Below are 115009 nucleotides of genomic sequence, written 5' to 3'. Positions count from 1 at the left end.
TGCTTCCGTTGCCGGAAATGAGCACCACGATGTTTTTCATTCAATGACCACACGCTGTTCGGAATCGGAAGCTTTAATCGTACCGATTTTCCACGCGTTTTCACCTTTTTCAGTCAGCAGCTTAACGGCTTTATCCGCTTCGCTTGCTGGCAGGGCGATAACCATACCCACGCCGCAGTTAAAGGTGCGGTACATTTCGTGAGAGCTCACGTTGCCTGCGGTCTGCAGCCAGTTGAAGACGGCTGGCCACTGCCATGAGGATTCGTCGATCACCGCCTGGGTGTTGTCCGGCAGAACGCGCGGGATGTTTTCCCAGAAGCCGCCGCCGGTCAGGTGAGCAATGGCGTGAACGTCGACGCTCTCGATCAGTTCCAGCACGTTTTTCACATAGATGCGGGTCGGTGCCAGCAGATGGTCAGCCAGCGGTTTACCGTCCAGCTCGGTGGTCAGCGGGTCGCAGCCGCTCACTTCGAGGATTTTACGTACCAGGGAATAACCGTTTGAGTGCGGACCGCTGGAGGCCAGCGCGATCAGCACATCGCCGTCGGCCACTTTGCTGCCGTCGATAATTTCTGATTTTTCTACTACGCCGACGCAGAAGCCTGCGACGTCATAATCTTCACCGTGGTACATGCCCGGCATTTCCGCGGTTTCGCCGCCGACCAGCGCACAGCCGGACTGCAGGCAGCCTTCGGCGATACCGCTAATCACGCTGGCTGCGGTGTCCACATCCAGTTTGCCGGTCGCGTAGTAATCGAGGAAGAACAGCGGCTCTGCGCCCTGTACCACCAGATCGTTCACGCACATCGCGACCAGATCGATACCGATCGTGTCGTGACGTTTTAAATCCATCGCCAGGCGCAGTTTGGTGCCTACGCCGTCAGTACCCGAGACCAGAACAGGTTCACGATATTTTTGCGGCAGTGCGCACAGCGCGCCGAAGCCACCCAGGCCACCCATCACTTCCGGGCGGCGGGTTTTCTTCACCACACCTTTGATTCGGTCAACCAGCGCATTACCTGCGTCAATATCAACACCGGCATCTTTGTAGCTGAGAGAAGTTTTGTTGGTCACGGCTTAAATCCCCACGCGATTGCATAGCTAGTAAGAAAAATCGGCGCAATTCTAACAGTCCAGGCAAACGTTTGCGAGCCTATTCTGGACGTGGGGATCTTTTTTTCTGTCTGTCCCGTGGATGCAGCCAAACTTGACTCTGTTCACGAAAATGAAACCGGTTTCTGAGAACTGCTTGCAACGGGTATTCCCTTTGCACATCATCGAACTGAAACCGGTTTCTGTAATTGTTTTTGCAGAAAATAACGCAGAATGAGGGAAAGCAAATGTCAGGATTTAAAGCAGGTTTTCTGTGGGGTGGGGCCGTAGCGGCGCACCAGCTCGAAGGCGGCTGGAAAGAGGGCGGCAAGGGCGTGAGCGTGGCCGATGTGATGACCGCAGGCGCGCACGGCGTGCCGCGTGAAATCACCAACGGCGTGCTGGACGGGAAAAATTACCCTAACCACGAAGCCATCGATTTCTACCATCGCTATAAAGAAGACATCAAACTCTTTGCCGAGATGGGGTTCAAATGTTTCCGCACCTCTATCGCCTGGACGCGGATCTTCCCGAAAGGGGACGAGCTTGAGCCTAACGAGGCAGGCCTGAAATTCTATGACGATCTGTTCGACGAGTGCCTGAAGCACGGCATTGAACCGGTGATTACGCTTTCTCACTTCGAGATGCCTTTCCATCTGGTCACCGAATACGGCGGCTGGCGCAACCGTAAGCTGATCGACTTCTTTGTTCGCTTCGCAAAAGTGGTTTTCCAGCGCTACCAGCATAAGGTGAAGTACTGGATGACCTTTAACGAGATCAACAACCAGGCTAACTTCCACGAAGACTTTGCGCCGTTTACCAACTCCGGGCTGAAGTACGCGCCGGGTGAAGACCGAGAGCCGGTGATGTTCCAGGCCGCGCACTATGAGCTGGTGGCCAGCGCCCTGGCGGTGAAGGCGGGACGCGAGATTAACCCGTCGCTGCAGATCGGCTGCATGATTGCCATGTGTCCTATCTATCCGCTGACCTGCGCGCCGGACGACATGATGATGGCGATGAACGCCATGCACCGCCGCTACTGGTTCACCGACGTGCACGTGCGCGGCAGGTACCCGCAGCATCTGCTCAACTACTTCGAGCGTCGCGGCTTTGCACTGGATATCACCGAAGAAGATAAAGCGGCGCTGACGCAGGGCTGCGTGGACTACATCGGGTTCAGCTACTACATGTCCTTCGCCACCAAGGCGACGGCGGACAACCCGCAGCTGGACTACGACGAGAGCAAAAGCCTGGTCTCTAACCCGTACGTGCAGAAATCCGACTGGGGCTGGCAGATTGACCCGGTGGGGCTGCGCTACTCCCTGAACTGGTTCTGGGATCACTATCAGCTGCCGCTGTTTATCGTTGAAAACGGCTTTGGCGCGATCGACGTGCAGGAGAGCGACGGCACCGTAAACGATCAGTACCGTATTGATTACCTCGCCGCGCATATCAGCGAGATGAAAAAAGCGGTGGTGGAAGACGGCGTGGATCTGATGGGCTACACCCCGTGGGGCTGTATCGACCTGGTGTCTGCCGGAACGGGCGAAATGAAAAAACGCTACGGCTTTATCTTTGTCGATAAAGATAACGAAGGGAACGGCACGCTGAACCGCAGTAAGAAAAAGTCGTTCGACTGGTATAAGCAGGTGATTGCGAGCAACGGCGAGCAGCTATAATTGCCCGGTGGCGCTGCGCTTACCGGGCCTACGGGACGTGTAGGCCGGGTAAGCGTTAGCGCCACCCGGCAGAACCCCGCACCCAAGCCGGAGTTTCGCCTCCGGTTTTTTTGTCTCTAAATCACTTTGCTTGATGTACGTCAAGCAAGATGGGTATGGCGCAATCCGAAAAAAGCGGTATAATCCCGCGATTTTTTTGCGGATGCCACCTCAGAGGAGAAAGAGAATGAAGATTGTGGAAGTGAAACACCCACTCGTTAAACACAAGTTGGGCCTGATGCGTGAGCATGACATCAGCACGAAGCGTTTTCGCGAACTGGCTTCTGAAGTGGGCAGCCTGCTGACCTACGAAGCGACCTCCGATCTGGAAACGGAAAAAGTGACCATCGAAGGCTGGAACGGCCCGGTACAGGTTGAGCAGATCAAAGGTAAGAAAATTACCGTGGTGCCAATCCTGCGTGCCGGTCTCGGCATGATGGAAGGCGTGCTGGAGCACGTGCCAAGCGCGCGTATCAGCGTGGTGGGGATCTATCGTAACGAAGAAACCCTTGAGCCGGTTCCTTACTTCCAGAAGCTGGTGTCTAACATCGACGAGCGTATGGCGCTGGTGGTTGACCCAATGCTGGCAACCGGCGGTTCTATGATTGCCACCATCGACCTGCTGAAAAATGCGGGCTGTAACAGCATTAAGGTGCTGGTGCTGGTCGCGGCGCCGGAAGGGATCGCAGCGCTGGAGAAAGCGCACCCGGACGTTGAGCTGTATACCGCCTCTGTCGACCAGGGGCTGAACGAGCACGGGTACATCATCCCGGGCCTCGGCGATGCCGGCGATAAGATCTTTGGTACGAAATAATCGAATAACGATAAATAAGCCGACTTTGATAGTCGGCTTTTTTTTGAATAAAACACCAACAATACTACACAGAGGAAAACACTATGACGCGCCGTGCTATCGGGGTGAGTGAAAGACCGCCGCTTTTACAGACTATCCCGCTTAGTTTGCAGCACCTGTTTGCCATGTTTGGCGCAACCGTGCTGGTGCCAATCCTGTTCCACATTAACCCGGCTACCGTGTTGCTGTTCAACGGCGTTGGGACGCTGCTGTACCTCTTTATCTGTAAAGGCAAAATCCCGGCGTATCTCGGGTCGAGCTTTGCCTTTATTTCGCCGGTGCTATTGTTGCTGCCGTTGGGTTATGAGGTCGCGCTCGGCGGCTTTATCATGTGTGGCGTGCTCTTCTGCCTGGTCTCCTTCATCGTGAAGAAAGCGGGTACCGGCTGGCTGGACGTGATGTTCCCCCCAGCGGCGATGGGCGCAATCGTTGCCGTTATCGGCCTGGAGCTGGCGGGCGTTGCGGCGAACATGGCCGGTCTGCTGCCTGCGGACGGCCAGTCACCGGATTCCAAAACCATTATCATCTCGCTGGTGACGCTGGGCGTGACGGTGTTTGGCTCCGTGCTGTTCCGCGGTTTCATGGCGATTATCCCGATCCTGATTGGCGTGCTGGCGGGCTATGCGCTCTCCTTCGCAATGGGCGTGGTGGATACTACCCCGATTGCTCAGGCGCACTGGTTCGCACTGCCAACCTTCTACACCCCGCGCTTTGAGTGGTTCGCTATCTTCACCATTCTGCCAGCCGCACTGGTGGTGATTGCGGAGCACGTCGGCCACCTGGTGGTGACGGCGAACATCGTTAAGCGCGATTTAATCCGCGATCCGGGCCTGCACCGCTCCATGTTTGCGAACGGCTTCTCGACCATTATCTCCGGTTTCTTCGGCTCCACGCCAAACACCACCTACGGCGAGAACATTGGCGTGATGGCGATTACCCGCGTCTACAGTACCTGGGTTATCGGCGGGGCGGCGATCATCGCCATCCTGCTCTCCTGCGTGGGCAAGCTGGCGGCAGCGATTCAGATCATTCCGGTGCCGGTGATGGGCGGCGTTTCTCTGCTGCTGTACGGGGTGATCGGTGCTTCCGGTATTCGCGTGCTGATTGAATCCAAAGTGGATTACAGCAAGGCGCAGAACCTGATCCTGACCTCCGTTATCCTGATTATCGGCGTGAGCGGCGCGAAGGTGCACATCGGTGCGGCCGAGCTGAAGGGCATGGCGCTCGCGACCATTGTGGGTGTAGGCCTGAGCCTGATCTTTAAGCTGATTTCCGTTCTGCGTCCTGAAGAAGAAATTCTGGATGCGGACGACAGCGAAAAAGCACCCCATTGATCGAAAAGTCGGGCGAGGGATCGCCCGGTTCTCTCCTCGCGGGTTCCGTGTTAAACTCCGTTCCGATTTTATGTAAGATCTGGTTGAGGTACTTCTGAACGGACCGGCACAGCTCTCTCTGCCACTTTATCTCCCTGACGACGAAACTTTCGCGAGTTTCTGGCCGGGGGATAACCCCTCTTTACTGGCTGCACTGCAAAACGTGCTGCGCCAGGATCACAGCGGATACATCTATATCTGGTCACGCGAAGGCGCGGGGCGCAGCCACCTGCTGCATGCTGCCTGCGCGGAGCTTTCAGCGCGCGGTGATGCGGTAGGTTATGTGCCGCTGGATAAACGTACCTGGTTCGTGCCTGAGGTGCTTGAGGGAATGGAACACCTCTCACTGGTCTGCATCGATAATATCGAATGTGTGGCGGGTGATGAGCCGTGGGAAATGGCGATCTTTAACCTCTACAACCGCATTCTGGAATCGGGTAAAACCCGGCTGCTGATCACCGGCGATCGTCCGCCGCGTCAGCTGAATCTGGGGCTGCCGGACCTGGCCTCTCGTCTGGACTGGGGGCAAATCTATAAGCTCCAGCCGCTGTCGGATGAAGATAAGCTGCAGGCGCTTCAGCTGCGTGCTAAGCAGCGAGGATTTGAGCTGCCGGAAGACGTGGGACGCTTCCTGCTTAAACGGCTTGATCGGGAAATGCGCACGCTGTTTGACACGCTCGATCAGCTCGATCGCGCCTCTATTACCGCCCAGCGCAAGCTGACCATTCCGTTTGTGAAAGATATTCTCAAGCTTTGAGGTTGTTCGCCCGGTGGCGCTGCGCTTACCGGGCCTACGAAATTCTGCCAGACCCTGTAGGCCCGGTAAGGCGTAGCCGCCACCGGGCTAGATATCTCCCATCAGATGCTCCATCAGCAGTGGAATCGGTCTTCCCGACGCCACGCTCCGTCCGTTTTCTCGCCACAGCGCCGTACCGCTGATGTCCAGATGCGCCCACGGGATTGTCGGCGGGCAGAAGTGATGCAGCAGCCACGCCGCCGAGGCGCTGATTGCCGCATTGTTGGTCGGCGTGTTGCACAGGTCGGCGATGGCGCTGTCGGTCTGTTTTTTCAGCCGGGCGTCCAGCGGCAGGGACCACACTTCATCGCCGCTCTGCTTACCCGCCAGCGTCAGCGCCGCGCGCAGCGGTTCATCCTGCGTCATTAATCCGCTCAATTCATAGCCTAGCGCTTTGACGACTGCGCCGGTTAAGGTCGCCATATCAATAATATAGTGCGCCTGCGGATGGCGATGGCTGGCCCAGGCGATGGCGTCCGCCAGCACCAGTCGGCCTTCGGCATCGGTGTTGTTGATTTCCACCGTGGTGCCGTTACAGGCCGTTGCCACCGTGCCGGGCTGCATGGCGTCCGGCCCGACGGCATTTTCCGCAAGCGCCAGCACGCCCATCATGCGAACGGGAAGCCCCAGATCTGCGACGGTGAGCATCAACCCCAGCACGTTGGCCGCACCGCACATGTCGTATTTCATGGTGTACATGCCCGCACCGTCCTTCAGCCACAGGCCGCCGGTATCGAAGGTAATGCCTTTGCCGACATAGCAGCGCACCGGACCGTCGCTGGCACCGTCATAATGAATCGCCAGCAGGCGAGGCGGACAGGTCGCCCCTTTGCCGACGGCGTGCAGCAGCCCCAGACCTTGCTCAACGATTTGCTTTTCATCCAGCGCTTCACACCGCAGGGCAGGGAAGGCGGCACACAGTTTTTGCGCCTCTTCCACCACAAACTGCGGCGTGCAGCGATCCGACGGCGTATCGGCCAGGCGTCGCGCCGCGACCATGCCGTGGGCGATGGCCTGCTGCCGGCGGAAAATAACCGCCAGTCGGTCCTGCTGTTCGGGTAAGCAGAGCGCGGTGATATGTTCAACACGGACCTTGTCACTGGTTTTCTTCAACTGCAAATCACTCAGCCTGTGCGCCTGGTTAAACAGAAAGCGCAGCACCTGCGCAAGCACCACCTCGTCGATATTAGTCACGTCCAGTATCAGCTCGGGGCTGACGGGCGAGGCCAGCAGCGGGCGCAACGCCGTCAGTAATCCTTCGGTCAGGCTGTCCTGCCAGAGCGCATCCGGTAGCAGGGTGATTCGGGCAAACGGGGCACAGCCAAAGCGGGTATCTGCGATGCCGTCTGACTCGCGCATTTCTGCGACAAGTGCATTTTGCGGCAGAAGGTGACTGCCCGCGCGGGCAATCAAGTGGCTCTGCGGCTTTGCGTCAGAAAGCGCGGTGATAAACTGATACGTAATCATCATGACTCCTCAATCGGCGCGCGGATCCGCGCGGCGTAGGCCTGCATCCACTCCTCATCCACGGCGTGAAAATGCGTCTTTTCCTGCAGGCGCTCGGTACGATAAACGGTGAGAGGCTGGCGGGCCGTTGCGACCACGAACGAGAAGGTTTTGATGTTGGTTGCCGCGCCGAACTCGCCCCTGTTATTCATGCATACCACGGAGAGATCGCCCACGCGGCCGAAGCGCGACATCAGCTTGTCCTCCAGTTCGAACACCACGGAATCTGCCGCCTGCTGTGGCGTCATACCCTGCGCCATCCTGCGGACGATTTCGTAGCTGGTGCAGCCTTTCATCAGATCTTCACCGACGCCCGTGGCGGTGGCGGCGCCGGTTTCGCTGTCGCAGTAAAAGCCGGAGCCAATAATGGGCGAATCACCAATGCGGCCGCGCTTTTTCATAAACAGGCCGCTGGTGGAGGTGGCGACGCTCATCGAGCCCTGCTTATCAAGGCCGATAATGCCCACGGTGTCATGTCCGTCGTAAGGGCTTAAGCCTTTATCCAGCGTTTCGCGGCAGCGTTTGCGGTAGTGCTGCATGGCGCGGTCAGTGAGCATGGTTTTATCGGCAAAGCCCTGGCTCAGCGCCCATTCCCGCGCGCCCTGGCCGACCAGCAGGCTGTTGTAGCGCTGGCGGCTGAGCGCGTGCGCCACGCGCACCGGGTTGGCGATATCCACCAGATTGCCCACGGCGCCAAAGGCCAGCGTGTCGCCGTCCATATAGGCGGCGTCCAGCTCCACCTCGCCGTTTTCGGTGGGTAGTCCGCCGTAGCCGACGGATTTATAAAACGGAAAGTCCTCGACGGCGGCGACGGCATCCACCACCGCCGGAGCGACAGGTTTGCCCGCAGCCAGCGCAGATGCAGACTCCGTGACGCCTTCAAGCGCCATTCGCCAGGTTGCGATAATTCCCCACATGCTTTACTCCTGTTTTGCAAGGGTGGTGTCGGTTTGCGTAACGCTGGCCATTTCCGCCGCGCGGTACTGTTTATCCAGGATACGCATGAAAGGCAGGTACAGCATGGCGCCAATCAGCAGGTTGAGAAGCTGCATGACGCTGCCGCTCAGGTGCCCGGTGACGATAAAGCCGCTGATCACCGGCGGCAGCGTCCACGGAATGAACACCCCGGTGGTGACGGCAACCGCGCCAATTTTCATCGCCGCATACTGAACGGTAACCAGCACCAGCGGCACCAGGTTGAACGGGATAAGCATGATCGGGTTCATGATCACCGGCAGGCCAAACAGAATCGGTTCGTTGATGTTGAACACCGACGCGCCCGCGCCGAGGCGCGCCACTTCGCGCATGTTTTTACTGCGGGCGAAAATCAGCATCGCAATCACCAGCGACAGCGTGGCCCCCGCACCGCCCATCCAGATCATGTCAAAAAACTGTTCGGTGATAATGTGCGGCGGCGTTGTGCCTGCCTGAATCGCCGCGATGTTGTCGGTCTGGTTCTCCATCCACAGCGGACGAATAATGCCGTTAATCATTGAGCCGGAGTTAATGCCTACGGACCACAGAATGGTGATGCTGAATACCGTCATCAGCGCGCCAAAGTATGAGGTGCCATAGTGGCGCACCGGCGTGGCAACCACGTCGTAAATAAACTGGTGGATGGTACTGTAGTGGGTGTTTTCAAAGACGATACGGATACCCAGCACCAGAATCATCACCAGCAGAGCCGGGATCAGCGCGGCGAACGACTCCTGCACCGCCGGAGGTACGCCGTCCGGCATGTTGATCACCAGTTTTTTGCGCTTGAGCCAGCAGAACAGCTCCGTCCACAGCAGGGAACCGATCATCGCCACGAACAGCCCTTTGCTGCCAATCCACTCCACCGGAATGACGGTAATACCGCCGTTTTCCGCCACCTTAATAAACGGCGTGAGGATCAGAAAGGCGACCAGCGAAAGAATGCCGCAGGAGATGCGGTCTTCCCCGTAGTGTTCCGCCAGGCGGAACGCCACCAGGAAGCTGATGAACAGCGACATGGTGGAGAACACCGCGTTGAACGGTATTTCAATAATGGCGCTCCAGCTCTCACCAAAGGCCTGAGACATAAACTGCTGATAGGTTTGATTCGGGAAAGAGGAGATCACCAGCAGAATAGAGCCGACGATGATAAACGGCATGAATGACACGTAGGCGCCGCGAATGGCCCCGAGATGACGCTGTTGTGCCGTTTTGGCCGCCAGCGGCATCAGTTTTGCTTCAAGAAATCCCAGAACATTGTTCATTGTGAACTCCGTACAAGATTGAGTGGCGTTGTTTATGTTATGTCTGTGGATTATCAGTGAAGCGCGGCGAGCGAAAGGTGAAATCGGTCACAAAGCGTTCGCTGGTGTTATATAAATCTCATATGATTAGTTAATGGAATTATCGGGATGGAAATTAAACTGCACGCTAATGCCACCACCACGCCGCGCATCCGTCGCTATCTTCAGCAGTCAGACAAAAGCGACAGAGAGCTGGCCGTTGAGCTTGGGATCTCGGTCACGACCGTCAGGCGCTGGCGTAACCGCGAGCAGGTTTCGGATAACCAGACGACACCGAAAGTGATACACAAAGCGATGAGACAAGATCAGGTCGCACTGGTGAATGCCCTGCGTGACGTCTCGGGCGCGCCGTTAGATGAACTGCTGCAGATGGTCAACGGCGTGCTGGGGATCCCCGTGTCCCGGGCGACATTGAATCGCTATCTCAAACCGGCCTCTGCGAAACAAAAAGGGGCGCCGTTGCAGGGGAAAAAGGCGCTGAAGGCAGGCATTATGCCGCACGCGCTGACGCTGCATCATCTGCCTTTGTCGCTTCACATGGACGATGGCGGGGAGCAACACCTGCTCTGGGCGCGTGAGCCGGTGAGCGGCTGGTGCTATGCCCGGCTTTTTGCGGGACGCTCGCCTCAGCTCTTTAACACCTGGACGCAGGCGCTGCTTGATGCCTGCCCGGCTGATATACAATCTATTGAGACTTTTGGCTTTGAGGTGACGCTAACGGTGCAGAACGTGGCTGTGAAAACGCATCCACATAAACACAATGCGCTTCAGGTGGCGGTGCCGTTACGCGATATTATTCCACGCGTGAATGATGAACCCGCAGGAGCGGTGCTGATCGCGCTGTGCGAGTTTTACAACCGGGGGAAAACGCAGAAAAAGCTGGGGGAAAGTACGCCGCAGGCCTTTCTGGAAGCGCTGCGGCATAAGGGCTAGAGGATCTCGAGCACGTCTTCCGGCGGACGTCCAATGCGCGCCTTGCCGTTCGCCACCACAATCGGGCGTTCAATCAGCTTTGGATTCTCAACCATCGCCTGCACCAGCTGGTCCTCTGACAAACGTGAGTCGTCCAGATTGAGCGACTTATACAGGTCTTCTTTCTGGCGCATCAGCTCTCTGGCGCTGCCCATTCCCAGCATGTGCAGCAGCTGACGAAGGGTTTGTGCATCCGGCGGCGTTTCGAGATACAGCACCACCTCTGGTTCAACGCCGTTAGATTTCAACAGGCTGAGGGTATCCCGGCTCTTGGAGCAGCGAGGGTTATGGTAGATTTTTACCGCGTCTGTCATGTTTTTTCTTCCTTATTACATCTTTTCGTACGGCTTGAAGCGCTGCTGCAGAGCGCGCAGCTGATCGATGCGTGCATCGTAGCGGGCCTGCTGCAGGCTGCCGAGTTTGACCTGCGAGCTGGCGCTGCTCAGCATAGAAATGGCTTGATCGAGACGACCGACCAGCGCAAAGCCTTCGGCACGTGCCGCCAGCTCCTGATCGCGGTTACCGAGCTGGGCTTCAACCTGCGCGAGCAGATCCCAACCGTTTTGATCGTCTTTATTGTTAAAGGTGTAGCGGTTCAGAATGGTCGCCGCTTCGGCAGGCTGACCGCCCTGTAAGTAAGCGTTCGCCAGGTTAAGCTGCAACACCGGGTTGGTGCGAACGTCTTTTGCCCCTTTCAGGCGGTTGATGGCGTCGGTGGCTTTTTTCTGTCCCAGATCGATATCGGTTGAGAGGTCGAGATACCACGGGTTGTTTGGCTCGGCGGCCAGCAGCGGCTGCAACGCTTTACGCGCCTCGTCATATTTACTGGCCTCCATCGCCTGCAGCGCCTGACCATATTGAGCCGCGTTTTTCTCCCGCACGTTGCCTTTGGAGAGCGCGTCCAGCAGATCGCTGGTGAGCTGGTTACGCCCGGAATTGTACATCCCCAGGGTTCTCACCTTTGCCATGTAGAAATCTTGTGAGGACTGCACCACAACCGGACGCATCTGGTTAGCTCGGTTACGGGCGTCCGACAGTCGGCTTTCAGGTAACGGGTGCGTCAGCAGGATTTCCGGTGGACGTGAGGAGTAACGCGCCTGATCGAGCAGTTTTTCGAGGAAGCTCGGCATGGCCTGCGGGTCAAAGCCTGAACGCTGCAGCACCTGAATCCCGATGCGGTCCGCTTCCTGTTCGTTTTGCTGGGTAAAGCTGATCATCCCCTGGCGGGTGCCCGCCAGCGTCCCGGTCAGTGCCGCCATCCCGGCCTGCGGGCTGGCCATCGCCAGCAGAATAGAGCCCAGCGCACCAACCCAGGTCAGCGGGGCGTTACGTTTCTGGTCTTCCATCGCACGCGCCAGATGACGCTGGGTAACGTGCGAAATTTCGTGCGCCATGACGGATGCCAGCTGGCTTTCGTTATCGGAATAGCGGAACAACGCCGAATGCAGCACCACGTTGCCGCCAAAAAAGGCGAAGGCGTTGATTTCGTCGTTATTAATTAAATAGAAGTGGAAAGGGGTTTTTACCGAATCGGCGTGCGCGACCAGCCGCATGCCCAGACCATTGATGTACTGCACCAACAGCGGGTCATTGATCAGCGGGGCGCTGCCGCGCAGCTGGCGAACATAGTAGTCGCCCATTTGCATCTCCTGACCGATGGAGAGCGTGCTTCCTGCTGTGGTACCCATGTCCGGCAACGAGTCGGCCGAATCAGCGAAGGCGGGTGCAGCCTGACCGACAGTCAGTGCGGCGATAAGTGTCGCAACCAGTGTTTTTCTCAACTGCCTGAACATAACCACTGTCCTGTATTTTGGATGTGTCAATTTGACCGATGAACCGGCATATCGTTCATCTCCACTGACCTGCGAGTGTAGCCGTGTTGCGACATGAAGAAAATCCCATTCATCAGGCTTTTGCGAATCGTTACAGTGATACAAAAAGCGAAAGTCTTTTTTGTGACAGTTAGATACAATTCAGCCTCTCACTCCCGCCATTCGATTCAGGGAAGGGTTGTATGCTCGAAATGTTAATGCAGTGGTATCGGCGTCGGTTTAGCGACCCGGAAGCCATTGCTTTGCTGGTTATTCTGGTTGCCGGGTTCGGTATTCTGTTCTTCTTTAGCGGCCTGCTTGCGCCGCTGCTGGTGGCGATTGTGCTGGCGTATTTGCTGGAGTGGCCAACGGCGCGTCTGGAAAATATCGGCTGTTCCCGCCGCTGGGCCACCAGCATCGTACTGGTACTGTTTGTCGGCATAGTGTTACTGATGGCATTTGTGGTCATGCCGGTTGCCTGGCAGCAGGGGATCTACCTGATCCGTGATATGCCCGGCATGTTGAATAAGCTCTCTGATTTCGCCGCCACGCTGCCGCGTCGTTATCCCGCCCTGATGGATGCCGGGATTATTGACGCGATGGCCGAAAACATGCGCGCCCGCATCATGACGATGGGCGACTCGGTGGTGAAATACTCTCTGGCCTCGCTGGTCGGCCTGCTGACGCTGGCGGTTTACCTTGTGCTCGTGCCGTTAATGGTCTTCTTCCTGGTAAAAGATAAAGAACAGATGCTTAACGCCGTCAGGCGCATACTGCCGCGTAACCGTGGTCTGGCAGGGCAGGTCTGGCAGGAGATGAACCAGCAGATCACCAACTACATTCGCGGCAAGGTGCTGGAGATGATTGTGGTGGGTGTCGCGACCTGGATTGGCTTCCTGATTTTCGGCCTGAACTACTCGCTGCTGCTGGCGGTGCTGGTGGGGCTGTCGGTGCTGATCCCGTATATCGGTGCCTTCGTGGTGACCATCCCGGTGGTGGGCGTCGCGCTGTTCCAGTTTGGTCTGGGTACGGAGTTCTGGAGCTGCTTCGCGGTGTACCTGATTATTCAGGGACTGGACGGTAACCTGCTGGTGCCGGTGCTGTTCTCGGAAGCGGTAAACCTGCATCCACTGGTGATTATTCTGTCAGTGGTGATTTTCGGCGGGCTGTGGGGATTCTGGGGCGTGTTCTTTGCCATTCCGCTGGCGACGCTGATTAAAGCCGTGGTTCACGCGTGGCCGGATGTGCCAGCGATGGAAGAGAAGTAGGTTTTGTGCGGCCTGTTGTCCTCACCCCGACCCTCTCCCACGGGGAGAGGGGGAAAACACTAAAAACGGCAACCTGGGTTGCCGTTTTGCTGTTTATCAGGCACTTGCTTTCAGCCAGTTCAACACCACGTCGTGGTGGTTGCTGGTTTTGAAGTCGTCAAACACATGCTCAACTTTACCGTCAGCGTCAATCAGGAAGCTGATGCGGTGAATACCGTCGTAGGTTTTACCCATAAACGTTTTCTCACCCCAGACGCCGAACTGCTCGCAAACCTGGTGGTCTTCATCGGAAAGTAGCGTGAAGTTCAGGATCTCTTTTTCCGCAAATCGTGACAGCTTTTCTGGCTTGTCAGTGCTGATGCCCAACACTTCTACACCGACTTTTTTCAACTCATCCATGTTGTCGCGCAAGCCGCAGGCCTGTACGGTACAGCCCGGCGTCATGGCTTTCGGGTAGAAATAGACCAGAACACGCTGTCCCTGGAAGTCGGTCAAATTTACTTGCTCGCCGTCTTGATCCGGCAAGCTAAATTTCGGTGCGATGTCACCGGCTTTCAGTGGATTCATTACTCAACTCCATCCTGTTCGTGCTGCGAATAATTTACGACGCTTATACTGCCCTGCGCGTTTAATTCTGTACAGAGGGCTTTGAACGCTTGCTCGATATTTGACGCATCCTGTGATGCAGGGCTGTGCGCGGTAATTTGAATAAACAGCACCGGAAGAGCATGGTCATCGCTTGGCTGCGTACGGGAAACCAGTTCGGCAATGTTCATCTGATGGCTGTCAAAAAGCGCCGTAAAACGCTCAATCAAATGCGGTGAATCAGGCACTTCAACCTGCACCCAGACGGTGGAAGGCAGTGCCGGACGCGGACGCGCGGTGGTGCGCTTCATCACTATCAGCAAATCCAGCTCGGCACCCTTCAGCGGCAGGGTTGATTCAATCAACGTAATGGCGTTCCAAGTGCCGGAAAGCAGCATAATAAACGTGAACTCATCGCCAAGCATAGCGAGACGGCTGTCTTCGATATTACAGCCGCAGCTGCTTACGTGGCGGGTGATGGTGTTCACGATACCCGGCCTGTCAGCACCCAGCGCAGTGATAACCAGGTAATGTTGTGATGAGGTTGTCAAACCTGTTCTTCCTTTGCTTGGTTAAGTCTTCCTAAGGAAAGCATAAAAAAAACATGCATACAACCGCCTGAGCGCCTCAGGTCGCTTGCTTTTATTACAGTTCCAAACGTAACATTGAGACTCTTGTTCGCACAGAGGATGGCTCATGTTCACGGGAAGTATTGTCGCGCTTGTTACACCGATGGATGAAAAAGGTAATGTCTGCCGGTCAAGCATGAAGAAGCTCATTGATTACCATGTCGCCAATGGAACCTCGGCGATCGTTTCGGTAGGGACTACCGGTGAATCTGCCACGCTGAGCCACGAAGAGCACGGCGATGTGGTTATGCTGACCCTGGAGCTGGCTGATGGACGTATCCCGGTCATCGCAGGAACAGGGGCTAACGCAACCGCAGAAGCTATCAGCCTGACTCAACGTTTTAACGACAGCGGCATTGTTGGCTGTCTGACCGTCACGCCTTACTACAACCGTCCAACTCAGGAAGGTTTGTTCCAGCATTTCAAAGCCATCGCAGAACATACTGACTTGCCACAAATTCTGTATAATGTGCCGTCCCGTACCGGTTGCGATATGCTGCCGGAAACCGTTGGCCGTCTCTCGAAAGTAAAAAATATTATCGGGATTAAAGAGGCGACAGGGAACTTAAGCCGCGTTCATCAGATCAAAGAGCTGGTTTCAGATGACTTTATCCTGTTGAGCGGCGACGATGCGACCGCGCTGGACTTTATGCAGCTCGGTGGTCATGGCGTGATCTCCGTAACGGCTAACGTTGCGGCCCGCGATATGGCGGAAATGTGCAAACTGGCCGCGGCCGGTCATTTTGATGAAGCTCGCGTGATTAATCAGCGTCTGATGCCATTGCACAATAAATTATTTGTCGAACCCAATCCGATCCCAGTGAAATGGGCGTGTAAGGAATTGGGACTTGTAGCATCCGACACGCTGCGTCTGCCAATGACGCCGATTACCGACCACGGTCGTGAAATTGTCGCTGGCGCGCTGAAGCATGCCGGTTTGCTGTAAAGTTTAGGGAGATTTGATGGCTTATTCAGTACAGAAGTCGCGCCTGGCGAAGGTTGCGAGTGTTTCGCTTGTTATGCTGCTCGCTGCCTGTAGTTCGGACTCGCGCTACAAGCGCCAGGTGAGCGGTGATGAATCCTATCTGGATGCGGCGCCGCTTGCTGAACTTCATGCACCGGCTGGCATGATCCTGCCGATTCAAAACGGCGATTATAATATCCCCGTCACTAACGGCAGTGGTCTTGTCGGTAAAGCGCTTGATATTCGTCCACCTGCTCAGCCTCTGGCGCTGGTGAGCGGTGCGCGTACCCAGTTTACCGGTGATACGGCATCCCTGATGGTTGAAAACAGCCGCAACAGCACGCTGTGGCCGCAGGTTGTCAGCGTTATTCAGTCGAAGAACTACACGATTGATAAACGCGATGATGCCAGCCAGACGTTAACAACGGACTGGATCGAGTGGAACCGCCTGGATGAAGATCAGCAGTACCGTGGTCGTTATCAAGTCTCCGTTAAACCGCAGGGTTATCAGCAGGCGGTTACCGTTAAGCTGTTAAACCTGGAGCAGGCGGGTAAACCGGTTGCTGATGCTGCATCTATGCAGCGTTACAGCACCGAAATGCTGAACGTCATTGCAGCGGGTCTGGATAAGAACGCGACTGACGCCGCTAACGCAGCGCAGAACCGCAGTGGTTCTTCCTACGACGTGCAGAGCGCGGCGGATGACACCGGTCTGCCAATGCTGGTGGTGCGTGCACCGTTTAACCAGACCTGGCAGCGTCTGCCAGCGACGCTGGAAAAAGTGGGCATGAAAGTGACCGACAGCACGCGTTCAACCGGTAGCATGACGGCAACCTACAAGCCGCTGTCTGACAGCGCATGGCAGGAACTGGGCGCGAAAGATCCTCAGCTTGCCTCCGGTGACTACAAAATTCAGGTAGGTGACCTCGATAACCGCAGTAGCCTGCAGTTTATCGATCCGAAAGGTCACACGCTGACCCAGGCGCAGAATGATGCGCTGGTCGCCGTCTTCCAGGCGGCATTCAGCAAATAAATACAAGGGCTGGTGAATCCAGCCCTTTTTATTTTCGTGCCACGCAAACGTGTGCGTGGCATAATATCCCCAGTTTTGAACACAAATCATCACACCAGGAGTAATGAAGATGCAGAAGCAAGCTGAGTTGTATCGTGGCAAAGCGAAGACCGTATACAGCACGGAAAACCCGGATCTGTTGGTGCTCGAGTTCCGCAATGATACGTCAGCAGGGGATGGCGCACGCATTGAACAGTTCGATCGTAAAGGCATGGTGAACAACAAGTTCAACCACTTCATTATGAGCAAACTGGCCGAAGCGGGTATCCCGACCCAGATGGAAGCGTTATTGTCCGATACGGAATGTCTGGTGAAAAAACTGGACATGGTTCCGGTTGAGTGCGTCATTCGTAACCGTGCCGCTGGCTCCCTGGTGAAGCGTCTCGGCATTGAAGAAGGTATCGAACTGAATCCACCGCTGTTTGACCTGTTCCTGAAAAACGACGCCATGCACGACCCGATGGTCAACGAATCTTACTGCGAAACCTTCGGCTGGGTGAGCAAAGAGAATCTGGCGCGTATGCAGGAGCTGACCTACAAAGCGAACGATGTGCTGAAAAAACTGTTTGATGACGCAGGGCTGATCCTCGTCGACTTCAAGCTGGAGTTCGGTCTGTTCAAAGGCGAAGTGGTGCTGGGCGATGAGTTCTCCCCGGACGGCAGCCGCCTGTGGGATAAAGAAACCCTGGATAAAATGGATAAAGACCGTTTCCGTCAGAGCCTGGGTGGCCTGATTGAAGCGTACGAAGCGGTTGCTCACCGTTTAGGCGTTAAGCTCGACTAATCTCCTCAATTGCCAAAGGATATTCATATCCTTTGGCGTCTTACCCTTGTTTACTATGGTAATCTTGTCATTAACCGCCTACGATCATAGCTATTATTAATGGAATAGTTCGAGGTGGTTATGCGCTGGCAAGGGCGTCGTGAAAGTGACAATGTAGAAGACAGGCGCAGCAGTGGCGGCGGCGGCCCTTCAATGGGCGGTCCCGGCTTCCGGTTGCCCAGTGGAAAGGGCGGTATCATCCTGCTGATTGTGGTGCTGGTCGCAGGGTATTACGGTGTGGATCTCACCGGTTTGATGACCGGGGAGCCGCTCCAGCAACAACAGTACTCGCAGCGCTCCATCAGCCCGAACGAAGATGAAGCGGCCAAATTTACCTCCGTTATTCTTGCGACCACAGAAGAAACCTGGGGCCAGCAGTTCGAGAAAATGGGGCGTACCTATCAGCAGCCGAAGCTGGTGATGTACCGCGGTGCGACGCGCACCGGATGCGGTACCGGACAGTCCGTGATGGGGCCGTTCTACTGCCCGGCGGACAGCACTGTCTATATCGATCTCTCATTTTATGATGACATGAAAAGCAAACTGGGTGCCGACGGCGATTTTGCCCAGGGCTATGTGATCGCGCATGAGGTCGGCCACCACGTGCAAAAATTGCTCGGCATCGAGCCTAAAGTGCGTCAGCTTCAGCAGAATGCGTCTCAGGCTGAAGTGAACCGTCTTTCTGTCAAAATGGAGCTGCAGGCGGACTGCTTCGCCGGCGTCTGGGGCAATAGCATGAAACAGCAGGGCGTTCTGGAAACGGGCGACCTTGAAGAGGCGCTGAACGCCGCGCAGGCCATCGGCGATGACCGTCTCCAGCAGCAAAGCCAGGGGAGAGTGGTACCAGACAGTTTCACTCACGGTACATCAGAGCAGCGTTACAGCTGGTTTAAACGTGGCTTCGACAGCGGTGACCCTGCGCAATGTAATACCTTCGGCAAAGCGATGTAATGTTGCCGTTTGAACATCTGATCAGCCAGCTCAGGCGTAAAGGTCATCGTCGTTTGGTTGTACTCAGCGGCGATGCGCATTGGACATTGACGCAGGCGGTGGCCCTGCGCGATGCCCAGCCTGGAGACTGGCTGTGGCTGGATGAACACCCGTCGAAAGCTATCAGCGGGCTGCTGGGGCGTGAGTTTCAGCACGCGGTTTTTGATGCTCGCGCGGGGTTCGACGTCTCGGCCTTTGCCGCCCTCAGCGGGACGCTGCGCGCCGGGAGTCTGCTGGTGCTGCTGGTTCCGCCTTTCTCCGTCTGGGCGGAAACACCGGACAGCGACTCCGTTCGCTGGAGCGACAGCGCCGAGCCTATCGCCACGCCGCATTTTGTGCACCATTTCCAGCGCACCATCGCCGCTGACCCTGACACTATCCTGTGGTGCCAAAACCAACCGCTAGCGCTTCCTCCGTTTCCTGAAACCCCTGACTGGCAGCCAGCCAGCGGCGACCCGCAGCGTGAGCAGGCTGACATCCTGCGTACGCTCCTGGCCATGAATACTGGCGTCGTGGCGGTCACGGCACCTCGTGGACGCGGAAAGTCAGCGCTTGCAGGAATGTTGCTAAAGCGTATTCAGGGCAATGCGGTAGTGACTGCACCGGCGAAAGGGGCAACGGATGTCCTCGCCCGTTTTGCGGGAGAGCATTTTCACTTTATGGCACCGGATGCCCTGCTCGCCTCGACGCTGCAGGCCGACTGGCTGATTGTCGATGAGGCGGCCGCCATTCCGGGACCGCTTCTTGAAAAGCTGGTTGAGCGTTTTCCCCGCGCTCTGTTGACCACCACGGTTCAGGGTTATGAAGGAACAGGCCGGGGTTTTCTGCTGAAGTTTTGCACCCGATTCAGCGGGTTGCAGTCTTTCACCTTAACAGCGCCGGTTCGCTGGGCTGCCGGGTGCCCCCTCGAGCGGGTGGTGTCAGCGATTCTGCTGTTTGACGATGCGCTCATCGACCAGAAACCGGAAGGTGACGTGCGTTTAACGTCGCTGGAGCCGCAGATGTGGGAAAGCAATCCGGCGCGTGTGGCAGGCGTTTATGAGCTGTTATGTGCCGCGCATTACCGCACGTCCCCGCTTGATTTACGCCGGATGATGGACGCGCCGGGACAGCATTTTACCGTTGCTGAAACCGACTCAACCCTCGCCGGTGCTCTCTGGCTGGTGGAGGAGGGCGGCTTATCCCCAGAGCTTAGTCGCGCGGTGTGGGCGGGTTTTCGTCGGCCGCGTGGGAATCTGGTGGCGCAGTCTCTGGCTGCCCACGGCGGCTCGCCTCTGGCGGCGACGCTTAAGGGCCGACGGATCACGCGTATTGCCGTTCATCCCCATCGTCAACGGGAAGGTATTGGTCGTCGGCTTATCCGTAGCGCCAGCGGGGAGGATTATCTCTCCGTGAGTTTTGGCTATACCGACGAGCTGTGGCGCTTCTGGCAGCAGTGCGGCTTTGTGCTGGTGCGGATAGGTAGCCACCGCGAAGCGAGCAGCGGCTGCTTCACCGCGATGGCGTTGCTGCCGCTCAGCGAGGCGGGGCATCAGCTGTGCGCGCAGGCACATCAGCGTCTGCGGCGTGACGCCCGGGTCCTCTCGGCCTGGAATGGCGAAAAGATCCCGGTGTCAGATGGCTGGGAAGCTACCCTTAATAATGACGACTGGCAGGAGCTGGCGGGGTTTGCCTTTGCCCATCGGGCGTTCTCGACCTCCGTTGCCGCGTTAACCCGCTTGCTGTTAAACGTGGATATGCCGCTCCCGCTTTTGCGCAGTAAACTGGCGGGGGAAACGGATAACGCCGGGCGAAAATCCTTGCTGGCGAACCTGCGCAAAGAAACAGCACAAGCGCTTGAAAGTCTTGATGAAACACGCTGTCAGAAGTTGAAAGGCGACATTTTGCAATGGCAATTTTTTCAATGACTTCATCAGTAAAGTGGCATGGTCATTACCCCACAGAGGCGTAGAATCCTGCTCATCACTTAAGGAGATCGCCATGAAACACGACCATTTTGTTGTTCAAAGCCCTGAAAAACCGGCTAAACAGTTACTGCTGCTGTTTCATGGTGTTGGCGATAACGCCGTCAATATGGGGCAGATTGGCAGCTGGTTTGCGCCAGTTTTCCCGGATGCACTGATTGTCAGCATCGGCGGCGTAGAGCCTTGCGGCCCTGAAGGTCGCCAGTGGTTTTCGGTGCAGGGTGTGACGGAAGAGAACCGTCAGGCGCGCATCGATGCCATCATGCCGACCTTCATCGATACCGTACGCTACTGGCAGCAGCAGAGCGGCGTGGGCGCTGACGCAACGGCGCTGATTGGTTTTTCACAGGGGTCAATTATGTCGCTGGAGAGCGTGAAAGCGCAGCCGGGGCTGGTATCCCGCGTGATTGCCTTTAACGGTCGTTTCGCCACTCTGCCCGGCAGCGTGACGACGCAGACTACCATTCATTTGATCCACGGTGGTGAAGATCGGGTGATTGAGCTTTCGCATGCGGTTGCCGCGCAGGAATCGCTTATCCGCGCTGGCGGGGACGTCACGCTGGATATCGTTGACGATCTGGGGCACGCGATTGACGACCGCAGCATGCAGTTTGCGCTCGATCGTTTGCGTTATACCGTGCCGAAGCACTACTTCGACGAAGCGCTCAGCGGTGGTAAGCCGAATGATGATGATATTGTAGAGTTTATGTGAGGTTTCCCCCTCTCCCAGGGAGAGGGGAAACAGATCGATTACTTCTTCTGGTCCTTTTTCGGCCAGTCGTCTTCATCGTCCCACTTGTCGTTAAAATCACGATGTGGCGGAAGATCCGGTTTGTTGGCGAGGAACTTCTTATGGTCAACGCGCTTCAGATCTTTAATCACGTTCAGCAGCACGCCTACCAGAAACACCAACACCAGAATCCACCAGTACTTTGAAAGCCAGTCCATTCGCTAATCCTCTAAGCAGTCGTCAGGCGACGAGCTGCTCCATAATACGTTGATACATACGGGCCAGCAGTTGTAAATCAGCCGCGTTGACACATTCATTGATTTTGTGAATGGTCGCGTTTACTGGACCCAGTTCGACAACCTGTGCACCCATACGGGCGATAAAGCGTCCGTCAGAGGTGCCGCCAGTCGTCAGCAGCTGTGGCTTAATTTCATTATAGTGTGCGATGGCGTTCACTACCGCATCTACCAGCTTTCCACGCTGCGTCAGGAACGGTTGGCCGGACACCCACCACTCCACGGTATAGCGCAGCTGGTGTTTTTCCAGCAGTGCGATCACGCGGGCTTTGATCATCTCGTCGGTCAGTTCCGTGCTGAAGCGGAAGTTGAACTGTACAAAGCAATCCCCAGGGATGACGTTGTTGCTGCCGGTTCCGGCCTTGACGTTGGCAATCTGCATGCTGGTTGGTGGGAAGAATTCGTTGCCTTTGTCCCACTCTATCCCCACCAGTTCGTTCAGCATCGGCGCGGCACTGTGCACCGGGTTGTCGGCCAGGTGAGGATAGGCCACGTGCCCCTGCACACCGTGAATGGTCAGATTACAGGTCATGGACCCGCGACGACCGTTTTTCACGACATCGCCCACCACTTCGGTGCTGGATGGCTCACCCACCAGGCAGTAGTCGAGACGTTCGTTACGCGCCATCAGCGCGTCAACGACTTTCACGGTACCGTTATGCGCGCTGGCTTCTTCGTCGGAGGTGATCAAAAACGCGAGACGATTTTTATGATTAGGATGCTGGGCAACGAAACGCTCTGCGGCCACGACCATGGCCGCCAGTGAGCCTTTCATGTCTGCCGCACCGCGGCCAAACAGCATACCGTCGCGGATGGTGGGTTCGAACGGGGGATTGATCCAGCGGTCTGCATCACCCGCGGGAACCACATCCGTATGCCCGGCAAACGCCAGCGTTTCCCCCTGACCGCGCCAGGCCCAGAAGTTCTGCGTATCGCCAAAATCCATGCGCTCAACGGTAAAACCGATGGCACGCAGACGCTCAATCATTAATGCCTGACAACCTGCATCGTCCGGGCTAAGAGAAGGACGGCGGATAAGCTGCTGAGTCAGCTCAATGACCGGGCATGACATAGACTACACCTCAACGAAAAAAGTCAGAATAAAGGGTTTCACTGAAACCCAGCAGCATAGGCTGACCTGGCTTGCAGAGCAATGGTCGTTTGATAATTGCTGGCATTTCAAGCATCAGTTCTGCCGCGCTGTCCGCATCGGTGATACCGGCGCGGACGGATTCATCCAGTTTACGCCAGGTGGTGCCCCGGGTATTGAGCAGCGCTTCCCAGCCCAGTTCACCGATCGCGGTATGCAGAAATTCTGCATCCAGACCGTCAGCACGGTAATCGTGAAAGCGGTACTCTACGTTGTTTGCTTCAAGCCAGCGGCGGGCTTTTTTGATAGTGTCGCAATTTTTAATGCCGTACATCACAACCATAGTGAATCCTTTTGTTCTTATGCAGAAGGAATGTTCAATAAATTCGAAGATATATCCTTAAGTGGAATATAACACATTCAGGAATTCTCTTGATTTACAATTCTCCTTAATTCACCTCACACCTGTAAGCTGAATATTCTTTCATCATTTAAGCATAGATGTCTATCAGGTTTAAATCTCTAATAAAGTCAGTGGTTAAATATCTAATCATCTGCTCGTAGGGTTATTTCAAAATATTGCTGGCGGTCACACAAAATTTAAGGGCGTGCGTTCATATTTATCATAAATCCACCGGGGATAGCGGGGTACAATCACTGCAATTGGTTAAATAGTCTTCACAATGATGATACGTTTCCGTAGAATGCGCATAATAATAAGAGAGGTTGTTATGATTGAACGTGAACTGGGGAACTGGAAAGATTTTATCGAAGGCATGCTTCGTAAATGACATTCAGTAAGAATTGCAAGCGCACTTAAATAAGTAAAATAACCATAGTGTGAATGAATCACACAATAAAAAGGCGGCTACGAAAGCCGCCTTTTTTATTTCATTGGTTACTCAGGCTTTTCCTTCAGCGGGAAGCGACGTCGCACCAGCACAAAGAACAGCGGCACGAAATAAATAGCCAGAATCGTGGCTGAAATCATCCCCCCCATCACCCCGGTACCGACCGCATGCTGGCTGCTGGAACCGGCACCCGAACTGGTCGCCATCGGCAGTACCCCGAAGACAAACGCCAGAGAGGTCATCAGAATCGGGCGTAAACGCTGGCGGCAAGCGTACAGCGTTGCGGCTAGCAGGTCCTGGCCTTTCGCATTCATCTCATTGGCAAATTCCACGATCAGAATGGCGTTTTTGGCCGACAGGCCAATAACGGTCAGCAGCCCCACCTGGAAGTAAACATCGTTCTCCAGGCCGCGCATCCAGGTTGCCAGCAGCGCACCGATGACGCCTAACGGCACCACCAGCATTACCGAGAACGGTACTGACCAGCTCTCATACAGTGCGGCAAGGCAGAGGAAAACTACCAGCAGCGACAGGGCGTACAGCGCAGGGGCCTGTGCACCTGAGAGCCGCTCCTGATACGACATCGCCGTCCACTCCAGGCCAAACCCGGTTGGCAACTGCTGCACCAGTTTTTCCATAATATCCATCGCGGTACCGGTACTGACGCCCGGCGCGGCTTCACCTACGATCTCCAGCGCCGAGTAGCCGTTGTAGCGTTCCAGGCGCGGTGAGCCGGTTTCCCAACGCGACGTGGCGAAGGCGGAGAACGGCACCATGCCCCCTGCGTTATTACGCACATACCAGCGGTTAATATCGTCCGGCAGCATACGGTATTTGGCGGCAGACTGAACGTAGACCTTTTTCACGCGGCCGCGATCCATAAAGTCGTTAACGTAGCTTGAGCCCCAGGCCGTTTGCAGCGTGTCGTTGATGTCATCAATGGATACGCCGAGCGCCTGCGCTTTACGCTGGTCGATATCGACCTGGAGCTGCGGGCTGTCATCCAGGCCGTTGTGACGGACGCGGGTCAGCTGTGGATCCTTGCTGGCCAGATCGAGCAATTTATCGCGCGCAGCCATTAACGCGTCATGTCCGGCTCCCGCGTGATCCTGCAGTTCCATATCAAACCCGGCGGAACTCCCCAGACCGCTGATGGCCGGAGGGCTGCTGGCAAATACGCGCGCTTCTTTGATATGGCTGAAGGCTTTCGTCGCGCGTTCAATAATGGCGAACGAGGAGCCTGTGTCGCTGTCGCGCTGATCCCAGTCTTTCAGGCGCACGAACATGCGTGCGACGTTCTGCCCGTTCCCGCCCGGGCCCGAGCCGACGGTGGAGAAGACGGAAACAACGTTATCTTTCTCTTTGGTGTGGAAATAGTTCTCAACCTTCTGCACCACCTTCAACGTTTGTTGCTGCGTAGAACCGCTTGGCAGTTGAACGGAGGTGATAAACATGCCGCGATCTTCCAGCGGCAGGAAGGAGGTTGGCAGACGCAGGAACAGGAACACCATTCCGCCTAATAGCAGGACATAAATCGCCATCCAGCGCACGCTGCGATGCAGGATCTTACCCACGCCCGCCTCATAGCGCGCCGCGTTGCGGTTGAACATGCGGTTAAACCAGCCGAAAAAGCCTTTTTGCCCGTGATGCTCGCCTTTATGTAACGGCTTGAGGAGGGTGGCGCAGAGGGCAGGGGTGAGGATCATCGCCACCAGCACCGAGAGCACCATCGCGGAGACAATCGTGATGGAAAACTGGCGGTAAATCGCACCGGTGGTGCCGCCAAAGAACGCCATCGGGATAAACACCGCTGAGAGCACCATCGCAATACCAACAAGCGCGCCCTGTATTTGCCCCATCGATTTTCGCGTGGCTTCGCGCGGCGAGAGTCCTTCTTCGCTCATGATGCGTTCGACGTTTTCCACCACCACGATGGCGTCATCCACCAGCAGGCCAATCGCCAGCACCATCGCGAACATGGTTAAGGTATTGATACTGTAACCAAAGGCATACAGCACGGCGAAGGTGCCGAGCAGCACCACCGGAACGGCAATGGTGGGAATAAGCGTGGCGCGGAAGTTTTGCAGGAACAGGTACATGACCAGGAACACCAGCCCGATCGCTTCCAGCAGGGTTTTCACCACGTCTTCAATAGAGGCTTTAACGAAGGAGGTGGTTTCGTAGGCGACTTTGTATTCCAGCCCGTGCGGGAAATAGTGCGACAGTTCGTCAAGGCGATTTAGCACCAGTTCAGCGGTTGCCATTTCGTTCGCGCCGGAGGCCAGCTTCACCCCTAAGCCGGATGCCTGGTTACCGTTAAAGCGGCTCAGATAATCATACTTTTCCGCGCCCATTTCCACGGTCGCGACATCGCCCAGCCGCACTTCAGAGCCGTCCTGATTGACCCGCAGCGTGATATTACGGAACTGATCGGGCGTCTGGAGCAGGGACTGAGAGTTAATGGTCGCGTTCAGCGCCTGGTTATCGACAGAGGGTGTACCGCCCAGCTGACCGACGGCGATCTGAGCGTTCTGCGATTCGATGGCGTCAGTCACGTCTTTGGCCGTCATCTGCACGCTGTTCAGCTTGTTGGGATCCAGCCAGATGCGCATGGAATACTGCGAGCCGTAGGCGTCGATATCCCCCACGCCGTTAATACGGCTGAGCGGATCCTGGATATTACTCGCCACGTAGTCAGCGATATCCTGCTTATCCATCGAACCATCGGTGGAGACAAACGCGATGGTTAAAATATTGGTGTCACCGGTTTTACGTACGGTCACGCCCTGGTTCTGCACCGCCTGCGGTAGCTTACGCAGGGCAGACTGGAGCTGGTTTTGCACCTGCTGCACCGCCTCATCCGGGTCGGTTCCCGCCGTAAAACTCAGTGTCACCGTAGCCTGACCGGTGGCGCTGCTCTGTGAGGACATGTACATCAGGTTATCGAGACCCGTCATGTTCTGCTCGATCACCTGGGTGACGGTATTTTCCAGCGTCTGGGCTGATGCGCCAGGATAGTTTGCCGTGACGCGCACATTTGGCGGCGCCAGATCGGGGTATTGCTCAACAGGAAGTGAAGTAATCGCCAGAACACCCGTCAGACATAACAGAATGGCAAGTACCCAGGCAAAAATGGGGCGATCGATGAAGAAATTCGCCATGAAAGTGTGACCTCGTTTTGCTGCACGTCATTATTGTTTATTGCCCGCATAACTTTAGCGGTTAGGCCCAGGTCAAACGTGGAGAAATAAAGGAGATAATGTAAATTATCATGCGCTTTTCCCTGCGCGTTCCCCTTTACCGTTATTTACCCGCCAGCGCTGCGGGTGTACGGAAAGTGACGGTGACCTCCGTTCCGCCGTTTTTCGGCTGTGAAAAGCGCAGCGTTCCGCCGAGCCGTTCTGCACGTTCGCGCATGATGTTCAGCCCGTAATGGCCCGGTGGTTCGTTCGCCTCGCCAATGCCAATACCGTTATCGCGTACCGCCACGCTGTGCGTACCGTCAGCGGCGGTAATGCAGCTGACGGTGATCTCGCTCGCGTCGGCATGTTTGATGGCGTTCAGCACCGCTTCACGCACAATCTGCAGCAAATGCACCTGTTTTTGCGCATCCAGGGCCAGGGATGAGAGTCGACAATCGAGAACCAGCTTCGCCTTCGTCTGGGTTTGCAATCCCTCGAGAGACTCCTGCAGCGCGGCGGGCAGGTTTGCGTGGTTGAGCGTCAGGCGGAAGGTGGTGAGCAGTTCACGCAGCTGGTGCCAGGCGTTGTTAAGCTCGCGCGAGAAGTCCGTGATGATGGTCTGCGCCTGGGCATTCTCATCCGGGACGGTGCGTTTGAGCAGGGCAAGCTGAATGCGCAGATAGGACAATACCTGCGCCAGCGAATCATGCAGTTCGCGGGCGATGGTGGCGCGCTCTTCCATCAGCAGCAGCTGTTGATAGTGTTTTTGCGCCTGGTTGAAGTAAAGCCCGCGCCCCAGCATCGTCGCCACGCTCTTCATCAGCGGGAGTGACACGCCCCCGGTCTCGCTCTGCCAGCGCAGTTCGCCATACAGGGTGTCCTGCATCAGAACAGGCAAACTGTGCAGTTTCGCGCCTTCGGCTTCGCTGCCTTCGAACAGTTGCCAGTCGTCACTGGTCCGCAGCGCCAGATAATTTATCTGCGTGTATTCATGCACGATCTGCAAAATATGCCTGAAACAATGGCTGTCTATCTGTCCGGTATTCAGCGCCTGAGAACATTTGAACAGCATTTCGAGCTGCTGATGCGCCTCATTCAGGTGCTGCGTCTTTTCGTCCACGGATTGCTCCAGCGAGCGATAAAGCGAATGCAGTTCCGCTGACATATGGTTAAACGCGCGGGAAAGCTGGCCCAGCTCGTTGGGCAGGGCGGTATCCGGTGCGGGCGTATCAAATTGTCCCTGTTCGATACGCTCGCTGGCCGCGACCAGATTGTTCAGCGGCAGTACCACCTGACGGCGGATCCGCCGCAGCGTCGCCAGCGCCAGCAGCAGAATGCTCAGTCCACCCGCCAGCGACATCAGGATCACCAGCTGAATTTTATGTTCGGTGTAGTGCTGAAGCGCCAGCACAAAGGCATCAATACGGCCGACGAAATCCTCAATGTGGGCCTGATACCAGGCGGTGTCGCCGCTGGCGATGCGCTGGCTCATCTCCTGCCAGGCAAGATGCAGCTGGTGGTAGCGCTGTTTAACATCGTCCGGCACATACCAGCGGTTCAACGTCTGCAGCGCAGGGGCGCTCAGCGTCTGCTGCCAGGCTTCACGGTGTTCCATCAGTGACGGGCTGGCGCGCTGCATCTCGTAGCCCAGGCGGTAGCTCTGCATACGCAGCGAACCCGCAATGTTAATCGCCTCAGCGTCTCGCTGGCTGCTGGCGAGTGTCATCAGCGCGATGGCGCTGGTCATAACGGATAACACAATCATCGAAAAGAAAGCCCGAGCCAGGCTTCCGGAAACAGGGCGTTTAACGGTCACAAATCAGCTTCCTGAATAAATTGATCTGCCACAGGTTCACTGGAGATAGTTCGGCTTTCTGGGCATTTGAACATTGCCTGAACACGTCACCGTGGCTAAATACAGTACATATAGAAAGAATAAGGTTATTGAACCAAAAACAGGTGTCGTTATGAATCGTTTTATTATGGCCAACAGCCAGCAATGCATAGGGTGTCGTGCCTGTGAGGTCGCGTGTGTGATGGCGCACAACGATGAGCAACATGTTCTGAGTGAGCGCCATTTTCATCCCCGTATTACGGTCCTCAAATCAGAGGGGAAGAACAGTCCCGTTACCTGCCACCATTGCGAAAATGCCCCCTGCGCGCACAGCTGTCCGAACGGGGCTATCAGCAAGCACAGCGACAGCGTACAGGTGAATCAACATAAATGCATTGGTTGCAAAGCCTGCGTGGTAGCCTGCCCGTTCGGCACGATGGACATCATCGTTACGCCGCTGGATAACGCGAGCGTGAAGGCGTCGGCGCACAAATGCGATCTCTGCCTGGGGCGGTCTCAGGGGCCTGCCTGTATTGAAAACTGCCCGGCTGACGTGCTCACGCTTGCCACACCCGCCGTGCTGGATAACCTGTCGAAAGCGCGGCGCACGCGCACCGCGCGACAGGAAGCGCAGCCGTGGCACGGCGAGGCGGTGCAACAGGTTCAGCCGCAAACCAAACTACAGCAGTTGCACAATACTCCTCCACGGGGCGAGCCAGACAAGCTGCCGGCGCAAGAACGCGCCTGCCATTTCAACGAAATCTATCTGCCGTTTCGGGCTGAACAGGCCAGACGTGAGGCGTCCCGCTGCCTGACCTGCGGGGAGCACAGCATCTGCGAGTGGACCTGCCCGCTGCACAACCACATTCCGCAGTGGATTGCGCGCGTCAACGCGGGGGATATCACCGGCGCGGCAGAGCTCTCCCACCAAACCAACTGTTTACCGGAAATTACGGGCCGCGTTTGCCCGCAGGACCGCTTATGCGAGGGAGCCTGCACGTTGCGCGATGAGTCGGGTTCCGTGACCATTGGTAATATCGAGCGCTACATCTCAGACCAGGCGCTGGCGATGGGCTGGACGCCGGACATGAGCGGCGTCCTCCCGGTGGACAAGCGGGTGGCCATTATTGGTGCGGGCCCGGCAGGGCTGGCGTGCGCCGACGTGCTGGTACGCAGCGGCGTGAGCGTGACGGTGTATGACCGCCATCCGGAAATCGGCGGACTGCTGACGTTTGGCATTCCCGCCTTCAAGCTGGATAAATCCCTGCTCGCGCGGCGCAGAGAGATATTTACCGCGATGGGGATCCGGTTTGAACTCAACTGCGAAGTGGGGCGCGATGTCTCTCTGACGCAGCTGCAGCGTGATTATGATGCCCTGTTTATTGGCGTAGGGACCTACCGCTCCATGAAGGCCGGTATCCCTCATGAAGATGCGCCGGGTGTCTATGACGCGCTGCCGTTCCTGGTGGCAAACACCCGCCACCTGATGGGGCTTGAGTCGAGCGCCTCTGAGCCGTTTATCGACACGCAGGGGCTGAATGTGGTGGTACTCGGCGGAGGGGATACGGCGATGGATTGCGTGCGAACCGCGCTGCGGCAGGGGGCCGCCAAAGTGACCTGTGCCTATCGCCGGGACGAGGCCAACATGCCGGGGTCGAAAAAAGAGGTGAAGAACGCGAAAGAGGAGGGGGCGGCGTTTGAATTTAACGTCCAGCCCGTCGAGCTGACGCTTGCTTCGGACGGGAAGGTCAACGGTATCCGGATGCTGCGCACCGAACTGGGTGAACCGGATGCGCAGGGGCGTCGGCGTCCCGTTCCGATTGCAGGCAGTGAGTTCGTCCTGCCTGCCGATGCGGTGATCATGGCGTTTGGCTTTAATTCGCACGCGATGCCCTGGCTGCAGGCCCAGGGCGTGGAAACGGATGACTGGGGGCGCATCATTGCCTCTGTCGAAGGACAGTATCGTTACCAGACCAGCAACCCGCAAATTTTTGCCGGAGGTGACGCTGTGCGCGGTGCCGATTTAGTGGTCACTGCGATGGCTGAGGGGCGCCATGCGGCGCAGGGTATTCTCGACTGGCTTGAGATAACAGCGCCAACGGCGCACTAAATCCGACCGGCGACAAAGCGCGCTCCACGGCGTAGTATAACTGCACTCATTATGTCGTGGAGCCCGTATGACCCTCAAAATTGACGTTATTAAAGACAAAATCCTGTCCGAAAATTACTTTGTCCTGCATAACATCACCTATGATTTAACGCGTAAGAATGGTGAAGTGATCCGCCACAAGCGCGAGGTCTACGACCGTGGCAATGGCGCAACCATTTTGCTCTACAACCGTGAAAAACAGAGCGTGGTATTGATTCGCCAGTTTCGGGTGGCGACATGGGTGAATGGCAATCCTGACGGACGATTAATTGAAACCTGCGCAGGCCTGCTAGACGATGATGAGCCTGAGGTTTGTATCCGCAAAGAGGCCGTTGAAGAAACGGGCTTTGAAGTGGGTGAGGTGAAAAAGGTGTTCGAACTGTTCATGTCGCCAGGCGGCGTGACGGAAATTGTCCACTTCTTCATTGCGGAATACCACGATGCGCAGCGCACTCACCGGGGCGGTGGCGTCGAGGATGAAGATATTGAGGTGCTGGAAATGCCGTTTTCTCAGGCAGTGGCAATGGTGAGAAGCGGAGAGATCAGGGACGGTAAAGCCGTAATATTGTTGCAGTACCTGCAAACGACCGGGATCATGAGCCCCTCTTTCGAACGGTGATAGATTACATTTCAGATAAATCTATCCGATAAATCCGATTGAGCAAGCCCGGTTCGGACACGAAGATACTGCCCAGTTTGACGTTTTCGTTTCCGGGATTGTGCCATTCATGCGCTACTGCGTTTTTATTCTCTTCCTGTTTTGCGTGCTACCCGCGCCATTGGTGTGGGCTGCTCCCGCCCAGCAGTCCTTCTCTGACTGGCAGGTCACCTGCAATAACCAGAATTTTTGCGTTGCGCGAAATACCGGTGAACATCGCGGTCTGGTCATGACGCTCAGCCGCAGCGCGGGCGCGAAAACGGACGCCACGCTGCGGATCGATCTTGGTGGGCTTTCTGACCCCGCCGTGAAAGAGCCTGATATCGCGCCGCGACTGCTGCTGGATGACGTACCGCTTAAGCTTTCGCCTCAGCACTGGCAATTAACGCCCTGGCATCTGAAGACTGACGATGCCGCCACCATCACCGCTTTTTTGAAAAACATTCAGGAAGGGCACGCTCTGACGTTGAAGGGTGGTAAGCAGGTTATCTCACTGGATGGCCTGAAAGCGGCGCTGCTGTTTATCGATGCCCAGCAAAAACGCGTCGGCAGCAAAACCGCCTGGATAAAAAAAGGGAACAGTCCGCCGCTGAGCGTGCCGCCCGCACCCGCATTAAAAGAGGTGGCGGTCGTCAACCCGACACCGACGCCGCTGACCCATGAAGAGTTGAACGACCTGCTGGATTATGGCACCTGGCGGATGAATAACAGTCAATGCTCGCTTGATCCGAACCGCCGTGAAGTCCGCGTTACCGCGTTAACCGATGACAAAGCGCTGCTGATCGTCAGCTGCGAAGCCGGGGCGTATAACACCGTCGATTTGGCATGGCAGGTTTCGCGCAAAAAGCCGTTTTCTGCCCGTAGCATCAGGTTGCGTCTGCCATTTACCCCTTCAAGCAACAGCAGTGAGATGGAGCTGATGAATGCCAGCTTCGATGAGAAAACGCGTGAGCTGACCACGCTGGCGTTAGGGCGGGGCATTGGGGACTGCGGGATCCAGACGCGCTGGCGTTTTGACGGCCAGCGCTTCCGCCTGGTCCGCTATGCGGAAGAGCCCAGCTGTGATAACTGGAACGGGCCAGATGCGTGGCCTACGCTGTGGATCACGCGGTAGTTTTTTTGCCGGGTGGCGGCTACGCCTTACCCGGCCTACGAATCTTGCGGTCTGTGACAATGTGCCGGATCTAGAACACTTCGAACCGTAGGCCGGGTAAGCGACAGCGCCACCCGGCAACGCAGACCGCACTACAGCACGCTCAGCGCCTTCTCCACCACGTTCTCAACGGTAAAGCCGAAGTACGGGAACAGCTTATCGGCAGGGGCGGACTCACCGTAGCCCCGCATGCCAACAATCGCCCCTTTAAGCCCGACATACTTGTACCAGTAGTCGGCAATACCGGCCTCCACCGCCACGCGCGCCGCGACGCTGGACGGCAGGACCGATTCCCGGTACGCCTCATCCTGTGCATCAAAAATATCCGTGGAAGGCAGAGATACCACACGCACCGCGTGTCCTTCGGCGGTCAGTTTCTCCGCGGCTTTCACCGTGATTTCCACCTCGGAACCTGTGGCAATCAGGATCACGTCCGGCTTGCCGCCGCTGTCTTTCAGGATGTAGCCGCCGCGGGCGATGTTTTTCACCTGCTCCGGGGTGCGCTCAATCTGCGCCAGGTTCTGGCGCGACAGAATTAATGCCGTTGGTCCGTTGTGGCGCTCTACCGCCAGCTTCCAGCCGACCGCCGCTTCGACCTGATCGCACGGACGCCAGGTGCTGAAGTTCGGCGTCAGGCGCAGGCTCGCCAGCTGTTCAACCGCCTGGTGCGTGGGCCCATCTTCCCCCAGCCCGATGGAGTCGTGGGTATAAACCATGATTTGCCGCGCCTTCATCAGCGCCGCCATGCGCGCCGCGTTACGGGCGTACTCGACGAACATCAGGAAGGTGGCCGTGTAGGGCACAAAGCCGCCGTGATGGGCGATGCCGTTGGCAATGGCCGTCATCCCGAACTCGCGCACGCCGTAGTGGATGTAGTTCCCGGCGATGTCCTCTTTGAGCGATTTTGAGCCGGACCAGATGGTCAGGTTACTCGGCGCCAGATCCGCCGAGCCGCCGAGCAGTTCGGGGAGAATAGGGCCGATTGCGTTCAGCGTATTTTGCGACGCCTTACGGGTGGCGATTTTCGCCGGGTTGGACTGCAGGTTTTCGATCAGCGCCTGGGTTTTATCGTCCCAGTCTTCCGGCAGGCCGCCGCTCATGCGGCGTGAAAACTCGGCCGCCAGCTCCGGATGCGCTTTTTTGTAGGCGGCAAATTTTTCGTTCCAGGCTTGCTGGGCTTTCTCACCGTCTTCGCGGGCATCCCAGGCTCTGTAGATCTCTTTCGGGATCTCAAATGGCGGGTATTTCCAGCCCAGCTTCTGCCGGGTCAGCGCCACTTCTTCGTCACCCAGCGCCGCGCCGTGCGCCTCCTCTTTGCCCGCCTTGTTCGGCGAGCCGAAGCCGATGACCGTACGGCAGATAATCAGGGACGGTTTGTCCTTCACGCTCTGCGCTTCCTGAATCGCTTTTTTCACGGCTTCAGGATCGTGCCCGTCAATCTCATGCACCACGTGCCAGTGGTAGGCTTCGAAGCGTTTTGCCGTGTCGTCGGTAAACCAGCCGTCGGTTTCCCCGTCAATAGAGATGCCGTTGTGATCGTAAAACCCGATCAGCTTGCCGAGTCCCAGCGTGCCCGCCAGCGAGCAGACCTCGTGCGAAATCCCCTCCATCAGGCAGCCGTCACCCATAAACACATAGGTGTAGTGGTCGACAATCTCGTGGTCCGGCTGGTTAAACTGCGCCGCCAGCGTGCGTTCGGCAATCGCCAGCCCGACCGCATTGGCTAACCCCTGACCGAGCGGCCCGGTCGTCGTTTCCACGCCCGGCGTATAGCCGATCTCCGGGTGGCCCGGCGTTTTGGAGTGCAGCTGGCGGAAGTTTTTTAGCTCCTCAAGCGGCAGGTCGTAGCCGGAAAGATGCAGCAGGCTGTAGAGCAGCATCGATGCGTGACCGTTGGAAAGAATAAAACGGTCGCGATCGTACCAGGTGGGGTCATTCGGGTTGTGCTTCAGGAAGTCGTTCCACAACACTTCGGCAATATCGGCCATGCCCATCGGTGCGCCGGGATGGCCGGAATTGGCTTTCTGCACGGCATCCATGCTGAGGGCGCGAATGGCATTGGCGAGCTCTTTACGGGACATAGTTCACTCCGTGGCAAGGTTAAAGTTTGGCGGCAAGAAGATCTTCGAGTTTGCGCTGGTCGACGGCGAACTGGCGGATGCCATCCGCGAGCTTGTCGACGGCCATTGCGTCCTGATTGTGCTCCCAGCGGAACTCCGCTTCGGTCATGGCTTTCGGTTTTGGCAAAACGGTGGAGGTCGGCACCAGCTTGCGGATCACCGTCTCTTCTTTGTCCTGAAGCTCCTGGAGCAGGTTAGGGGAGATGGTCAGACGGTCGCAGCCTGCCAGGGCGAGGATCTGCTCGGTACGGCGGAAGCTGGCCCCCATCACGATGGTTTCGTAGCGGTGCTGTTTGTAGTAGTCGTAGATATTACGGACCGATTTAACGCCCGGATCCTCATCCACCACGTAGGGATCCATCGGCTGTTTTGCCTGATACCAGTCGTAGATGCGCCCGACAAACGGCGAGACGAGGAACACGCCCGCTTCGGCACAGGCGCGCGCCTGGGCAAAGGAGAACAGCAGCGTCAGGTTGCAGTGAATGCCCTCTTTTTCCAGCACCTCTGCCGCGCGGATGCCTTCCCAGGTGGAGGCGAGCTTAATCAGGATGCGTGATTTATCGATCCCCTGCTCCTGGTAGAGTTCCACCAGGCGGCGGGCTTTGTTAATGCTTTTTTCTTTATCAAACGAGAGGCGGGCGTCCACTTCGGTCGACACGCGCCCCGGAATGCTTTTCAGAATTTCCGCACCAAAATTAACCGCCAGCTTGTCGCTGGCTTCGGCGACCTGCTGCTCCTGCGTTTTCCCGCGCTGCTTACCGTAGGCAATAGCGTCATCAATCAGATGACTAAAATGGGCAAGCCCGGCCGCTTTGAGCAGCAGCGAAGGGTTAGTGGTCGCATCTTCCGGCTGATAGTGGCGAATCGACTCGATATCGCCGCTGTCTGCAACCACGGTGGTGAATTGTTTGATGCCGTCTAGCTGGTTCATAAATCATTACTCCTTGGAAATAAAAGAGTTAGATGAGTGCGTTAGTTCACACTTCTGAGAAAATCATGATGGACTTAACAAAAAAGCATAGCAGACGGGGGAGGCATTGCTTTTGAGACGGGTAACATGGCTGTTATAAATTGATAACAATTTTTAATGTGTGATGGTGAGAGTTTGGCAGCCTTCAAAGTTTATGCGCTGTCCTGCGGCGATACTATCTGACCGATACGTAAAAGGAATAACAAGATGGACGATCAGTTAAAACAGAGTGCCCTCGATTTTCACGAGTTTCCTGTCCCGGGCAAAATCCAGGTTTCCCCTACCAAGCCGCTGGCGACCCAGCGCGATCTGGCGCTGGCCTATTCGCCGGGCGTCGCTGCGCCGTGCCTGGAAATCGAAAAAGACCCGCTGGCAGCCTACAAATACACCGCGCGCGGCAACCTTGTCGCCGTTATTTCTAACGGCACGGCGGTGCTGGGGCTGGGCAACATTGGCGCGCTGGCCGGTAAGCCGGTGATGGAAGGGAAGGGCGTTCTGTTCAAGAAGTTCGCCGGTATCGACGTGTTCGATATCGAGGTGGACGAACTCGATCCCGATAAATTCATCAACGTGGTGGCCGCGCTGGAGCCGACCTTCGGCGGGATCAACCTGGAAGACATCAAAGCGCCGGAATGTTTCTATATCGAGCAGAAGCTGCGCGAGCGTATGAACATTCCCGTGTTCCATGATGACCAGCACGGCACGGCGATTATCAGCACCGCCGCCATTCTGAACGGCCTGCGCGTGGTCGAGAAAAATCTCTCCGACGTGCGCATGGTGGTCTCCGGCGCGGGCGCGGCGGCGATTGCCTGTATGAACCTGCTGGTGGCGCTGGGTATGCAGAAACACAATATTGTGGTCTGCGACTCCAAGGGCGTTATCTATAAAGACCGCGAGCCGAACATGGCGGAAACCAAGGCGGCGTACGCGGTGGAAGACGACGGCAAACGCACGCTTGAGGACGTCATTGACGGCGCGGATATCTTCCTCGGCTGTTCCGGCCCGAAAGTGCTGACCCAGGAGATGGTGAAGAAGATGGCGCGTGCGCCAATGATCCTGGCCCTGGCAAACCCGGAGCCGGAAATCCTGCCGCCGCTGGCGAAAGCGGTGCGTGAAGATGCCATTATTTGTACCGGCCGTTCGGACTACCCGAACCAGGTGAATAACGTGCTCTGCTTCCCGTTCATCTTCCGCGGGGCGCTGGACGTCGGCGCAACGGCGATCAACGAAGAGATGAAGCTTGCCGCCGTTCATGCCATCGCGGAGTTGGCGCACGCCGAGCAGAGCGAAGTGGTCGCGTCTGCGTACGGCGATCAGGATCTGAGCTTTGGCCCGGACTACATCATTCCAAAACCGTTCGATCCGCGTCTGATTGTGAAAATTGCGCCAGCCGTTGCCAAAGCGGCGATGGACTCCGGCGTGGCGACGCGACCGATTCAGGATTTCGACGCTTACGTCGATAAGCTCACCGAGTTCGTCTACAAAACTAACCTGTTCATGAAGCCGATCTTCTCTCAGGCGCGTGCCGACGCGAAGCGCGTGGTGCTGGCGGAAGGGGAAGAGGCGCGCGTGCTGCACGCCACCCAGGAGCTGATCACCTTAGGACTGGCGAAGCCGATCCTGATTGGTCGTCCGAGCGTCATCGAGATGCGCATTCAAAAGCTCGGCCTGCAGATTAAGCCGGGCGTCGACTTCGAGATCGTTAACAACGAATCCGATCCGCGCTTCAAAGAGTACTGGAGCGAATACTACGCGATCATGAAGCGCCGTGGGATCACCCAGGAGCAGGCGCAGAAAGCGGTCATCAGCAACACCACGGTGATCGGCGCGATCATGGTGCATCGCGGCGAGGCGGATGCGCTGATCTGCGGCACCATTGGCGATTACCACGAGCACTTTAGCGTGGTGCAGGAGATCTTCGGCTATCGCGACGGCGTCCATACCGCCGGGGCGATGAACGCGCTGCTGCTGCCAAGCGGCAATACCTTTATTGCTGACACCTACGTTAACGACGATCCGACCCCGGACGAGCTGGCGGAGATCACCGTGATGGCGGCGGAAACGGTGCGCCGCTTTGGTATTGAGCCGAAGGTGGCGCTGCTGTCACACTCGAACTTTGGTTCGTCTAAATCCGCGGCGGCCTGCAAAATGCGTCAGACGCTGGAGCTGGTGCGCGAGCGTGCGCCGGAGCTGATGATTGACGGGGAAATGCACGGCGATGCTGCGCTGGTGGAGAGCATCCGTAACGAACGCATGCCGGACAGCCCGCTGAAAGGATCGGCGAATATACTGATTATGCCGAACGTGGAAGCGGCGCGTATCAGCTATAACCTGCTGCGCGTCTCCAGCTCTGAAGGGGTGACCGTAGGACCGGTGCTGATGGGCGTGGCGAAACCGGTGCACGTGTTAACGCCGATTGCCTCTGTGCGCCGTATCGTGAATATGGTGGCGCTGGCGGTGGTGGAGGCGCAAACGCAGCCGCTGTAAGCGCGTGGTGTCGGGTGGCGCGTTCGCTTACCCGACCTACGAGTTGACCAGGACGGATAAGCGCAGCGCCATCCGGCAGTTAAACCCAGTCGCGTACTTTCAGGAACTCACTCAAGGCAGCCTCCGGGCTGCCTTCTTTTGGCTCGTAGCTGTACTCCCACCGCACCAGCGGCGGCATCGACATCAAAATCGACTCCGTGCGCCCGCCGGTCTGCAGGCCGAACAGCGTCCCGCGATCCCACACCAGGTTGAACTCCACGTAGCGGCCGCGGCGGTAAAGCTGGAACTCACGCTCGCGCACGCCGTAGTCGGTGTTTTTACGGCGTTCGACGATGGGCAGATAAGCGTCGGTATAGCCTTCGCCTACCGCGCGCATAAAGCTGAACGCGGTATCAAAATCCGGCGTATTGAGATCGTCAAAGAACAGCCCGCCGATGCCGCGCTGTTCGTCGCGGTGCTTCAGGTAAAAGTAGTCATCGCACCACTTTTTAAATTTCGGGTAGACGTCTTCACCAAACGGCAGACAGAGATCGCGCGCGGTAGTGTGCCAGTGCACGGCATCCTCTTCGAAGCCGTAATAGGGCGTTAAATCGAAACCGCCGCCAAACCACCAGACCGGATCGGCCCCCGGTTTTTCCGCAATGAAAAAGCGCACGTTAGCGTGGCTGGTCGGCACAAACGGATTGTGCGGGTGCACCACCAGCGAGACGCCCATCGCTTCGAAGCTGCGGCCAGCCAGCTCAGGGCGATGCGCCGTCGCAGACGCGGGCATCGCGTCGCCGTGAACGTGGGAAAAATTGACGCCCGCCTGTTCGAAGATGCCGCCGTTACGCAGCACCCGGCTGCGCCCGCCGCCGCCCGCTTCGCGCTGCCAGTTATCCTCCTGAAATTCACCGCCGTCTACGGCGGCCAGTTTCCGGCAAATATCATCCTGCAGCTGCAGCAGGAATTTTTTGACCAGCTGTGCATTGGGTTTCATCAACGTTTCCTGGAGTGCGCTTTTTGGTTATCGAACCAGTTGAAGTAGCTGATAATGCCGGAGGCGATGGCGTTGGCGATCTTCTGGCGGAACGCCGTGGTGCCGAGCAGCCGCTCTTCTTCCGGGTTGGTAATAAAGGAGGTTTCCACCAGCACCGACGGAATCGACGGCGATTTCAGCACCACAAACGCCGCCTGCTCGGTGCCTTTACTGTGCAGACGATGCACCGGCTTAATCTTCTTCAGGATATGCGAGCCGAGCGTCAGGCTGTTTTTGATGGTGTCCGTCTGCACGAGGTCGAACAGCACCTGCTGCAACAGATGGTCTTTATCGGTGGCTTTCTTTCCGGCGACCTCATCCGCCCGGTTTTCGCGGTCGGAGAGGTATTTTGCCATGGCGCTACTGGCACCACGGTTGGAAAGCGCAAACACCGATGCGCCTGCTGCCGAAGGGTTGGTAAAGCCGTCTGCGTGGATCGACATAAACAGATCCGCGCCGTGCTGGTGGGCGATCTCCACGCGGTCGTACAGCGGAATGAAGGTGTCCCCGGAGCGCGTCAGGCGGGCGTCAATGCCGTTGCTGCGTAAAATCGATCGCACATTTTTTGCAATCGCCAGCACGACGTGTTTTTCTTTCGACCCGTTTTTGCCGATGGCGCCGGTATCGATGCCGCCGTGGCCCGGATCGAGCATCACCAGACGCTTCGCGCCCGGCTTTTTGGCTTTCGGTTTACTGTGCCCGTTGCTGGTTTTAAGCGTGCTCTCGTCTTTTGCCTGAGCCTGCTTAGCGATGCCCGTTAACGTTAAGGCCGCCAGCCCCGCTTTGAGAACCTGACGACGCGATGTGAGTGCTTTTAATGGTTTGAATGTGCTCATGCGGCCTGAATAGTAAAAATTGCGATCCTGGTGTTATATCGTATCGTGATTACCGTTACGACAGTCCTTATTGATAATTGTTTTACTTTTCATTTCAATACGTGACAAAGTGACATTATGCCAAATTTTGGCGAGATTTTCCCCGGTTATTGGCTAAACGCAGGGTTCACGCCATAATCACTGTTTTTAAACCCAAAAAGGCGGTTAATACCATGGAGATACGCGTTTTTCGCCAGGAAGATTTCGAAGAGGTGATTACCCTTTGGGAGCGCTGCGATCTGCTGCGTCCGTGGAACGACCCGGAAATGGACATCGAACGTAAGGTGAATCACGACGTCAGTTTGTTTCTGGTCGCGGAAGTGAACGGTGAGGTTGTCGGTACGGTGATGGGCGGTTACGACGGCCACCGCGGTTCGGCCTATTATCTGGGCGTGCATCCGGAATACCGGGCGCGCGGCATTGCCAATGCGCTGCTCAATCGCCTGGAAAAGAAACTCATCGCTCGCGGCTGTCCGAAAATTCAGATTATGGTGCGAGAAGATAACGACGTGGTGCTGGGCATGTATGAGCGTCTGGGCTACGAGCATGCTGACGTCCTGACTCTGGGCAAGCGTTTGATCGAAGATGAAGAGTACTGAGATCCATCCGGCTGACTATGACGCGCAGGGCCGTGTCAGGCTGCCTTTTCTGTTCTGGTGCGTTCTGCTGTTACAGGCCCGCACCTGGGTGCTGTTTGTAATGGCCGGAGCGTCGCGCGGGCAGGGCGACACGCTGCTGAATCTCTTCTATCCCGATCACGATGCATTCTGGATCGGATTACTGCCGGGCATTCCGGCCGTACTGGCGTTTTTAGTCAGCGGACGGCGGCATCTGATCCCTCGCTTTTGGGGCGCGCTTCGCTGGCTGCTGATCCTTGCCCAAATTGCGCTGCTCTTCTGGCAGCCGGTACTCTGGTGGTACGGTGAGCCGCTCACGGGCATCGGTATTGCGCTGGTCGTTGCCGATATCGTGGCGCTGCTGTGGCTGCTGACCAATCCTCGCCTTCACGCCTGTTTTAGGCATCAGGATGATTAATTCGGCACTTTTTGCCGAAGTCGCACTCCAACAAGCGTTGATTTAATTAGAAAGGATGTTTCAATGAAATCGCTGCGTTTACTTTTATGCGCTCTTCCGCTGGCGTTGACCGGCTGTTCGACGCTCTCCTCTATTAACTGGTCTTCTGCGTATCCGTGGAACTGGTTTGGTTCTTCCACCGAAGTGACCGAGCAGGGCGTAGGGAAAATTACCGCGTCAACCGCGCTGGATCAGGATGCCATTCAGGATGCCCTGAGCAGTGATTATCGCCTGCGCAGCGGCATGAAAACCGAAAATGGCAATATCGTGCGTTACTTCGAAGCGCTGAAGGGTGACACGCTGGCGCTGGTGATTAATGGTGATAAAGGCACGGTAAACCGTATCGCGGTGATGGATGAAGACATTCCAACCGCAACCGGTGTGAAAGTGGGGACCCCGTTTAGCGATCTCTATAAACAGGCGTTCGGCAACTGCACCAGCGTGCCGTCTGACGACAAGGTTGCGGTGGAATGTAAGGCTGAAGGTAGCCAGCACATCAGCTACCTGTTCACCGGAGAATGGAGCGGCCCGGAGGGGTTAATGCCATCTGACGACACGCTGAAAAACTGGAAAGTGAGCAAAATACTCTGGAAGCAGTAATTTGCGCCTGAACAAACCGTCTTGCTGAAATCCGGGTATAATAGCCGCCATCAATGCCACGCTGACGTGGCATCTTTATTTCAGGAGGAGCGATGTCTCAGGTTCAGAGTGGCATTTTGCCAGAACATTGCCGCGCGGCGATTTGGATTGAAGCCAATGTTAAAGGGGACGTGGATGCCCTGCGTGCGGCCAGTAAAGTGTTCGTTGATAAACTGGCGACCTTCCAGGCTAAATTCCCGGAAGCCCACCTCGGTGCCGTTGTCGCCTTTGGCAATAACGTCTGGCGTCAGCTGAGCGGTGGCGAAGGTGCGGAAGAGTTAAAAGACTTTATCCCTTACGGCAAAGGCCTTGCACCCGCCACGCAGTACGACGTGCTGATCCACATTCTTTCCCTGCGTCACGACGTGAACTTCTCCGTAGCCCAGTCTGCTGTTGAGGCCTTTGGCGACAGCATCGAGGTGCAGGAAGAGGTTCACGGCTTCCGCTGGGTGGAGGAGCGCGATCTGAGCGGCTTCGTTGACGGCACCGAAAACCCGGCAGGCGAAGAGACGCGTCGCGACGTGGCGGTGATCAAAGACGGTGTGGACGCGGGCGGCAGCTACGTGTTCGTGCAGCGCTGGGAGCACAACCTCAAGCAGCTTAACCGCATGAGCGTGCACGACCAGGAGATGATGATTGGCCGAACCAAAGAAGCCAACGAAGAGATCGACGGCGATGACCGTCCCGTTACCTCTCACCTGACCCGCGTTGACCTCAAAGAAGACGGAAAAGGGCTGAAGATTGTCCGCCAGAGCCTGCCCTACGGTACGGCCAGCGGCACGCACGGCCTTTACTTCTGCGCCTACTGCGCGCGCCTGTATAACATTGAACAGCAGCTGCTGAGCATGTTTGGTGATACCGACGGCAAGCGCGACGCCATGCTGCGCTTCACGAAACCGGTGACCGGCGGCTATTACTTCGCGCCGTCCGTTGAGCGCCTGCTGGCGCTGTAATGACCGTTCTCCCTCTCCCTGTGGGAGAGGGCTGGGGTGAGGGCCATCAGGCCGCACCCCTTATTCCCTTTTCTGCTTCTAAATCACCAAACGGTATATAAAACCGTTACTCCTTTCGACCTCGTTATAAATATTATGACTATAAGATAGTCATCACATTTATAAGGGTGCGCAATGGCCGTTACTGTACTAAAAAAAGGATCGCTGGCACTGGCAGGTTTACTGCTGGTGGCGCAGGCGCAGGCAACCGAGCTGCTTAACAGTTCGTATGATGTCTCCCGCGAGCTGTTTGCCGCCCTTAACCCACCGTTTGAACAGCAGTGGGCAAAAGACAATAACGGCGACAAGCTGACCATCAAGCAGTCCCACGCCGGTTCATCCAAACAGGCGCTGGCCATCCTGCAGGGACTGAAGGCCGATGTGGTGACCTATAACCAGGTGACTGACGTGCAGATCCTGCACGATAAAGGCAAGCTGCTCCCGGCGGACTGGCAGAGCCGTCTGCCAAACAACAGCTCGCCGTTCTATTCCACCATGGGCTTCCTGGTGCGCAAGGGCAACCCGAAGAACATCCACGACTGGAACGACCTGGTGCGTTCCGACGTAAAACTGATTTTCCCGAACCCAAAAACCTCTGGCAACGCGCGTTATACCTATCTGGCGGCATGGGGCGCGGCGGATAAAGCTGACGGTAACGATAAAGCGAAGACCGAGCAGTTCATGACCCAGTTCCTGAAAAACGTCGAAGTGTTTGATACCGGCGGCCGCGGCGCGACCACAACCTTCGCGGAGCGTGGTCTGGGCGATGTCCTGATCAGCTTCGAGTCCGAAGTAAACAATATCCGTAAACAGTACGAAGCGCAGGGCTTCGAAGTGGTTATCCCGAAAACTAACATTCTGGCCGAGTTCCCGGTGGCCTGGGTGGATAAAAACGTGCAGGCAAACGGTACCGAGAAAGCGGCAAAAGCCTATCTCAACTACCTGTACAGCCCGCAGGCGCAGACCATCATTACCGATTACTACTACCGCGTGAATAACCCGGACGTGATGAACAAGCTGAAAGATAAATTCCCGCAGACCGATTTGTTCCGCGTGGAAGACCATTTCGGCTCATGGCCTGAAGTGATGAAAACGCATTTTGTCAGCGGTGGTGAGTTAGATAAATTGCTGGCGGCGGGGCGTAAGTAATGTTTGCAGTATCGACAAAACGCGTGCTGCCGGGCTTTACCTTAAGCCTCGGAACCAGCCTGCTGTACGTCTGCCTGATTTTGTTGTTACCGCTCAGCGCGCTGGTGGTGCAGCTCTCTGATATGAGCTGGGCCCAGTACTGGGACGTCATAACCAACCCGCAGGTGGTGGCAGCCTATAAGGTGACGCTGCTGTCGGCGTTTGTGGCGTCGATTTTTAACGGCGTGTTCGGCCTGCTGATGGCGTGGATCTTAACCCGCTACCGTTTCCCGGGCCGCACGCTGCTTGATGCGCTGATGGATCTGCCGTTTGCACTGCCGACGGCGGTGGCGGGCTTAACGCTGGCGTCGCTGTTCTCGGTGAACGGTTTTTACGGTGAGTGGCTGGCGAAGTTTGATATCAAAGTGACCTATACCTGGCTCGGTATCGCGGTAGCGATGGCCTTCACCAGCATTCCGTTTGTGGTGCGAACCGTACAGCCGGTACTGGAAGATTTAGGCCCGGAATATGAAGAAGCGGCGGAAACGCTGGGGGCGACGCGTTGGCAGAGTTTCCGCAAGGTTGTGCTGCCAGAGCTTTCTCCGGCGCTGCTGGCGGGCGTGGCGCTCTCCTTCACCCGTAGCCTCGGCGAGTTTGGTGCGGTGATCTTCATCGCCGGGAACATCGCGTGGAAAACGGAAGTGACCTCGCTGATGATTTTTGTGCGTTTGCAGGAGTTTGATTATCCGGCTGCGAGCGCGATTGCTTCGGTGATCCTCGCCGCGTCGCTGCTGCTGCTGTACTCGATTAACACTCTGCAAAGTCGCTTTGGTCGACGTGTGGTAGGTCACTGATGGCGGAAGTTACTCAATTGAAGCGTTACGATGCGCCCCGCATCAACTGGGCAAAATGGTTTCTGATTGGGACGGGCGTGCTGGTATCCGCACTTATTCTCGTTGTGCCAACGGTCTATATCTTTGTCCAGGCATTCAGTAAAGGGATTATGCCCGCGCTGGAAAATCTGGCGGACCCGGATATGCTGCACGCCATCTGGCTGACCGTGTTGATTGCGCTGATCACGGTACCGGTCAACCTGGTGTTCGGTACGCTGCTGGCCTGGCTGGTGACGCGCTTCAACTTCCCGGGACGTCAGATGCTGCTGACCCTGCTGGATATTCCGTTTGCCGTGTCGCCTGTTGTTGCCGGTCTGGTTTACCTGCTCTTTTACGGCTCTAACGGCCCGCTGGGCGGCTGGCTGGATGAGCACAACCTGCAAATTATGTTCGCCTGGCCGGGCATGGTGCTGGTGACCATCTTCGTGACCTGTCCCTTTGTGGTGCGTGAACTGGTGCCGGTGATGCTAAGCCAGGGGAGTAACGAAGACGAAGCCGCGGTGCTGCTGGGCGCTTCCGGCTGGCAGATGTTCCGCCGCGTAACGCTGCCGAACATCCGCTGGGCGCTGCTTTACGGCGTGGTGCTGACCAACGCCCGCGCGATTGGGGAGTTCGGGGCCGTTTCTGTTGTATCCGGTTCCATTCGTGGTGAAACGCTGTCGTTGCCGCTACAGATTGAGCTGCTGCAGCAGGACTATAACACCATCGGCTCCTTTACTGCCGCAGCGTTGCTGACGCTGATGGCGATTTTGACCCTGTTTTTGAAGAGTGTGGTGCAGTGGCGTTTAGAGAATCAGGAAAAACGTCTGCATCAGGAGGGAAATCATGAGCATTGAGATTGCCAATATTAAGAAGTCTTTTGGTCGCACCCAGGTGCTGAATGATATCTCGCTGGATATCCCTTCCGGACAAATGGTCGCGCTGCTGGGGCCGTCAGGTTCCGGTAAAACCACGCTGCTGCGTATTATCGCCGGGCTTGAGCATCAGACCAGCGGACATATCCGCTTTCACGGCACCGACGTGAGCCGCCTGCATGCCCGCGATCGTAAAGTAGGCTTTGTGTTCCAGCATTACGCGCTGTTCCGCCATATGACGGTGTTCGACAACATCGCGTTTGGTCTGACGGTGCTGCCGCGTCGCGAGCGTCCAAATGCGGCAACTATCAAAGCGAAAGTGACCAAACTGCTGGAGATGGTGCAGCTTGCGCATCTGGCAGACCGTTTCCCTGCCCAGCTTTCCGGCGGGCAGAAACAGCGCGTGGCGCTGGCGCGCGCGTTAGCCGTTGAGCCGCAAATCTTGCTGCTGGATGAACCCTTCGGCGCGCTGGACGCACAGGTGCGTAAAGAACTGCGTCGCTGGCTGCGTCAGCTCCATGAAGAGCTGAAGTTCACCAGCGTCTTCGTCACCCACGATCAGGAAGAGGCGATGGAAGTCGCGGACCGCGTGGTGGTCATGAGCCAGGGGAACATCGAGCAGGTTGACGAGCCGGAGCAGCTCTGGCGCGAACCGGCAACCCGTTTTGTCCTGGAGTTTATGGGCGAGGTGAACCGTCTGCAGGGCACCATTCGCGGCGGTCAGTTCCACGTCGGCGCGCACCGCTGGCCGCTGGGCTATACCTCCGCGCATCAGGGGCCGGTCGATCTGTTCCTGCGTCCGTGGGAAGTTGACGTCAGCCGTCGCACCAGCCTGGATTCACCGCTGCCGGTGCAGGTGCTGGAAGCTAGCCCTAAAGGTCACTACACCCAATTGGTGGTACAGCCGCTGGGCTGGTATACCGAGCCGCTGACCGTGGTGATGCGCGACGAAGAGCCGCCGCACCGGGGTGAGCGCCTGTTTGTCGGGCTGCAGCATGCGCGTATTTATCACGGGAAGGAGCGCATCGAGACGCGCGAGGATATTGCTCTGGCAGAGACAGCCTGATAGGTTATTAGGATGTTTATCGCCCGGTGGCGCTGCGCTTACCGGGCCTACAGTTATCACTGCGTCTTGTAGGCCGGGTAAGCGAAGCGCCACCCGGCTTTTTTATTGAGTAAAAAACGTGAATACACTCGAAAACACCATCGGCAACACCCCTTTGGTCAAACTTCAGCGTATGGGGCCTGACAACGGCAGCGAAATCTGGGTCAAACTCGAAGGCAATAACCCGGCGGGGTCGGTGAAAGACCGTGCCGCACTGTCGATGATTGTTCAGGCCGAAAAACGCGGTGAAATCAAGCCGGGCGACGTGCTGATCGAGGCCACCAGCGGCAACACCGGTATCGCGCTGGCGATGATCGCCGCGCTGAAAGGCTACCGCATGAAGCTGCTGATGCCGGACAACATGAGCCAGGAGCGCCGCGCCGCGATGCGTGCCTACGGGGCCGAGCTGATTCTGGTGTCCAAAGAGCAGGGTATGGAAGGCGCACGCGACTTAGCGTTAGAAATGGCCGAGCGCGGCGAAGGTAAACTGCTCGATCAGTTCAACAATCCGGACAACCCGTACGCGCACTACACCACCACCGGCCCGGAAATCTGGCAACAAACGGACGGGCGCATCACCCACTTTGTCTCCAGCATGGGGACCACCGGCACTATTACCGGGGTGTCTCGTTTCCTGCGCGAGCAGGAGAAAGCCGTCACCATTGTTGGCCTGCAGCCGGAAGAGGGGAGCAGTATTCCGGGGATTCGCCGCTGGCCGGCGGAATACATGCCGGGCATATTTAATGCGCAGCTTGTGGATCAGGTGCTGGATCTTCACCAGCGCGAGGCGGAAAATACCATGCGTGAGCTGGCCGTGCGCGAAGGCATCTTCTGCGGCGTCAGCTCGGGCGGCGCGGTAGCGGGGGCGATTCGGGTGGCAAAGGCAAACCCGGGGGCGGTAGTGGTGGCAATTATTTGCGATCGCGGCGATCGTTACCTCTCTACCGGCGTCTTTGGTGAAGAGAGTTATTCGCAGGGGGCGGGGATTTAAGCGTCATGGAGATGATTCTATTCCGGGATAAAACCCGGGCGCAGCAAACCGATATTGTTGCGGTGCAGTCGCAGGTGGTTTACGGCAGCGTGGGCAACAGTATCGCTGTGCCAAATATTCGTACCCATCGGCTGAACGTGACTGCCGTGCCGACGGTGCTGTTCAGCAACACGCCGCACTATGACACCTTCTACGGTGGGGTGATCCCCGACGAGTGGTTTAGCGGCTATCTTAAGGCCCTGAACGAGCGCGAGATCCTGCGCGAGCTTAAGGCGGTCACCACTGGCTATATGGGCAGTGCCAGCCAGATAAAACTGTTGGCCCAGTGGCTCAAGACCATCAAAGTGCAGCATCCCGATCTGCTGGTGCTGGTCGACCCGGTTATCGGCGATATCGACAGCGGGATGTACGTGAAACCGGATATCCCTGAAGCGTATCGCGAGCATCTGCTGCCGCTGGCGCAGGGGATTACGCCGAACGTCTTTGAGCTGGAAGTGTTAAGCGGCAAACCGTGCCGTACTCCTGAAAGCGCGATTGTCGCCGCGCAGGGGTTGCTCTCAGATACGTTGAAATGGGTTGCGATCACCAGTGCGCCGGTGGCCGATGACCCGGAAAATATCCACGTGGTGCTGGTGAGTAAAGAAAGCGTGACCGTGAGCGCGCACCCTCGTGTCGAAACCGATCTGAAAGGGACGGGGGATCTGTTCTGTTCGGAGCTGGTCAGCGGAATTGTCGAAGGCAAAACCATTGCTGAGGCGATTCGCAAAGCAGGGGATCGGGTGACGGACGTGATGGTTTATACCCAGTCGAAAGGTTACGACGAGCTTATTCTTCCCGCATAAACAAAAATGGCGCCCGAAGGCGCCATTTCTTTGTGCGGCAAGAATTACTTCTTGATGCGGATAACCGGGGTTTCGCCCACGGTCACGCTGCCGGACAGTTTGATCAGTTCTTTGATTTCGTCCATGTTGGAGATAACAACCGGAGTCAGGGTAGACTTCGCTTTTTCTTCCAGCAGTGGCAGGTCGAATTCAATCACCGGGTCGCCAACTTTAACGCGCTGGCCTTCTTCTGCGATACGCTTGAAGCCTTCGCCTTTCAGTTCAACGGTGTCGATACCGAAGTGAACGAACAGTTCGATACCGCTATCAGATTCGATAGAGAACGCATGGTTGGTTTCAAAAATTTTACCGATGGTGCCGTCAACTGGAGCAACCATTTTGTTGCCAGTTGGTTTGATAGCAATGCCATCACCAACGATTTTCTCAGCAAACACTACATCCGGCACGTCTTCGATGTTGACGATCTCGCCGGAGAGCGGAGCAACAATCTCAATAGTTCCGGAGTCTTTCTTATCATCAGAAACCAGAGATTTCAGTTTATCGAACAAACCCATGATCTTCTCCTAAGCAGTAAATTGGGCCGCATCTCGTGGATTAGCAGATTGTTTTTTCTTCAATGAACTTGTTAACCAGCGTCATTAACTCGTCCGTTGTCGGTTGAGCAAGAGCCTGCTCTGCTAACACCTTCGCATCTTCGAAGTTCGTGTTACGGATAATCTTCTTAATGCGCGGGATGGAAATGGCGCTCATAGAGAATTCGTCCAGACCCATACCCAGCAACAGAAGTGTAGCACGTTCGTCGCCTGCAAGCTCACCACACATGCCAGTCCATTTACCTTCTGCATGAGAAGCATCAATTACTTGCTTAATAAGCGTCAGTACGGACGGTGACATTGGCTGGTAGAGATGTGAAATCATATCATTACCACGGTCAACTGCCAGGGTGTACTGCGTTAAATCATTGGTGCCGATACTAAAGAAATCAACTTCTTTGGCTAAATGACGCGCAATTGTTGCGGCTGCTGGTGTTTCCACCATCACACCCACTTCGATTGACTCGTCAAACGCTTTACCTTCGTCGCGCAGTTCCTGTTTGTAGATTTCGATCTCTTTCTTCAGTGCACGCACTTCTTCAACAGAGATGATCATCGGGAACATGATACGCAGTTTACCGAAAGCGGATGCACGCAGAATCGCGCGAACCTGGTCACGCAGGATCTCTTTGCGATCCATGGCGATACGCACTGCGCGCCAGCCCAGGAACGGGTTCTCTTCTTTCGGGAAGTTCATGTACGGCAGCTCTTTGTCGCCACCGATGTCCATGGTACGGACGATAACCGCCTGAGAGCCACAGGCTTCAGCCACGGCTTTGTACGCAGCGAACTGTTCTTCTTCAGTTGGCAGCGCGTCACGGTCCATGAACAGGAATTCAGTACGATACAGACCTACACCTTCCGCACCGTTGCGCTCAGCGCCTTCAACGTCGCGTACGGTACCGATGTTCGCGCACACTTCTACCTGATGGCCGTCCAGCGTAATGGCTGGCAGATCTTTCAGTTTAGCAAGTTCCGCTTTCTCGGTTGCAACCTGCTCCTGAACGGCGCGCAGCTGCTCGATCTCTTCGTTAGTTGGGTTGACGTAAACCTGGTTGTTTACGGCATCCAGAATCAGATAGTCGTCGTTTTTCACCTGAGCAGTGACGCTACCGGTACCCACGATGGCAGGCAGTTCCAGAGAACGCGCCATGATAGAGGTGTGGGAGGTACGGCCACCTGCATCAGTGATGAAACCCAGCACCTTGTTCAGGTTCAGCTGTGCGGTTTCGGACGGGGTCAGGTCGGCGGCAACCAGGATAACTTCGTCCTGAATCGCGCTCAGATCGATAATGGCCAGACCCAGGATGTTGCGCAGCAGGCGCTTACCGATGTCACGTACGTCAGCCGCACGCTCTTTCAGGTATTCATCATCCAGTTCTTCCAGGGCAGTTGCCTGACCTTCGATAACTTCATGCGCAGCCGCGTCGGCCGTCATGCCTTTATCTTTAATCAGGGCTATGATTTCCTGCTCCAGCTCCTCATCTTCGAGCAGCATGATGTGCCCTTCGAAGATGGCTTCTTTTTCTTCACCGAAAGTTTCGCCAGCTTTAGTTTTGATCGCTTCCAGTTGCGCAGATGCCTTGGCACGACCGCTCAGAAAACGTTCAACTTCCTGATCAACCTTGTCGGCAGAAATTTTTTTCCGGTCAATGACGATTTCGTCTTCTTTCAGCAGCAGTGCTTTGCCGAAAGCGATACCCGGGGATGCTAAAATGCCTGAAATCATAACCCTACCTTACTTGTGACTGATATTGAAAAGAACCCGTTAACTTACTCGAGCTCAGCCATCAGTTTAACCAGATGCTCAACTGCTTTCTGCTCGTCTTCACCTTCCGCAGAGATGGTGACAACGGTGCCCTGAGTCAGGCCCAGAGTCTGCAGTTTGAACAGGCTTTTTGCGCTAGCGCTTTTGCCGTTGGAAGTTACAGTGATTTCAGAAGTGAAGCCTTTCGCTTCTTTAACAAACTGAGCAGCAGGGCGGGTGTGCAGACCGTTCGGAGCGGTAATGGTAACTTCTTGCTGGAACATTGTATTTCCCCAACTTATAGGTTTAGTGTTGTGGAACTAAAGTCTAGCCTGGCGGCTTAACTTTAGCCTGTATTGTTAGCGCTGACGTTTCAATCGTCATTAAACATTATGCAGCGAAAGCAAGACTTGAACCAAATCATAAAATCGATTCAGCAAGGCTATTTCGTTCACTGATTAATTTCACGCTTCAAAATAATTGCTGGTTTAAATACCAGACACAACGGGGTGAAGCAATGCCAGGAGGGGTAAAACTTTGAAGCAGGCCACAAAAAAGCACCTGGAAAGGTGCTTTTTTACGCGTTTTTAACATGCTGGCATCACTGTTGCAGTTCTTTCTCAGTGAAGAGATCGGCAAACAGTGCAGTGCTCAAGTAACGCTCACCCGAAGAAGGAAGGATAACCACAATATTCTTATTGGTAAAGGTCTCATCTTCCTGAAGTTTGAGCGCGGCCGCAACGGCAGCACCGGAAGAGATCCCCGCCAGAATGCCTTCTTCATCCATCAGACGACGTGCGGTTGAGATCGCTTCTTCGTTGGTAATGGTCACGACTTTATCAATCAACTTCAGATCCAGGTTGCCTGGAATGAAGCCTGCGCCGATACCCTGAATTTTATGCGGGCCTGGTTTCAGCTCCTCACCTGCCAGAGCCTGAGTGATAACCGGTGAGTCAGTTGGTTCGACGGCAACGGTAATCAGGTCTTTTTTACCCTTTGTGCCTTTAATATAGCGGGACACGCCGGTTAGCGTACCGCCGGTACCTACGCCGGAGATAAACACGTCAACCTGACCGTCCGTATCTTCCCAGATTTCCGGGCCGGTTGTTTTCTCATGGATTTCCGGGTTAGCCGGGTTGCTGAACTGCTGCAGCAGCAGATATTTTGCCGGATCGCTGGCCACAATCTCTTCGGCCTTCTGAATGGCACCTTTCATGCCTTTCGCGCCTTCGGTCAGAACCAGGTTTGCACCCAGCGCTTTCAGCAGCTTGCGACGTTCAATACTCATGGTTTCAGGCATGGTGAGCGTCAGTTTGTAGCCACGCGCCGCAGCGACATAGGCCAGAGCGATACCGGTGTTGCCGCTGGTCGGCTCAACCAACTCTACGCCTGGTTTCAGCACGCCACGTTTTTCCGCATCCCAAATCATGTTTGCACCGATGCGGCATTTTACGCTGAAGCTTGGGTTACGTGATTCGACCTTCGCCAGAATGCGTCCATTACCGATACGGTTCAGTCGAACCAGGGGCGTGTGACCGATAGTCAGCGAGTTGTCTTCATAAATCTTACTCATGGCCTGTCCTTAACTGTATGAAATTGGGATACCGACCCAGCATACCTGTTGAACAGGTAGGGGGAAGTAAGGAATTCGCATATCTATATACTGCAAGGAAATAATGGGGATCAGTATGGAATAAGGGGCGGCATAAGCCACCCCTGCTTTACACATTTTTGCATTATTTCCATAACGCGTGCTTAGCACGGTAGCAGTCCACCCACATTGCCGTCGCGCCGCAAACGGCGACGGGCATGATGAACAGATTCAGGAACGGGATCATGGTGAACAGGCTGGTCAGCGCGCCAAACTGCATATTGGTTACTTTCCGCGTGCGCAAGGCGGTGCGCATTTCTTTAAACGGCACCTTATGGTTATCGAACGGGTAGTCGCAGTACTGAATAGCCAGCATCCAGGCGCTGAACAGGAACCACAGCACGGGCGCTACCGTCTGGCCGATACCGGGCACGAAATACAGAATAAGCAACACAATTGCGCGGGGAAGGTACCAGGCAAACTTCTGCCATTCGCGTTTCATGATGCGCGGGAGATCTTTCATGATCCCCACTACGCCCGTATCCGGCGGTGTCGCACCGGTGAGCCGTGCTTCGAGTTGTTCTGCCAGCAGGCCGTTAAACGGTGCGGCTATCCAGTTCGCAATCGTCGAGAAGAAATAGCCAAACACCAGCAGCACGGAGATCACCGCCACCGGCCAGAGAAGGTAGTTAAGCCACTGCAGCCAGTCTGGCACGTAACTCATCAGCGACGGGATCCAGCTCTCGAGCTTTGTGAACAGCCACCAGAACGCGCCGCCCATCAGCACAATGTTGATGAGCAGGGGCAGTATGACGAAGCGGCGAATACCCGGCAGAGAGACCAGTTTCCAGCCCTGAGAAAAATACCAGACACCGCTGCGCGGGGATGAAGAAGATGTTGAAACCATAACCAGGCTGTACTCCTTTTTACACAACCAGTGGAATTGTCCGCCTATATTATCCAGTTACGGACCAATGACCAGTTCGGAAATGTTCGAAAAAACAGCAAAAAGCACGTTTTAGCGCATCTTTATGCTGTGAATGCTCTGCATACACTTGCACTTGAGTTAAACGGCAAATACTCTTAGTGAGTAAATGTTTGCCGTGGTGGCAAGGTGTTAGAACAACAGAGAATATAATGATGCAGGATTTGCGTCTGATATTAATCATTGTTGGCGCGATCGCCATAATCGCTTTACTGGTACATGGTTTCTGGACCAGCCGTAAAGAGCGTTCTTCTATGTTTCGCGATCGCCCACTGAAGCGCATGAAGTCCAGTCGTGATGACGATGACGTTGAAGACGACATCGACGGTAGCGACGACGACGGCGTGGGTGAAGTTCGTGTTCATCGGGTCAATACTGCGCCCGGCGCAGGACATGGGGAGCAAGAAGCGCCTCGTCCTTCGCAGCACCAGTATCAACCGCCGTATGCTTCCGCACAGCCGCGCCAGTCAGCGCCACAGCCTGTGGAAGAGCCGGTGCGTCAGCCGCCGCAACAGCCGGTTCATCAGCAGCCCGCTGCGCCGCAACCTGTGCCTCAACAGCCTGTGCAACAACCTGTACAGCAGCCAGTGCAGCCGATTCAGCAACCGCAACAGCAGCCTGTCCACGTGCAGCCTGCGCCTCAGCCAGCTCCCGCGCCACACGTTGAGCCAGAGCCCGTTGTAGAGCCGGAACCGGTTGTCGAAAAACCGCAGCGTAAAGAAGCGGTGATCATCATGAACGTTGGTGCCCATCATGGTAGTCACCTTAATGGTGACGTGCTGCTCAACAGCATTGAGCAGGCAGGTTTCAAATTTGGCGACATGAATATTTTCCATCGTCACCTGAGCCCTGACGGGAGCGGCCCGGCGCTGTTCAGTCTGGCAAATATGGTCAACCCAGGCACCTTTGACCCGGAAATGACCGGTGATTTCGTGACGCCGGGTGTGACGATCTTTATGCAGGTTCCGTCCTACGGTGACGAGCTGCAAAACTTCAAGCTGATGCTGCAGTCCGCTCAGCACATTGCCGACGAAGTGGGTGGTGTGGTGCTCGACGATCAGCGTCGAATGATGACCCCGCAGAAATTGCGCGAGTATCAGGACCGCATCCGCGAAGTTAAGGAAGCCAACGCGTAATCGTCGCGTTTACTTCAACTCCTCCTCAACCCCCGCCTGTCGGGGGTTTTTTCTCATTGATGGTGCGATATGGACTCAATCGAACAACAACTCACTGAACTGCGAACCACGCTTCGCCATCATGAATACCTCTATCATGTTATGGACGCGCCGGAAGTACCGGATGCGGAGTACGACCGCCTCATGCGCGAGCTGCGCGAGCTGGAAACTCAGCATCCGGAGCTCATCACGCCGGACTCACCGACGCAGCGCGTCGGTGCGGAACCGCTCGGTGCTTTCAGTCAGGTACGCCACGAAGTCCCGATGCTGTCCCTGGATAACGTCTTTGATGAAGAGAGTTTCCTGGCGTTTAACAAGCGCGTCCAGGATCGCCTGAAAAGCAGTGATTCGCTGAGCTGGTGCTGCGAGCTGAAGCTGGACGGTCTGGCGGTCAGTATTCTTTATGAAAACGGCGTGCTGGTGCGTGCCGCGACGCGTGGTGACGGTACAACGGGCGAAGACATCACCACCAATGTGCGTACCATCCGGGCTATCCCGCTCAAGCTGCACGGCGAGAATATTCCTGCGCGTCTGGAAGTGCGCGGAGAAGTGTTCCTGCCTCAGGCGGGCTTCGAGAAAATAAACGAAGAGGCACGCCGCACCGGCGGGAAGGTGTTTGCTAACCCACGCAATGCGGCGGCAGGCTCTCTGCGCCAGCTTGACCCGCGTATCACCGCGAAGCGACCGCTTACTTTCTTCTGCTACGGTGTTGGTATTCTGGAGGGCGGCGAGCTGCCGGACACGCACCTCGGACGCCTGCTGCAGTTTAAGGCGTGGGGTCTGCCGGTCAGTAACCGCGTTCAGCTCTGCGACTCTCCGGAGGATGTCCTGGCGTTCTACCACAAAGTGGAAGAGGATCGCCCAACGCTCGGCTTTGATATTGATGGCGTTGTCATCAAGGTCAATTCACTGGCGCTACAGGAACAGCTGGGCTTTGTGGCGCGCGCGCCGCGCTGGGCGGTGGCGTTTAAGTTCCCTGCTCAGGAGCAGATGACCTTCGTTCGTGACGTAGAGTTCCAGGTTGGCCGTACGGGTGCCATTACCCCGGTCGCCCGTCTGGAGCCCGTGCAGGTTGCTGGGGTGTTGGTGAGTAACGCCACGCTGCATAACGCTGATGAAATCGAACGCCTGGGCCTGCGCATTGGGGACAAAGTGGTGATCCGCCGCGCGGGCGATGTGATCCCGCAGGTGGTTAACGTTGTGGGGTCAGAACGCCCTGCCGAAACGCGCGAGATCGTCTTCCCGACCCACTGCCCGGTGTGCGGCTCGGACGTTGAGCGTGTGGAAGGCGAAGCGGTGGCGCGCTGTACGGGCGGCTTAATTTGTGGCGCGCAGCGTAAAGAGTCACTGAAGCACTTCGTCTCCCGGCGGGCGATGGACGTCGACGGCATGGGCGATAAAATTATCGATCAACTGGTCGAGAAAGAGTACGTCCACACGCCAGCGGATCTGTTCAAACTGACCGCGGGTAAACTGACCGGCCTGGATCGCATGGGGCCGAAGTCAGCACAGAATGTCGTTAACGCGCTGGAGGCGGCGAAAGAGACCACCTTCGCCCGTTTCCTGTACGCGCTGGGCATTCGTGAAGTCGGCGAAGCGACAGCGGCAGGGCTGGCGGCGTACTTTGGTACGCTGGAGGCGCTGGAAAAGGCAAGCATCGACGAGCTGCAAAAAGTACCGGATGTCGGCATTGTGGTCGCCACGCACGTCTTTAACTTCTTTGCCGAAGAGAGCAACCGCGAAGTCATCGGCAAACTGCTGGGAGAGGGCATCAAATGGCCCGCGCCGGTAGTGGTTAACGCCGAAGAGATCGACAGTCCGTTTGCCGGTAAAACCGTGGTGCTGACCGGCAGCCTGAGCCAGCTTTCCCGCGACGACGCTAAAGCGCGTCTGGTGGCGCTGGGGGCCAAAGTGGCAGGCAGCGTATCGAAGAAAACCGACCTGGTGATCGCCGGGGAAGCGGCCGGTTCGAAGCTGGCGAAAGCCCAGGAGCTTGGCATTGCCGTTATCGACGAAGCCGAAATGATGCGCCTGTTAGGAGAGTAACGTGGAGAAAGAACAGCTCGTTGAGATCGCCAATACGGAGATGCCGTTCGGTAAATACAAGGGCCGCAGGCTGATCGATTTGCCGGAAGAGTATCTGCTGTGGTTTGCCCGTAAGGATGAATTCCCGGCCGGGCGATTGGGTGAGCTGATGGCTATCACGTTACTGATTAAAACCGAGGGGCTGACCCAGCTGGTTCAACCCCTCAAACGTCCTTAAGCCTTCGCGGCGCGGGTCTCTTCCTGCGCCAGCTTTTCTGTCTGGCGTTTGTAACGACGCGCTAGCACCGCACAGACCATCAGCTGGATTTGGTGGAAAATCATCAGCGGCAGCACCATCATCCCAATCACCGAGGTCGGGAACAGAATGTTCGCCATCGGGATGCCGTTCGCCAGGCTCTTTTTCGAGCCGCAGAAGACAATCGTGATTTCATCCGCTTTATTGAAGCCGCATTTGCGCGCCACAAACACATTCACCGCAATCACTATCGCCAGCAGGATAATGCTGACAATCACGATAAACAGCAGTGAACCTGCGCCAACCTTATGCCAGATGCCATTTACCACCGCTTCACTGAAGGCGGAGTAAACCACCAGCAGAATCGACGTCTGATCGGTTTTTGAAATCCATTTTTTATGCTTCGCCACAAACGCGCCGGTCCACGGTCGGGAAAGATGCCCAAGCACAAACGGCAGCAGCAACTGCAGACAAATTCTTCCGACCTGCTCCAGGTTGCCCTCTGCACCGTGCATGTTCATCAGCAGCCCCACCAGCAGCGGTGAGACGAAAATCCCTAACAGGCTGGAGGCGGATGCTGAACAAACTGCCGCCGCCACGTTGCCGCCTGCCAGCGAGGTAAAGGCGATGGCAGACTGCACGGTAGCGGGGAGAATGCACAGATACAGGAATCCGGTATACAGGGCTGGATCGACATTCACCGGAGCCCACCAGGCAAACAGTACGCCCAATACAGGGAAGAGGATAAAGGTGCTACACATCACCCACAGATGCAGTCGCCAGTGTCCGCCGCCTGCAATGATGGCCTCGCGGGAGAGTTTGGCGCCATGCATAAAGAACAGCAGGGCGATGGCCGCCGTGGTCAGCCCTTCAAAGAAGGGGACGAAACCGCCGCGAGCCGGGAAAAACGAGGCCAGTAAAACGGTCACCACCAGGGTAAGCGTGAACGGATCAAGGATACGAAAAAGTTTCATAATCACTCCTGAAAGCAGATGTCGCTATTGTGCTTTCTTCCGTTTGAGAAATAAAATTGATTTATTGCATCCATTCATGAATTAAACAGATGAATTATTCATTACGTCAGCTTCGTGTTTTTGTCACCGTGGCGCAGGCTCGCAGTTTTAGCCGGGCGGGGGAGATGATCGGCCTCAGCCAGTCGGCCGTCAGCCATAGCGTTAAGGAGCTGGAAACGCAGACGGGAGTGAAACTGCTTGACCGAACGACGCGTGAGGTGGTGCTTACCGAAGCGGGGCAGCAGCTGGCGACGCGTCTGGAGAGGCTGCTGGACGAGCTGAACAGCACGCTCAGGGATGTGGGGCGACTCGGACAACAGCTTTCCGGCACGGTGAGGGTGGCGGCGAGCCAGACCATTTCTGCGCATCTTATTCCTCAGTGTATTGCCGAAAGTAATCATCGCTATCCGGATATTGATTTTGTTTTGCATGACAGGCCGCAGCAGTGGGTGCTGGAGAGTATCCGTCAGGGGGATGTGGATTTCGGCATTGTTATTGACCCTGGTGCGGTAAGCGACCTGGAATGTGAAGCGGTGCTCTCAGAACCTTTTTTGTTGCTTTGTCGCGATGACGACGCGCTGGCATCGCTGCCGCACGTGACATGGCAGGCGTTGCAAGGGGCAAATTTAGTGCTACAGGATTATGCTTCAGGAAGCCGCCCGTTGATTGATGCCGCGCTTGTCGCTCAAGGTGTGAAGGCAACCATTGTGCAGGAGATAGGGCACCCGGCCACGCTGTTCCCCATGGTCGAAGCCGGGATTGGGATAAGCGTACTACCGGCGCTTGCGCTGCCGTTGCCGCAGGGGAGTCGCTTAACGGTGAGGCGTTTTACGCCCTGCGTTCAACGCCAGCTGATGCTGGTTCGACGTAAAAACCGTTCTCTCTCAGGGGCGGCTCACGCCTGCTGGGACGTGGTGCGCATGCAGGCTCAGCGCTTAATGGAAGCCCGCACGCGCGATCCCCTGTTTAACGATCAGATATAGATATCAATCTTGTGCTCAGCGGAAGGGTTGTTGACGCCTTCCGCCACTGACTGACTGCTTTCCTGTTTTGGCATCTCTTCTTCTGCCTGCTGACGCTGCAATTGCGCCAGCTGTGCCTGCAGCATAGTCAACTGAGATTCGAGTAACTCCTGCTGCTTTTGTTTTTCTTCTGTTGTTGCATCACTCAGTGCCACTTCTTTGAGTTGCTGAGTGGCTTTTGTTATCTGTTTCATCAGCCGATTGATCTGGGAGGCAATGTCATTGCTACCAGAACTGTTATCAGCACTGCCGATTTCCATCGCCGACAGAGAAACTGCATTGAGGGTTGTCATAATGAGATCCTTTTCGCCATAAAACAGAGGTATCGGCAAGGAAAGGATTAGCTTGAGCAAAACTGCCATATCTGGCAGGTTCGAATTGATTAAATCGCAGATAGCAAAAAAGCGCCTTTAGGGCGCTTTTTTACATTGGTGGGTCGTGCAGGATGACTCGCTTCGCTCGCCCTTTGGGCCGTCGCCGTAAACGGCTCCGTTGCCTCTCTGCGTTCGGCTCGAACCTGCAGCAGGTTCGAATCATCCATATTGCAGATAGCAAAAAAGCGCCTTTAGGGCGCTTTTTTACATTGGTGGGTCGTGCAGGATTCGAACCTGCGACCAATTGATTAAAAGTCAACTGCTCTACCAACTGAGCTAACGACCCGAAATGGTGGGCGATGACGGGCTCGAACCGCCGACCCCCTCCGTGTAAAGGAGATGCTCTACCAACTGAGCTAATCGCCCATTTCGGAACTGCTGCGATAAGGTGAGAATGGTGGGCGATGACGGGCTCGAACCGCCGACCCCCTCCGTGTAAAGGAGATGCTCTACCAACTGAGCTAATCGCCCAATCTCAATTCTTATCTACACTGCGAGTCTACTTAAAGTAGATGGTGGGTGATGACGGGCTCGAACCGCCGACCCCCTCCGTGTAAAGGAGATGCTCTACCAACTGAGCTAATCACCCCCGCTGTGTGGAGTCGCATTATAGGGAGAGTTGAAAATGAGTCAACGCATTTTCTAAAGTTTTTATTCGTTCGTCGTAAAATTAGACAAAACGATCGCGAAACGGGCGGTGGCGCATGATTTCTAAACAAAAACAGTAAACTCAGGCCCGATTCAGGGAACAACATTGAGGAATCGCCGCACAGTGATAGAATATTGCCCATTGTTTTTTCCCCAGGATTTGCCGATTGCCGGCATCTTTATAACGTAAGGCCATTTCATGAAAATCAAAACTCGCTTCGCGCCGAGCCCGACAGGCTATCTGCACGTCGGTGGTGCACGTACCGCTCTTTATTCCTGGCTTTTTGCACGCCACAACAAAGGTGAGTTCGTGCTGCGTATTGAAGACACCGATCTTGAGCGCTCCACGCCGGAAGCAATCGAAGCCATTATGGATGGTATGAACTGGCTGAATCTGGAATGGGACGAAGGCCCGTATTTCCAGACCAAACGTTTTGACCGCTATAACGCTGTCATTGATGAAATGCTGGTCGCGGGCACGGCGTATAAGTGCTATTGCTCCAAAGAGCGTCTGGATGCCTTGCGTGAAGAGCAGATGGCGAACGGTGACAAGCCGCGTTATGACGGTCGTTGCCGCCACGACCATAGCGAGCATGCGGCTGATGAGCCTTGCGTTGTGCGTTTTGCTAACCCGCAAGAGGGTTCTGTCATCTTTGATGACCAGATCCGTGGCCCGATTGAATTCAGCAACCAGGAGCTGGACGATCTGATCATTCGCCGTACCGACGGCTCACCAACCTACAACTTCTGTGTGGTGGTGGACGACTGGGATATGGAGATCACCCACGTTGTCCGTGGTGAAGACCATATCAACAACACGCCACGTCAAATCAACATCCTGAAGGCGCTGAATGCGCCCGTGCCGGTGTATGCACACGTGTCCATGATCAACGGTGACGACGGTAAAAAACTGTCTAAACGTCATGGTGCCGTGAGCGTGATGCAGTATCGTGACGACGGTTATCTGCCGGAAGCGCTGCTGAACTATCTGGTGCGTCTGGGCTGGGCCCACGGTGACCAGGAGATCTTCAGCCGCGAAGAGATGATCGAACTGTTCTCTCTGAACTCTGTGAGCAAATCAGCGAGCGCATTCAATACCGATAAGCTGCTGTGGCTGAACCATCATTACATCAACACCATGCAGCCAGAATATGTCGCGACGTACCTGCAGTGGCACATTGAGCAGGCGAATATCGATACCCGTACCGGTCCTGAACTGGCCGATCTGGTGAAACTGCTCGGTGAGCGTTGCAAAACGCTGAAAGAGATCGCCGAAAGCTGCCGTTACTTCTACGAAGAATTCGATGAGTTTGATGCCGACGCGGCGAAGAAACACCTGCGTCCGGTTGCCCGCCAGCCGCTGGAAGTGGTGCGTGACAAAATCGCCGCTATCACGGAATGGACCGCGGAGAATGTGCATCACGCGATTCAGGCAACCGCAGATGAGCTTGAAGTCGGTATGGGCAAAGTGGGGATGCCGCTGCGCGTCGCCGTGACCGGTGCAGGCCAGTCTCCAGCGCTGGACGTTACCGTTCATGCTATTGGTAAGTCTCGTAGCGTGGCGCGTATCAATAAGGCACTGGGTTTTATTGCTGAGCGTGAAAGCCAGCAGTAATCAATCGCCAGTAAATCAAACGGCAGGGGAACCTGCCGTTTTTTTGTCTGCTATTCAGCAATACCGAGACGTGAGAGAAATCCTTTTATCCCCTCGCGCTTCAGCAATACGAGAAGACGCTCCTGTTCAACCTGCGTCATGTTCTCCAGCGAGTCGATGATTTGTGGGAGCAGGGTAGACGATGACGGTATCCCATAGAGAGAGGGCGTTTCGGCCACCTGGTAAATCGCCTGCCGGTGACGGATGGCAGGAAGGCTAATAATATGTTCCTTCACTCGCGCATCGACATGGATCAGTCTTGCTCTTCCACCTTTTACGCCGTTAACACCCTCCGTCTTCCATCCCTTCTGGCGTATCCAGCGGTTAACGGTTTGCCTGGCGACGCCCAGACAGTCAGCCAGTTCATCCGTGGTCATTTTGCTGCGTAATCTTTTCATATTAGTTCTGGTCGCGAATCCCTAAACGTTGCAACAATCCGGTAATCCCTTCCCGCAGTAACAGCGATGTCAGCTGCTTTTGCTCATCCGGCGTCATTTCATTTGCCAGTGTCAGAAGTAAAGTATGGAGTGAACCCTCATAGCCAGCGCTGTCTGGCACTTCAGGCGTCTCAGACGCCCTGCGGGCACTGCGGATAAACTCCCGTACCTTTTCATTCACATGCACCAGACGCGCCTTACCACCCTGAACGCCTGGTTTTGGCGATGTAATCCAACCTTCTTTACGTACCCATTTATTGATGGTCTGACGGCTATAGCCAGTGAGCAGGGCTAACTCTTCTGGCGTCATTCGTTCCTTGATCATGCAATTTCCTGAGTGTTCGTAGGGTTAATTAGTGGTTCATCTTATAGCACCGTTTTACGCGAAAACGTGACAGGCTTAACTCCTGACTGCGAGCAGGCTCGCAAAGTGATTCATTTGCATGATTTTTCAGCGATTGAAAGGTGGGGACTGATTTTGCCGTTGACACTCAGCGGCGGAATTCATATTATGCCGCCCGTCAACATGACAGCTTTACGACGGGGCTATAGCTCAGCTGGGAGAGCGCCTGCATGGCATGCAGGAGGTCAGCGGTTCGATCCCGCTTAGCTCCACCAAACTCTGAACCCAACAGAGTGCGGTAAGTAAAGTAACATGTGGGGCTATAGCTCAGCTGGGAGAGCGCTTGCATGGCATGCAAGAGGTCAGCGGTTCGATCCCGCTTAGCTCCACCAAAATTTGAACCCTCGTCGAAAGACGGGGGTTTTTTTATGCCTTTGTAAAATGTTTATACTGCTTTTGTTGCGATAAAACGCTTTTTCTATACCTCACCTCAATTCAAATCAATAAACGAGTCTATAAATAGACTTGAACTTGATTCGAGCAATTAATAAACCTATTATCCATCCGGTCAATGATACGTTGGAAAAATAGATTCCCTGACTGAATGAATAGAAAAACTTACAATAACGTAAAAATATTTATGATTGCCCTCGCGCTATGCCTGATTGCGGTGCCATTTTCCCGTTATATCTCCCCGCGCGCTATTGTTAACGGGCATGACGTCTATTTAGCATGGCTACCATTAAGCGTTATGCTGGCCGTTATTTTGTTGTTTGGCCGCCGTGCAATTATTCCCGTTCTGTTAGGTTTTACTATTACTAATATATTCGCTGTTGATTTAGCACCGCTACAATATGCAGTTCTGCTGTTTTGTCAGACTTTTTCAGTTTTCGCTGTGTGTGGCATTATCCGTCTTGTGCTGGGTAGGCGCTGGCGCCACAGCGTGCCGAATAAATACATCGGGATCCGTATTTTTTGGCTGGGTTTTATGGTGCCGATAGGTATCAAAATATCAATGTATCTGGCAGGCTATTTATTCGATTTCCCGGTAACAATCTCCACTTACTTCGGTGAAGGCACCCTTATTTACAGCGTTGTGGATATTCAAAGCCTGATCTGCGCGGCGTTGATTTTCACCATGATGTTCTATTATCCATTAAGAATGATTATTAATCCTCGCTACGCCAGAACCTTCTGGCTGCGGAGCGTGAAGCCCGTGTTTTTTCACAAGAAATCATTGTTTATATTTGTCTGGCTGATGCTTTTGATCGCCCTCATGGCAATTTTATGTGCACCGCTAGAGTCACCTATAATTGCAGGATATCTTGTGCCCATTATTTTTATTCTTTTTACGTTGGGCATCAGCTGTTTAAGTTATGCGCTTATGTCATTGCTCTGGGCGGCATCCGCACTCCTGCTACTGACCTACAACGACAACTTTTTGAACGGGCTGGAGTCGGGTCACTCGCTCTCCTTTATCCTGTCTGTACTCATTTCTTTCGCCATCTGTTTGCTGTATATGTCGCGGATTTACCGGCGAAGCGAATGGATGAAGAAGGGCTGGCAGGACAGGGCGTTAACCGATCCGTTGACCGGTTTGCCTAACATTCGCGCGCTGGATGACTTTCTCCTAATCCACCCTGACGCCAAGGTGTGTTGTCTGCGAATGGATAATCTGGAGTTTCTTAGCCGCCACTACGGCATTCTGATGCGGGTTCACTGCAAGCGGATGATTACCGCGTCGCTCCAGCCCTTACTGCAAAAAGATGAGCAGCTTTTCCAGTTGCCCGGCAGTGAGCTGGTATTAGTATTGCTGGGGCCGGGTACGTCAGAGCGCCTGCAACATATGGTCGACCAACTGAATAGCCGCAAGATTTACTGGAACAACACTGGGCTGGATATAGAGTTTGGGGCGTCCTGGGGTGAGGTTGAAGATGGTGAGAACCTGCACCATACGCTTGGGCAGCTTAGCTGGCTGGCGGAGCAGTCATGTGCTGCGCATAATGTGCTTGCTCTGACGAACAGCATTGAGGACGTCTCCGGGCAAACTACCGACAGGGTGCTGATGTTGGGGCGTATTAAGCGTGCGCTTGATGCCGACGGGCTTCAGCTGTATGCCCAGTCGATTCAGAATGCTGAGGGGAAGGGATATTACGAAATCCTCTCGCGCCTGGAGAGCGAGGGAGAGACGATCACCCCCGATCGCTTTATTCCGCTGATTGCCCAGTTTAACCTGAGCCATCGCTTTGATCTGAATGTGGTTGAGAAGTTACTGGTCTGGCTGCGGGATAATCCCGCCACGCATGCTGGCACCCGTTTCTCCGTCAATTTGATGCCGATGACCTTGATGCAAAAAGAGGTCGCCACGGAGATTATCGCGCTCTTCGCTCGCTATACCATCCCGCCCCAGGCCGTGGTCATCGAGATTACCGAAGAACAGGCTTTCTCCAATTCGGGCAGTAGCATTAACAATATCCAGCAGCTGAGGGATCATGGGTTCCGTATTGCTATTGACGACTTTGGAACAGGCTATGCCAACTTTGAGCGTCTGAAGCGCCTGCAGGCCGACATCATCAAGATTGATGGTTGTTTCGTAAAGGATATCTGCAGCGACAACATGGATGCGATGATTGTGCAGTCGATATGTAATCTGGCGAAAACAAAATCGCTCTGCGTGGTTGCGGAATATGTGGAAACCCCGGCGCAGCGGGATATGTTGCTGCACCTTGGTGTCGATTATCTACAGGGCTACCTGTTAGGTAAACCCAGACCGCTTGCCGAATTACGGGCATAAAAAAACCGGGAGCTTTCATGCTCCCGGTTTTTTTTCACTCTGCGAGTTAGAGTACCAGCGCTGCGATAGAGGCAGACAGTACGCTCACCAGCGTAGAACCGTATACCAGCTTCAGGCCGAAGCGAGAAACCACGTTACCCTGCTCTTCGTTCAGGCCTTTAATCGCACCGGCGATAATACCGATGGAAGAGAAGTTTGCGAAGGAAACCAGGAACACGGACAGAATGCCTTCCGCACGTGGAGAGAGCGTGCTGGCAATTTTCTGCAGATCCATCATTGCCACGAACTCGTTAGAAACCAGTTTGGTTGCCATGATGCTGCCAACCTGCAATGCTTCATGAGCCGGAACACCCATCACCCATGCGATTGGATAGAAGATGTAGCCCAAGATGCCCTGGAAGGAGATACCGAGCACCGCTGCGAACAGGGCGTTCAGGGCGGCGATCAGCGCGATAAAACCAATCAGCATAGCGGCAACAATAATGGCGACCTTGAAGCCTGCCAGAATGTATTCACCCAGCATTTCGAAGAAGCTCTGCCCTTCATGCAGGTTTGACATCTGGATGTTCTCTTCGCTCGCATCAACACGGTAAGGGTTGATCAGCGACAGCACAATAAAGGTGCTGAACATGTTCAGGACCAGCGCCGCCACCACGTATTTTGGCTCCAGCATGGTCATGTATGCGCCCACGATAGACATGGATACGGTAGACATTGCGGTTGCCGCCATGGTGTACATGCGGTTACGCGACATTTTGCCCAGAATATCTTTGTACGCGATGAAGTTCTCAGACTGACCGAGGATCAGTGAGCTCACGGCGTTAAAGGATTCCAGTTTGCCCATGCCGTTCACCTTGGACAGCAGGAAGCCAATCGCGCGGATAACCACTGGCAGAACGCGGATGTGTTGCAGAATACCAATCAGTGCAGAGATGAAGACGATAGGGCACAGCACCTTCAGGAAGAAGAAGGCCAGACCTTGATCGTTCATGCTGCCAAAGACGAAGTTAGTCCCTTCGTTAGCAAACCCGAGCAGTTTTTCGAACATCTCGGAGAAGCCTTTCACGAAGCCGAGGCCCACGTTGGAGTTCAGGAAGAACCACGCAAGTAATACTTCAATGACCAGCAGTTGGACAACATAGCGAATACGAATATTTTTGCGGTCTGTGCTGACCAGCAATGCGAGTGCAGTAACGACAACGAGTGCCAGGACAAAATGAAGGACGCGGTCCATATTTGCTCCAAATATGAGGCAGGTTTAATTTTCGTGCACATTCTATGTAACAAGCGAAAAGAAAACGAGATCAAGAACACACTATAGTTACATCCTGTGACGAGTCTCAAAAATAGTGATCAACAATACATTTTTGTTATGTTAGGTAAATGAGTGAAAAGTTAAGTTTGTGTGCTAGGCTTCACAAAAGTGTGCGCTAACTCTGCTTCATTTAGAGCACCCGCATCTCACCTGCCCATCTATCGTCAAAAGCTATCAGAGAAATCATTACAAACCTTACAAATGATCTTGATAATCATTCTCATTTTGATAGCATTAAACATAGCAAAGGCTATATTTCAGAGGCAGAAATGACAAACAGTCGCGTAGAGGGTAGCAGTGGCAGAGCAGCGCGCAAGTTGCGGTTCGCATTAATGGGACCTGCGTTCATTGCTGCCATTGGCTATATCGATCCGGGCAATTTTGCGACCAACATTCAGGCCGGGGCCAGCTTTGGCTACACATTGCTGTGGGTGGTCGTCTGGGCAAACCTGATGGCCATGCTGATCCAGATGCTCTCAGCGAAGCTCGGCATTGCCACGAGCAAAAACCTGGCCGAGCAGATCCGCGACCACTACCCGCGTCCGGCGGTTTGGCTGTACTGGGTCCAGGCTGAAATTATCGCCATGGCAACCGACCTTGCCGAATTCATTGGGGCTGCGATTGGATTTAAACTGATCCTCGGCGTGTCATTGTTGCAGGGGGCTGTGCTGACCGGGATTGCGACTTTCCTTATTCTGATGCTGCAGCGCCGTGGACAAAAGCCGCTGGAAAAAGTCATCGGCGGTTTGCTGCTGTTTGTTGCTGCAGCCTATATTGTGGAGCTGATCTTCTCCCAGCCGAATCTGGTGCAGCTGAGTAAAGGGATGGTGATCCCTAGTCTGCCCACCTCTGAAGCGGTATTCCTGGCTGCTGGCGTCCTCGGGGCGACCATTATGCCGCATGTGATTTACCTGCACTCCTCCCTGACACAACATCTGCACGGTGGCACCCGTAAGGAACGCTATTCCGCGACAAAATGGGATGTCGCGTTTGCCATGACGATTGCCGGTTTCGTGAATCTGGCGATGATGGCCACCGCTGCTGCCGCTTTCCACTTTAATGGTCACACGGGGATTGCCGATCTCGATCAGGCTTATCTGACGCTGGAACCGTTACTGAGCCATGCCGCAGCAACGATATTTGGGCTGAGCCTGGTGGCTGCTGGCCTCTCTTCCACAGTGGTAGGTACGCTGGCGGGACAAGTGGTGATGCAGGGATTCGTGCGTTTTCATATTCCGCTGTGGGTGCGTCGCGCCGTCACCATGCTACCGTCGTTTATTGTGATTCTGATGGGGCTGGATCCTACCCGCATTTTGGTAATGAGCCAGGTCCTGCTGAGTTTTGGTATTGCCCTTGCGCTGGTGCCATTGTTGATTTTTACCAGCGATAAAACGCTGATGGGCGATCTCGTGAACTCGACGCTGGTGAAAAGGACCGGGTGGGCGATTGTGGTCGTGGTGGTGGCGCTGAATCTGTGGTTGTTAGTCGGAACCGCGCTGGGTCTTTAAAATAAAAAAGGAGCCAAAAGGCTCCTTTTTACGTTAGTGACGATGGCCGTGACCACCGTGGCCATGACCTTTACCACCGCGTCCGCCCCAGCCGCCACGACGGTCATCGCGATCGTTCCAGCCTTCACGGTAGCCGCGTTCATAGGCGTTGTTTTTATACCAGCCGCGATGCAGGCCATTATCATGCCTGCGCCAGCGGTCACCGCGCCATTCATAATGACGGTTCCAGTAATCACGGTCGCGCCAGTAGCCACCGTCCCAGTATCTGCCGTAGTCATCACGATCGCCAATTTGTAATTTTACTGATGGCAACAGGGTGATCTCGCCAGCATTGGCGACCAGCGGGGCAGAAGCCATTAATACCGCTGCTAAAATCAGTGACCTGAACATACTCTTCTCCTTCACGATCGGGGCCTTGTGGGCCTGTTAACGCAATATTACGAGTTGGTAAAGCCTCGTTTCATCGCCTCAACTCCGAATTCCTGGATAAGAGCACTTTTTGCTAAAATCGGCTTTAATTTGTTCAGGCCAGAATATCTTCGATCCGCGTCAGTTCATCTTCCGAGAAATGGCGATTGTCCAGCATGCCCACCGCGTCATCGATTTGCGCGGTTTTACTGGCCCCAATCAGTACAGAAGTCACAGTATCGTGGCGTAAAATCCAGGCCAGAGCCATCTGCGACAGCTTCTGACCGCGGCTTTCGGCAAGGGCGTTTAACTTGTGCACTTTTACCAGCTTTTCTTCGGTGAGCTGATCCGGGTTCAGGAACTTGCTGCCGCTGGCCGCACGGGAGTCCGCTGGAATACCGTTCAAATAACGGTTGGTTAATTGACCACCCGCGAGAGGAGAGAAGGGAATACACCCAACCCCTGTCTGCTGCAGTACATCCAGCAAGCCCGCTTCAGGGGCACGCTCAAACATCGAATATTTAGGCTGGTGGATAAGACAAGGCGTACCGAGGTCGTGAAGGATTTCAATTGCCTGGCGCGCCAGTTCCGCAGGATAGTTGGATAACCCGACGTACAGTGCCTTGCCCTGTCGCACCAGATGGTCGAGCGCTTTCATTGTTTCCTGAAGCGGTGTTTCCGGGTCCGGGCGGTGATGGTAGAAGATGTCGACATACTCCAGCCCCATGCGTTTCAGGCTCTGATCCAGACTCGATATCAGGTATTTACGCGAGCCCCAGTCGCCGTAGGGACCGTCCCACATGGTATATCCTGCTTTCGTCGAGATAATTAACTCATCGCGCCAGGGGAGAAAATCTTCCAGCAAAATGCGTCCGAAATTACGTTCGGCTGAACCGGGAGGAGGACCATAGTTGTTGGCAAGGTCGAAATGCGTAATCCCCAAATCGAACGCGCGCTGTAAAAGTTGACGGCTGTTTTCGATGAGCGTGGCATCACCAAAGTTATGCCAAAGCCCAAGCGAGATGGCGGGCAATTTCAGCCCGCTTTGTCCGCAGCGGCGATACTGCATTGTCTGATAACGATTTTTATCCGGCTGATAACGCATGATCGTGACCTCTGACGCTGATAAGAAAAACGTGTGTATACGGTTACACTAACGCGAAGAAAGAGAGCATAGCGCAGCATTTTTTGTAAAGCATTCTTTCCAACTCCTTCTTACTGCCTTTTCTGGACAGTCATCACGCTTATTTAATACTCAAGGTGACAACAACATTAGAAGGATACCTGTTTATGCGTACCCCATACTGCGTCGCCGATTACCTGCTGGACCGTCTGACTGATTGTGGAACCGATCATCTGTTTGGCGTGCCGGGCGACTATAACCTGCAGTTTCTCGACCATGTAATAGACAGCCCGGATATCTGTTGGGTGGGTTGTGCCAACGAGCTTAACGCGTCATATGCCGCAGACGGCTATGCCCGATGTAAGGGCTTTGCCGCGCTGTTAACCACATTCGGCGTCGGAGAGCTAAGCGCTATGAACGGGGTGGCGGGTAGCTTTGCCGAACACGTTCCCGTGTTGCATATTGTGGGGGCGCCGGGAATGGCGGCGCAGCAAAAAGGCGAGTTATTGCACCATACCTTAGGTGACGGTGAGTTCCGTCATTTTTACCATATGAGCGAACCCATCACTGTCGCGCAGGCGATCCTGACCGAACAAAATGCCTGCTACGAAATTGACCGCGTGCTGACCACCATGCTGCGCGAACGCCGTCCTGGCTATTTGATGTTGCCTGCGGATGTGGCGAAAAAAGCCGCGACACCACCTGTAAGCGCTCTCACCGTTAAGCCTGTTCACGCGGACAATGCCTGTCTCAAAGCGTTTCGTGATGCCGCCCGGAGTCGCCTGGCCATGAGCAAACGGACCGCGCTGCTGGCCGATTTTCTGGTGCTCCGCCATGGGCTAAAACCTGCGCTGCAGAAATGGGTGAAAGAGGTGCCGATGGCACACGCCACCATGTTGATGGGGAAAGGGATTTTTGATGAGCGTCAGGCGGGTTTTTACGGCACTTACAGTGGTTCAGCGAGCGCGGAGCCAGTCAAAGAGGCGATTGAAAGAGCTGACACGGTGCTGTGCATTGGAACGCGGTTTACCGATACCCTGACCGCAGGGTTCACTCACCAGCTCACTCCCGCTCAGACCATCGAAGTGCAGCCTCATGCTTCCCGCGTGGGCGACGTCTGGTTTACGGGCATTCCCATGCTGCAGGCGATTGAGACGCTGGCAGAGTTATGCAAACAACATGTGCATGAAAGCCCTCCACCCTCGACACACAGTGGTTTCTCCTGGCCTGCAGAGGGCGCTTCGCTCACGCAGGAGAACTTCTGGAGCGCGCTGCAAACCTTCATTCGCCCCGGCGACATTATTCTTGCCGATCAGGGCACCTCGGCGTTTGGCGCGATCGATCTTCGCTTACCTGCGGACGTTAATTTTATTGTTCAGCCGCTCTGGGGGTCGATTGGCTACACGCTGGCGGCGGCCTTTGGCGCGCAGACGGCATGCCCGGACCGGCGCGTGATTGTCCTGACCGGGGATGGTGCCGCACAGCTGACGATTCAGGAAATGGGCTCAATGCTGCGCGATAAGCAGCACCCGATTATCCTGGTGCTCAACAACGAAGGGTACACGGTTGAGAGGGCCATACACGGACCTGAACAGCGGTACAACGATATCGCCCTGTGGAACTGGACGCAGATCCCGCAGGCACTGAGCCTGGATCCTCAGGCCGAATGCTGGCGGGTCAGTGAAGTCGATCAGCTGGCGGACGTGCTGGAAAAAGTGGCGCACCATGAGCGGCTTTCGCTCATTGAGGTCATGCTGCCCAAAGCGGATATTCCTCCGCTGTTGGGCGCGATAACCAAAGCGCTGGAGGCGCGAAATAGCGCCTAATCACTTATCGTTTCGCCAGGCCATCATCATCGGTTTGCCCGCCAGCAGGAGCCAGGCGGGCAACATCACGATACAAAGCAGAGGGAAGAGGGTAGAGTCAGGCACCACGACGGCGGCCATAAACAGGCTTAGCCATGCATCCCGCGTCACTACCAGTACCAGCCCGAGAATCGAGCACGAAACGGTTATCGCAGCCGGTACGGCGTCCACATGCTCGTGCAACATCAGACCTAACGCTACCCCGACAAACACCGCCGGGAAGATGCGTCCGCCTCGAAAACCGCACGCGGCGGCCACGACCAGCGCCGCCAGCTTTATCACCGCAAACAGCAGATAATCCGACACGCTAAACACCTGACTGAATGCTAGCTGCTGCATTTCGTCCAGGCCTTTAAACAGCGTCACTTTTCCGCCGATAGCGCCCAGAATGCCGAGAAGCAGCCCCCCGACGCCCAGAATCAGCACCGGATGTTTGAGCTTATGCATCAGCCGATGCAGGCGCGGAAGACACCATACTGCGACCATGCCGAGCGCAATGGCGATGGCGACCACAATTGCGCCGCTGAAAATGTCCGCGACCTGCATCTGGCCATAGTGGGGGAGAGGGAGAGAGAAGTGGGGATGGAAAAACAGGCTGGTGGTCAACGCACCGGCAGCGGCGGCCATCAGCGGCGCAAAGAGTTTGTCCCAGAGCGGGACGTCATTATTACCGCTCAGCGTCTGGGAGAAGATCAGCGCGGCGGCGACGGGAGTGCCGAACAGCGCGCCGATGGTGCCTGCAGAGGCCAGGATCGTCCAGTCCAGCGCGTTGACGCGCGGTAAAATGCGCGAACCCAGGAAAACCGCCAGCGCGATATTGACCGCCATGATCGGATGTTCAGGCCCCAGGCTGACGCCGCCCGCCAGACCCACGATCAGCGCAACGATCAGTCCCGGCAGCGCTGCCGGGCTGACGGGCGCGCCGATCAACGGTTCCTGCGCGGGATCGGGCCCGGCATGGTCCGGACTGAAACGAATCACCAAACCCACCGCAATACCGGTGAGCGTCAGCATGACGATAATCCATACAGGAGAATCAGGGCTGAAGCCCATATTGGCAGGCAGGGCGGTCCATAACATCGTTTGCAGTACCGACGCGACTTTCATCACGACGATGAGCACCAGGCTTGAAGCAACGCCAATAACGAGCGCCGGTATTGCTAATAACAGCATGGTTCTGGCTCGCGGGTGGAGCATGATGATTTCCTTGTACAAAACGGTATAACGTTACTTTGCACAATCAGCTTTATGGCAATAGTGCAAAAGGTGCTGAAACGGTAAAGTTATTCTGTGACGAAGATCGATAATCCTGGGGCATTCACTTTCTGGTCGTTGTTGTTATCACGCCTTGAATTTACAGTGTTCCAAAGATTTATTCTGACTTTAGCGGAGCAGTAGAAGAATGACAAAGTATGCTTTGGTAGGTGATGTGGGCGGCACGAACGCGCGCCTTGCACTCTGCGATGTAAATAGCGGTGACATTTCCCAGGCGAAAACCTATTCAGGGCTGGATTATCCAAGTCTGGAAGCCGTGGTTCGCGTATATCTTGAAGAGCATAAGGTCAGCGTCGAAGACGGCTGTATCGCTATTGCGTGCCCGATTACCGGTGACTGGGTGGCGATGACCAACCACACCTGGGCCTTCTCCATTGCCGAAATGAAAAAAAACCTCGGCTTTGCGCATCTTGAAATCATCAATGACTTCACGGCGGTATCGATGGCGATCCCGATGCTGAAGCCGGAACACCTGATCCAGTTTGGCGGCACGGCGCCGGTCGAAGGCAAGCCGATTGCGGTTTACGGCGCGGGAACCGGGCTGGGCGTCTCTCACCTTGTCCACGTCGATAAGCGCTGGGTCAGTCTGCCGGGCGAAGGCGGCCACGTGGATTTCGCACCGAACAGTGAAGAAGAGGGCATTATCCTCGAAGAGTTACGTGCTGAGATCGGCCACGTTTCTGCCGAGCGCGTGCTGTCGGGCCCCGGGCTGGTCAATTTGTACCGTGCGATTGTGAAATCTGATGGTCGTCTGCCTGAAAATCTGCAGCCTAAAGACGTGACCGAGCGCGCCCTGGCGGACAGCTGCATCGATTGTCGTCGTGCCTTGTCCCTGTTCTGCGTGATTATGGGGCGCTTCGGCGGCAACCTGGCGCTGACGCTGGGCACCTTTGGCGGCGTCTATATTGCGGGCGGTATCATGCCGCGCTTCCTCGAGTTCTTTAAAGCCTCCGGTTTCCGCGGCGGGTTTGAAGATAAAGGGCGCTTCAGAAGCTACGTGCAGGACATCCCTGTTTACCTGATTGTGCACGATAATCCAGGGCTGCTGGGATCGGGTGCGCATTTGCGTCAGGTTCTGGGACAAATTCTCTGATGGTCATTCCCCTCTCCATCGGGGGAGGGGAACGTTCACAGGTGCATCAGCTGGCGAAACTCTTTTACCTTGCTGCGGCTCACGGGCACCTGGAAGTCGAGATCCTTCAGTCGCAAAATATACGTGTTGTTAAACCAGGGTTCGATCTCGCGGATCTTGTTCAAATTGACGCAAAACGATCGGTGGCAGCGGAAGAAGTGCGCCGCAGGTAGCTTGCTGCAAAACTCGGTGATGTTCATCGCCATCACGTACGATTCACGTCGCGTATAGACAAACGTCATCTTTTCATGTGCTTCGGCGTAATAAATATCGTCGATAGGCGTGACGATGATCCTTTCATCCTTCACCAGATTAATGGTGTCATTCTCCCGGATAGCAGGGCTTGCGGTCGCAGGCGCGGCTTGCTGTTTCCATGCCGCTTCCAGCTTTTGCAGCATGCTGATAATACGCGACTCCTGATAAGGCTTGAGGATGTAGTCAAACGCTTCCAGCTCGAAGGCCTCCACGGCGTGCTCTTTCCACGCGGTAACAAAGACAATAAAGGGCTTGTGGGCAAACTGATTAATATTTTGCGCCAGCAGCACGCCATCCAGCGACGGAATATTAATATCGAGAAAAATGGCATCGACCCGGTTGTGCTGGAGGAACTTCAGCACGTCCAGGCCATCTTCGAAAGTGCCTACAATCTCCATCTGGCTGTGCGTTTTGATGAGCCAGCTCAGCTCCTGTTGAGCCAGAACCTCATCTTCCACAATGATGACTTTCATCTGTAACTCCGGCCTATGGCATCAGGGATATCGGTGCATGAACGGGGGTGCGTTCATTCGGCACGTAAAACGCGATTTCTGTGCCCGGCTCCAGGCGATGAATGTGCAGCCCGTCGCCGTACAGCAGTTTGACCCGGTGGTGGACATTCAAAAGGCCAATCTTATTGCCCGGCATTTCGTTGGATTCCACGCGTTCAATAACCTTTGGGTCGATACCGTGGCCGGTATCGCGCACCGCAATGCGCACGCGATTCCCGCTCTCGGTCACGCTAATGGTCACTACGCCTTTGCCTTTGCACGGCTGAATTCCGTGGACAATGGCGTTTTCCACCAGCGGCTGGATCAGCAGGCTTGGGATCACGCAGTTGACCTCTTCATCAATATCGTAAATGACGGTGAGCTTATCGCCAAAGCGGGCCTGTTCGATCGCGATGTAATCTTTGATTTGATAAAGCTCTTTTTTGATGTCGATCTGCTCGTCATCTTTCAATTCAATGTTGTAGCGCAGATAGCGTGACAGGTTGAAAATCAGCTGGCGGGCGGTGTCCGGATTAAGGCGAATGGAGGAGGAGATGGCGTTCAGCGCGTTAAACAGGAAATGAGGATTAATTTTACTTTGCAGCGCGCGTAGCTCTGCCTTATTTGCCATTTCGCGCAGCTGCTCCGCGCGCGAGACTTCCAGCTGAGTTGAGATGATTTGCGACAGACCAATCGCCATTTCCTGTAATGAGGAGGTGATCTGGTGCGCATGGCAGTAGTAAATCTTCAGCGTGCCCGTGACGACACCTTTCTCCCACAATGGGATCACCAGCATGGAGTGTATTTCGGGCGTCCTGTGGGCTTCATCATTGTTTTTGATGATGATTTTACCGTAGTTGATCGCCTGTCGGGTGGTTGGGCTGATGGTGTCGTCGTTGTCACGATAGTTGTGCTCCCCGACGCCCACGTAGGCCAGCACGTGGTCGATATTGGTGATGGCGACGGCATCGGCGTGAATATCACGACGGATGATATCGCAGACCTGGCGTAAAGACTCAACGTTAACGTGGCGGAACAGCGGCAGCGTTTTGTTGGCAATATCGAGTGCCAGCTTGGCCTGACGTGCGGCGCTGGCCTCTTTTTCCCCTTCCACACTCTGCACCAGCAGGACAATAAAGCCTATGCAGACGCTGCCGAGGATCATCGGAATACCGATTTTCGAAACAATATCCAGCCCAAGAGCGGTCGTGGGTGCCCACACCACAACCAAAATCATGGTCAAGGTTTCACACACCATGCCCGCGATGATCCCGGCGCGCCAGTGCTGCTTTTTGGGGAATTTGCGGTTAATCCAGCCGGACAGGATCCCGGCGATAATGCTGGTAATAAAGCACGGAATAGCCGTCACGCCGCCGATATCAATCAAATAGCGGTGTGTGCCGGCAATCAATCCAGTGATCACCCCAACCCAGGGGCCAAACAGTATCCCGCCTGACATCACGGCGATAATGCGCACGTTGACCAGCGACCCTTCGACAGGTACTCCGGACCAGGTGCTGAAAAGGGCAAACATCGAAAAGATGGCGGTTACGGCCAGCAGCTCTTTTGGCGAATGCGCTGACTTGTGCAGAAGCTCGCGGAACAGGCGAATGCGAATGAGGAAAAACAGACAAATCAGCAGTAGCGCTGCGCGATCAAATACCGCCAGCAGCATATCGAATATTTCGTGCACAAGTGAACCTGGAGAATCGGTAAAGAACCATGATAAAAAACCTGGCGCGTATTGACCAGCTATCCGTCAGGTTTATCAAATGAGGAAAAACCATAGTTTACAAAGGGGATTGTTCGGAAAGTTCTTCAGTCCGGCTGAATTTTTCTGAACGAAGCGCAGCGAGGTAATGGTTATGATAACGTCATGTTAAATAACAGGTATTAAAATACCCTTTTACGTCATCAGCCTTCCGCTTTTAGCGACAGCAGGGTTCCTGTTTTAACGCGATATCTTTTTTTTACTTTCCCTCTCGACAGCATGTTTTTTTTCAGGTTATTTTCTAAGCACGCCACATCGGTGGCAGCGTCGCTCGGACGGTCCGGGCGCTAACGTTAATCTGAGGAATCTATGGCTGAATTCAGTCCTGAACGCCGTTTCACGCGTATCGATCGTCTCCCCCCTTATGTTTTCAATATCACTGCTGAGCTGAAGATGGCTGCGCGTCGGCGCGGCGAAGATATCATCGATTTCAGCATGGGTAACCCTGACGGCCCAACGCCGCCGCATATTGTTGAGAAACTCTGTACAGTTGCCCAGCGCCCGGATACGCATGGTTACTCAACGTCTCGCGGTATTCCTCGATTACGTCGTGCCATTTCCCGCTGGTACCAGGATCGCTACCAGGTGGACATCGATCCTGAAAGTGAAGCCATTGTCACCATTGGCTCGAAAGAAGGGCTGGCACACCTGATGCTGGCGACGCTGGATCACGGTGATACCGTGCTGGTGCCAAACCCCAGCTATCCGATCCATATCTACGGTGCGGTGATTGCTGGCGCGCAGGTTCGCTCTGTGCCGCTGGTGGAAGGCGTAGACTTCTTTAACGAACTGGAACGCGCGATTCGTGAAAGCTACCCGAAACCAAAGATGATGATCCTCGGTTTCCCGTCGAACCCAACGGCCCAGTGCGTTGAGCTCGAATTCTTTGAGAAAGTGGTCGCCCTGGCAAAACGTTACGACGTGCTGGTGGTTCACGATCTCGCCTATGCGGATATTGTCTACGACGGATGGAAGGCGCCTTCCATTATGCAGGTGCCGGGCGCACGCGATGTGGCGGTCGAGTTCTTCACGCTGTCGAAAAGTTACAACATGGCGGGTTGGCGCATTGGCTTTATGGTGGGTAACAAGACGCTGGTAAATGCGCTGGCGCGTATTAAGAGTTACCACGACTACGGCACATTTACGCCGCTACAGGTTGCTGCAATTGCTGCGCTCGAAGGCGATCAGCAGTGTGTACAGGATATTGCTGCCCAGTATAAGCGGCGTCGCGATGTGCTGGTGAAAGGCCTGCATGAAGCGGGCTGGATGGTGGAAATGCCGAAGGCGTCCATGTACGTCTGGGCTAAAATTCCTGAGCCCTATGCGGCAATGGGTTCGCTGGAGTTTGCCAAGAAGCTCCTGCAGGATGCGAAGGTGTGCGTCTCGCCGGGCATCGGGTTTGGCGATTATGGCGATACCCACGTGCGGTTTGCGTTGATTGAAAACAGCGACCGCATTCGTCAGGCGGTCAGGGGAATTAAGAGCATGTTCCGGGCTGACGGGCTTCTCTCATCAAAAAATGTGGCTGAACAGCCCGAAACCTGACGACACAAAAAAAACAGGCGCCTTGAGCGCCTGTTTTTTTGACTGCATGTTCTTTACTAGATCATCAGGGCAAAGGTTCCGGCCCAGACTAAAACAATCACCGAAATGCCCATAAAGAAATATTTCACGTTTCATCACTCCGCGTATCTTGTGGTACGCATTCAAAAACAGAGTCCACCTGATTATAGAGAGTTGAAATCGGGCTAAAACGGAAATCGGAATTATCCCGCTACGCCTCAGACTCCACCTCAGAATTCTGCGCTTCCCATTGTCAGACGGCGCTAATGTACGCCTAAAAATAGGGGGTGACAAGTGGGATTTTTCTAAATACTTTCCGACACTTACGAGTGTCGTGGAACGGCGACAGTTTGATTTCAGTACGCAATAAATTCCCGTTGAGCGACGCAGAAAAAAGACGGTTACTCAGGGTAATTACAGGTGATTGAAAAGGTTAGTTTCTTAGCGAAACTAACCTTCTGGTAGGCTTAGATATAGAGAGAGGCTTCGCCCAGCGGACGGGTTTTGAAGCGGCGGTGCATCCACAAATACTGCTCAGGCGCACGCATGATCTCGAACTCGATAACCTTGTTGATAAAGGTCGCGGCTTCACACTCATTTTCCGGGTAGTTCGCCATTTCCGGGGAGATGTGCAAGCGATAACCTGATTTATCCGCTTTTCTGACCATCGTTACGGTCAGCATAGCGGCACCAGAAAGGCGTGAAATCACAAAGGTGCCATTGGTCGTGGCAACGTCTTTAACCGCGAAGAAAGGCGCGAAGCTGCTGCCTTTACGGCCATAATCCTGATCGGGTGCAAACCAGACGGCCTCCCCTTTTTTCAGCGCACCGACCATGCCGCGCAGATTGTTACGGCTGATCATCGCCTTGTTTGAGCGCATACGGCCGCGAGTCTGAACCCACTCCATCAGCGCGCTGTTGTGCGGACGGTAGGTTGCCATCATCGGCTGGCAAAGCCCCATCACGCGTCCACCGAGTTCGAGGGACATAAAGTGAACTCCGACGACCATCACGCCCCGATTCTGCGCCTGGGCACGCTTCAGGTTATCCAGACCTTCTACATCAAACCATTTACGCACGCGTTCATCAGGCCAGAACCAGGCCATCCCGGTTTCCAGCAATGCCATGCCGATAGATTTAAAGTTTTCAGCGATCAGCTTTTCGCGCTGCTGCGCATTGTAGTGCGGGAAGCAAAGTTCAAGATTTTTACGTGCGATAGACTCGCGACGTTTAAGGAAATAGCGCGATGCGCTGCCGAGTCTTGAGCCCAGTATGCGGATCACCGGGTAAGGAAGCTGGACCAGCAACCAAAGTACGCCAAGACCAAACCATGTAAACCAGTAACGCGGGTGCAAGAACGCGCGTTTGAATGAGGATTCAGACAAATTAGAGGAACCTTTGTAAAACCGGTAAAAGTAACGCGCTTAGCGATACCACGTGCCTATTAGACCGTAGTGCAAGGTCATGGTTGCAGGCTTTACCGATCTTTACGGCGTTACCTGGCCATAGCTGACATTGGATGGGCGGCATAATGTAGCACCCTTATACGTTATGTGCTATTACTCGTTTTTGATTAAAAAAGCGGCGATTACGGAGAGGCTTGATTTTGCTATTGTTATAAATGAGCGAAAGTCACTCTTTTGAGGGCGTTGACGATGGATACATATCTGCAAACGGTGAAAGATGAGTGGGTGCAACTGATCAATGAAACTGAGCCACACATTCATCAAGTTACCGCCCAACTTGCCAGCGATCATGCCACTGCTCTGATTGCTGAGTTCTACCGTGTTGTTCTGGCCGATCCTATTGTTGCTGAGTTTTTGACCACTGAACAGGTGGAAAGGCAATTGCAGGAAGCGCTGCGTCGGTGGCTGGTTGATGTTCTCTCCTGTCAGGTTGGGCAGGTTGAGGAGCAGATACGCGCCCAGCAGCGTGCCGCAGATGTGCATGCCCGTATCGGCATCTCTGTCGACCTGGTCGAAATGGGTTTCAGGGTGCTGAAAAAATTGCTGTTACCTATCATTAACGCCACGCCCCATCCCTCTGACGTGAAGCTCAGCGTTTATCACTACGCCATTAACAGTATCGATCTGGCGATGGAGGTAATGTCGCGTGCGTATGTCTTCAGCGAGAACAATGCGGCGAAAGAGGATGAAAACTACCGGATTTTCTCGCTGATGGAGAATGCGGAAGAAGAGAAGGAACGTCAGACCGCTGCGCTGCTGACCTGGGAAATGACGCTGCTCTATAAGGTGATGTTAGATTCCAGCATAGGCAACAGCCGACCGCTCGGGCAATCAGATTTTGGGCTGTGGTTTAGCCATAAAGGACGTCACTATTTCAGCGGTATTGCCGAAGCAGGGCATATCTCCCGTCTTATTCAGGAGTTTGACGAGGCGTTTAATGAGGTTCGCCAGGCTGACGATGCGCTTCATGACAGGTCACGGCAGGTCAAATTTTTGCGGCAGGTGCGTAACACCCTCTCGCAAATCGTTACCCTGCTGCGTGAGCTGTTTGATGAGGTTTCCCGGCATGAGGTGGGAATGGACGTGCTCACCCGACTGCTGAACCGTCGCTTCCTGCCGACCATTTTTAAACGTGAAATCACCCATGCCACCCGCGCCGGTACGCCGCTGTCGGCGCTACTGATCGATGTTGATAAATTCAAGCAAATCAATGATACCTGGGGCCACAATACGGGTGATGAAATCCTGCGAAAAGTGGCGGGTGCGTTTTATGACAACGTTCGCACCTGCGACTACGTATTTCGCTACGGTGGCGATGAGTTTTTAATTGTGCTGACGGAAATCACCGAAGCTGACGCCCTGCGTATTGCAGAACGGATCCGCAAGCGTGTAGAAAAAATTAAGATTAGCTCCCCGACCGGCGAGGCGATCTCTCTTTCCCTTTCAATCGGGGCGGCGATGTTCAATGGGCATCCTGACTACGAACGTTTGATACAGGCAGCGGATGAAGCGCTGTATGGTGCAAAACGACGCGGGCGGAACTGCGTGGAGTTGTGGAAAATGCAGTGATTTTATGAAGTCAGGAAGAACGAAAGTGTCCCCTGCAGGAATCGAACCTGCAACTAGCCCTTAGGAGGGGCTCGTTATATCCATTTAACTAAGGGGACGAGGCGGCACGAGTATAGCGTTATTTACACTTTGCGTTAAGCGCATTGCCGCCTGACTGCTCAAAGAGTCACCATTCAGGCCGATTTTTTTGCCGATTTTTCATTATCTTCCTGCGCCTTGAGCTCGGCCTTACGCTTGTTCGACATATCATTGCGGATTTGCGCATGGCTCAACAGCGCGAAGATAAAGGTCCCGCCGCAAATATTGCCCGCCAGCGTCGGCAGGGCGAATGGCCAGAAGAAATCGCTCCAGTGTAGCGTGCCATTAAAGACCAGATAGAGAATTTCAACGGTACCCACCACGATGTGCGTGGTATCGGCGAGCGCAATCAGCCAGGTCATCAGAATGATCACCACAATTTTTGCGCTGCCTGCCGAGGGGAACATCCACACCATGGTGGCGATGATCCAGCCGGAGATAATCGCATTCGAGAACATCTCTAAGGGCGTGTTTTTCATCACATCCATGCCAATTTTTACAAACGCATCCCGGGTGGGCTCATCAAATATTGGCATATACTCAAAGGCCCAGGCCGCGATGCCTGTACCAATGATATTCCCAAGCAATACCACGCTCCAGAGCCGCATCAGCAAGCCGAAATTGCCCAGGGTAGGGTTTTGCATCACGGGCAGCACGGCAGTGACGGTGTTTTCAGTAAAGAGCTGCTGGCGCGCCATGATGACGATGATAAAGCCGAAGGTGTAGCCAAGATTCTCCAGTAAAAAACCACCCGGCACGCCCTCCAGCTGGACATGAAATATGCCTTTGGCCAGCAGCGACGCCCCCATTGAGAGGCCGGCAGCAATGGCCGACCAGAACAGAGCCATGGCGTCGCGTTCCATCTCCTTTTCGCCATCCTGACGTATATGCTCGTGGATCGCCATCGCACGGGAGGGCAGGCGATCTTCGTCAATTTCTATCTTCTCGCCACGCTCTTTTTCCTCACTCTCAATTTCTACGTCCTCATTGCTCTCGCCAATTTTTTCTTCGCCCACTTCTTTCATAACCGCTCCTGGAGGATGATCTTTCTTTTAAGCGTAGCGGCTTTTATCGTGATGCCTGTGGGGATGCTCTTAAATTGGTGGCAATGGCAACAAAGGTGATACATCTCTTTCAAAGACATTATAAAATTGCCAGCGAAACGAATTCCTAAAGCCAGGCTATGCTGAGATCAGAGTGACGGTGGTTACTGCCCGTAATTGTGCTCATAGACATCGGGAAACGTGCTGTTACAATCACTTGCACGTTTTCATACGGAGCGCCAGATGCTCCGTTACGGATGGCAATCAACGATAGCCATACTGAACAGGGAGATAATTATGAAACTTCGGCTGTCGGCGCTTGCGCTGGGCGCGACGATGCTTGTGGGCTGCGCCAGCTCCGGGGAGCAAACGGGACGCTCCGATCCTCTTGAAGGGTTTAACCGCTCGATGTACAGCTTCAACTATAACGTGCTGGATCCGTATGTGGTTCGCCCGGTAGCGGTGGCATGGCGCGATTATGTTCCGCAACCTGCGCGTAATGGATTAAGCAATTTCACCAGCAACCTGGAAGAGCCAGCGGTGATGGTGAACTATTTCCTGCAAGGTGACCCGTATCAGGGGATGGTGCACTTTACGCGCTTCTTCCTGAACTCCCTGCTGGGTATGGGCGGCTTCATTGATGTCGCGGGCATGGCAAACACAAAACTGCAGCGTGAACAGCCGCACCGTTTCGGCAGCACGCTGGGGCATTACGGTGTAGGTTATGGTCCGTATGTGCATCTGCCGTTCTATGGCAGTTTCACCGTGCGTGATGATGGCGGCGATATGGTGGATACGCTGTATCCTGTGCTGTCATGGCTGACCTGGCCGCTGTCGATTGGTAAGTGGACGGTGGAAGGGATTGAAACGCGTGCGCAACTGCTGGACTCTGACGGTCTGCTGCGCCAGTCTTCCGATCCGTATATCATGGTGCGTGAAGCGTACTTCCAGAACCATGACTTCATTGCCAATGGCGGCAAGCTGAAGCCGGAAGATAATCCGAACGCGAAAGCCATCGAGAATGAACTCAAAGATATCGATTCGGAATAAATAAAAAAGGTGAGCGATGCTCACCTTTTTTGATCCCTGCGCGAATTAGAACGCGTAGTTGAAGTTGGTACCGAACAGCCAGGCTTTACCTTCAGAGGTGAACTCGTAAGGGCCTTCCTGGAACGTCACTTTCTGACCGTGCATATAAGAGACGCCAGCGTCGACTGACGCATTCTCGTTGAATGCATAGGTTGCACCAGCACTCAGCCAGAAGCGGTCCTGATCCGGGATGGAGATGGAGCGCTTATCAGCCGGAACCGGGCTATCATCAAAAGCGATACCGGTACGGAACGTCCAGTTGTCGTCCATATAGTAGGTTGTACCCAGCGCAATACGGTATGCGTCGTGGAAACTTTCGTCCTTATAGAACAGCGTCTGACCATTGGTGCCGGTCGCTTTCAACTCTTCGAACTGACTCCAGCTGGTGTATGCCAGGCTATAGTGAATAGCCCACTGTGGTGCGACGCGGTTGTAACCGGAGACTTCCCACATTTCTGGCAGATGCAGTGACAGTGAACCTGGTACGGTCTGGTTTGACGTGCCCCACGGGATGGTGGTGCCTGCACCCGGAACCATGCCGTTTACAGGGCTCAGGATGCCGCTTTTGTAATCGCCATCGAAATCAATTTTCACTTCTGAGCGATAGGTCAGACCCCAGCGGTTATTTTTGTCCAGCTCATACAGAATACCCGCGTTCCAGCCGTAGCCCCACTCATCGCCCTTCAGGCTGGCGATCTTGTTGCTGTTTTTCGGCAGAGCGGCAGTTTGTTCACCGGTATAACGCTCAATTTTGGCATCAGCGTAGACGGCATCAAAGCCCAGGCCGAAGCTCCAGTTGTCATTGAGACGATACGCGCCGCTCAGGTTCAGGTTGAGGGTAGTTAAATCGGTTTTGCCCCCATATTCGCCTGCCGGGTAATTGTTATTGAACTCGGTTGCCAGACCATAGTTAGAGGTGACTGACGCACCCCAACCAAATTGTTCATTAATCGGCGCAACGAAGTGCAGGTTAGGTACCCACGCTGTCGGCGCAATGTTATCCGCTTTCAGGCTCGCGCCGGTGAAAGGCGATTTGCCGGAAATATTGACATCAGGATCGATGTAAACCGCACCAGCAGAGAAGGTCGGGCGATCGAACATCATGATAAGCGCAGGGTTACGACTTGCGTTACCTGCGTCATCAGCAATAGCGCCTTCCCCGGAATATGCACGGCCAAGGCCAGAGGAAGAAAATTCGTTTAACTGGAAGCCCGCTGACCAGGCGGACGTTGAGACGATTGCCACTGCGACTGCCAGCGCAGTCTTTTTGAACAGGGTTTTCTGGCTCATGACCATAACCTCATTGAGTTATTTTTATTCAATAATTGTTACATACCGTAACAGGAGCGCGAAGTGTAGGGTCTGAGGTATGACATACAAATCAGACCAGTGGCGTGAGTATAGGTCTGACCAGCTAATATGTTGCAAGTTTGTTTATTAATATTTTCAAACATGTTTCTTGAAACGAGATCTGGTTGGCAAAATTGTGACCAGCGAGACTCACCCGAAAGGGTGAATTTTGTTTTAGATCATTTTTTAGTGTGATATTGCTCACTTATCCGATTTTGCGTCATTAACGGCTGGAGAGAGCCAACGGCGGGGCGTAAAATATCAGCATCGTGTTTATCTCGCGCTTCGCGCGAATACAGAGGAAATTGAGCTATGAGTAAATGCAGTGCTGATGAAACCCCGGTTTGCTGCTGTATGGATGTTGGCACCATCATGGACAACACCGATTGCACCGCGTCTTACAGCCGTGTATTCACTAGCCGTGCCGAAGCGGAAGAAACCCTGGCCGCGCTGAGTCAGCGTGCGCGTGAAGTAGAATCCGATCCGTGCGAAATCAAGTCGACCTTTACCGAAGTGGACGGCGGCGTGAAGCTGGACATCGATTTTGTTTTTGCGTGTGAAGCTGAAACGCTGATTTTCCAGCTGGGCCTGCGTTAATCCTTTTGCCCGGCGGCGCTTCGCTTGCACGGGCCTACGATCGTGTAGGCCGGGTAAGGCAACGCCGCCACCCGGCAACAAAACCGCACAAATGCCTCTGCCATGCAGGGGCATTTTCTTTTTCTTCTCTGTGTTTTAGCTCGCATTTTTATGCTTCCCCGATTGGCTGAATGTAAAAAAATGGTTAAGACTGTTATCAGGTCAGACCACTTTATATTTGTGTAAAGTTTTTTACAGGGGAATGTTATGAGTCAGGCATTACCGCTTATCACCCGACAAGGTGATCGCATTGCCATTGTTAGCGGGTTGCGCACGCCGTTTGCGCGTCAGGCAACCGCCTTTCATGGTATACCGGCCGTCGATCTGGGAAAAATAGTCGTAGGCGAGATGCTGGCTCGCAGCGAAATTCCGCCTGAGGTCATCGAACAGCTGGTCTTCGGCCAGGTCGTGCAGATGCCTGAAGCCCCCAACATTGCACGTGAAATTGTTCTCGGCACGGGAATGAATGTGCACACCGATGCCTACAGCGTCAGTCGCGCCTGCGCGACCAGCTTTCAGGCGGTGGCTAACGTGGCCGAAAGCCTGATGGCGGGGACTATTCGCGCGGGTATCGCGGGCGGGGCGGACTCCTCTTCAGTGCTGCCGATTGGGGTCAGCAAAAAGCTGGCACGTATCCTCGTGGATGCTAACAAAGCCCGCACGACCGGCCAGAAACTTAAACTCTTCTCGCGTTTACGCCTGCGCGATCTGATGCCTGTTCCGCCCGCGGTGGCTGAATATTCAACCGGTCTGCGCATGGGCGATACCGCTGAGCAGATGGCGAAGACCTACGGCATCACCCGCGAACAGCAGGATGCGCTGGCGCATCGTTCGCACCAGCTCGCTGCGAAGGCCTGGTCGGAAGGCAAACTTGCCGACGAGGTGATGACGGCTTACATCCCGCCTTTCCGCGAACCTCTGGTGGAAGATAACAATATCCGCGGCACCTCGACGCTGGCGGATTACGCAAAACTGCGCCCGGCGTTTGATCGTAAACATGGCACCGTTACGGCGGCCAACAGTACGCCTCTGACGGACGGTGCTGCGGCCGTGATCCTGATGACCGAATCCCGTGCGAAGGAGCTTGGCATCACCCCGCTGGGTTATTTGCGAAGCTATGCGTTTACGGCGATTGATGTCTGGCAGGACATGTTGTTAGGTCCAGCCTGGTCCACGCCGCTGGCGCTGGAGCGCGCGGGGCTGACGCTGGCTGACTTAACCCTGATCGATATGCACGAAGCCTTTGCCGCACAAACCCTGGCAAACATCCAGCTGTTGGCAAGCGAGCGCTTCGCGCGCGATGTACTGGGCCGCGCCCACGCGACCGGCGAAGTGGATCAGAGTAAGTTTAACGTGCTTGGCGGATCCATCGCCTACGGCCATCCGTTTGCGGCAACGGGCGCGCGTATGATTACCCAAACGTTACATGAACTTCGTCGCCGCGGCGGTGGGTTTGGTCTCGTTACCGCCTGCGCGGCAGGTGGTCTTGGCGCAGCAATGGTTCTGGAGGCTGAATAATGGACATGCCATCTGCATTCAATCTGACGGTTCGCCTCGATAACGTGGCCGTTATCACTATTGATGTGCCTGATGAAAAGATGAATACCCTGAAGGCCGAATTTGGCGTTCAGGTGCGCGCGATGCTAAAACAGCTCCGCGAAAACAAAGCCATTCGCGGTCTGGTGTTTATCTCGGCCAAGCCGGATAACTTTATTGCCGGAGCCGATATCAACATGATTGCCCGCGCGCAAAGCGCTCAGGAAGCCGAAGAGCTGGCGCGTCAGGGGCAGCAGGTGATGGCTGAGATCCACGCCCTGTCGTTCCCGGTGATTGCTGCCATACACGGCGCTTGTCTGGGGGGCGGTTTAGAGCTGGCGCTGGCCTGCCATAGCCGCATTTGTACCGATGATGCAAAAACGGTGTTAGGCCTGCCGGAAGTGCAGTTAGGCCTGTTACCTGGCTCGGGTGGAACGCAGCGTTTACCGCGTCTGGTGGGGGTGAGTACCGCGCTGGAGATGATCTTAACCGGCAAGCAGCTGCGCGCCCGTCAGGCGCTGAAAGTGGGTCTGGTCGATGAAGTGGTTGCCCACTCGATTTTGCTGGAGGCCGCCGTTGAGTTGGCCCTGAAAGGGCGTCAGGCAAAACGTCCTCTTCCTGTGCGTGAGCGCGTGCTGGCAGGGCCACTGGGGCGCGCGCTCCTGTTCAGCATGGTAAGCAAAAAGACCGAGCAAAAAACCAAAGGCAACTACCCGGCGGCGAAGCGCATTCTTGAAGTGATTGAAACCGGCTTGTCACAGGGCAGCAGCAGCGGTTATGCCGCCGAGGCAAAAGCCTTTGGTGAACTGGCGATGACGCCGCAGTCTCAGGCGCTGCGCAGCATCTTCTTTGCCAGCACTGACGTCAAAAAAGATCCGGGAAGCGAAGCTGAGCCTGCGCCGCTGCGCGCCGTTGGCGTGCTGGGGGGCGGGCTGATGGGCGGTGGAATTGCGTTTGTCACTGCCAGCAAAGGCAAATTGCCGGTGCGTATCAAAGACATTAATCCTAAGGGAATCAACCACGCGCTTCAGTACAGCTGGCAGAACCTCGATCAGAAGGTTAAACGCCGCCATATCAAAGCAAGCGAGCGCGATAAAACACTCGCGATGATCACTGGCACCACGGACTACCGCGGTTTTGCACATCGCGATCTGGTGATAGAAGCCGTGTTTGAAGATCTGGCGCTCAAGCAGCAAATGGTGGCAGACGTTGAACAGCATTGCGCCCCGCATACCATCTTTGCTTCAAACACCTCGTCATTGCCGATTGGCGACATCGCGGCGAAAGCCGCACGACCGGAACAGGTTATTGGTCTGCACTTCTTTAGCCCGGTTGAAAAAATGCCGCTGGTGGAGGTTATTCCACACGCGACCACCAGTCCGCAAACCGTTGCCACGGTGGTCAAGCTCGCGAAAAAGCAGGGCAAAACGCCGATTGTCGTGGCAGATAAAGCAGGTTTCTACGTCAATCGTATTCTGGCTCCCTACATTAATGAAGCAATGCGGTTGCTGACGGAAGGGGAGAAGATTGAGCACGTCGATGAGGCGCTGGTGAAGTTTGGTTTCCCTGTCGGCCCAATCCAACTTTTGGATGAGGTAGGAATAGATACCGGCACTAAAATTATACCTGTACTGGAAGCTGCTTACGGAGACCGTTTTAGCCCCCCTGCAAACATTGTTTCTGCAATTTTGAAGGACGATCGCAAAGGCAGAAAAAATGAACGCGGTTTCTATCTTTACGGGGCAAAAGGGCGTAAAAGCAAGAAACAGGTCGACCCTGCGGTTTATGGGCTTATTTCTGTTACCGGTCAGGGAAAACTGTCGTCAGCGCAGTGTGCTGAGCGTTGTGTGATGATGATGCTCAACGAAGCGGCGCGCTGTTTCGGCGAACAGGTGATCAAAAGCGCACGCGATGGTGACATCGGTGCCGTATTTGGTATTGGTTTCCCGCCGTTCCTTGGCGGCCCGTTCCGGTATATGGACACCCTCGGGGCGGGTGAAGTGGTTGCAATTCTGCAACGTCTGGCTTCGCAATATGGTCCACGGTTTACACCCTGTGACGAATTATTGCAGATGGCGGAACGGGGCCAGACATTTTGGCCTGCAAGGGAAACTGTCCTCGTAAGCTGAGGTCAAAGAAGGGTAAATCCTTCGGTGAAGAGACCTGTTTTGGCGAATTTGTAAACAGAGATTGACTATACTTACGCCATTGAGGTAAAAAACAGCGTTTCATTCACCGAATGGATCAGGCACAATGCCCGGCCATCGGGTTTTCTACCTCCCAGCTTTAATCGCGGGTAGTCAACGCCGGTGATTCTGGTTAACAAAAGCGGTGCAATATGCAAGTTTTTATCATGCGTCACGGCGACGCGGCACTCGATGCCGCCAGTGACTCAGTACGTCCTTTGACAGTCTGTGGCTGCGACGAATCCCGTCAAATGGCTACCTGGCTTAAAGGTCAAAAAGTGGACATTGAACGCGTTCTGGTGAGTCCGTTCCTGCGTGCAGAACAGACGCTGGATGTGGTAGGGGAGTGTATGAACCTGCCTTCCAGTGTGGATGTTCTCCCTGAACTCACGCCGTGTGGCGATGTGGGTCTTGTGAGTGCCTATCTTCAGGCGCTGTGCAATGAAGGTGTCGCTTCCGCACTGGTCATTTCCCACCTGCCGCTGGTCGGCTATCTGGTATCTGAGCTGTGCCCTGGCGAAACGCCGCCTATGTTCACGACCTCCGCCATTGCCAACGTCACCCTGGACGAAACCGGCAAAGGTGTCTTTAACTGGCAAATGAGTCCGTGCAACCTGAAGATGGCAAAAGCGATCTGACGTGACGTGCGATATGGCGGGGTGCAATGTGCTTCCCGCCATCCTGTCAGGGCAACTCTGGCGGCTGCCATTCCTCGACTTCAATCAACACCAGCAATGCGGCATCTCCGCCGTACTCTTTGGGTGCCTGATGAAACGCCATCACGTGTGGATGCTGAGCCAGCCACAGCGGCGTCTGTTGCTTGAGAATATGTTTGCCGTGACCATGCATCACGCAGGCGCAAAAAACGTGTTCGCGACGACATGCCGCAATCAACGCCCCCAGCTCCTGTTTCGCCTGCATCTGGGTTAACCCGTGCAGATCGAGAAACAGCTCCGGTGAATAGTCCCCACGGCGTAACTTTTTCAGCTCAAAATGGCTGACGTCTTCACGTACGTACTTCACAGCCCCCTGCGTGTTGAGCAGAGGCTGAAATTCATCTGAAAAATAGTGGCTGTTATCGGCCTGCTCCTGGAGCAGTCGCTTGACCGGCACTTCGCTGATTTTTTTGCGCTGAGGACGATGAACGATGGTGTCCTGCGTGATTTTACGCGTCCCGGTCATCAGCTGTCGGAAGAGTGTCTGATCCTCCTCGCTGAGCGATGTTTTCTTTTTCATTTGGCATTCTCATCTCGTATTTCCGATAGTGTACCCGACTAAACGCATTTTTTAACCTCAAGCGGTACGCGTCATTGCTGATTTATCGCCGTCTTCATGGCAAACTAGCCGCCGAAAATTATGCGAGCATGCCCTGGAGGAAAGAGTGGATAAAATTTTTGTCGATGAAGCAGTAAACGAGCTGCATACCATACAGGACATGTTGCGCTGGTCGGTTAGCCGCTTCAGCGCCGCCAATATCTGGTACGGTCACGGTACCGATAACCCGTGGGATGAGGCCGTTCAGCTGGTGCTGCCGTCCCTCTACCTGCCACTGGATATTCCGGAAGACATGCGTACCGCGCGCCTGACCTCCAGCGAGAAGCACCGCATCGTTGAGCGCGTGATCCGCCGCGTGAACGAGCGTATCCCGGTCGCCTACCTGACCAATAAAGCCTGGTTCTGCGGCCACGAGTTCTATGTTGATGAACGCGTGCTGGTGCCGCGCTCGCCGATTGGTGAGCTGATCAACAACCACTTTGAAGGACTGATTAACCATCAGCCGCAGCACATTCTGGATATGTGTACCGGCAGCGGCTGTATTGCGATTGCCTGTGCCTATGCCTTCCCGGAAGCGGAAGTGGACGCGGTCGATATTTCCACCGACGCGCTGGCCGTAACCGAGCACAACATTGAAGAGCACGGTCTGATCCATCACGTTACGCCAATTCGCTCCGATCTGTTCCGCGATCTGCCGACGCTGCAGTACGATCTGATCGTCACCAATCCGCCGTACGTCGATGCAGAAGACATGTCCGATCTGCCAAACGAATATCGCCATGAGCCGGAGCTGGGCCTGGCATCAGGCTCTGACGGCCTGAAGCTGACCCGCCGCATTCTGGCCTGTGCGCCGGATTACCTGACCGACGACGGCGTTCTGATTTGTGAAGTGGGCAACAGCATGGTACATCTGATAGAGCAGTACCCGGATGTGCCGTTCACCTGGCTCGAGTTCGACAACGGCGGTGACGGCGTCTTTATGCTGACCAAAGCGCAGCTGCTCGACGCGCGCGAACACTTCAGCATCTATAAAGATTAATCCAGCGGGCTTCGGCCCGTTTCACAACGCTCAAACACAAACAACAACATCGGAGCCGTGATGGCAGGAAACAGTATTGGACAGGTATTCCGTGTGACCACCTTTGGGGAGTCGCACGGGTTGGCACTCGGTTGCATCGTCGACGGCGTACCGCCGGGCATCGAACTGACCGAAGCAGATTTACAGCACGACCTCGACCGTCGACGTCCGGGTACCTCTCGCTACACCACGCAGCGTCGCGAGCCGGACCAGGTCAAAATTCTTTCCGGCGTCTTTGAAGGGCGCACCACCGGGACCAGCATTGGTCTGCTGATCGAAAATACCGATCAGCGCTCCCAGGACTACGGCGCCATCAAAGACGTTTTCCGTCCGGGCCACGCCGACTACACCTACGAACAAAAGTACGGCTTCCGTGACTATCGCGGCGGCGGGCGTTCTTCCGCGCGTGAAACCGCGATGCGCGTGGCGGCAGGGGCGATTGCCAAGAAATACCTGCAGCAGAAATTTGGCATCGTTATCCGCGGCTGTCTGACCCAGATGGGCGACATTCCACTGGCGATCAAAGACTGGGATCAGGTCGAGCAAAACCCGTTCTTTTGCGCCGATGCCGACAAGCTGGAGGCGCTCGACGAACTGATGCGCGGCCTGAAAAAAGAGGGCGACTCCATCGGTGCGAAAGTCACCGTGGTGGCTGACGGCGTTCCGGCTGGCTGGGGCGAGCCGGTATTTGACCGTCTCGACGCTGACATCGCCCACGCGCTGATGAGCATCAACGCGGTGAAGGGCGTCGAGATTGGCGACGGTTTTGACGTGGTTCAGCTTCGCGGTAGCCAGAACCGCGACGAAATCACGAAAGCGGGCTTCCAGAGCAACCATGCGGGCGGCATTCTGGGCGGTATCAGCAGCGGGCAGCAGATTGTTGCCAACATCGCACTGAAGCCGACTTCCAGCATTACCGTGCCGGGCCACACGATTAACCGCTCTGGTGAAGAAGTTGAGATGATCACCAAAGGACGTCACGATCCGTGCGTGGGGATCCGCGCGGTGCCGATCGCAGAAGCGATGTTGGCGATCGTGTTGATGGATCACTTCCTGCGCCAGCGCGCGCAGAATGCGGATGTGACGACCACCATTCCACGCTGGTAAACATGAAAAAAACCGCAATTGCTCTGCTGGCGCTGCTCGCCAGTGGAGCCTCTCTGGCCGCCACGCCGTGGCAAAAAATCACCCATCCGGTGGCGGGGAGTGCGCAGTCCATCGGTGCCTTCTCTAACGGCTGCATCGTGGGCGCGCAGGAACTTCCGCTGCAGTCGGACACCTATCAGGTGATGCGTACCGATCAGCGCCGCTATTTCGGCCATCCGGATCTGGTGTTGTTTATACAGCGCCTTGGTAATCAGGTGCATAACCTGGGGCTGGGCACGATGCTGATCGGCGATATGGGGATGCCTGCCGGGGGCCGCTTCAACGGCGGTCACGCCAGCCACCAAACCGGACTGGATGTCGATATCTTCTTACAGCTGCCGAAAACGCGCTGGACGTCTTCGCAGCTGCTGAAACCGCAGGCGCTGGATCTGGTCGCGAGCGACGGTAAGCGCGTAGTGCCGTCCCTGTGGACGCAGGATGTCTCCAGCATGATCAAGCTGGCGGCAGAAGATAACGACGTCACGCGGATTTTCGTTAACCCGGCCATCAAGCAACAGCTCTGTCTGGATGCCGGAACGGATCGCGACTGGCTGCGCAAAGTGCGTCCGTGGTTCCAGCACCGTGCACATATGCACGTTCGTCTGCGCTGCCCGGCGAACAGCCTGGAATGTGAAGATCAGCCGCTTCCACCGCCTGGCGATGGCTGTGGTTATGAACTGCAAAGCTGGTTTGAACCGGCGAAGCCTGGAACCTCTAAGCCTGAGAAGAAGACACCGCCTCCGTTGCCGCCTTCCTGCCAGGCGCTACTGGATGAGCATGTACTTTAATGGATAATTTCGTCGATCTGTTTATGGTGTCACCGCTGCTGCTGGCGGTGCTCTTTTTTGTTGCGATGCTCGCCGGGTTTATCGATGCGCTGGCGGGTGGGGGCGGTTTGCTGACGGTTCCGGCGCTGCTGGCGGCGGGCATGAGCCCGGCTCAGGCGCTGGCTACTAACAAGCTGCAGGCCTGCGGTGGGTCGCTCTCGGCGTCGCTCTATTTTATCCGCCGCAAGGTGGTGAGCCTGGCCGATCAGAAGCTCAATATTCTGATGACCTTTATTGGCTCGACGTCGGGCGCGCTGCTGGTTCAGCACGTGCAGTCTGATATTTTGCGTCAGATCCTGCCGATTCTGGTTATCTGCATTGGCCTGTACTTTTTGCTGATGCCAAAGCTCGGTGAAGAGGATCGCCAGCGTCGCCTGCACGGCCTGCCGTTCGCGCTGGTTGCCGGGGGCTGTGTGGGTTTTTATGACGGTTTCTTCGGCCCGGGCGCAGGCTCGTTTTACGCGCTGGCGTTTGTGACGCTGGCCGGGTTCAACCTCGCCAAATCCACCGCCCATGCCAAAGTGCTCAACGCGACCTCAAACGTCGGCGGCCTGCTGCTGTTTATCATTGGCGGCAAGGTTATCTGGGCAACCGGCTTTGTCATGATGGTGGGCCAATTTTTAGGCGCGCGCGTGGGCTCGCGTCTGGTATTGAGCAAGGGGCAAAAGCTGATCCGCCCGATGATTGTTGTGGTCTCGGCGGTGATGAGCGCCAAACTGCTTTATGACAGCCATGGACAGGAGATCCTCACCTGGTTGGGGATGAACTAATGAACAGTACGCATAACTACGAACAGCTGATTGAGATTTTCGACGGCTGTTTTGCTGATGATTTTAATACCCGTCTGATTAAAGGCGACGACGAACCGATCTATCTTCCTGCTGATGCAGAGGTTCCGTATAACCGCATCGTTTTCGCACATGGCTTTTACGCCAGCGGTTTGCACGAGATTTCGCACTGGTGCATCGCGGGGAAAGCACGTCGCGAGCGGGTGGACTTCGGTTACTGGTATTGCCCGGACGGGCGTGACGCCGCAACTCAGGGCCAGTTTGAAGATGTTGAAGTCAAACCCCAGGCGCTGGAGTGGCTGTTTTGCGTGGCGGCGGGCTTCCCGTTCAACGTGAGCTGCGACAACCTGGAAGGCGACTTCGAGCCGGATCGTATCGTCTTCCAGCGCCGCGTTCACAAGCAGGTGATGGAATATCTTGAGAAGGGCATCCCGGAACGTCCGGCGCGCCTGATCGAGGCTTTACAGAATTATTACCACACGCCGGAGATCACGGCGGAATGCTTCCCTTGGCCGGAAGATCTTTAACAGAGGAAAGAAGATGATCGCAGAATTTGAATCACGCATTCTGGCGTTAATTGATGACATGGTGGAACACGCCAGTGATGATGAGCTGTTCGCCAGCGGTTATCTGCGTGGTCACCTGACGCTTGCCGTAGCCGAGCTGGAGGCAGGTGACGATCACTCTGCCGACGCAGTTCACGAAGAAGTGACTCGCAGCCTGGAAAAAGCCATTCAGGCCGGAGAACTCTCTCCGCGCGATCAGTCTTTGGTGCTGGGCATGTGGGACAATCTGTTCCAGCAGGCGAAAGCGAAGTAAGTGTTTCACCACCCTCTCCCTGTGGGAGAGGGACGGGTGAGGGCACCAGACCGCACTCTACTTAACCTTCTTCCCCTTCAGCAGTTTCCGTACCCACAGTCGATTTGGGTTGAGTCCCGCAAGCGTAATTCTGTCCAGCGGAATCGGCTCATCGCTCATCTGCGCGGCTAACACCTCTGCCAGCAGCGGCGCAGAGCACAATCCCCTCGAGCCCAGCCCGCCGAGCATAAACAGCTCCGGATACACCGGTGCGCTTACCGCCGTGTCCCGGTTATCAGCCAGATCCTGATAGGCCGCAAGCGTTGCCTCATAGTCCGGCACGCTCCCCGCCATCGGCAGATGGTCACGCGTGGCGCAGCGTACGCCGCAGCGGGCTTCACCCTCGCTGACGTCAACCTCTTTCGCCCACGCCGCATCCGGGAAACAGTCAACCAGACGCTGGCGGTTCTGCTGCTGGTCCGCGTCGCTGTAGCGCATTTCCGTTTCGCCACGATGATAGCTCGCCCCGATGCAGTGATGGCCGTTAGACGGATTTTGCGGCGTCAGATAGCCGTCATAGCACAGCACCTGACGTAATTTACTCAGTTCGGGCGCGGTTGGGATATGGCTTACCTGGCCGCTGACCGGATACACCGGCAATGTTTCTGTCTGGATAAACTGGCTGATGTAATGTCCGTTTGCCAGCACAACGCTGGCGTGCTGCGCCGCTTTGCCATCAGCAAAACGCAGATTCCAGCTTTCTGTTCGGCTAAGCGATTCAACGGTGTGGGCATAGTGCACCGTCAGCCCGCGAGACTGGGCCAGGGTCATCGCCGCCGCCGTCAAGTCGGCCGGGCACAGCCAGCCGCCGAGCGGATACTGTATACCGTCACAGCGCGTGTCAACGCCCGTGGTTTCAGCGACCTGCTGCGCAGTGACCGCTCGGGCGATCGCCTCCGGCAGACCCAGCGACAGCATTTGCGCGATTTTTTGCTGGCTCTTCTCATCCCAGCCGAGCTGCGTTACGCCGCACCAGTCGTGGTCAAAATCAACAGGCAGAAGATCGTACAGACGACGAGCAAACGTAAATGCCGCCGGGAAAAACTGGAACAGCGCCGGGTCGTGCGCGCTCAGCAGAGGATAAAGCGCGCCCTGACGGTTGCCTGAGGCACCCGTCGCTGGTGCCTCATCGGCGCAGTAGAGCGTGACCTGCCAGCCACGGTGGAGAAGCGCGAGCGAGAGCAGGGCGCTGGCAATGCCGCCGCCAATGAGTGCTACCTCGCGTGTTGCACTGGCGCGACGGGAAAACCACGGTGCCTGAGCGGGGACATTCAACGTCTGTTCCATCGTCCCGACCAGCATGTCGCGCTTGCGGCCAAACCCCTTGGTTTTACGCATGGTAAAGCCCGCTTCCTGCAGCCCGCGGCGGACAAAACCTGCCGAGGTGAAGGTGGCGAGCGTTGCGCCCGGGCGGGCCAGGCGCGCCATTGCGCAAAACAGATGCTGGCTCCACATGTCCGGGTTTTTGGCAGGGGCAAAACCGTCCAGGAACCAGGCATCCACTTTCTGATTCATCGAATCGTCGAGCTGATCGGTCAGTTCGTTAATGTCACCCAGCCATAAATCCAGGGTAACGCGTCCACCGTCAAGAATCAGACGATGGCAGCCACCCACGGCCGGTGGCCATTGCGCCTGAAGCTGCTCTGCCCAGGCTGCCAGCTCCGGCCAGTGCTGATGTGCGAGCTGTAAATCGTGCAAAGTGAGCGGGAATTTTTCAAAACTGACGAAATGTAATCTTTGGAGCGTAGCCTCGGAATGGGCAGCGTGAAACCGATCAAACGCCTGCCAGAGGGTCAGAAAATTGAGGCCGGTACCGAATCCGCTTTCCGCCACCACGAACAGGCTGCGCGGATGCGCGGGGAATCGGGCGCCGAGCTGGTTTCCGTCGAGAAAAACATAACGTGTCTCTTCAAGTCCGTTATCATTAGAAAAATAGACGTCATCAAAATCTCGGGAAACAGGTGTACCCTCAGCGTTGAATTCGAGGTTGGCGGGTTGTATAGCGTTTTGTTTCACGTAAGTTACTCGTCCGACAGGCAGTGGCACGATCTTAACGATGTGAGCCCATCGGTGCAAATTTCCTCAGAAATTGTCTGATCGGACTTGTTCGGCGTACAAGTGTACGCTATTGTGCGACTCGAAACTTACTATAGTGCGACTTACAGAGGTATTGAATGAAACGTGCAGTGATTACTGGCCTGGGCATCGTTTCCAGCATCGGTAATAACCAGCAGGAAGTCCTGGCATCTCTGCGTGAAGGACGCTCCGGGATCACTTTCTCTGAAGAGTTTAAAGATTCGGGAATGCGTAGCCACGTATGGGGTAACGTCAAACTGGACACCACCGGTTTGATCGACCGTAAAGTGGTTCGTTTCATGAACGATGCCTCTATTTACGCCTATCTTTCCATGCAGGAAGCGATTGCTGATGCTGGCCTGAGCGAAGACGTTTATCAGAACAACCCGCGCGTGGGTCTGATTGCCGGTTCCGGCGGTTCGTCTAAAGCGCAGGTATTCGGTGCGGACGCAATGCGTAGCCCGCGCGGCCTGAAAGCGGTAGGTCCATACGTTGTGACCAAAGCCATGGGTTCAGCGGTTTCTGCCTGCCTGGCGACACCGTTCAAAATTCACGGTGTGAACTACTCCATCAGCTCCGCCTGTGCGACTTCCGCGCACTGTATCGGTAACGCGGTTGAGCAAATCCAGCTGGGCAAACAGGACATCGTGTTTGCTGGCGGCGGCGAAGAGCTGGGCTGGGAAATGGCCTGTGAGTTCGACGCAATGGGCGCACTGTCCACCAAATACAACGAGACGCCAGATAAAGCGTCCCGTACCTATGACGCACACCGCGACGGTTTCGTTATCGCGGGCGGCGGCGGTATGGTTGTGGTTGAAGAGCTGGAACACGCTCTGGCTCGCGGCGCTCACATCTACGCTGAGATCGTGGGTTACGGCGCAACGTCCGACGGTGCTGACATGGTTGCTCCATCCGGTGAAGGCGCAGTGCGCTGCATGAAGATGGCGATGCACGGCGTTGATACCCCAATCGACTACCTGAACTCCCACGGTACCTCTACTCCAGTAGGCGACGTGAAAGAACTGGGTGCGATCCGCGAAGTCTTTGCGGATAAGAGCCCGGCGATCTCTGCAACCAAAGCCATGACCGGTCACTCTCTGGGTGCGGCTGGCGTGCAGGAAGCGATCTACTCTCTGCTGATGCTCGAACACGGCTTTATCGCGCCAAGCATCAACGTGGAAGAGCTGGATGAGCAGGCTGCTGGTCTGAACATCGTAACCAAACCAATGGATGCGACGCTGACGACCGTTATGTCTAACAGCTTCGGTTTCGGCGGCACCAACGCTACGCTGGTAATGCGCAAGCTGAAAGCATAAGCGTTTGAATGTATAGTAGAAGGGAGCCTGATGGCTCCCTTTTTTTATGCCTGAATTCGGAGTTATGCATGACGGCCGCTACATCAGATATAAACGCCACGTCCGGGAACATCTCGCTGTTCCGCATCGCTTTTGCGGTATTTCTTACCTACATGACCGTCGGCCTGCCGCTGCCGGTGATCCCGCTGTTTGTTCATCAGGAGTTGGGCTATGGCAATACCCTGGTTGGCATCGCCGTGGGTATTCAGTTTTTAGCGACGGTGTTAACGCGTGGCTACGCCGGACGCCTGGCGGATCAGCACGGTGCAAAACGGTCAGCTTTGCAGGGCATGTTTGCCTGCGGTCTGGCGGGCGGCGCATGGCTGCTGGCCGCGCTTCTGCCGGTAGACGCCGTGTATAAATTTGCGCTGCTGGTGGTGGGGCGCTTAATCCTTGGATTCGGTGAAAGTCAGCTGCTGACCGGGACCCTGACCTGGGGGATGGGGCTGGTTGGCCCTGCGCGTTCGGGCAAGGTCATGTCCTGGAACGGGATGGCCATCTACGGGGCCCTGGCAGCAGGTGCTCCGCTGGGTCTGCTGATCCACAGCCAGTTTGGTTTTGCGGCACTGGCGGGTACCACCATGGTGCTACCGCTGCTGGCGTGGGCATTTAATGGTTCGGTGCGAAAAGTCCCGGCCCATAAAGGCGAACGCCCATCCCTGTGGAGCGTCGTCGGTCAAATCTGGCAGCCGGGTCTCGGCCTGGCGCTACAGGGCGTTGGCTTCGCGGTGATTGGTACCTTCGTCTCCCTGTACTTTATGAGCCGTGGCTGGGCAATGGCGGGCTTTACGCTCACCGCGTTTGGCGGCGCGTTCGTACTGATGCGCGTGCTTTTTGGCTGGATGCCGGATCGCTTAGGCGGCGTGAAGGTGGCGGTGGCCTCGCTGGTTATTGAGACCATTGGTCTGCTGCTGCTCTGGCAGGCACCCAATGCCTACGTTGCGCTGCTGGGGGCGGCGCTGACCGGCTGCGGCTGTTCGCTGATCTTCCCGGCGCTGGGTGTTGAGGTGGTGAAACGCGTGGCCCCGCAGGTACGCGGCACGGCGCTCGGTGGGTATGCCGCGTTTCAGGATATCTCCTACGGGGTTACTGCGCCGCTGGCGGGGCTGTTGGCGACATCCTTTGGCTATCCGTCCGTATTTCTTGCCGGGGCTGTTTCAGCGGTGGTGGGAATTGTGGTGACGCTGGTGGCGTTTCGCAGGATTTGAGCTGTTGTTGCCGGGTAGCGGCTCTGCCTTACCCGGCCTACGGTTCGAGCCGTTGTAGGCCCGGTAAGCGGAGCGCCACCGGGCAAAAAGGTCAGGCAACCAGCCAGAAAATCGCCAGCGCAATCAGCAGCGCAATGAACATCAGCCCCGGACGAGCGGACAGCGTTTTGAAGGTTTCCACGACGGGCGCAAACAGCGGACTGTAAATCGGCTGAATGTTCCGTGCTTCAGGAATGCCACCTTCGCGCTCGGCGCGACGAACAAAGATCTGATTCAATATATCCTGCACCTGCGCGGTGGTCAGCACCGTTTGCGGCGTGGCCTGCCAGGTCTGCTGGGCATAATCCCGCACCGCCTCAAACTCGTGCGGTTCGAGCGGCTGCTTCAGTGCAGCCTGCACCGTGTGCAGGGTCGGGGCAGTTTGCGTGCTGAGCGTCTGGCGCGCCTGCAGCCAGGTGACCAGATGCGTAAACTGCCTGGCCGGGATCAACTCGCCGCTTTTCACGTCGGACAGTTCCAGCATGGATTGCCAGATGAGCTTTGTCGACTCGCCGGTGGCGGCGGCCAGTTTGGTCACCATCTGATTAAGCGTGTTGTGCTCAGCAGGCAGCAGCGGGCGTTCGGTCGCCGGGCGCAGCTGAGGCTGTGGAATCGACAGCTGATTGGTTTGCAACAGCGTCAGCACCGTTTTGAGCTGATCGGGCGTGAGCTGGCTCAGGGCAGTCTGGCCATACTGTTGGCGAATAAAATCACTGACCGCCTGGCGATTGTTCCCCTGGCCCAGTAGCTCGGTCAACTGCGACACAATCTGTCGAGTGGTATGATTTTGTTGCGCAGCGTTGATTCGCTGATTCAGGTTCTGCTCGGCGGCAGGGAAATGGCGCGACTGCAGCGGTACGTCGTTCTTCACGCCCAGGTCATGCTTCACCCCGGCCCAGACTTCCGCGTTTTGTTGCGACGTCAGCGCAATCAGGCGCGTGATCAGTCGCTCCAGCACGGTGCGCTGTTGCGTGGAGAGCGGCTGTTCGCCTGCGACACTCGGCGGCGTTAAGGGGCCTTCACCCGGAGGGCGCGGCGGCGTACCTGAAATAGGCTGCATCGTCGGAATCCTTAAAGTCAAAACTCAGCGTTAACCCGGCGGACATATATGCCTGGCGGCGAGATTATGGCACACTTGGCAGGTTTTCTTCCTCTCAAACAGGTACTCAGACGTGAAAATCCTCGTTGATGAAAATATGCCTTACGCCCGCGAGCTCTTTAGCCGCCTTGGCGATGTTAAGGCTGTCCCTGGTCGCCCGATTCCGGTGAACGAACTGGATGATGCCGATGCCCTGATGGTGCGCTCGGTGACCAAAGTAAATGAGACGTTGCTCTCCGGCAAAACGGTGAAATTTGTCGGGACCGCAACGGCAGGGACCGATCATGTGGATGACAAGTGGCTTAAGCAGGCGGGGATCGGTTTTTCCGCCGCGCCGGGCTGTAACGCCATTGCCGTTGTGGAATACGTTTTCTCCTCGCTGCTGATGCTGGCCGAGCGCGATGGTTTTGCGCTGAAAGACCGCACCGTGGGGATTGTCGGCGTGGGTAACGTGGGCGGTCGCCTGCAAAAACGTTTTGAAGCATTAGGGATCCGCACACTGCTGTGCGACCCGCCGCGCAAAGATAACGGCGATGAAGGCGACTTCCGCTCGCTGGATGAGCTGGTTGAACAGTGTGATGTGATCACCTTCCACACGCCGCTGTTTAAAGAGGGGCCGTATAAGTCTCTTCATCTGGCCGATGAAACGCTGATCCGCCGTCTGAAGGCTGGCACTATTCTGATAAATGCCTGTCGTGGCCCGGTCGTGGACAACGCCGCGCTGCTGACATGTCTGAACGAAGGACAAAACCTCAGCGTGGTGCTGGACGTCTGGGAACCCGAGCCGGAACTCAACGTTGAGCTACTCAACAAGGTGGACGTGGGCACCGCGCATATCGCTGGCTACACGCTTGAAGGCAAAGCGCGCGGCACGACGCAGGTGTTTGAAGCCTACAGCGCCTTTATCGGTCATCCGCAGCAGGTGGCGCTGGATACCTTACTCCCCGCGCCAGAATTTGGTCGCATCACTCTGCACGGCCCGCTCGATCAGGCAACGCTGAAAAGGCTGGTGCATTTGGTGTATGATGTGCGCCGCGATGATGCGCTGCTGCGTAAAGTGGCGGGGATCCCGGGTGAGTTTGATAAGCTGCGCAAGAACTACGTTGAGCGCCGCGAGTGGTCTTCCCTGTATGTGATGTGCGACGACGCTTCGGCGGCGACGCTGCTGCATAAACTTGGGTTTAACGCCGTTCATCACCCGGCGCATTAATGTCTTCTTAATGCTCCCTGTCGGATACTCCGACAGGGACGCTTTTTTATTTCTGGAGTAAACCACCATGTCTGAAGGCTGGAACATTGCCATTTTAGGTGCCACGGGTGCCGTGGGCGAAGCCCTGCTCGAAACCCTTGCTGAGCGTCAGTTCCCGGTGGGCGACATCTATGCGCTGGCGCGTACCGACAGCGCAGGCGAGCATCTGCGTTTTAACGGTAAATCCGTCATGGTCCAGGACGCGGCAGCGTTCGACTGGACGCAGGCGCAGCTGGCATTTTTCGCCGCGGGCGCTGAAGCGACTGCTGCGTACGTTGAAGAGGCGACCAACGCAGGCTGCCTGGTGATCGACCTGAGCGGCCTGTTCTCAATGGAGCCGGATGTGCCGCTGGTGGTGCCGGACGTGAACCCGTTCGTGCTGGCTGACTACCGCAACCGCAACGTCATCGCGGTACCGAACAGCCTGACCAGCCAGCTGCTGACTGCGTTGAAACCGCTGATCGACGACGGCGGCCTGTCTCGTATTAATGTGACCAGCCTGCTGTCGGCCTCCGCTAACGGTAAAAAAGCGGTTGATGCGCTGGCCGGGCAGAGTGCGAAGCTGCTGAACGGTATTCCGATTGATGAAGATGATTTCTTTGGTCGCCAGCTGGCATTCAACTTGCTGCCACTGCTGCCGGATCGTGAAGGTTCCGTGCGCGAAGAGCGTCGAATCGTCGATGAAGTACGCAAAGTGCTGCAGGATGAAGGGCTGATGATCTCCGCCAACGTTGTGCAGTCGCCTGTCTTCTACGGCCACGCGCAGATGGTTGGCTTTGAAGCCCTGCGTCCGCTGGCGGCAGAAGAAGCGCGCGATGCGTTTGGCCGCGGTGAAGATATCGTCCTTTCCGAAGAGAGTGAATTCCCGACCCAGGTGGGCGATGCCACCGGTAGCGCGCATCTTTCCATTGGCTGCGTGCGCAACGATTACGGCATGCCGGAACAGGTTCAGTTCTGGTCCGTTGCCGATAACGTACGCTTTGGCGGCGCGCTGATGGCAGTTAAAATCGCCGAGAAGCTGGTGCAGGAGTACCTGTACTGATGTCAGAAGTGGAACAAAAGCCGGTCCATAGAATTGCCCTCGGCATTGAGTACGATGGCAGTAAATATTATGGCTGGCAGCGTCAGAACGAAGTGCGCAGCGTTCAGGAAAAGCTGGAGAAAGCGCTTTCTCAGGTAGCGAATGAGCCGATTAACGTCTTATGCGCAGGCCGAACCGACGCCGGTGTTCACGGCACAGGGCAGGTGGTGCACTTTGAAACCACCGCCATGCGCAAGGATGCTGCCTGGACGCTGGGTGTAAATGCGAATTTACCTGGTGACATTGCCGTGCGTTGGGTGAAAGCTGTGCCGGATGATTTTCATGCGCGTTTCAGCGCCACTGCGCGCCGTTACCGCTACGTCATCTACAACCAGCGTCTGCGTCCGGCAGTGTTAAGCCAGGGCGTGACGCATTTTTATGAGCCGCTTGATGCAGAACGTATGCAGCGTGCGGCGCAGTGTCTGATTGGAGAAAATGACTTTACGTCGTTTCGTGCGGTGCAGTGTCAGTCCCGTACGCCGTGGCGTAACGTCATGCACATTAACGTCAGTCGTTATGGCGCGTATGTGGTGGTAGATATCAAAGCCAATGCCTTTGTACATCATATGGTGCGGAATATTGTTGGCAGCCTGATGGAAGTGGGCGCCGGACACCAGCCGGAGAGCTGGATTGCAGAACTGCTGGCAGCGAAGGACAGAACGCTTGCGGCAGCAACGGCGAAAGCGGAAGGGCTGTATCTGGTCTCGGTGGATTATCCGGATCGGTTTGACCTGCCAAAACCGCCAATGGGCCCGCTGTTTTTAGCGGACTAAACAAAGGTGCAATTAAGGCTTAGACAATATGGACGTAATACGTTTTCTGATTGATTTCATTCTGCATATTGATGTTCACCTGGCGGAACTGGTCGCGCAGTATGGCGTCTGGGTATATGCCATTCTGTTCCTGATCCTGTTCTGTGAAACCGGTCTGGTGGTGACGCCGTTCCTGCCCGGAGATTCGCTGCTGTTTGTGGCCGGTGCGTTGTCCGCTCTGCCGACCAATGACCTGAATGTCCATCTAATGGTTGTGCTGATGATCATCGCCGCCATTGTGGGAGACGCGGTCAATTACACCATCGGGCGCGTGTTTGGAGAACGGTTATTCAGTAATCCGGATTCCAAAATTTTCCGCCGCAGCTATTTAGATAAAACGCATGCCTTCTACGAGCGTCACGGCGGCAAAACCATCATTCTTGCCCGTTTTGTCCCCATCGTTCGTACCTTTGCACCGTTTGTGGCAGGAATGGGGCATATGTCCTATCGTCATTTTGCGATGTATAACGTTGTCGGTGCGCTGCTGTGGGTACTGCTCTTTACTTACGCAGGCTACCTGTTTGGCGATCTGCCAGTGGTTCAGGAAAACCTTAAGTTGCTGATTGTAGCGATTATTGTGCTTTCCGTACTGCCGGGCGTTATCGAAATCATCCGTCACAAACGGGCGGCAGCTAAACAAGCGAAGTAAATGCACGCTGGCGGTTCGACCACTTTTTTATCCAAAGTTTCGGGCTGTTATGTTTTAATGTGCAACATTCATGGTCTGTTGGAGGCAAAAATGGCATTATTCGCCTCTTATAGCAAAACTGGCATACGACCAGGTTCAGGCAGAAAGGTTATCAATGAGCTGGATTGAACGAATTAAAAGCAACATTACCCCAACGCGTAAAGCGAGCATTCCTGAAGGGGTATGGACGAAGTGTGATAGCTGCGGCCAGGTTCTGTATCGTGCAGAACTGGAACGCAATCTTGAAGTGTGTCCAAAATGTGACCACCACATGCGTATGTCGGCGCGCAACCGCCTGCATAGCCTGCTGGACGAAGGCTCTCTGGTAGAGCTGGGCAGCGAACTCGAGCCAAAAGACGTGCTGAAGTTCCGCGATTCCAAAAAATACAAAGATCGTCTGGCCTCTGCACAGAAAGAGACCGGCGAGAAAGACGCGCTGATCGTCATGAAGGGCACCTTGCATGAGATGCCGGTTGTTGCCGCCGCGTTTGAGTTCGCCTTTATGGGCGGCTCAATGGGCTCTGTGGTCGGTGCGCGCTTCGTGCGTGCCGTTGAGCAGGCGCTGGAAGACAACTGCCCGCTGATCTGCTTCTCCGCTTCAGGTGGCGCACGTATGCAGGAAGCGCTGATGTCCCTGATGCAGATGGCAAAAACCTCTGCAGCGCTGGCGAAAATGCAGGAGCGCGGTCTGCCGTACATTTCTGTACTGACCGACCCAACCATGGGCGGCGTCTCTGCAAGCTTCGCGATGCTGGGCGATCTGAACATCGCTGAACCAAAAGCGCTGATTGGCTTTGCCGGTCCTCGCGTTATCGAACAAACCGTACGTGAAAAACTGCCGCCGGGCTTCCAGCGCAGTGAGTTCCTCATCGAGAAAGGCGCTATCGATATGATCGTTCGCCGCCCGGAAATGCGCCTGAAACTGGCAAGCGTCCTGGCGAAGCTGATGAATCTGCCCGCGCCGAACCCGGATGAGCCACGCGAAGGCGTGATCGTACCGGATCAGGAACCCGAGGCCTGATAACTGAAAAGGGCAGGGCCGGTTGGCGCTGCCCTTTTGCTTTCTAATCTGTTAATGACAACCGGGCATTATGGAAAATAAAAGCATTCCCCAAGCCACGTCGCCCCTGGCCGCGTGGCTTTCTTATCTGGAAAACCTGCACAGTAAAACCATCGATATGGGGCTTGAACGCGTAAGCCAGGTCGCCGCGCGTCTTGATGTGCTCAAACCGGCTCCGTTCGTGTTCACCGTCGCGGGCACCAACGGGAAAGGCACGACCTGCCGCACGCTGGAATCTGTCCTGATGGCGGCGGGTTACAAGGTAGGCGTTTACAGCTCTCCACACCTGGTGCGCTACACCGAGCGGGTGCGCGTGCAGAACCGCGAACTGCCGGAATCTGCCCATACGGCGTCATTCGCGGAAATTGAAGCTGCGCGCGGTGAGATCTCATTAACCTATTTCGAATACGGTACGCTTTCAGCGCTGTGGCTGTTCAAACAGGCGCAGCTTGACGTGGTAATTCTGGAAGTTGGGCTCGGTGGTCGTCTTGACGCCACCAATATGGTGGATGCGGATGTCGCCGTCGTCACCAGCATCGCGCTGGATCATACCGACTGGCTGGGGCCAGACCGTGAAAGCATTGGCCGTGAAAAGGCCGGTATCTTCCGGGCGAATAAGCCCGCCGTGGTCGGCGAGCCGGACATGCCGCATACCATCGCCGCCGTGGCGAATGAGAAGGGCGCTCATTTAATGCGCCGCGACGTAGACTGGCACTATGAGGTTCAGGACAACGGCTGGCGCTTTAGCGATGCGCAGGGTGCGCTGGACGACCTGCCGCTGCCGCAGGTACCGCAGCCGAACGCCGCCACCGCGCTGGCGGCACTGCGTGCCAGTGGATTAACGGTGAGCGAGCAGGCGATCCGCGACGGTATCCAGAACGCGATCCTGCCGGGGCGTTTCCAGATTGTCAGCGAGTCGCCGCGTCTTATTCTGGACGTGGCCCACAACCCGCACGCGGCGGCGTATCTGGCAGGACGTCTCAAATCGTTACCAAAAACCGGGCGCGTGCTGGCGGTTATCGGTATGCTTCATGATAAAGATATCGGCGGGACGCTGGCCTGCATGGAGAGTGTGGTCGATAGCTGGTATTGTGCTCCTCTGGAGGGGCCGCGCGGCGCGACGGCTGAGCAGTTGATGGAACATCTCGGCACAGGCGCAATCTATAGTAGCGTGGCTCAGGCCTGGCATGCTGCGATGGCGGATGCTAAACCAGAAGATACCGTGCTGGTGTGTGGTTCATTCCACACGGTGGCACATGTCATGGAAGTGATGGACGCGGGGAGAACCGGTGGCGAGTAAGTTTCAGAACCGTTTAACAGGAACCATTGTGCTGGTCGCGCTCGGAGTGATTATTCTTCCGGGACTGCTCGACGGGCAGAAAAAGCATTATCAGGACGAATTTGCGGCCATTCCGCTGGTGCCGAAACCGGGCGATCGCGATGAGCCAGACATGCTGCCCGCCGCGACGCAGGCGCTGCCTGCTCAGCCGCCCGAGGGCGCGGCAGAAGAGGTGCGCGCAGGCGATGCTGCCGCACCATCGCTCGATCCTTCTCGCCTGGCTGCGAATAACAATATCGAAATCGATCCGGTTCCGGTGGAACAGCCTAAGGCTGTTGAAAAACCGAAGCCTGTCGAGAAACCGCAGCCGAAGCCGCAGCGGGATAAAGCGGCAGAACAGCTTGCTGCAGCGTCAGAAACCCCACCACCGGCGAAACAAGACGCGGCACCGACGGGTAAAGCCTACGTTGTTCAGCTTGGCGCATTGAAAAACGCCGATAAAGTCAACGAGGTGGTGAGTAAACTGCGCGGTGCGGGATACCGTGTTTACACTTCACCTTCCACGCCGGTGCAGGGTAAAATTACCCGTATCCTGGTGGGGCCGGAAGCGTCGAAAGATAAGCTGAAAGGGTCGCTGGGTGAGCTGAAGCAGATCTCCGGGCTGAGCGGTGTGGTGATGAACTACAGCGCGAACTGACAAGAATTACCCCTCACCCCGGCCCTCTCCCCAAAGGGGAGAGGGTGTAAATAGTCCCCTCTCCCCTTTGGGGAGAGGGTTAGGGTGAGGGGAAGCAGACGTCCACAGAGGCGTCAAAAGGCCCATGGCGTTGAGCGTTTTTTCAGCGCCTTTTTTATTTACGCGCGGGAAGGAAATCCCTACGCAAACGTTTTCTTTTTCTGTTAGAATTCGCCCCGAACTGGATGACAGGGCGTTAAATCGTGGGACACATATGGTCTGGATTGATTACGCCATCATTGCGGTGATTGGTTTTTCCTGTCTGGTTAGCCTGATCCGTGGCTTTGTTCGTGAAGCGTTATCGCTGGTGACATGGGGTTGTGCTTTCTTTGTTGCCAGTCATTACTACACTTACCTGTCTGTCTGGTTCACGGGCTTTGAAGATGAACTGGTCCGAAACGGAATCGCCATCGCGGTGCTGTTTATCGCGACGCTGATTGTTGGCGCTATCGTCAATTACGTGATAGGTCAGCTGGTCGAGAAAACCGGTCTGTCAGGAACGGACAGGGTGCTCGGGATCTGTTTCGGTGCGTTGCGAGGCGTGCTGATTGTGGCCGCGATACTGTTCTTCCTGGATACCTTCACCGGGTTCTCCAAAAGCGAAGACTGGCAGAAATCGCAGCTCATTCCAGAGTTCAGCTTCATCATCAGATGGTTCTTTGACTATCTGCAAAGCTCGTCGAGTTTTTTGCCCAGGGCATAAACCCTGAGATGTGGCTTAACGAGGAAAAGACGAATGTGCGGTATTGTCGGTATCGCCGGTTTCATGCCGGTAAACCAGTCGATTTATGACGCGTTAACGGTGCTTCAGCACCGTGGGCAGGATGCTGCGGGTATCATCACCATTGATGCAAACAACTGCTTCCGTTTACGCAAGGCGAATGGCCTGGTAAACGATGTGTTTGAAGCCCGCCATATGCAGCGTCTGCAAGGTAATATGGGGATCGGTCACGTTCGTTATCCTACTGCTGGCAGTTCCAGCGCCTCTGAGGCACAGCCTTTCTACGTCAACTCACCGTATGGCATCACCCTTGCTCATAACGGCAACCTGACCAACGCGCACGAGCTGCGTAAAAAGCTGTTCGAAGAGAAACGTCGCCACATTAACACCACCTCTGATTCTGAAATCCTGCTCAATGTGTTCGCCAGCGAGCTGGATAACTTCCGTCACTACCCGCTGGAAGCAGACAACATCTTTGCTGCCATTGCCGCAACAAATCGTCAGATCCGCGGCGCGTATGCCTGCGTGGCGATGATTATCGGTCACGGCATGGTCGCCTTCCGCGATCCAAACGGCATTCGTCCTCTGGTGCTCGGCAAACGTGAGCTCGGCGATGGTCGTACGGAGTATATGGTCGCCTCTGAAAGCGTGGCGCTGGACACGCTGGGCTTTGAATTCCTGCGTGACGTTGCGCCCGGTGAAGCGGTCTACATCACTGAGAAGGGCCAGCTGTTTACCCGCCAGTGTGCTGACAATCCGGTCAGCAACCCGTGCCTGTTCGAATACGTTTACTTCGCCCGTCCGGATTCCTTCATCGACAAGATTTCCGTCTACAGCGCGCGCGTGAACATGGGTACGAAGCTCGGCGAGAAGATTGCCCGCGAGTGGGACGATCTCGATATCGACGTCGTGATCCCTATCCCGGAAACCTCCTGTGATATCGCGCTGGAAATCGCGCGTATTCTGGATAAGCCTTACCGCCAGGGCTTCGTGAAGAACCGCTACGTTGGCCGCACCTTTATCATGCCGGGCCAGCATCTGCGCCGTAAGTCCGTACGTCGTAAGCTGAACGCCAACCGCGCCGAGTTCCGCGACAAGAATGTACTGCTGGTGGATGACTCCATCGTTCGCGGTACGACGTCTGAGCAGATTATCGAAATGGCACGCGAAGCCGGTGCGAAGAAAGTGTACCTGGCGTCTGCGGCACCAGAAATTCGCTTCCCGAACGTGTACGGCATCGACATGCCAACCGCGACGGAGCTGATCGCTCACGGTCGTGAAGTGGACGAAATTCGCCAGATCATCGGTGCCGATGGCCTGATTTTCCAGGATCTGAACGATCTGATCGACGCGGTGCGTGCCGAGAACCCGGACATTCAGCAGTTCGAATGCTCAGTGTTTAACGGCGTGTACGTGACTAAAGACGTTGACCAGCAGTATCTCGACTACCTGGATTCCCTGCGTAACGACGATGCGAAAGCCGTCCAGCTGCAGAACGATCTTGAAAGCTTAGAGATGCACAACGAAGGTTGATGTTTCTGCAGGTGAGGGCAGACGCCCTCACTTGCAACTCCCCGCAAAATCCTGCACAGTCTGCCCTGAATCAGTAAGGGCAAAAATCATGAAACGACTCATTATTGGGATCAGCGGTGCCAGCGGCGCGATTTACGGCGTACGTCTGTTGCAGGTGCTGCGTGACGTAGCAGATGTGGAAACCCATCTGGTGATGAGCCAGGCGGCGCGCCAGACCCTCTCCCTTGAAACCGACCTTTCCCTGCGTGACGTTCAGGCGCTGGCGGATGTCGTCCACGATGCCCGCGATATCGCGGCCAGTATCTCTTCAGGCTCGTTTAAAACGGCGGGTATGGTTATCCTGCCCTGTTCAATTAAAACGCTCTCCGGCATTGTGAACAGCTATACCGATACCCTGGTGACGCGCGCCGCGGATGTGGTGCTGAAGGAGCGTCGTCCACTGGTTCTCTGCGTGCGGGAAACACCGCTGCATCTGGGGCATCTACGCTTAATGACGCAGGCGGCTGAACTTGGGGCTATCATCATGCCGCCGGTCCCCGCGTTCTACCATCGCCCGCAAACGCTGGATGACATCATCAACCAGACCGTTAACCGCGTGCTGGATCAGTTTGATATAGACCTGCCGGAAGACCTCTTCACCCGCTGGCAGGGTGCCTGAATTTGTGCACAAACAAGGTGCATGAAAAGACAAGTTGCCCTGTTTCAGGGCAATTATGCAACGGCGATCATATCCTCGACATTTAATTCGTTTTTTCCCTTCTTCCCTCTCCGGTTCGTTCGGCAGACCTGCTATCTTTCACCACTAAGGCAATATCGCAACGTTTTATTAACATATTTAACGTCGAATTTTTGACCAGACGGGAATGTGGCATAAGACCTGCAAGAGAAGCCTGCAACACAACACACTACACAATACATAATAAAATCACGGTACTTGAGGGTAAATGTATGAAGAAGACGGTTCTGGCTCTGTCTTTGCTCGTGGGGTTAAGTGCAGCAGCAGGTAGCTATGCAGCACTGCCACAGACGGTTCGTATCGGTACAGACGCAACCTACGCGCCATTCTCTTCCAAGGATGCGAAAGGCGATTTCGTGGGGTTTGATATCGATCTGGGAAATGAAATGTGCAAACGCATCGCGGTGAAATGCACATGGGTGGGCAGCGACTTTGACGCATTGATCCCGTCGCTGAAAGCCAAAAAAATCGACGCCATTATCTCTTCTCTCTCCATCACCGAAAAACGTCAGCAGGAGATCGCCTTCTCTGACAAGCTCTACGCTGCGGATTCTCGTCTGATTGCCGCCAAAGGCTCACCGATTCAACCAACCATCGACTCGCTGAAAGGCAAGCATGTCGGCGTGCTTCAGGGATCGACGCAGGAAGGTTTTGCTAATGCCAACTGGCGTGAGAAGGGCGTAGATGTGGTGGCTTACCAGAACCAGGATCTGATTTACTCTGACCTGGCAGCAGGCCGTCTGGATGCCGCATTCCAGGATGAAGTCGCCGCGAGCGAAGGCTTCCTGAAGCAGCCAGCCGGTAAAGAGTACGCCTTTGCGGGCCCGTCCGTGAAAGACAAAAAATACTTTGGTGACGGCACCGGTATCGGCCTGCGTAAGGACGATACCGAGCTGAAAGCCGCCTTTGACAAAGCCTTCGCTGAGCTGCGTAAAGACGGTACCTATGACAAACTGGCGAAGAAATACTTCGACTTCAACGTCTACGGTGACTGACGCATAACGGTGATGCACTGACCTGGTGCGTCGCTGGTGTGGGTGATCCGATATGGTGCAGTTTGTGCACCATATTGGGTCGTCATGTGCATACTTACGCATTTATAATGCAAAAAATCCCGCCCCAAAGGCATTATTCTTTGCCTGACAGCGTGGATTAATGGCACATTAACCGCACCCCGTCGTCGTAAAAAACCGTATGAAGACAGTTTGTTGAGGATAGATATGAAAAAACTCGTGTTGTCACTCTCTCTGGTACTGGCCTTTTCCAGCGCCACCGCGGCATTCGCAGCCGTTCCGCAAAAAATTCGTATTGGTACTGACCCTACCTATGCCCCCTTTGAATCGAAAAATGCGAAGGGTGAACTGGTGGGTTTTGACATCGATCTGGCCAATGAGCTGTGCAAACGTATTAAAGCGCAATGTACCTACGTTGAGAACCCGCTGGATGCCCTGATCCCGTCGCTGAAAGCGAAAAAAATCGACGTCATCATGTCCTCTCTTTCCATCACTGAAAAACGCCAGCAGGAGATTGCCTTCACCGACAAACTCTACGCAGCGGATTCTCGTCTGGTGGTGGCTAAGTCTTCAGACATTCAGCCCACCCTTGAGTCGCTGAAGGGCAAACGCGTCGGCGTGCTGCAGGGCACCACGCAGGAAACCTACGGCAACGAACACTGGGCGCCGAAGGGGATCGAAATCGTCTCTTATCAGGGCCAGGAAAATATCTACGCCGACCTGACGGCAGGCCGAATTGATGCGGCATTCCAGGATGAAGTCGCGGCAAGCGAAGGCTTCCTGAAAACGCCGGTGGGTAAAGATTACAAATTTGGCGGCCCGTCCATTAAGGACGTGAAGCTGTTTGGTGTGGGCACCGGTATGGGCCTGCGCAAAGAAGACAACGAGCTGCGTGAAGCGCTGAACAAAGCCTTCGCTGAAATGCGTGCTGATGGCACCTACGACAAGCTGGCGAAAAAGTACTTTGATTTTAATGTTTACGGCGGCTAATCGCCCCGTCAAATAACGTGCGGCCCCTCCCACTCAGGGAGGGGAAAAGACACGGTTCCACCACTCACGACACGACAGGGCACGCGGTATGCTGTACGGATTTTCTGGCGTTATTTTACAAGGCGCGCTTGTCACCCTTGAGCTGGCTATCAGCTCCGTGGTACTGGCGGTGCTGATAGGTCTGGCGGGCGCAGGGGCAAAGCTGTCGGCGAATAAACCCCTGGCGCTCATATTCGAAGGCTATACCACGCTTATTCGCGGCGTACCCGATCTGGTGCTGATGCTGCTGATTTTTTACGGTCTGCAGATCGCGCTGAACGGTATTACCGACGCCGTCGGCATGGAACAGATCGATATCGACCCGATGGTAGCCGGTATTATTACCCTCGGCTTTATCTACGGTGCTTACTTCACGGAAACCTTCCGTGGCGCTTACATGGCCGTCCCGAGAGGGCACATTGAAGCGGCAACCGCATTTGGTTTTACCTCCTCACAAACGTTTCGCCGGATCATGTTCCCGGCCATGATGCGCTATGCGCTCCCGGGCATCGGCAACAACTGGCAGGTTATCCTCAAAGCGACAGCGCTGGTCTCGCTGCTTGGTCTGGAAGACGTCGTCAAAGCGACTCAGCTGGCGGGCAAGAGTACCTGGGAGCCCTTCTACTTTGCGGTAGTCTGTGGCGTGATTTATCTGGTGTTTACGACGGTCTCCAATGGTGTGCTGCTTCTGCTCGAGCGCCGCTACTCCGTGGGTGTGAAGAGGGCTGACCTGTGATTGAGATTATTCAGGAATACTGGAAATCCCTGCTGTGGACGGATGGCTACCGCTTTACCGGCGTGGCGATTACGCTCTGGCTGCTGATTTCTTCCGTGGTGATGGGCGGTATTCTGGCGGTGTTTCTTGCCATTGGCCGCGTGTCGAACAACAAATTTATCCAGTTCCCGATCTGGCTGTTCACCTACGTGTTTCGCGGTACGCCCCTGTACGTGCAACTGCTGGTGTTCTATTCGGGAATGTACACGCTGGAGATCGTGAAAGGCACAGAGATGCTCAATGCGTTCTTCCGCAGCGGCCTGAACTGTACGGTGCTGGCGTTGACGCTCAATACCTGCGCCTATACCACTGAGATCTTTGCGGGGGCGATCCGCTCTGTCCCTTACGGTGAAATCGAAGCGGCGCGGGCGTACGGCTTTTCGTCGGTGAAGCTCTATCGCTGCATCATTCTGCCGTCGGCGCTGCGCATTGCGCTGCCTGCGTACAGCAACGAAGTGATTCTGATGCTGCACTCCACCGCGCTCGCCTTTACCGCGACGGTGCCGGACCTGCTCAAAATTGCGCGCGATATTAACTCCGCGACCTATCAGCCGTTTACTGCGTTTGGCATTGCGGCCGTGCTCTATTTAATTATCTCTTATGTTCTGATTAGCCTGTTCCGTAAGGCTGAAAAACGCTGGTTGCAGCATATAAAACCTTCGACGCACTGAGAAAGATGATGGCTGAGAACAAATTAAACGTTATTGATTTGCACAAACGCTACGGCGAACATGAAGTGCTGAAAGGGGTGTCGCTGCAGGCTAACGCAGGCGATGTGATCAGTATTATCGGCTCATCCGGTTCGGGTAAAAGTACCTTCCTGCGCTGCATTAACTTCCTCGAAAAGCCGAGCGAAGGCTCGATCGTGGTGAGCGGACAGAATATCAATCTGGTGCGCGATAAAGATGGCCAGCTGAAGGTGGCAGATAAGCATCAGTTGCGCCTGCTGCGTACGCGCCTGACGATGGTGTTCCAGCACTTCAACCTCTGGAGCCACATGACGGTGCTGGAGAACGTGATGGAAGCGCCGGTTCAGGTACTGGGGCTGAACAAGCAGGAAGCCCGCGAACGCGCGGTGAAATACCTTGCGAAAGTGGGTATCGACGAGCGCCAGCAGATGAAGTACCCGGTGCATCTCTCCGGCGGCCAGCAGCAGCGTGTCTCCATCGCCCGCGCGCTGGCGATGGAGCCTGAGGTGCTGCTGTTCGACGAACCGACCTCCGCGCTGGACCCGGAACTCGTTGGCGAAGTGCTGCGCATCATGCAGAAGCTGGCCGAAGAGGGCAAAACGATGGTGGTGGTGACGCACGAGATGGGCTTTGCCCGTAACGTCTCCAACCACGTTATTTTCCTGCATCAGGGGAAAATTGAAGAGCAGGGGCATCCGGACGAGGTGTTAGCGAACCCGCAAAGCCCGCGTTTGCAGCAGTTCCTGAAGGGATCGTTGAAGTAGGTTTTGCCCTTCTCCCTCTCCCCGTGGGATGTACGGTCCGGGGACATAGTGAACACTTGTTCGGGGACATGGTAGACACTTACAACTAAGGCATAAGAACCCGTTTATGGAGTCGCTTATGCCCTGGGATGCGAGAGATACCATGTCATTACG

106 protein-coding genes and 7 tRNA genes (1 of these 113 cut by a window edge) are annotated in these 115009 nt (G+C 55.4%); 68 read left to right on the top strand and 45 right to left on the bottom strand.

Features of this window, described 5'->3' with window-relative positions:
- On the bottom strand, window positions 1-40 hold the start of the coding sequence (gene purN / locus AC2T6E_RS19355) for a phosphoribosylglycinamide formyltransferase (RefSeq protein ID WP_182401083.1). The gene continues 602 nt to the left of window position 1, outside the view; the window shows 40 of its 642 coding nt (coding positions 1-40); it begins with the start codon at window positions 38-40; its stop codon lies beyond the left edge, outside the window.
- A complete protein-coding gene (gene purM / locus AC2T6E_RS19350) occupies window positions 37-1074 on the bottom strand; it encodes a phosphoribosylformylglycinamidine cyclo-ligase (protein WP_108416701.1) in 1038 nt (345 codons plus the stop codon). The genes purN and purM overlap by 4 nt, the downstream gene beginning before the upstream one ends.
- Window positions 1075-1340: 266 nt before the next feature.
- Between purM and AC2T6E_RS19345 the strand changes: the two genes are divergently transcribed.
- The 4 genes from AC2T6E_RS19345 to AC2T6E_RS19330 all read left to right on the top strand — a co-directional run bounded on the left by AC2T6E_RS19345 (window position 1341) and on the right by AC2T6E_RS19330 (window position 5793).
- Complete coding sequence (locus AC2T6E_RS19345) at window positions 1341-2771, top strand: 6-phospho-beta-glucosidase (RefSeq protein ID WP_431642412.1); 1431 nt, start codon at window positions 1341-1343, stop codon at window positions 2769-2771.
- A 226-nt stretch (window positions 2772-2997) separates the two neighbouring features.
- Window positions 2998-3624: a uracil phosphoribosyltransferase gene (gene upp / locus AC2T6E_RS19340; protein ID WP_010433852.1), complete on the top strand. Its 627-nt coding sequence runs from the start codon at window positions 2998-3000 to the stop codon at window positions 3622-3624.
- A gap of 83 nt (window positions 3625-3707) precedes the next feature.
- Window positions 3708-4997: a uracil permease gene (gene uraA / locus AC2T6E_RS19335; RefSeq protein WP_089597849.1), complete on the top strand. Its 1290-nt coding sequence runs from the start codon at window positions 3708-3710 to the stop codon at window positions 4995-4997.
- A gap of 94 nt (window positions 4998-5091) precedes the next feature.
- Window positions 5092-5793 (top strand): DnaA inactivator Hda, encoded by a 702-nt coding sequence (locus AC2T6E_RS19330; protein WP_211438414.1) that lies wholly within the window; start codon window positions 5092-5094, stop codon window positions 5791-5793.
- Between the two features lie 87 nt (window positions 5794-5880).
- Here the strand turns inward: AC2T6E_RS19330 and AC2T6E_RS19325 are convergent, their stop codons facing one another.
- The 3 genes from AC2T6E_RS19325 to celB are packed head-to-tail and all read right to left on the bottom strand — an operon-like array spanning window position 5881 to window position 9578.
- Entirely contained in the window at window positions 5881-7299 is a 1419-nt protein-coding gene (locus tag AC2T6E_RS19325; protein ID WP_431642471.1) for a leucyl aminopeptidase family protein, read from the bottom strand.
- Window positions 7299-8255 carry a glycosylasparaginase gene (locus AC2T6E_RS19320; protein ID WP_148400487.1) on the bottom strand — a complete coding sequence of 319 codons (957 nt, stop codon included), beginning with the start codon at window positions 8253-8255 and terminating at the stop codon, window positions 7299-7301. The genes AC2T6E_RS19325 and AC2T6E_RS19320 overlap by 1 nt, the downstream gene beginning before the upstream one ends.
- A gap of 3 nt (window positions 8256-8258) precedes the next feature.
- A complete protein-coding gene (gene celB / locus AC2T6E_RS19315; protein WP_126816148.1) occupies window positions 8259-9578 on the bottom strand; it encodes a PTS cellobiose transporter subunit IIC in 1320 nt (439 codons plus the stop codon).
- Between the two features lie 147 nt (window positions 9579-9725).
- On the opposite strand from celB, the gene AC2T6E_RS19310 reads away from it, so the two are divergent.
- Entirely contained in the window at window positions 9726-10550 is an 825-nt protein-coding gene (locus AC2T6E_RS19310) for an XRE family transcriptional regulator (RefSeq protein ID WP_265186025.1), read from the top strand.
- Here the strand turns inward: AC2T6E_RS19310 and arsC are convergent.
- Both arsC and bepA read right to left on the bottom strand, forming a co-directional pair.
- Window positions 10547-10903: an arsenate reductase (glutaredoxin) gene (arsC, locus tag AC2T6E_RS19305; RefSeq protein ID WP_120157741.1), complete on the bottom strand. Its 357-nt coding sequence runs from the start codon at window positions 10901-10903 to the stop codon at window positions 10547-10549. The two genes, AC2T6E_RS19310 and arsC, sit on opposite strands and share 4 nt — an antisense overlap.
- Window positions 10904-10918: 15 nt before the next feature.
- Window positions 10919-12382 (bottom strand): beta-barrel assembly-enhancing protease, encoded by a 1464-nt coding sequence (gene bepA / locus AC2T6E_RS19300; RefSeq protein ID WP_010433840.1) that lies wholly within the window; start codon window positions 12380-12382, stop codon window positions 10919-10921.
- 221 nt (window positions 12383-12603) lie between these two features.
- On the opposite strand from bepA, the gene AC2T6E_RS19295 reads away from it, so the two are divergent.
- On the top strand, window positions 12604-13668 hold the full coding sequence (locus tag AC2T6E_RS19295) for an AI-2E family transporter (RefSeq protein WP_486692892.1): 1065 nt from the start codon (window positions 12604-12606) through the stop codon (window positions 13666-13668).
- 96 nt (window positions 13669-13764) lie between these two features.
- Here AC2T6E_RS19295 and bcp read toward each other — a convergent pair whose 3' ends face one another.
- Both bcp and AC2T6E_RS19285 read right to left on the bottom strand, forming a co-directional pair.
- Complete coding sequence (gene bcp / locus AC2T6E_RS19290; protein WP_120157742.1) at window positions 13765-14235, bottom strand: thioredoxin-dependent thiol peroxidase; 471 nt, start codon at window positions 14233-14235, stop codon at window positions 13765-13767.
- Window positions 14235-14804 (bottom strand): glycine cleavage system transcriptional repressor, encoded by a 570-nt coding sequence (locus AC2T6E_RS19285; RefSeq protein ID WP_042715787.1) that lies wholly within the window; start codon window positions 14802-14804, stop codon window positions 14235-14237. The genes bcp and AC2T6E_RS19285 overlap by 1 nt, the downstream gene beginning before the upstream one ends.
- Before the next feature lie 145 nt (window positions 14805-14949).
- Here AC2T6E_RS19285 and dapA point away from each other — a divergent pair, with 145 nt between their 5' ends.
- The 6 genes from dapA to ypfH all read left to right on the top strand — a co-directional run bounded on the left by dapA (window position 14950) and on the right by ypfH (window position 21407).
- Window positions 14950-15828 (top strand): 4-hydroxy-tetrahydrodipicolinate synthase, encoded by an 879-nt coding sequence (gene dapA / locus AC2T6E_RS19280; RefSeq protein ID WP_010433831.1) that lies wholly within the window; start codon window positions 14950-14952, stop codon window positions 15826-15828.
- A 16-nt stretch (window positions 15829-15844) separates the two neighbouring features.
- Window positions 15845-16879, top strand: a complete 1035-nt coding sequence (gene bamC / locus AC2T6E_RS19275; RefSeq protein WP_108416690.1) for an outer membrane protein assembly factor BamC — start codon at window positions 15845-15847, stop codon at window positions 16877-16879.
- A gap of 109 nt (window positions 16880-16988) precedes the next feature.
- Window positions 16989-17702 (top strand): phosphoribosylaminoimidazolesuccinocarboxamide synthase, encoded by a 714-nt coding sequence (purC, locus tag AC2T6E_RS19270; RefSeq protein ID WP_010433825.1) that lies wholly within the window; start codon window positions 16989-16991, stop codon window positions 17700-17702.
- Between the two features lie 120 nt (window positions 17703-17822).
- Window positions 17823-18692, top strand: a complete 870-nt coding sequence (ypfJ, locus tag AC2T6E_RS19265) for a KPN_02809 family neutral zinc metallopeptidase (RefSeq protein WP_029485160.1) — start codon at window positions 17823-17825, stop codon at window positions 18690-18692.
- On the top strand, window positions 18692-20638 hold the full coding sequence (locus AC2T6E_RS19260) for a tRNA(Met) cytidine acetyltransferase TmcA (protein ID WP_486692888.1): 1947 nt from the start codon (window positions 18692-18694) through the stop codon (window positions 20636-20638). Before ypfJ ends, AC2T6E_RS19260 begins: the two co-directional genes overlap by 1 nt.
- Window positions 20639-20711: 73 nt before the next feature.
- Entirely contained in the window at window positions 20712-21407 is a 696-nt protein-coding gene (gene ypfH, locus AC2T6E_RS19255; RefSeq protein ID WP_010433816.1) for an esterase, read from the top strand.
- A 38-nt stretch (window positions 21408-21445) separates the two neighbouring features.
- Here the strand turns inward: ypfH and AC2T6E_RS19250 are convergent, their stop codons facing one another.
- Genes AC2T6E_RS19250 through AC2T6E_RS19240 form a run of 3 tightly spaced genes read right to left on the bottom strand, consistent with a single transcriptional unit; the run spans window position 21446 to window position 23154 of the window.
- Window positions 21446-21643, bottom strand: coding sequence for a YpfN family protein (locus AC2T6E_RS19250; protein WP_000383991.1), 198 nt, complete (start codon window positions 21641-21643; stop codon window positions 21446-21448).
- 22 nt (window positions 21644-21665) lie between these two features.
- A complete protein-coding gene (gene dapE, locus AC2T6E_RS19245; RefSeq protein ID WP_260662402.1) occupies window positions 21666-22793 on the bottom strand; it encodes a succinyl-diaminopimelate desuccinylase in 1128 nt (375 codons plus the stop codon).
- Window positions 22794-22803: 10 nt separating this feature from the next.
- Window positions 22804-23154 carry an ArsC family reductase gene (locus AC2T6E_RS19240; protein WP_148400482.1) on the bottom strand — a complete coding sequence of 117 codons (351 nt, stop codon included), beginning with the start codon at window positions 23152-23154 and terminating at the stop codon, window positions 22804-22806.
- Window positions 23155-23542: 388 nt separating this feature from the next.
- Between AC2T6E_RS19240 and ypfM the strand changes: the two genes are divergently transcribed.
- A complete protein-coding gene (ypfM, locus tag AC2T6E_RS19235) occupies window positions 23543-23602 on the top strand; it encodes a protein YpfM (RefSeq protein ID WP_015572204.1) in 60 nt (19 codons plus the stop codon).
- Between the two features lie 107 nt (window positions 23603-23709).
- Here the strand turns inward: ypfM and acrD are convergent, their stop codons facing one another.
- Complete coding sequence (gene acrD, locus AC2T6E_RS19230; RefSeq protein ID WP_211447395.1) at window positions 23710-26823, bottom strand: multidrug efflux RND transporter permease AcrD; 3114 nt, start codon at window positions 26821-26823, stop codon at window positions 23710-23712.
- A 142-nt stretch (window positions 26824-26965) separates the two neighbouring features.
- On the bottom strand, window positions 26966-28660 hold the full coding sequence (narQ, locus tag AC2T6E_RS19225) for a nitrate/nitrite two-component system sensor histidine kinase NarQ (protein WP_262185964.1): 1695 nt from the start codon (window positions 28658-28660) through the stop codon (window positions 26966-26968).
- A gap of 151 nt (window positions 28661-28811) precedes the next feature.
- On the opposite strand from narQ, the gene aegA reads away from it, so the two are divergent.
- From aegA to AC2T6E_RS19210, 3 genes are all read left to right on the top strand, one after another.
- Window positions 28812-30788: a formate-dependent uric acid utilization protein AegA gene (gene aegA, locus AC2T6E_RS19220; RefSeq protein WP_486692886.1), complete on the top strand. Its 1977-nt coding sequence runs from the start codon at window positions 28812-28814 to the stop codon at window positions 30786-30788.
- Window positions 30789-30855: 67 nt separating this feature from the next.
- Entirely contained in the window at window positions 30856-31446 is a 591-nt protein-coding gene (gene nudK / locus AC2T6E_RS19215; RefSeq protein WP_486692884.1) for a GDP-mannose pyrophosphatase NudK, read from the top strand.
- A gap of 109 nt (window positions 31447-31555) precedes the next feature.
- The gene (locus tag AC2T6E_RS19210) at window positions 31556-32599 is read left to right on the top strand and encodes a DUF1176 domain-containing protein (RefSeq protein WP_108416681.1); all 1044 of its coding nucleotides are present in this window, start codon (window positions 31556-31558) and stop codon (window positions 32597-32599) included.
- A 131-nt stretch (window positions 32600-32730) separates the two neighbouring features.
- Here the strand turns inward: AC2T6E_RS19210 and tkt are convergent, their stop codons facing one another.
- Together tkt and tal are read right to left on the bottom strand one after the other, a co-directional pair.
- Complete coding sequence (gene tkt / locus AC2T6E_RS19205; RefSeq protein WP_486692882.1) at window positions 32731-34719, bottom strand: transketolase; 1989 nt, start codon at window positions 34717-34719, stop codon at window positions 32731-32733.
- A gap of 19 nt (window positions 34720-34738) precedes the next feature.
- On the bottom strand, window positions 34739-35689 hold the full coding sequence (tal, locus tag AC2T6E_RS19200) for a transaldolase (RefSeq protein ID WP_010433786.1): 951 nt from the start codon (window positions 35687-35689) through the stop codon (window positions 34739-34741).
- Window positions 35690-35935: 246 nt separating this feature from the next.
- On the opposite strand from tal, the gene maeB reads away from it, so the two are divergent.
- Window positions 35936-38215 carry an NADP-dependent oxaloacetate-decarboxylating malate dehydrogenase gene (maeB, locus tag AC2T6E_RS19195; protein WP_010433785.1) on the top strand — a complete coding sequence of 760 codons (2280 nt, stop codon included), beginning with the start codon at window positions 35936-35938 and terminating at the stop codon, window positions 38213-38215.
- 79 nt (window positions 38216-38294) lie between these two features.
- Here maeB and hemF read toward each other — a convergent pair whose 3' ends face one another.
- Together hemF and amiA are read right to left on the bottom strand one after the other, a co-directional pair.
- On the bottom strand, window positions 38295-39194 hold the full coding sequence (gene hemF, locus AC2T6E_RS19190; RefSeq protein ID WP_174340878.1) for an oxygen-dependent coproporphyrinogen oxidase: 900 nt from the start codon (window positions 39192-39194) through the stop codon (window positions 38295-38297).
- Window positions 39194-40069, bottom strand: a complete 876-nt coding sequence (gene amiA, locus AC2T6E_RS19185) for an N-acetylmuramoyl-L-alanine amidase AmiA (RefSeq protein ID WP_042718951.1) — start codon at window positions 40067-40069, stop codon at window positions 39194-39196. The genes hemF and amiA overlap by 1 nt, the downstream gene beginning before the upstream one ends.
- A 212-nt stretch (window positions 40070-40281) precedes the next feature.
- Between amiA and AC2T6E_RS19180 the strand changes: the two genes are divergently transcribed.
- The 10 genes from AC2T6E_RS19180 (at window position 40282) to pdxK (ending at window position 48626) form a co-directional block, all read left to right on the top strand.
- Window positions 40282-40707 carry a GNAT family acetyltransferase gene (locus AC2T6E_RS19180; protein WP_003861292.1) on the top strand — a complete coding sequence of 142 codons (426 nt, stop codon included), beginning with the start codon at window positions 40282-40284 and terminating at the stop codon, window positions 40705-40707.
- Window positions 40694-41143, top strand: a complete 450-nt coding sequence (locus AC2T6E_RS19175) for a DUF2919 domain-containing protein (RefSeq protein ID WP_010433777.1) — start codon at window positions 40694-40696, stop codon at window positions 41141-41143. Before AC2T6E_RS19180 ends, AC2T6E_RS19175 begins: the two co-directional genes overlap by 14 nt.
- Before the next feature lie 63 nt (window positions 41144-41206).
- Complete coding sequence (locus tag AC2T6E_RS19170; RefSeq protein WP_010433775.1) at window positions 41207-41782, top strand: RpoE-regulated lipoprotein; 576 nt, start codon at window positions 41207-41209, stop codon at window positions 41780-41782.
- Window positions 41783-41874: 92 nt separating this feature from the next.
- Window positions 41875-42774 carry a Dyp-type peroxidase gene (locus AC2T6E_RS19165; RefSeq protein ID WP_120157752.1) on the top strand — a complete coding sequence of 300 codons (900 nt, stop codon included), beginning with the start codon at window positions 41875-41877 and terminating at the stop codon, window positions 42772-42774.
- 174 nt (window positions 42775-42948) lie between these two features.
- On the top strand, window positions 42949-43962 hold the full coding sequence (gene cysP / locus AC2T6E_RS19160; protein ID WP_010433770.1) for a thiosulfate/sulfate ABC transporter substrate-binding protein CysP: 1014 nt from the start codon (window positions 42949-42951) through the stop codon (window positions 43960-43962).
- Window positions 43962-44795 carry a sulfate/thiosulfate ABC transporter permease CysT gene (gene cysT, locus AC2T6E_RS19155; protein ID WP_100165791.1) on the top strand — a complete coding sequence of 278 codons (834 nt, stop codon included), beginning with the start codon at window positions 43962-43964 and terminating at the stop codon, window positions 44793-44795. The genes cysP and cysT overlap by 1 nt, the downstream gene beginning before the upstream one ends.
- On the top strand, window positions 44795-45670 hold the full coding sequence (gene cysW / locus AC2T6E_RS19150; protein WP_010433766.1) for a sulfate/thiosulfate ABC transporter permease CysW: 876 nt from the start codon (window positions 44795-44797) through the stop codon (window positions 45668-45670). Before cysT ends, cysW begins: the two co-directional genes overlap by 1 nt.
- A complete protein-coding gene (gene cysA / locus AC2T6E_RS19145) occupies window positions 45660-46754 on the top strand; it encodes a sulfate/thiosulfate ABC transporter ATP-binding protein CysA (RefSeq protein ID WP_042716105.1) in 1095 nt (364 codons plus the stop codon). Before cysW ends, cysA begins: the two co-directional genes overlap by 11 nt.
- 118 nt (window positions 46755-46872) lie before the next feature.
- Window positions 46873-47784 carry a cysteine synthase CysM gene (gene cysM, locus AC2T6E_RS19140; RefSeq protein ID WP_486692876.1) on the top strand — a complete coding sequence of 304 codons (912 nt, stop codon included), beginning with the start codon at window positions 46873-46875 and terminating at the stop codon, window positions 47782-47784.
- Between the two features lie 5 nt (window positions 47785-47789).
- The gene (pdxK, locus tag AC2T6E_RS19135; protein ID WP_042716109.1) at window positions 47790-48626 is read left to right on the top strand and encodes a pyridoxine/pyridoxal/pyridoxamine kinase; all 837 of its coding nucleotides are present in this window, start codon (window positions 47790-47792) and stop codon (window positions 48624-48626) included.
- A gap of 44 nt (window positions 48627-48670) precedes the next feature.
- Here pdxK and crr read toward each other — a convergent pair whose 3' ends face one another.
- The 5 genes from crr to cysZ form a co-directional block, all read right to left on the bottom strand.
- On the bottom strand, window positions 48671-49180 hold the full coding sequence (gene crr, locus AC2T6E_RS19130) for a PTS glucose transporter subunit IIA (RefSeq protein ID WP_003861316.1): 510 nt from the start codon (window positions 49178-49180) through the stop codon (window positions 48671-48673).
- A 40-nt stretch (window positions 49181-49220) separates the two neighbouring features.
- Window positions 49221-50948 carry a phosphoenolpyruvate-protein phosphotransferase PtsI gene (gene ptsI, locus AC2T6E_RS19125; RefSeq protein ID WP_010433760.1) on the bottom strand — a complete coding sequence of 576 codons (1728 nt, stop codon included), beginning with the start codon at window positions 50946-50948 and terminating at the stop codon, window positions 49221-49223.
- A gap of 44 nt (window positions 50949-50992) precedes the next feature.
- Window positions 50993-51250: a phosphocarrier protein Hpr gene (gene ptsH, locus AC2T6E_RS19120; RefSeq protein ID WP_000487600.1), complete on the bottom strand. Its 258-nt coding sequence runs from the start codon at window positions 51248-51250 to the stop codon at window positions 50993-50995.
- 317 nt (window positions 51251-51567) lie between these two features.
- Window positions 51568-52539, bottom strand: a complete 972-nt coding sequence (gene cysK / locus AC2T6E_RS19115; RefSeq protein ID WP_010433759.1) for a cysteine synthase A — start codon at window positions 52537-52539, stop codon at window positions 51568-51570.
- 163 nt (window positions 52540-52702) lie between these two features.
- Entirely contained in the window at window positions 52703-53464 is a 762-nt protein-coding gene (cysZ, locus tag AC2T6E_RS19110) for a sulfate transporter CysZ (RefSeq protein ID WP_211447300.1), read from the bottom strand.
- 230 nt (window positions 53465-53694) lie between these two features.
- Between cysZ and zipA the strand changes: the two genes are divergently transcribed.
- The 3 genes from zipA (at window position 53695) to AC2T6E_RS19095 (ending at window position 56980) form a co-directional block, all read left to right on the top strand.
- A complete protein-coding gene (zipA, locus tag AC2T6E_RS19105) occupies window positions 53695-54678 on the top strand; it encodes a cell division protein ZipA (protein WP_010433757.1) in 984 nt (327 codons plus the stop codon).
- A gap of 69 nt (window positions 54679-54747) precedes the next feature.
- Window positions 54748-56763 carry an NAD-dependent DNA ligase LigA gene (gene ligA, locus AC2T6E_RS19100; protein WP_312962183.1) on the top strand — a complete coding sequence of 672 codons (2016 nt, stop codon included), beginning with the start codon at window positions 54748-54750 and terminating at the stop codon, window positions 56761-56763.
- Between the two features lies 1 nt (window position 56764).
- Entirely contained in the window at window positions 56765-56980 is a 216-nt protein-coding gene (locus AC2T6E_RS19095; protein WP_003861328.1) for a DUF3820 family protein, read from the top strand.
- Here the strand turns inward: AC2T6E_RS19095 and AC2T6E_RS19090 are convergent.
- Window positions 56977-57972, bottom strand: a complete 996-nt coding sequence (locus AC2T6E_RS19090) for a bile acid:sodium symporter family protein (RefSeq protein ID WP_312962185.1) — start codon at window positions 57970-57972, stop codon at window positions 56977-56979. The genes AC2T6E_RS19095 and AC2T6E_RS19090 overlap by 4 nt on opposite strands.
- 89 nt (window positions 57973-58061) lie before the next feature.
- Here AC2T6E_RS19090 and AC2T6E_RS19085 point away from each other — a divergent pair, with 89 nt between their 5' ends.
- Complete coding sequence (locus AC2T6E_RS19085) at window positions 58062-58994, top strand: LysR family transcriptional regulator (protein WP_089597876.1); 933 nt, start codon at window positions 58062-58064, stop codon at window positions 58992-58994.
- Here the strand turns inward: AC2T6E_RS19085 and AC2T6E_RS19080 are convergent.
- The 5 genes from AC2T6E_RS19080 to AC2T6E_RS19060 all read right to left on the bottom strand — a co-directional run bounded on the left by AC2T6E_RS19080 (window position 58985) and on the right by AC2T6E_RS19060 (window position 59996).
- Window positions 58985-59326 carry a FlxA-like family protein gene (locus AC2T6E_RS19080; RefSeq protein ID WP_108416674.1) on the bottom strand — a complete coding sequence of 114 codons (342 nt, stop codon included), beginning with the start codon at window positions 59324-59326 and terminating at the stop codon, window positions 58985-58987. The two genes, AC2T6E_RS19085 and AC2T6E_RS19080, sit on opposite strands and share 10 nt — an antisense overlap.
- Window positions 59327-59617: 291 nt before the next feature.
- Window positions 59618-59693 (bottom strand) — tRNA-Lys (locus tag AC2T6E_RS19075).
- A 4-nt stretch (window positions 59694-59697) separates the two neighbouring features.
- Window positions 59698-59773: transfer RNA gene (locus AC2T6E_RS19070), tRNA-Val, on the bottom strand.
- Between the two features lie 29 nt (window positions 59774-59802).
- A tRNA-Val gene (locus AC2T6E_RS19065) sits at window positions 59803-59878 on the bottom strand.
- A gap of 42 nt (window positions 59879-59920) precedes the next feature.
- Window positions 59921-59996, bottom strand: a tRNA-Val gene (locus AC2T6E_RS19060).
- Between the two features lie 258 nt (window positions 59997-60254).
- Between AC2T6E_RS19060 and gltX the strand changes: the two genes are divergently transcribed.
- Window positions 60255-61670: a glutamate--tRNA ligase gene (gene gltX, locus AC2T6E_RS19055; RefSeq protein ID WP_089597878.1), complete on the top strand. Its 1416-nt coding sequence runs from the start codon at window positions 60255-60257 to the stop codon at window positions 61668-61670.
- Window positions 61671-61720: 50 nt separating this feature from the next.
- Here gltX and AC2T6E_RS19050 read toward each other — a convergent pair whose 3' ends face one another.
- Window positions 61721-62107, bottom strand: a complete 387-nt coding sequence (locus AC2T6E_RS19050; protein WP_238458803.1) for a YfeC-like transcriptional regulator — start codon at window positions 62105-62107, stop codon at window positions 61721-61723.
- Window position 62108: 1 nt separating this feature from the next.
- A complete protein-coding gene (locus AC2T6E_RS19045; RefSeq protein WP_260659213.1) occupies window positions 62109-62471 on the bottom strand; it encodes a YfeC-like transcriptional regulator in 363 nt (120 codons plus the stop codon).
- A 217-nt stretch (window positions 62472-62688) separates the two neighbouring features.
- Here AC2T6E_RS19045 and AC2T6E_RS19040 point away from each other — a divergent pair.
- From AC2T6E_RS19040 to AC2T6E_RS19030, 3 genes are all read left to right on the top strand, one after another.
- A tRNA-Ala gene (locus tag AC2T6E_RS19040) sits at window positions 62689-62764 on the top strand.
- A gap of 41 nt (window positions 62765-62805) precedes the next feature.
- Window positions 62806-62881, top strand: a tRNA-Ala gene (locus AC2T6E_RS19035).
- A 212-nt stretch (window positions 62882-63093) separates the two neighbouring features.
- Window positions 63094-65283 (top strand): sensor domain-containing phosphodiesterase, encoded by a 2190-nt coding sequence (locus AC2T6E_RS19030; RefSeq protein WP_214605686.1) that lies wholly within the window; start codon window positions 63094-63096, stop codon window positions 65281-65283.
- 46 nt (window positions 65284-65329) lie between these two features.
- Here the strand turns inward: AC2T6E_RS19030 and nupC are convergent, their stop codons facing one another.
- Complete coding sequence (gene nupC, locus AC2T6E_RS19025) at window positions 65330-66517, bottom strand: nucleoside permease NupC (protein WP_010433166.1); 1188 nt, start codon at window positions 66515-66517, stop codon at window positions 65330-65332.
- Window positions 66518-66867: 350 nt separating this feature from the next.
- Here nupC and AC2T6E_RS19020 point away from each other — a divergent pair, with 350 nt between their 5' ends.
- Window positions 66868-68106, top strand: a complete 1239-nt coding sequence (locus tag AC2T6E_RS19020) for an Nramp family divalent metal transporter (protein WP_108416672.1) — start codon at window positions 66868-66870, stop codon at window positions 68104-68106.
- A 33-nt stretch (window positions 68107-68139) separates the two neighbouring features.
- Here the strand turns inward: AC2T6E_RS19020 and AC2T6E_RS19015 are convergent, their stop codons facing one another.
- Window positions 68140-68496 carry a DUF2502 domain-containing protein gene (locus AC2T6E_RS19015; protein ID WP_100165803.1) on the bottom strand — a complete coding sequence of 119 codons (357 nt, stop codon included), beginning with the start codon at window positions 68494-68496 and terminating at the stop codon, window positions 68140-68142.
- A 133-nt stretch (window positions 68497-68629) separates the two neighbouring features.
- On the bottom strand, window positions 68630-69619 hold the full coding sequence (gene mgrA, locus AC2T6E_RS19010; RefSeq protein WP_174340869.1) for an L-glyceraldehyde 3-phosphate reductase: 990 nt from the start codon (window positions 69617-69619) through the stop codon (window positions 68630-68632).
- 185 nt (window positions 69620-69804) lie between these two features.
- Here mgrA and ipdC point away from each other — a divergent pair, with 185 nt between their 5' ends.
- On the top strand, window positions 69805-71463 hold the full coding sequence (ipdC, locus tag AC2T6E_RS19005) for an indolepyruvate decarboxylase (protein ID WP_341494563.1): 1659 nt from the start codon (window positions 69805-69807) through the stop codon (window positions 71461-71463).
- Here ipdC and AC2T6E_RS19000 read toward each other — a convergent pair whose 3' ends face one another.
- Entirely contained in the window at window positions 71464-72699 is a 1236-nt protein-coding gene (locus AC2T6E_RS19000; RefSeq protein WP_108416669.1) for an ion channel protein, read from the bottom strand.
- 205 nt (window positions 72700-72904) lie between these two features.
- On the opposite strand from AC2T6E_RS19000, the gene glk reads away from it, so the two are divergent.
- The gene (gene glk / locus AC2T6E_RS18995) at window positions 72905-73870 is read left to right on the top strand and encodes a glucokinase (RefSeq protein WP_089597886.1); all 966 of its coding nucleotides are present in this window, start codon (window positions 72905-72907) and stop codon (window positions 73868-73870) included.
- A 35-nt stretch (window positions 73871-73905) separates the two neighbouring features.
- Here glk and AC2T6E_RS18990 read toward each other — a convergent pair whose 3' ends face one another.
- Entirely contained in the window at window positions 73906-74637 is a 732-nt protein-coding gene (locus tag AC2T6E_RS18990) for a LytR/AlgR family response regulator transcription factor (protein ID WP_010433183.1), read from the bottom strand.
- A gap of 13 nt (window positions 74638-74650) precedes the next feature.
- On the bottom strand, window positions 74651-76348 hold the full coding sequence (locus AC2T6E_RS18985) for a sensor histidine kinase (RefSeq protein ID WP_126816123.1): 1698 nt from the start codon (window positions 76346-76348) through the stop codon (window positions 74651-74653).
- Between the two features lie 387 nt (window positions 76349-76735).
- Here AC2T6E_RS18985 and alaC point away from each other — a divergent pair, with 387 nt between their 5' ends.
- Window positions 76736-77971, top strand: coding sequence for an alanine transaminase (alaC, locus tag AC2T6E_RS18980; RefSeq protein ID WP_108416665.1), 1236 nt, complete (start codon window positions 76736-76738; stop codon window positions 77969-77971).
- 56 nt (window positions 77972-78027) lie between these two features.
- Here the strand turns inward: alaC and ypdK are convergent, their stop codons facing one another.
- Both ypdK and lpxP read right to left on the bottom strand, forming a co-directional pair.
- Window positions 78028-78099 carry a membrane protein YpdK gene (gene ypdK, locus AC2T6E_RS18975; protein WP_099458937.1) on the bottom strand — a complete coding sequence of 24 codons (72 nt, stop codon included), beginning with the start codon at window positions 78097-78099 and terminating at the stop codon, window positions 78028-78030.
- A 357-nt stretch (window positions 78100-78456) separates the two neighbouring features.
- A complete protein-coding gene (gene lpxP, locus AC2T6E_RS18970) occupies window positions 78457-79374 on the bottom strand; it encodes a kdo(2)-lipid IV(A) palmitoleoyltransferase (protein WP_010433190.1) in 918 nt (305 codons plus the stop codon).
- Between the two features lie 270 nt (window positions 79375-79644).
- On the opposite strand from lpxP, the gene AC2T6E_RS18965 reads away from it, so the two are divergent.
- A complete protein-coding gene (locus AC2T6E_RS18965; RefSeq protein WP_486692864.1) occupies window positions 79645-81024 on the top strand; it encodes a diguanylate cyclase in 1380 nt (459 codons plus the stop codon).
- A gap of 26 nt (window positions 81025-81050) precedes the next feature.
- On the opposite strand, the gene AC2T6E_RS18960 is transcribed toward AC2T6E_RS18965, so the two are convergent.
- Window positions 81051-81122: transfer RNA gene (locus AC2T6E_RS18960), tRNA-Arg, on the bottom strand.
- A 75-nt stretch (window positions 81123-81197) separates the two neighbouring features.
- Complete coding sequence (locus AC2T6E_RS18955) at window positions 81198-82127, bottom strand: formate/nitrite transporter family protein (RefSeq protein ID WP_108416662.1); 930 nt, start codon at window positions 82125-82127, stop codon at window positions 81198-81200.
- Window positions 82128-82442: 315 nt separating this feature from the next.
- On the opposite strand from AC2T6E_RS18955, the gene mlaA reads away from it, so the two are divergent.
- Window positions 82443-83195 carry a phospholipid-binding lipoprotein MlaA gene (gene mlaA / locus AC2T6E_RS18950; RefSeq protein ID WP_010433199.1) on the top strand — a complete coding sequence of 251 codons (753 nt, stop codon included), beginning with the start codon at window positions 82443-82445 and terminating at the stop codon, window positions 83193-83195.
- A gap of 45 nt (window positions 83196-83240) precedes the next feature.
- Here the strand turns inward: mlaA and fadL are convergent, their stop codons facing one another.
- A complete protein-coding gene (gene fadL / locus AC2T6E_RS18945) occupies window positions 83241-84524 on the bottom strand; it encodes a long-chain fatty acid transporter FadL (RefSeq protein ID WP_010433202.1) in 1284 nt (427 codons plus the stop codon).
- 372 nt (window positions 84525-84896) lie between these two features.
- On the opposite strand from fadL, the gene AC2T6E_RS18940 reads away from it, so the two are divergent.
- From AC2T6E_RS18940 to sixA, 4 genes are all read left to right on the top strand, one after another.
- Entirely contained in the window at window positions 84897-85181 is a 285-nt protein-coding gene (locus AC2T6E_RS18940) for a YfcZ/YiiS family protein (protein WP_126544333.1), read from the top strand.
- A 246-nt stretch (window positions 85182-85427) separates the two neighbouring features.
- Window positions 85428-86738, top strand: a complete 1311-nt coding sequence (fadI, locus tag AC2T6E_RS18935) for an acetyl-CoA C-acyltransferase FadI (RefSeq protein WP_486692861.1) — start codon at window positions 85428-85430, stop codon at window positions 86736-86738.
- On the top strand, window positions 86738-88885 hold the full coding sequence (gene fadJ, locus AC2T6E_RS18930; RefSeq protein ID WP_108416660.1) for a fatty acid oxidation complex subunit alpha FadJ: 2148 nt from the start codon (window positions 86738-86740) through the stop codon (window positions 88883-88885). Before fadI ends, fadJ begins: the two co-directional genes overlap by 1 nt.
- 209 nt (window positions 88886-89094) lie before the next feature.
- The gene (gene sixA, locus AC2T6E_RS18925; RefSeq protein WP_003861375.1) at window positions 89095-89580 is read left to right on the top strand and encodes a phosphohistidine phosphatase SixA; all 486 of its coding nucleotides are present in this window, start codon (window positions 89095-89097) and stop codon (window positions 89578-89580) included.
- Window positions 89581-89626: 46 nt separating this feature from the next.
- Here sixA and smrB read toward each other — a convergent pair whose 3' ends face one another.
- A complete protein-coding gene (smrB, locus tag AC2T6E_RS18920; protein WP_042718983.1) occupies window positions 89627-90178 on the bottom strand; it encodes an endonuclease SmrB in 552 nt (183 codons plus the stop codon).
- Between the two features lie 145 nt (window positions 90179-90323).
- Here smrB and prmB point away from each other — a divergent pair, with 145 nt between their 5' ends.
- The 6 genes from prmB to AC2T6E_RS18890 are packed head-to-tail and all read left to right on the top strand — an operon-like array spanning window position 90324 to window position 94875.
- The gene (gene prmB, locus AC2T6E_RS18915; RefSeq protein WP_023312578.1) at window positions 90324-91256 is read left to right on the top strand and encodes a 50S ribosomal protein L3 N(5)-glutamine methyltransferase; all 933 of its coding nucleotides are present in this window, start codon (window positions 90324-90326) and stop codon (window positions 91254-91256) included.
- Window positions 91257-91316: 60 nt separating this feature from the next.
- The gene (gene aroC, locus AC2T6E_RS18910) at window positions 91317-92402 is read left to right on the top strand and encodes a chorismate synthase (RefSeq protein ID WP_010433219.1); all 1086 of its coding nucleotides are present in this window, start codon (window positions 91317-91319) and stop codon (window positions 92400-92402) included.
- A gap of 2 nt (window positions 92403-92404) precedes the next feature.
- The gene (mepA, locus tag AC2T6E_RS18905; protein WP_010433221.1) at window positions 92405-93229 is read left to right on the top strand and encodes a penicillin-insensitive murein endopeptidase; all 825 of its coding nucleotides are present in this window, start codon (window positions 92405-92407) and stop codon (window positions 93227-93229) included.
- Window positions 93229-94038, top strand: coding sequence for a sulfite exporter TauE/SafE family protein (locus tag AC2T6E_RS18900; RefSeq protein WP_120157769.1), 810 nt, complete (start codon window positions 93229-93231; stop codon window positions 94036-94038). The genes mepA and AC2T6E_RS18900 overlap by 1 nt, the downstream gene beginning before the upstream one ends.
- Entirely contained in the window at window positions 94038-94583 is a 546-nt protein-coding gene (locus AC2T6E_RS18895; RefSeq protein ID WP_120157770.1) for an elongation factor P hydroxylase, read from the top strand. The genes AC2T6E_RS18900 and AC2T6E_RS18895 overlap by 1 nt, the downstream gene beginning before the upstream one ends.
- Window positions 94584-94596: 13 nt before the next feature.
- A complete protein-coding gene (locus tag AC2T6E_RS18890) occupies window positions 94597-94875 on the top strand; it encodes a YfcL family protein (RefSeq protein ID WP_048029667.1) in 279 nt (92 codons plus the stop codon).
- A gap of 57 nt (window positions 94876-94932) precedes the next feature.
- Here the strand turns inward: AC2T6E_RS18890 and mnmC are convergent, their stop codons facing one another.
- Window positions 94933-96930: a bifunctional tRNA (5-methylaminomethyl-2-thiouridine)(34)-methyltransferase MnmC2/FAD-dependent 5-carboxymethylaminomethyl-2-thiouridine(34) oxidoreductase MnmC1 gene (mnmC, locus tag AC2T6E_RS18885; protein WP_316468020.1), complete on the bottom strand. Its 1998-nt coding sequence runs from the start codon at window positions 96928-96930 to the stop codon at window positions 94933-94935.
- A 158-nt stretch (window positions 96931-97088) separates the two neighbouring features.
- On the opposite strand from mnmC, the gene fabB reads away from it, so the two are divergent.
- Together fabB and AC2T6E_RS18875 are read left to right on the top strand one after the other, a co-directional pair.
- Window positions 97089-98306, top strand: a complete 1218-nt coding sequence (gene fabB, locus AC2T6E_RS18880) for a beta-ketoacyl-ACP synthase I (protein ID WP_089597894.1) — start codon at window positions 97089-97091, stop codon at window positions 98304-98306.
- 68 nt (window positions 98307-98374) lie between these two features.
- A complete protein-coding gene (locus AC2T6E_RS18875; RefSeq protein ID WP_486692855.1) occupies window positions 98375-99553 on the top strand; it encodes an arabinose transporter in 1179 nt (392 codons plus the stop codon).
- A gap of 91 nt (window positions 99554-99644) precedes the next feature.
- Here the strand turns inward: AC2T6E_RS18875 and flk are convergent, their stop codons facing one another.
- Window positions 99645-100652: a flagella biosynthesis regulator Flk gene (flk, locus tag AC2T6E_RS18870; protein WP_100165815.1), complete on the bottom strand. Its 1008-nt coding sequence runs from the start codon at window positions 100650-100652 to the stop codon at window positions 99645-99647.
- 112 nt (window positions 100653-100764) lie between these two features.
- Here flk and pdxB point away from each other — a divergent pair, with 112 nt between their 5' ends.
- The 15 genes from pdxB (at window position 100765) to hisP (ending at window position 114856) form a co-directional block, all read left to right on the top strand.
- Window positions 100765-101901 carry a 4-phosphoerythronate dehydrogenase PdxB gene (gene pdxB / locus AC2T6E_RS18865; protein WP_174339896.1) on the top strand — a complete coding sequence of 379 codons (1137 nt, stop codon included), beginning with the start codon at window positions 100765-100767 and terminating at the stop codon, window positions 101899-101901.
- 67 nt (window positions 101902-101968) lie between these two features.
- Window positions 101969-102982, top strand: coding sequence for an aspartate-semialdehyde dehydrogenase (locus AC2T6E_RS18860; RefSeq protein ID WP_460213002.1), 1014 nt, complete (start codon window positions 101969-101971; stop codon window positions 102980-102982).
- A complete protein-coding gene (truA, locus tag AC2T6E_RS18855) occupies window positions 102982-103794 on the top strand; it encodes a tRNA pseudouridine(38-40) synthase TruA (RefSeq protein ID WP_211450162.1) in 813 nt (270 codons plus the stop codon). Before AC2T6E_RS18860 ends, truA begins: the two co-directional genes overlap by 1 nt.
- A gap of 28 nt (window positions 103795-103822) precedes the next feature.
- Window positions 103823-104482, top strand: a complete 660-nt coding sequence (locus AC2T6E_RS18850) for a DedA family protein (protein ID WP_003861406.1) — start codon at window positions 103823-103825, stop codon at window positions 104480-104482.
- A gap of 154 nt (window positions 104483-104636) precedes the next feature.
- A complete protein-coding gene (accD, locus tag AC2T6E_RS18845; RefSeq protein ID WP_126816643.1) occupies window positions 104637-105542 on the top strand; it encodes an acetyl-CoA carboxylase, carboxyltransferase subunit beta in 906 nt (301 codons plus the stop codon).
- A 70-nt stretch (window positions 105543-105612) separates the two neighbouring features.
- Window positions 105613-106881, top strand: a complete 1269-nt coding sequence (gene folC, locus AC2T6E_RS18840; RefSeq protein ID WP_486692851.1) for a bifunctional tetrahydrofolate synthase/dihydrofolate synthase — start codon at window positions 105613-105615, stop codon at window positions 106879-106881.
- Window positions 106871-107557, top strand: coding sequence for a cell division protein DedD (gene dedD, locus AC2T6E_RS18835; protein ID WP_126544345.1), 687 nt, complete (start codon window positions 106871-106873; stop codon window positions 107555-107557). Before folC ends, dedD begins: the two co-directional genes overlap by 11 nt.
- Window positions 107558-107810: 253 nt before the next feature.
- Window positions 107811-108299 carry a colicin V production protein gene (cvpA, locus tag AC2T6E_RS18830; protein WP_000262116.1) on the top strand — a complete coding sequence of 163 codons (489 nt, stop codon included), beginning with the start codon at window positions 107811-107813 and terminating at the stop codon, window positions 108297-108299.
- A 33-nt stretch (window positions 108300-108332) separates the two neighbouring features.
- On the top strand, window positions 108333-109850 hold the full coding sequence (gene purF / locus AC2T6E_RS18825; protein ID WP_010433256.1) for an amidophosphoribosyltransferase: 1518 nt from the start codon (window positions 108333-108335) through the stop codon (window positions 109848-109850).
- An 88-nt stretch (window positions 109851-109938) separates the two neighbouring features.
- Window positions 109939-110508: a UbiX family flavin prenyltransferase gene (locus AC2T6E_RS18820; protein ID WP_260662383.1), complete on the top strand. Its 570-nt coding sequence runs from the start codon at window positions 109939-109941 to the stop codon at window positions 110506-110508.
- Between the two features lie 290 nt (window positions 110509-110798).
- Complete coding sequence (gene argT, locus AC2T6E_RS18815) at window positions 110799-111581, top strand: lysine/arginine/ornithine ABC transporter substrate-binding protein ArgT (protein ID WP_014171026.1); 783 nt, start codon at window positions 110799-110801, stop codon at window positions 111579-111581.
- Between the two features lie 225 nt (window positions 111582-111806).
- The gene (gene hisJ, locus AC2T6E_RS18810; protein ID WP_010433264.1) at window positions 111807-112589 is read left to right on the top strand and encodes a histidine ABC transporter substrate-binding protein HisJ; all 783 of its coding nucleotides are present in this window, start codon (window positions 111807-111809) and stop codon (window positions 112587-112589) included.
- Between the two features lie 88 nt (window positions 112590-112677).
- Window positions 112678-113364: a histidine ABC transporter permease HisQ gene (locus tag AC2T6E_RS18805; protein ID WP_089597903.1), complete on the top strand. Its 687-nt coding sequence runs from the start codon at window positions 112678-112680 to the stop codon at window positions 113362-113364.
- Window positions 113361-114074: an ABC transporter permease gene (locus AC2T6E_RS18800; RefSeq protein WP_010433272.1), complete on the top strand. Its 714-nt coding sequence runs from the start codon at window positions 113361-113363 to the stop codon at window positions 114072-114074. The genes AC2T6E_RS18805 and AC2T6E_RS18800 overlap by 4 nt, the downstream gene beginning before the upstream one ends.
- A gap of 8 nt (window positions 114075-114082) precedes the next feature.
- Window positions 114083-114856, top strand: coding sequence for a histidine ABC transporter ATP-binding protein HisP (gene hisP / locus AC2T6E_RS18795; protein WP_108416648.1), 774 nt, complete (start codon window positions 114083-114085; stop codon window positions 114854-114856).
- Window positions 114857-115009 lie beyond the last annotated feature (153 nt).

This window comes from Enterobacter sp. B79-1 (genome assembly GCF_057444735.1).
The sequence above is the reverse complement of the archived record's forward strand: the minus strand, read 5'-3'. Positions and strand labels throughout refer to the sequence as shown.

Coding starts and splice junctions, on each gene's coding strand:
- bcp (WP_120157742.1), bottom strand. CDS start 14,235: ATGAATCCACTGAAAGCCGGTGACATCGCACCGAAATTTAGCTTGCCG.
- zipA (WP_010433757.1), top strand. CDS start 53,695: ATGATGCAGGATTTGCGTCTGATATTAATCATTGTTGGCGCGATCGCC.
- uraA (WP_089597849.1), top strand. CDS start 3,708: ATGACGCGCCGTGCTATCGGGGTGAGTGAAAGACCGCCGCTTTTACAG.
- AC2T6E_RS19080 (WP_108416674.1), bottom strand. CDS start 59,326: ATGACAACCCTCAATGCAGTTTCTCTGTCGGCGATGGAAATCGGCAGT.
- mepA (WP_010433221.1), top strand. CDS start 92,405: ATGAAAAAAACCGCAATTGCTCTGCTGGCGCTGCTCGCCAGTGGAGCC.
- fadJ (WP_108416660.1), top strand. CDS start 86,738: ATGGACATGCCATCTGCATTCAATCTGACGGTTCGCCTCGATAACGTG.
- flk (WP_100165815.1), bottom strand. CDS start 100,652: ATGCAGCCTATTTCAGGTACGCCGCCGCGCCCTCCGGGTGAAGGCCCC.
- AC2T6E_RS19045 (WP_260659213.1), bottom strand. CDS start 62,471: ATGATCAAGGAACGAATGACGCCAGAAGAGTTAGCCCTGCTCACTGGC.
- AC2T6E_RS19050 (WP_238458803.1), bottom strand. CDS start 62,107: ATGAAAAGATTACGCAGCAAAATGACCACGGATGAACTGGCTGACTGT.
- AC2T6E_RS18850 (WP_003861406.1), top strand. CDS start 103,823: ATGGACGTAATACGTTTTCTGATTGATTTCATTCTGCATATTGATGTT.
- AC2T6E_RS19175 (WP_010433777.1), top strand. CDS start 40,694: ATGAAGAGTACTGAGATCCATCCGGCTGACTATGACGCGCAGGGCCGT.
- AC2T6E_RS18895 (WP_120157770.1), top strand. CDS start 94,038: ATGAACAGTACGCATAACTACGAACAGCTGATTGAGATTTTCGACGGC.
- AC2T6E_RS19295 (WP_486692892.1), top strand. CDS start 12,604: ATGCTCGAAATGTTAATGCAGTGGTATCGGCGTCGGTTTAGCGACCCG.
- tkt (WP_486692882.1), bottom strand. CDS start 34,719: ATGTCCCGTAAAGAGCTCGCCAATGCCATTCGCGCCCTCAGCATGGAT.
- cysT (WP_100165791.1), top strand. CDS start 43,962: ATGTTTGCAGTATCGACAAAACGCGTGCTGCCGGGCTTTACCTTAAGC.
- nudK (WP_486692884.1), top strand. CDS start 30,856: ATGACCCTCAAAATTGACGTTATTAAAGACAAAATCCTGTCCGAAAAT.
- argT (WP_014171026.1), top strand. CDS start 110,799: ATGAAGAAGACGGTTCTGGCTCTGTCTTTGCTCGTGGGGTTAAGTGCA.
- AC2T6E_RS19180 (WP_003861292.1), top strand. CDS start 40,282: ATGGAGATACGCGTTTTTCGCCAGGAAGATTTCGAAGAGGTGATTACC.
- truA (WP_211450162.1), top strand. CDS start 102,982: ATGTCAGAAGTGGAACAAAAGCCGGTCCATAGAATTGCCCTCGGCATT.
- mlaA (WP_010433199.1), top strand. CDS start 82,443: ATGAAACTTCGGCTGTCGGCGCTTGCGCTGGGCGCGACGATGCTTGTG.
- pdxK (WP_042716109.1), top strand. CDS start 47,790: ATGGAGATGATTCTATTCCGGGATAAAACCCGGGCGCAGCAAACCGAT.
- ypfH (WP_010433816.1), top strand. CDS start 20,712: ATGAAACACGACCATTTTGTTGTTCAAAGCCCTGAAAAACCGGCTAAA.
- aroC (WP_010433219.1), top strand. CDS start 91,317: ATGGCAGGAAACAGTATTGGACAGGTATTCCGTGTGACCACCTTTGGG.
- bepA (WP_010433840.1), bottom strand. CDS start 12,382: ATGTTCAGGCAGTTGAGAAAAACACTGGTTGCGACACTTATCGCCGCA.
- celB (WP_126816148.1), bottom strand. CDS start 9,578: ATGAACAATGTTCTGGGATTTCTTGAAGCAAAACTGATGCCGCTGGCG.
- AC2T6E_RS19000 (WP_108416669.1), bottom strand. CDS start 72,699: ATGCTCCACCCGCGAGCCAGAACCATGCTGTTATTAGCAATACCGGCG.
- ptsH (WP_000487600.1), bottom strand. CDS start 51,250: ATGTTCCAGCAAGAAGTTACCATTACCGCTCCGAACGGTCTGCACACC.
- AC2T6E_RS19345 (WP_431642412.1), top strand. CDS start 1,341: ATGTCAGGATTTAAAGCAGGTTTTCTGTGGGGTGGGGCCGTAGCGGCG.
- hisP (WP_108416648.1), top strand. CDS start 114,083: ATGGCTGAGAACAAATTAAACGTTATTGATTTGCACAAACGCTACGGC.
- acrD (WP_211447395.1), bottom strand. CDS start 26,823: ATGGCGAATTTCTTCATCGATCGCCCCATTTTTGCCTGGGTACTTGCC.
- hisJ (WP_010433264.1), top strand. CDS start 111,807: ATGAAAAAACTCGTGTTGTCACTCTCTCTGGTACTGGCCTTTTCCAGC.
- AC2T6E_RS19085 (WP_089597876.1), top strand. CDS start 58,062: ATGAATTATTCATTACGTCAGCTTCGTGTTTTTGTCACCGTGGCGCAG.
- accD (WP_126816643.1), top strand. CDS start 104,637: ATGAGCTGGATTGAACGAATTAAAAGCAACATTACCCCAACGCGTAAA.
- fadI (WP_486692861.1), top strand. CDS start 85,428: ATGAGTCAGGCATTACCGCTTATCACCCGACAAGGTGATCGCATTGCC.
- sixA (WP_003861375.1), top strand. CDS start 89,095: ATGCAAGTTTTTATCATGCGTCACGGCGACGCGGCACTCGATGCCGCC.
- gltX (WP_089597878.1), top strand. CDS start 60,255: ATGAAAATCAAAACTCGCTTCGCGCCGAGCCCGACAGGCTATCTGCAC.
- AC2T6E_RS18990 (WP_010433183.1), bottom strand. CDS start 74,637: ATGAAAGTCATCATTGTGGAAGATGAGGTTCTGGCTCAACAGGAGCTG.
- hemF (WP_174340878.1), bottom strand. CDS start 39,194: ATGAAACCCAATGCACAGCTGGTCAAAAAATTCCTGCTGCAGCTGCAG.
- crr (WP_003861316.1), bottom strand. CDS start 49,180: ATGGGTTTGTTCGATAAACTGAAATCTCTGGTTTCTGATGATAAGAAA.
- fadL (WP_010433202.1), bottom strand. CDS start 84,524: ATGAGCCAGAAAACCCTGTTCAAAAAGACTGCGCTGGCAGTCGCAGTG.
- folC (WP_486692851.1), top strand. CDS start 105,613: ATGGAAAATAAAAGCATTCCCCAAGCCACGTCGCCCCTGGCCGCGTGG.
- ypfJ (WP_029485160.1), top strand. CDS start 17,823: ATGCGCTGGCAAGGGCGTCGTGAAAGTGACAATGTAGAAGACAGGCGC.
- AC2T6E_RS18955 (WP_108416662.1), bottom strand. CDS start 82,127: ATGAAAGAAGTGGGCGAAGAAAAAATTGGCGAGAGCAATGAGGACGTA.
- cysW (WP_010433766.1), top strand. CDS start 44,795: ATGGCGGAAGTTACTCAATTGAAGCGTTACGATGCGCCCCGCATCAAC.
- AC2T6E_RS18820 (WP_260662383.1), top strand. CDS start 109,939: ATGAAACGACTCATTATTGGGATCAGCGGTGCCAGCGGCGCGATTTAC.
- AC2T6E_RS19015 (WP_100165803.1), bottom strand. CDS start 68,496: ATGTTCAGGTCACTGATTTTAGCAGCGGTATTAATGGCTTCTGCCCCG.
- AC2T6E_RS19325 (WP_431642471.1), bottom strand. CDS start 7,299: ATGATTACGTATCAGTTTATCACCGCGCTTTCTGACGCAAAGCCGCAG.
- aegA (WP_486692886.1), top strand. CDS start 28,812: ATGAATCGTTTTATTATGGCCAACAGCCAGCAATGCATAGGGTGTCGT.
- cysZ (WP_211447300.1), bottom strand. CDS start 53,464: ATGGTTTCAACATCTTCTTCATCCCCGCGCAGCGGTGTCTGGTATTTT.
- nupC (WP_010433166.1), bottom strand. CDS start 66,517: ATGGACCGCGTCCTTCATTTTGTCCTGGCACTCGTTGTCGTTACTGCA.
- AC2T6E_RS18900 (WP_120157769.1), top strand. CDS start 93,229: ATGGATAATTTCGTCGATCTGTTTATGGTGTCACCGCTGCTGCTGGCG.
- AC2T6E_RS18890 (WP_048029667.1), top strand. CDS start 94,597: ATGATCGCAGAATTTGAATCACGCATTCTGGCGTTAATTGATGACATG.
- upp (WP_010433852.1), top strand. CDS start 2,998: ATGAAGATTGTGGAAGTGAAACACCCACTCGTTAAACACAAGTTGGGC.
- AC2T6E_RS19170 (WP_010433775.1), top strand. CDS start 41,207: ATGAAATCGCTGCGTTTACTTTTATGCGCTCTTCCGCTGGCGTTGACC.
- maeB (WP_010433785.1), top strand. CDS start 35,936: ATGGACGATCAGTTAAAACAGAGTGCCCTCGATTTTCACGAGTTTCCT.
- alaC (WP_108416665.1), top strand. CDS start 76,736: ATGGCTGAATTCAGTCCTGAACGCCGTTTCACGCGTATCGATCGTCTC.
- ligA (WP_312962183.1), top strand. CDS start 54,748: ATGGACTCAATCGAACAACAACTCACTGAACTGCGAACCACGCTTCGC.
- tal (WP_010433786.1), bottom strand. CDS start 35,689: ATGAACCAGCTAGACGGCATCAAACAATTCACCACCGTGGTTGCAGAC.
- cysK (WP_010433759.1), bottom strand. CDS start 52,539: ATGAGTAAGATTTATGAAGACAACTCGCTGACTATCGGTCACACGCCC.
- AC2T6E_RS19310 (WP_265186025.1), top strand. CDS start 9,726: ATGGAAATTAAACTGCACGCTAATGCCACCACCACGCCGCGCATCCGT.
- AC2T6E_RS19020 (WP_108416672.1), top strand. CDS start 66,868: ATGACAAACAGTCGCGTAGAGGGTAGCAGTGGCAGAGCAGCGCGCAAG.
- purF (WP_010433256.1), top strand. CDS start 108,333: ATGTGCGGTATTGTCGGTATCGCCGGTTTCATGCCGGTAAACCAGTCG.
- AC2T6E_RS18875 (WP_486692855.1), top strand. CDS start 98,375: ATGACGGCCGCTACATCAGATATAAACGCCACGTCCGGGAACATCTCG.
- AC2T6E_RS18965 (WP_486692864.1), top strand. CDS start 79,645: ATGGATACATATCTGCAAACGGTGAAAGATGAGTGGGTGCAACTGATC.
- AC2T6E_RS19210 (WP_108416681.1), top strand. CDS start 31,556: ATGCGCTACTGCGTTTTTATTCTCTTCCTGTTTTGCGTGCTACCCGCG.
- cysA (WP_042716105.1), top strand. CDS start 45,660: ATGAGCATTGAGATTGCCAATATTAAGAAGTCTTTTGGTCGCACCCAG.
- dapE (WP_260662402.1), bottom strand. CDS start 22,793: ATGTCATGCCCGGTCATTGAGCTGACTCAGCAGCTTATCCGCCGTCCT.
- AC2T6E_RS19250 (WP_000383991.1), bottom strand. CDS start 21,643: ATGGACTGGCTTTCAAAGTACTGGTGGATTCTGGTGTTGGTGTTTCTG.
- AC2T6E_RS19260 (WP_486692888.1), top strand. CDS start 18,692: ATGTTGCCGTTTGAACATCTGATCAGCCAGCTCAGGCGTAAAGGTCAT.
- AC2T6E_RS19240 (WP_148400482.1), bottom strand. CDS start 23,154: ATGGTTGTGATGTACGGCATTAAAAATTGCGACACTATCAAAAAAGCC.
- ptsI (WP_010433760.1), bottom strand. CDS start 50,948: ATGATTTCAGGCATTTTAGCATCCCCGGGTATCGCTTTCGGCAAAGCA.
- AC2T6E_RS19320 (WP_148400487.1), bottom strand. CDS start 8,255: ATGTGGGGAATTATCGCAACCTGGCGAATGGCGCTTGAAGGCGTCACG.
- amiA (WP_042718951.1), bottom strand. CDS start 40,069: ATGAGCACATTCAAACCATTAAAAGCACTCACATCGCGTCGTCAGGTT.
- AC2T6E_RS19165 (WP_120157752.1), top strand. CDS start 41,875: ATGTCTCAGGTTCAGAGTGGCATTTTGCCAGAACATTGCCGCGCGGCG.
- purC (WP_010433825.1), top strand. CDS start 16,989: ATGCAGAAGCAAGCTGAGTTGTATCGTGGCAAAGCGAAGACCGTATAC.
- glk (WP_089597886.1), top strand. CDS start 72,905: ATGACAAAGTATGCTTTGGTAGGTGATGTGGGCGGCACGAACGCGCGC.
- AC2T6E_RS19090 (WP_312962185.1), bottom strand. CDS start 57,972: ATGAAACTTTTTCGTATCCTTGATCCGTTCACGCTTACCCTGGTGGTG.
- AC2T6E_RS18805 (WP_089597903.1), top strand. CDS start 112,678: ATGCTGTACGGATTTTCTGGCGTTATTTTACAAGGCGCGCTTGTCACC.
- ipdC (WP_341494563.1), top strand. CDS start 69,805: ATGCGTACCCCATACTGCGTCGCCGATTACCTGCTGGACCGTCTGACT.
- smrB (WP_042718983.1), bottom strand. CDS start 90,178: ATGAAAAAGAAAACATCGCTCAGCGAGGAGGATCAGACACTCTTCCGA.
- arsC (WP_120157741.1), bottom strand. CDS start 10,903: ATGACAGACGCGGTAAAAATCTACCATAACCCTCGCTGCTCCAAGAGC.
- mgrA (WP_174340869.1), bottom strand. CDS start 69,619: ATGCGTTATCAGCCGGATAAAAATCGTTATCAGACAATGCAGTATCGC.
- AC2T6E_RS19030 (WP_214605686.1), top strand. CDS start 63,094: ATGAATAGAAAAACTTACAATAACGTAAAAATATTTATGATTGCCCTC.
- AC2T6E_RS18940 (WP_126544333.1), top strand. CDS start 84,897: ATGAGTAAATGCAGTGCTGATGAAACCCCGGTTTGCTGCTGTATGGAT.
- bamC (WP_108416690.1), top strand. CDS start 15,845: ATGGCTTATTCAGTACAGAAGTCGCGCCTGGCGAAGGTTGCGAGTGTT.
- dapA (WP_010433831.1), top strand. CDS start 14,950: ATGTTCACGGGAAGTATTGTCGCGCTTGTTACACCGATGGATGAAAAA.
- cysP (WP_010433770.1), top strand. CDS start 42,949: ATGGCCGTTACTGTACTAAAAAAAGGATCGCTGGCACTGGCAGGTTTA.
- cvpA (WP_000262116.1), top strand. CDS start 107,811: ATGGTCTGGATTGATTACGCCATCATTGCGGTGATTGGTTTTTCCTGT.
- AC2T6E_RS18860 (WP_460213002.1), top strand. CDS start 101,969: ATGTCTGAAGGCTGGAACATTGCCATTTTAGGTGCCACGGGTGCCGTG.
- fabB (WP_089597894.1), top strand. CDS start 97,089: ATGAAACGTGCAGTGATTACTGGCCTGGGCATCGTTTCCAGCATCGGT.